This window comes from Bradyrhizobium sp. USDA 376, assembly GCF_054063675.1.
Genome location: NZ_JBSSGN010000001.1, coordinates 1,297,604 through 1,408,563, shown reverse-complemented (window position 1 = coordinate 1,408,563; position 110,960 = coordinate 1,297,604). Strand labels below are relative to the sequence as shown.

The following is a 110,960-nucleotide window of genomic DNA, read 5'->3' as shown; positions in this document are numbered from 1 at the left end:
CTCACCGTCTTCTGTCCGGCATGCCCCGATGGTAAGTTCCAACCGCAAACGCTGGGGTTGAGTCGAGCGAGGGGACGATGGACATCGGGAAGTTCTTGTGGGGCCTTGTCCTCGCAATTCTGTTCCTGTGGTTCCTCGTTCGCTTCATGCGAAACGCGTTCCACTCGCGGGGCGTCAAATACAATTGGCTTGGCGTTCTGCTGTTGTTCTCGACGGTCGGCTTGGCGATCTACCTCGTCTTCTTCCGCCAGCTCTGACGCCATTCATTTGTCCGCGGCCGCAGAGGGGCCCGGCAGGGCGTGACCCATCTCACATCACCCCTCCGGCATCGCGGCTATCGTCATCTCCATGTCATCAGGGAGACGTGCCATGGCCGCCATCGCCGCCGCGAGAAAGTCCCGCCTGCACAACGCGCTCGAAGGCCTCGCGCTGACCGCGACGCTGCAGAGCTTCCCGACCTTCGCCACCGCGGCCTTCCTGCTCAAGCTCGTCGGGAACCACGATCTCGTCGGCGACCCCGGCGTCGCGATCTTCGTCGCGGTTGCCTCGCTGCTGCACGCAGTGCTCGCTGTGACCCTCGGCCCGAGTTTCCCCGCCGTCTTCAAGACCGTCTACGAGCCAAAATTCTTCGAGGCCCATCTGTCGCTGTCCGACAAGATCACGGCCTGGCGCACCCAGCCGGTCGCCTCGCTCCAGCTCATGACCATCGTGCTGCTGCTGTCGGTGATGGCCGTGGTGACGGTGAGTGTGGGGTGAGGACGGAAAATCTCTCCGCCGTCATTCCGGGGCGCCGCAGAGCGGCGAGCTATGATGCGCAATTGCGCATCTGAGAATCCATAACCACGAACGGCGCTGATGAATCTGCGCCGCCTACCTCTTCTTCCATCCCCCGCGTCGCCCCGGCGCGCCACCCGTCGACTTCGGCGCCGGGCCAAACTCCGGCCCCGATTGCCTTGAATCCGTCGGCTGGATGATGCGGCTGGTGCTGCCGAACGGCTTCGCCGGCAGCGTCTGCTTCTCACGATACGGCAACGACTCCGGGCCGTGCATCTCGTCGAGATGCGGCTTGTGCACCTTCGAGCCGCTGCCGCCGCCGCTCGCCTTCAGCGCTGAGCTCACGGTCTTCTTCTTCATCGCGCTGACGGGCAGGTTGGCGGCGTCGCCATACTTCTTCGCGCCGGCATAGGCGCCGGCCTTGCCGGCGACGGCGCGCTGCTTGGCGGTGGGGTCGTCGACGACGGCGAGCTCTGTCGCGCGCAGGCGCTTGACTTCGTCGCGCAGGCGGGCGGCTTCCTCGAAGTTCAGATCGGCGGCGGCCTCGCGCATGCGCGTTTCGAGATCGGCGAGCACGGCTTCGAAATTGTGGCCGATCGAGATGACGTCGTCGGTCATGTCGTGGCCGCCGACCTCGACCAGCACGTGGTCACGCTCGTAGACGGAGTTGAGGATGTCGCCGATCTGCTTCTTCACGCTCTCCGGCGTGATGCCGTTGGCGGTGTTGTACTCGACCTGCTTCTCGCGGCGGCGGTTGGTTTCCGCGATGGCGCGCTCCATCGAGCCGGTCATCTGGTCGGCATAGAGGATCACCTTGCCGTCGACATTGCGCGCGGCGCGGCCGATGGTCTGGATCAGCGAGGTCTCGCTGCGCAAAAAACCTTCCTTGTCGGCGTCGAGGATCGCGACCAGCGCGCATTCGGGAATGTCGAGGCCCTCGCGCAGGAGGTTGATGCCGACCAGCGCGTCGAAGGCACCGAGACGGAGGTCGCGGATGATCTCGATGCGCTCGATGGTGTCGATATCGCTGTGCATGTAGCGGACGCGAATGCCCTGCTCGTGCAGATACTCGGTGAGATCCTCCGCCATGCGTTTTGTGAGAACCGTGATCAGCGAGCGATAGCCGGCTTGGGCTGTGGCGCGGACCTCGCCGACGAGATCGTCGACCTGGGTGCGGGCGGGGCGGATGTCGACGGGCGGATCGATCAGGCCCGTCGGGCGAATGACCTGCTCGACGAACACGCCGCCGCTCTCGTTCAGCTCCCAGCCGCTCGGCGTCGCCGACACCGCGACCGTCTGCGGCCGCATCATGTCCCATTCCTCGAAGCGGAGCGGGCGGTTGTCCATGCAGGAGGGCAGGCGGAAGCCGTATTCGGCCAGCGTCGCCTTGCGGCGGAAGTCGCCGCGGAACATGGCGCCGATCTGCGGGATGGTGACGTGGCTCTCGTCGGCGAAGATCAGCGCGTTGTCGGGGACGTATTCGAACAGCGTCGGCGGCGGCTCGCCCGGCCGGCGCCCGGTGAGATAGCGCGAATAGTTCTCGATGCCGGCGCAGCTTCCGGTCGCCTCCATCATCTCGAGGTCGAAGGTGGTGCGCTGCTCCAGCCGTTGCGCTTCCAGCAGGCGGCCCTGGTCGTGCAGCTGGTCGAGCCGCTGCTTCAGCTCGAACTTGATCGACTTGATCGCCTGCACCAGCGTCGGGCGCGGCGTCACATAGTGCGAGTTGGCGTACATCTTGATGAATTCGAGCTCGTCCTGCTTGTGGCCGGTAAGCGGATCGAACTCCTCGATGGCCTCGATGGTGTCGCCGAACAGATTTACGCGCCAGGCGCGGTCCTCATAGTGCGCCGGGAAGATGTCGATGACGTCGCCGCGCACGCGAAAGGTGCCGCGGGTGAAATCGGCCTGGGTGCGCTTGTACTGGAGCGCGACGAGATCGGCGATGAGCTGACGCTGGTCGATGCGCTCGCCCTTCTTCAGCGCGAAGGTCATCGCGGTGTAGGTCTCGACCGAGCCGATACCGTAGATGCAGGACACTGACGCGACGATGATGACGTCGTCGCGCTCGAGCAGCGCGCGCGTCGCCGAGTGGCGCATGCGGTCGATCTGCTCGTTGATCGACGAATCCTTCTCGATATAGGTGTCGGTGCGCGGGACGTAGGCTTCGGGCTGGTAGTAATCGTAATACGAGACGAAATACTCGACCGCGTTATCCGGAAAAAAGTTCTTGAACTCGCCATAGAGCTGGGCGGCCAGCGTCTTGTTCGGCGCCAGGATCAGCGCCGGACGCTGCGTCGCCTCGATCACCTTGGCCATGGTGTAGGTCTTGCCGGAGCCGGTGACGCCCAGCAGCACCTGCGAGCGGTCGTTGCGCTCGATGCCTTCGACCAGTTCGGCGATCGCGGTCGGCTGGTCGCCGCGCGGCTCGTAGGACGATTTGATCTCGAAGCGCACGCCGCCTTCGGACTTTTCGGGGCGCGGCGGCCGGTGCGGCGTCCACACTTTCATGGAGCCGTCGTCCTTGCGGAACTCCGGCCGGCCCTCGCGGATCAGCGACTCCAGCGCTTCCGCGGTCGCCTTGACGCCGAGCGCCTCCATCTTGTTGCGCGGCGGTCGCGCTAGCGCTTCCGCATCGTCCTCTTCCGTGGGCAGACCGAGCTGACGCGCCAGTTCCGGATCGAGCGTCGGGATCGTGGCCGCGGTGCCGTAGTTGGCCTGCGGGGCCTCCTCCAGTCCCGCTGGGCGATCGCCAGGGAAGTCCTTCGGCGTCGAGGCCCGCGCGCGATGTGCGGCGGCCTCGCCGCCGGCGCGGCGGTCGCGCGAATTGTCCGGCGGCGGCTGTAGGCCGGTGCCCGAGCCAAGCCCGGCATCGCCGCGATTGATCGCGGGGTTGAGCAACTCGGCCAGCGCCGGCCCGATCGGCTGCACGTCAGGCCGGTGCGCCTTTGAGCTCGGAGTCTTGGTTTTGGGGGATTTTGGGGGAGCAGGTTTCTTCGCCATGGGGCGAATATGGGACGAGTCCGCCCCTCAATAAAGGGCGAATGACCCGTTCCCGTTCAGCCTGCTGACAGCAGGTTGGCAGCAGGGACGGCGTCACGTCGCCACATTGCGCGAGCTCTTGATTGCAATCCAGGGTCGCCGTGCTAGCGTGCCCGATATTGTGAAATCTGAATTTTTCAGCGAGCCCATATGCAAAAATCGAGATTGGAGCGGGCCGGCAAGCATCGCGAGCTGATCGTCCTGCTGCACGCATTCTGTCAAAGCCCGAAGACCATCAAGCCGGTGAAGGACGCGGTCCGGGACGCTTACCCGGACGCCGACATCTACGCCCCGAAGCTGCCGTTTGGAGGGCCCTTGGGATGGCTCTGCACCCGCGATGCGACCGAGGTGGTCGCCGGGGTCATCGGGCACATCGAGGAAATCGTCGAGCTGCGGAGCCGGGACAGGCAGCAGGACGGCGGGCAGGACGATCCCGGCGAATATGAATCGATCGTGCTGATCGGACACAGCATGGGCGCCGTCATGGCGCGGAAGATCGCCATCGTCGCGCATGGCGAGCAGGACCGCAGCGATTGTCCGACGCTCACTGCCCCCTTCGAGCCCGCATTCAGCGCGTTCGTGAAACCGCGCAGCTGGGCAAACAAGATTCGCCGGATCGTGCTGATCGCCGGAATGAATCGCGGCTGGACGCCGTCCTCGGCCATGGACTGGTGGACCTCGACCAAGTGGAACATCTTCATCTCGATCGGCGAAACCCTGTTTGCGGGATCTCCGATCGTCTTCGATATCCGGCAAGGCGCGGTTTTCTCAATTCAGACGCGATTGCAGTGGCTCGCGCTGATGCATTGCGAGCCCGGCAGCAGCCATGTCCGTCCCGATATCGTCGTCGCGCAGTTGCTCGGCACTGTCGATGATATCGTCTCGCCCGACGACAGCGTCGATTACGCCGTGGACACCCCGGGACACGAAAGGTCCTACTTTTACCTCGAGGTTCCAAACTCCGGTCACGCGGACATCGTCCGGCTGAAGCGGCCGGAGAAGGTTGCGGCCACGATGAAGAACGACAACTTCGTCACGGCAAGGCGGCCCAACCAATCGGCCAAGGCGTTCGAGCGGATCTGCGACGAGCAGCGCTACGTCGTGTTCCGTCGCGCGCTGGAAAACTCGCGGGCCGACCTCGCCGCGGATCGTTGCACGGTGGATCGCGAGCAGATGGTCGATAGTCTGCCCAACCCGCCCAACTGGAAGGTGACCGACGTCGTGTTCGTCATCCACGGCATCCGTGACAAGGGCTTCTGGACCCAGAAGATCGCACGCGCGATCAAGCTGGAAGCCGCGGGCCGCAAGCAGGACTTCCGCTCGGTGACCACGAGCTACGGCTATTTCGCCATGGCGCCTTTCGTTCTGTGGTGGGTCAGAAAGCAGAAGGCGGAATGGTTGATGGACCAGTATGCCGAGGCGAGAGCGCATTATCCCCGGGCCCACTTCTCCTATGTCGGCCATTCCAACGGCACCTATCTCGTCGCACGTGCGTTGCGCGACTATCCCGCCGCGCAATTCAAGCGGATCGCGCTGGCAGGCAGCGTGGTGCGCACGGATTATCACTGGCACAAGCTCGGTGCCCGCGTGCAGCAGGTTGTCAACTACGTCGCGACCGGAGACTGGGTCGTTGCGATCTTTCCCAAGGGCATGCAGCCCGTTCGCTTGCTCGACCTGGGGAGTGCCGGGCACGACGGTTTTGACGAGGACGGCCTTGGATTGGTCCACCAGGTCAATTTCATCGCGGGCTCCCATGGAGCGGGCCACGAGGAGCGGCATTGGAGTGACATCGCGCGCTTCATCGTGTCGGGCACCGTGCCGACCGGGGATGCAAAGGCTCAAAGCTGGCTCATCAAGCTGGCGGGTTTCGGCTCGACGCTGCTGCTGGCCGGAGGTGCGGTGCTGATCCTCTGGCTCGGGTTCCTGATCGCGTTCCCGGCGCTATGCCAGATACCCCATGATCATTTGCTCAGCCTGCTCGATTGGATGGGCCTGCATGCCGGGCGGAGCTGCGCACCTGACATCTCGCCCGGGACGGCTGCGTTCCGGACGTTCGCCGCGATCCTCTACCTCTGGATCGTCTATATCGTCATCAGCCGTGTGTGATGCGGCAGGCAAGGCGGCACAGAGGTGTCGCTCACGCCGCCGGCAGCGGTCCGTCGTCGTCCTCGCCCGGCTGGCGCGGCTTCAGGACGTCGAGATGGATGCCGCCGCAATCGGTGCAGCGCATGGTCCAGTACTCGCACCCGGCCCGGCCGCCGATCACACGGAGCACCGTGAGGTCGCCGTCGCAGTCGGGGCATTTCGACAGCACCGATCGGGCGTAGGATCGGGCCAGCGGCTGGGTCTCTTCGATCTCGATATACGACATCACCGGTTCCTCGTTGCGCGCCGCGCTGTGCTGAAAGGCCTATTCGTCGTCGTGGTCGGCGCGCCGGCGGAAGCGATCGATGTGGTGCTTGGCGTCGGCGATCGCGGCGTCGGGATCGGGCCAGGCGAAGCCGACTTCCATGGCCGGAAAGAGCACGCCGTCGATGGCAACCGGGCTGAAATCGGCGCGCCGGATGCGGGCGTGCCACAGCCCCTTGCCAGCTTCGAAGGATTCGATGTCAAAGCCGTCGTAGAGAGTCGTCATTGGTAGTCCCCAAAGTGGTCCGTAAGTGTCTTGTTGGAGGGGCAAGGGACCACGTTTGCGGATTTTGGGATGTGAAGCCGTTCACAAGGGGCCGGCTTTTTTGCCTGACGCATGACAGACACCCGGTTCTGCACAGTTGGTGCGCTCCCTCCCCCGCTTGCGGGGGAGGGGTGGGGAGAGGGTGTTTCCGCAGAGAGATTCCCGGTGTGGAGAGAGCCCTCACCCGCCGCGTGCGGGACGATGCTTCGCATCGCCCGGGGCGCGTCGGCCTCTCCCGCAAGCGGGAGAGGCGGGAGCCCGTGGCTCCAATCGACCAAAGTGCATACGGGCGGCTGACGCTCAGTTCCGCGCGGCGGCACGGCCGGTGCGCCGCACGGGGCGGGCCGCGGGCTCCGATGCCGCACGCATGATCCAGCGGCGGAACGCGGCGAAGTCGCGCTGCTCGGTCTGGAAGCTGCGATAGAGCAGGTACCAGCGCATGCCCTTGGGCACCGAGAGGTCGAACGGGGCGACCAGCCGCCCGGCGGCGAGATCGTCGTCGATATAGGGCCGGATGCCCATGGCGATGCCGAGCCCGTCGGCGGCAGCCTGCAGCGCCTGACCGTAGAACTGGAACTCCGGTCCGCGCGCGTTGATGCGCGCAAGGCCGGCGGCCTTCAGCCAGATCGGCCAGTCCTCGGGTGAGTGCGCGACGCGGATCAGGCTGGGTCCCCTGAGATCGGCCGGCCGCTTCAAAGAGGTGGCGAGGCGGGGCACGCAGACCGGCGTGAGGTCGCCGGCGAACAGGGGCTCGGCGACGAGGCCCGGCCAGTCGCCGGTGCCGAGCTTGATGCCGCAATTCCAGTCCTCGCCGAACGGCACCAGCGCGCCGCCGGTGGTGAAGCGCACCTCGATGTCGGGCTCCTCGCTGCGAAACTCCGACAGCCGCGGGATCAGCCAGCGCATCGCAAAGGTGTGGCCGACGCCGATGGTGAGCACGCGCACGCTGGAGGGCGCCGTCACCTGCGCGGTGAGGCTTGCGAGCGCATCGAAGATCGGGGTCAGCCCGCTCTGATAGGCGCGGCCGGCCTGGGTCAGCACCAGGCGGTTGGCCTTGCGCTCGAACAGCGCGACGCCGAGCCGCTCCTCCAGAAGATGCACCATGCGGCTGATGGCGGCCGCCGACACGCTGAGCTCGAGCCCGGCCGCAGCAAAACTGCCGGTCCGCGCCGCCGCCTCGAATGCCTTGATGCCGTTGAGAAACAGCAGCCGCCGCAAATGCCCGACCCTCAGGAAAGCTGATGCCAGGGCAAGATAACTCAGTTTGCGCGAGCGGGGCAAGCGAGGCACAAGAATGAGAGTAATTCCAAGTTGAATTCGGGCGGTCGCCGCGCTCTTCGCCTCTCCCCGCCTGCGGGGAGAGGCCGGAATTTGCGCAAGCAAATTCCGGGTGAGGGGGACTCTCCGCGAGTCCGACTCTCACCGTCCCCGCGGAGACTCCCCCTCACCCCAACCCTCTCCCCGCAAGCGGGGCGAGGGGGAATTGCAAGCCTTGCGTCCCTTACTTGCCAACACCGGAGATATTCGTGACGCCCATCATGATCGCTGCCCTTGGATTGCTGATGGTAGCCACCGCGTTCCTGTCGGGGCTGTTCGGCATGGCGGGCGGGCTGATCCTGATCGGCGTGTTGCTGGCCCTGATGCCGCTGCCGGCTGCGATGGTGCTGCATGCGATCACGCAGATGGCCTCGAACGGCTGGCGCGCGTTCCTGTGGCGGGCGCATATCCGCTGGCGGCCGGTCGCGAACTATATGGTCGGCGCTGCCATCGCGCTCGCGGCCTGGTCGCTCACCCGTTACGTGCCGGACAAACCGACGGCGCTGCTGCTGCTCGGCGTCACCCCGTTCATGGCGCGGCTGCTGCCGTCAAACATCAAGCCGGACCCCGACCGTCTCTGGCAGGGCACCGTCTATGGCACGATCTGCATGGGGCTGATGCTGATGACCGGCGTCTCCGGGCCGCTGCTCGACACCTTCTTCCTCGGCGGCGATTTCGGCCGGCGCGAGAAGGTCGCGACGAAAGCGATGTGCCAGCTCGTCAGCCATTTCACCAAGCTGATCTATTTCGGCGGCGTCATCGACCAGGCCGCGAGCCTCGATCCCGTGCTCGCCGGCGTCGCGATTGCAGCGTCGATGCTCGGTACCACGCTGGCCCGGCGCATCCTCGAAGCCATGACGGACCAGCAATTCATCGCCTGGTCCAACAAGCTGATCACCGCCATCGCCTGCTACTATATCGCCTATGGCGGCTGGCTCCTGGTTCGGACCCCGGTGCTGGCCGCTTTCGACAAGGGAGGTTTGCCATGAGCGAGACTGCCGATCCGCTGGTGCTGGACTTCGTCGAATGGGTCGCGCGCGAGCCGCGCGCCTATGCCGAGGTGATTGCGACCTGGAAGACGTCGTGCCCGCGCCTCACCATCTGGGAGGACGCCACTGAGCGCGGCTACGTCGCGCGCGAGACGCTGCCGGGTGTCGGGCTCGTCATCGCGGTGACCGAAGGCGGCGAGAGGTTGCTGCGCACCAACGGGCGGTGAGCACGTCTGTCTCCACATCGTCATTGCGAGCGCCAGCGAAGCAATCCAGAATGTCTCCACGGCGGCAGTCTGGATTGCTTCGCTGTGCTCGCAATGACGGAAGGCCACCATGTCATTCAAACTCTTCGAGCTCGTCGGCACCGACGCTGCACGCCCCTTCAGCCCGTATTGCTGGCGCACGCGCATGGCGCTGGCGCATAAGGGCCTGTCGGCGGAGTCGCTGCCCTGGCGCTTCACCGAGAAAAGCGCGATCGCGCCGCACGGCTCGGAGCGGGTCCCGGTGTTGCTGCATCACGACAAGCCGGTGGTCGATTCCTGGACCATCGCGAATTATCTGGAAGACAATTTTCCGGATCGCCCGTCGCTGTTCGGCGGTGAGGGCGGGCGGACCATGGCGCGCATGATCAATGCGTGGGGCGACATCGCCATCGTCGGCGGTCTCTCTCCGCTTGTTATCGCCGACATCCCGAACAATCTCGCCGAGGTCGATGCCGTCTATTTCCGAAAGTCGCGCGAGGCGCGGTTCGGCAAGAGCCTGGAAGAGGTCCAGGCGAGCCGCGACACCGGCGTGGTCGCGTTCCGCAAATCGCTGGAGGTGATGCGGCAGACGTTCAAGACGCAGCCGTTTTTGGGCGGCAACGCGCCGAACTATGCCGACTTCATCGTGTTCGGCGGCTTTCAGTGGGCGCGCGTCGTCAGCCCGTTCAGGCTGCTGGAGGCGGATGATCCGGTCTATGCCTGGCGCGAAAAACTGCTCGATGCGTTCGACGGCATGGCGCGGAAGTCGCCGGGGCATGAGGTGTAGGGCGGGCCGCATCAGCGTAGTCGAGAGAGCGCAAACTCCCTCCCCAACGTCGTCCTGGCGAAAGCCAGGACCCATACCGCGAGGTCTATCGATCGCGGGTGGTATGTGTACCGAAGGACCAGTCTTCGTCTAACTACTCCCTGTGGTAATGGGTCCTGGCTTTCGCCAGGACGACACATGGCTGCGTGCTTGCGCCTAACCAGCAGCGCTTGCCGCCGCCTTGCGCAAACACGCTCGGCACAGGCAATCCTCGCCCTTTACGGGCATCGGCAGCCGGGCCGTCTCTTCCGCGCACCAGCAATTGCCCGAGAGGTCGCAGCCGAATTCGCTGCCGCAGCGGGAGCAGATGAGGCGGCGCGCAAGTGCCGGCGCTGACGGCATTTCTTTCGGAATTGTCATGATTTACGCCGAAGCTTCGCCGTCATTTTCATGTCGGGTTCATCTGTCGCTGCGCTATATTACGCGCCGCGCACGTCTCGGGAAAGCGGTTGGCAAGGCGCGAAGGACAAATCGATGGCCCGCGATTCGCAAGCCGCCCTCGTTGCGCTCAACCGGTTTGGCTTCGGCGCCCGTGGCGGCGCGTCCGGCGATCTCATCAACGCAGCCTCCGATCCGCGCGGCTTTGTAAAGGCGGAACTGGCCCGTCCCAACGGGGTGCTGCTGGAGGCGCCGGGCCTGCAATCGACGCCGCAGCTCGGCCAGGCGGTGTTCGCCTATCAGGATCAGGTCAAGCAGGCGCGCGAGGCTGCGAAGGCCGCTGCGCCCGCTGAGACGCCGCCGCAGGCGCCTGCCGATCAGAAGCCCGCTTTGCGCCGCAATCTGTCACTCAACACAGCCGCAACCGAGATCGCCGGCCAGATGGCTGACGCGAAGCCGGCTGACGCGCCGGCCAGGCCCGAGAGCATGCAGCCCAACGCGGCCGCGCCGCCGCCCGCAAAGCCCGCGCCGCAGCCGCTCAACGTGATTCAAAAGACCTTTCGCGCCGAGGCGCTGGCGCGCTTGCAGCGCGCGACGCTGGTCGAATGCGGCTTCACCGAGCGTCTCGTCGTGTTCTGGTCCAACCATTTCTGCATCTCCGCGAGCAAGGGCGAGCTGGCGCGGATCTGGGCCGGCGCGTTCGAGCGCGAGGCGATCAGGCCGCACGTGCTCGGGCGTTTCGCCGACATGCTCAAGGCGGTCGAGCAGCATCCGGCCATGCTGTTCTTCCTCGACAACCAGCAATCGTTGGGTCCGGATTCGCGCGCAGGCCAGAACCGCAAGCGCGGGCTCAACGAAAATCTCGCACGCGAGATCATGGAGCTGCATACGCTCGGCGTCGGCGGCGGCTACACCCAGGACGACGTCACCTCGCTCGCGCGCATCATCACCGGCTGGACCTTTGCCGGAAGGCAAGGGCAGCTCGGCACTCCCGGCTCCTTCGTGTTCAACACCAATGCGCACCAGCCCGGGCCGCAAGTGCTGCTCGGCAAGACCTATGAGCCGACCGGCCTTGCACAGGGCGAAGCGGCGCTCGCCGACATCGCGCGCCATCCCTCGACCGCGAATTTCATCGCCACCAAGCTCGTCCGTCACTTCGTCGCCGACGACCCGCCGCCGGCGCTCGTGGCGCGGCTGCGCGAGGTCTTCGTCAGGACCGACGGCGACCTCAGAGCGATGGCAACCGCATTGGTCGATGCCGATGAGGCCTGGAAAGCGCCGCTGACCAAGATGCGCAGCCCTTACGATTTCCTGGTCGCGAGCGGCCGGCTGCTTGCGCGCGTGCCCGAGGATCCCGGCGCGTATCTGAACAATCTCAACCTGCTGGGACAGCCGCTGTGGTCGCCGGCAGGGCCCAACGGTTTCCCCGACACCAGCGCCGCCTGGGCTGCGCCCGAAGGCATGAAGCTCAGGCTCGACATCGCCGCGCAAATGGGCGCACGGCTCGGCAACAACATTGACCCGCTCGACCTGCTGGAATTCGCCGCGGCGGACGCGGCCTCGATCGAAACGCGCCGCACCGTCGAGCGCGCGGAGTCGCGCCAGCAGGCGCTGGCGCTGCTGCTGATGTCGCCGGAAATGCAGAGGAGATGATGATGGACTGCGTCGAGAACCGCCTCCTCACCTCGCGCCGCGGCCTCTTGCTCGGCGGCGCCTCCTTCGCCGCCTGGGCCTACTTGCCGAAATTCGCGCGCGCGGCTGATGGGCGCGATCCCAGATTGGTCGTCGTGATCCTGCGCGGTGCGCTCGACGGGCTCGCGACCGTCGCGCCGCTCGGCGACCCCGATTATGCCGGCCTGCACGGATCGATCGCGCTCACCGCCGATGGTGCGCATCCCGCGATCATGCTCGACTCGTTCTTCGCGCTGCATCCGGCGATGCCGGAGTTCGCGCGCATGTACCGCGACCGGCATGCCGCGGTGATCCATGCGGTGGCGACGCCCTATCGCGACCGTTCGCATTTCGACGGCCAGGACGTGCTCGAAAGCGGCTATGCGGGGCCGGGCCGCGTGCAGTCGGGCTGGCTCAACCGTGCGCTCGAAGCGCTGCCGCGCGGCGAGCGCGTGTCGAGCGGCCTTGCGGTCGGGCCGACCACGCCGCTGGTGCTGCGCGGCAATGCGCCGACCGTCGGCTGGGCGCCGGTCGCGCTGCCGCAGGCCGACGACGACACCGCGATGCGGCTCGTCGATCTCTACCGCCACCGCGATCCCGCGCTGGCCGCGGCGCTGTCGCAAGGCCTGCAGCTCGACAAGATCGCTGGTGGCGACGACATGAAGCCGAAGGGCGGCAATCAGGTCGCGCAGATGCGCCAGGTCGCACGCGGCGCGGCAAAGTTGATGGCGGCCGACGACGGCCCGCGCATCGCCGCGCTCGCCTTCGACGGCTGGGACACGCATGCAAACGAAGGCGGCCCTGTGGGGCGTCTCGCCTTCCTGCTCGGCGGTCTCGACGGCGCGCTCGCCGAATTCGAGAGCGGTCTGGGTGAGCGCTGGCGCGACGCCGTCGTCGTCGTCGCCACCGAGTTCGGCCGCACCGCGCGCATCAACGGTACCGACGGCACCGATCACGGCACCGGCACCGTCGCGCTGCTCGCCGGCGGCGCCGTGAAAGGCGGCCGCGTCATCTCGGATTGGCCGGGCCTCAAGCTCGCCAATCTCTATGAGGCGCGCGACCTCAAGCCGACAACGGACTTGCGCTCGGTGATCAAGGGCGTGCTGCAGGACCAGTTCGGCCTCTCCGATCGCGTGCTGGCGGAAACGGTGTTTCCGAACAGCGCAAGCGCAAGGCCGATGAAGGGGCTGGTGGCTTAACCTCTCCCCGCTCTTCTGCGGGGAGAGGTCGGATCGCCCCCGGCGATGCGCAGCATCGTCCGGCGCGATCCGGGTGAGGGGCAGGGCACGCTGTTGCCAAAGTGACGGCCTATCCGACTCGTATAACAGCAGTGCGTGCATCGCGCACTTCGACTACAATCGAGACCGAGCTCGCGGAGACAGCCCCTCACCCCACCCTCTCCCCGTAAGAACGGGGCGAGGGAGTGAGAGAGCGGTGCGTCCCTCACGGGTGAGGGGCAGGGCAATGCGTGGCCACAACGAAAAACCCATCCGACTCGCGCGACGCTTGCGTGCCGATCAAACGGATGCAGAGACGGTTCTCTGGAATCGCATTCGCAATCGGCGGATCGATGGCAACAAGTTCGTCAGGCAAGAGCCGATCATCGGCTACATCTGCGACTTCGTATGCCGCGAGAAACGGCTCGTCATCGAAGTCGATGGCGGACAGCACAACGAATCCGCGGCGGATGCAATTCGAGACGAGCGTCTTGGAGAGAAGGGGTACAAGGTACTTCGCTTCTGGAACAACGATGTTCTTGGGAACATCGAAGGTGTTCTCACCGTAATACAGAACGAACTCGCGGCGGCGGAAGACGTACCTTAACCTCTCCCCGCTCTTTGCGGGGAGAGGTCGGATCGCCCCCCGGCGATGCGCAGCATCGTCCGGCGCGATCCGGGTGAGGGGCAGGGCACACTGTTGCCACGAACCAAATCTCTCCGACTCGCAAGACGATTGCGATCGAGCGCATTCCATCTACAATTCAGACCGAGCTCGCGGAGACAGCCCCTCACCCCACCCTCTCCCCGTAAGAACGGGGCGAGGGAGCGGGAGAGCGGTGCGTCCCTTACAATTCCGGCATCAGGAGAAATCATCCATGTACATCGCCATGAACCGCTTCCGCGTCGCCAAGGGCTCCGAGTCCGCCTTCGAGCAGGTCTGGCTCACCCGTGACACGCATCTGGACAAGGTGCCGGGCTTCGTCGAATTCCATTTGCTGCGCGGGCCGGAAGCCGAGGACCACACGCTCTATGCCTCGCACACCGTGTGGGCGAACCATGCCGCCTTCGAGGCATGGACCAAGTCGGAGGCGTTTCGCGCGGCGCATCACCGGGCCGGCGACAACAAGCCGCTCTATCTCGGCCATCCCCAGTTCGAGGGCTTTGAGGTGATGCAGACGGTGGGGCGCGGCGCGAAATAGCGCGTCGCAAGCTTATTGTTTGAGCATGATCTTTCCGGAAAACCGCTTCACACTTTGCGCTAACGCGGCCCTTCGGGTCCGGATCATGCTCTAGCCCAGCGTGATCCTGTCGATCTCCGCCATCTCCTCCGCGCTGAGCTTCCAGGCGATCGCCTTGACGTTCTCCTCGATCTGCTCGACGCGGGTGGCACCCGCGATCACGCTCGAGACTTGCGGGCGTGCGGCGAGCCAGGAGAAGGCGAGCTCCAGCATCGAATGGCCGCGCGCTTTCGCAAAGGCCTGGAGCTTCTCGACGACGTCCTCGTTGCGCGGCGTGACGTAGCGGTCGCGCAGCCGCGGCACCTTGCCGAAGCGGGTGTCGTCGGGCGCGGCTTCGCCCTTCCTGTATTTGCCGGTCAGAAGTCCGCTTGCGAGCGGGAAGAACGGCAACAGGCCGAGCTTGTACTCCGTTGCGGCCGGCAGCAGGTCCTTCTCGATGTCGCGCACCAGCAGGGAATATTCGTCCTGGCAGGAGACGAAGCGGCTGACATTCATCGCGCGCGCGACGTACTCCGCTTCCGCGATCCGCCAGGCAGGGAAGTTCGAATTGCCGATGTAGCGGACCTTGCCCTGGCGCACGAGATCGTCGAGCGCGCGCAGGCTCTCCTCGATCGGCGTCAGCGGGTCGTGATCGTGCTGCTGGTAGAGATCGATGTAGTCGGTCTTCAGCCGCTTCAGGCTCGCTTCCACGGCCTCCATGATGTAGCGGCGCGAGGCGCCCTGCTTGGTTCCGTCCTCCGCCATCGGCTTGGCGTATTTCGTCGCCAGCACGATGTCCTTGCGGCGATCGCCCAGCACGGTGCCGAGCACGGTCTCCGAGCCGCCCATGTTCGAATAGATGTCGGCGGTGTCGAACAGCGTGATGCCGAGGTCGAGCGCGCGATGGATGACCTTGCGCGAGGTCTCGAGGTCGGTGCGCTGGCCGAAATTGTTGCAGCCGAGCCCGACCGCGGACACGCGAAGGCCGGAGGCGCCGAGATTGCGAATTTCCATGAAAGATCCTGTCGGAGATGAGCGGCGGGTATTTTGACCACCACGCGCCGCGGCAGCAAGCTGCTCGCCGCGCTGCTGCCATGCCGGCGGCGCGCACAAAAAAATGCGGCCCCTGTCAGACGCGGCGACTGACGGGGACCGCTTTGGGGCGCTTGATCGGTGACGGGGGGCCTGATCAGACGCAGGTGCAACCTAATCCCGGTGTGTTACGCGCCGGTGACAGGCCGAGTTATCCACAGGCCTGAGGTCGCGGGATCAAAAGATCTTGCGATAGACGATGAAGCCGGACCGCTCCGCGACCTTGTCGTACAGGCTCTGCGCGGTGACGTTGGTCTCGTGGGTCTGCCAATAGACCCGCGGCGATCCCGCCAGCTTCGCCCGTTCATACACGCCATAAATCAACGCCGAGGCGACGCCCTTGCCGCGGGCGGCTTCCAGCGTGAACAGGTCCTGCAGATAGCAGGAGGGTTCGATCGCAGTAGTGCTGCGATGAAACAGATAGTGCGTCAGCCCGAGCAGCTTGCCGTCGCTCTCGGCGACTAAGCCATGCACTGGCTCATAGGCATCGAAGAAGCGCTGCCACGTCATCCGCGTGATCTCCGGCGCAAGCGCGGTCGGGCCCGAGCGGCCGTAGAAGGCGTTGTAGCCGTCCCACAGCGGCAGCCACTGATCGTAGTCCTGCTTCGTGACGGAGCGAATGGTGAGCGACATGTGAGAATTCCGCGATCGGTGAAGCGTCCTTCATACGTGATGAAGGGCGAGGCGATCAATTGTCTCACGAGTCGGACGGATATTCAGTCGTGGCAACAGTGTGCCATGCCCCTCACCCGGATTGCTTCGCAATCCGACCTCTCCCCGCGGAAGGGCGGGGAGAGGTTAAGACGAGCAACGCTCGCCTGAGTGAGGGAGGCACCGCTCTCTCGCTCCCTCGCCCCGTTCTTACGGGGAGAGGGTGGGGTGAGGGGCTGTCTCCGCGAGCGCCGGCATATGATAAGCGCACGGCGCATCTCACTCCGCAACGCGCAGATACCGGATCAGCTTGCGGTTCTGGGGATCGCGCAGCGAGCGGTAGTAGTCGGCACGCGCCGGCGCATCGGTGTGGCGCACGAGGTCCGTGACCGGCGTGTAGCTCAGCATGCGCCCGCCGTCGGGCAGCGCGGCGCAGACGAAGCGCAGCACCTCGCCATTGCGCAATTTGATGTTGATCGGCGTCGCGTCGCCGATCCGCACCATCTCCATGCGCTGCGCGATGAAGGTGCCGAGCTCGTCCTCGGGCAGTTCGAACGCGCCGGTGTCGCGGCTGTGATACATCAGCGCGATGAAGGGCGGCTTGCCGTCGGCGACCTCGTCCGGCACCGCAAAATAATCGCGGAAGGCGCGGTTGATGAATTCGGCGCGCGTCTCGGCATCGAGCAGCACGATGCCGATGTCGACCTGGTCGAGCGCGGCCGACAGCCGCGCGGCGGTGGCGTGGCTCTGGCGCTCGGTGGCGAAGGCGGCGAGCAGCCGCTCGCGCATCAGGCCGGTGATGCCCGCGGTGCCGAAGGCCGTCACCGCGAGGAGGCCGACCAGATCCGCGCTGGTATGGAGGGGCACAGCGCGATGACCAGCAAAGAACAGTGCCGCGCCGGCGACCGCAAGGGCCGCGCTGGCCATGGCGGAGGCGAAACCCGCCAGCGCGCCGGCAAGCGCGACGATGCAGACGAACAGCGGGGCAGGCGAGGGAATGTGAACGGAGCGATCGAGCAGGATCGCCAGCAGCGTGATCGCTACCGTCAGCACCGGACCGGAGATCGCGCGCCATCCGAACCGCATGGCCTGTCTCGTTCCTCCCTGAACGAGGGAACGCCACAACACTGACCGATTATTGCGCCGGCGCGGTGAGGAATCGTGCGGAGTGCTTAAGGGCGGCTTGCGACGGCGCGCCAAGCTTTCGGATGATTTTAGACCAAATGCGAATGCCTGACGCGCTGCTGCCACGCCGGCGCATTCAGCGTCGATGTGCCCGAGCTCTTGCGCATGCCGGTGAAGATCAGCAGCGATGCCGCGACCAGGATGGCCGCGGTCAGGGTGATTGCAACGACGACCACAGGTGATTTCATCGACGTCCTGTCGCAATGCCGGTCAGCGCGGGGCCGCGCGGCACCTTGAAGGCGGTCCAGGATGAAACGGGAATCAGACCGGCAGGCCCATCGCCATGGTCGCCTTGGTCGACAGCACTGTCAGGGTGACGATCAGGCACAGCGAAAGCGCGGCGACGGCAAGCGAGGCCGCGACCGCATTGGTCAGCCGGGAAGACGAAACGGTAGCGGGTTGGCCCTGAAAGCCTGCCGTGCCGGACGCCCGAATCATGGTCTAAATCCTTCAACGTGCGAGCGAATCACCCGCGACTTTCCAGAATTTCCCAGTTGCAACCGGCAATATTGCGGCGGCTGTCGCGCTGAAAATGGCCAGATTGCGGCAAATATTACCTTTATGCCCGCTATTCCGCGAGGGGGGGGGACGGGCGCCGTCAGGCCCCCGCTGCGATACTGGCGGCGTCGATGTCGGCCGGACGCCAGTCCATCGACACGAAGCCGGGTGCGGCCTCCACGCGCTTGAGCCAGTCCCGGATCGCCGGGAACGCCTGGAGGTCGAAGTCGCAGCGATCGGCAAGGTGGGTGTAGCCGTAGAGCGCGATGTCGGCGACCGTGAGCTGGCGGGCGGCGAAATAGGGGCTGGTCTTGAGGTGGTTCTCCATCACCTGGAGCGCGCCATAGCCGCGCTCCATCCAGTCCTCCAGCGAATGGGTCTGGAGGTCGCGGCCGCCCTTGACCAGCGACAGCCAGAAATAGGCGGCGCCGATATTCGGCTCGAGCGCGTGCTGCTCGAAGAACATCCATTGCAGCGCCTCGGCGCGGTCGATGCGGTTCTCCGGGGCGAGCGGCGTGCCGACGGCGACGTACCAGAGGATGGCGTTGGACTCGGCGAGAAAGCGGTCCTCGCCGACCTCGAGCAGCGGCACCTGGCCCGACGGGTTCTTGGACAGAAAGTCCGGCGTGCGGCTTTCGCCGCGCAGAATGTCCACCTCCACCGCTTCGTAAGGTACGTTCAACAGCGCCAGCGCAAGGCGGACCTTGTAGCTGTTGCCGGAGCGTTGCATCGAATAGAGCTTGTACATTCTGAAAGTTCTGAACCTGGGACGGGGAAGCGCGGCGCATCTGCCCACGCGCCGCGGCTAAACAATGATGCCGATGCGAATCCGCCGCAAGAGCCGGTCCATAGAAAAACTCGAAAACTCTACCGCACTGCAATGCCGCGGAAGATCATTTCCACGCGACGCTGCAAATCAGATCACGCTTGCGTCAACGCGTGGACGCGTTGCGCACTCGCATCGAGTGAGACGTTGAGCGGCCGTGATCGAGCCGGGTGTCGACGCTCGGCTGAAGGCTCCCGGACCTCCTCGGAAACGTCAGCCTCGCGGTCGGTTCTTGGCGCCCGAACGGCCTGAAATTGCTCCGAGGACAAGCCTTGCCGGATATGAGGGGTTTGCGCGGCAAAGTTACGGAAAATTGCGGGGAATCGCGGCTCGAAACGCTGGAATTCGTAAACTTTTGCGGGATCGGGCCGAAGTTTCTTGCGGTGCAGCGGCACACGTTTTAGGGTGGCTCCATTCCCACAATCAGAGTCGTGAGGCCAAAGGGTTCACGACGCTTGTCAGGAGATGACGATGTCCTTCCTTGCCGCTGCGCTCGACCGTGTGAAGCCGTCCGCGACCATCGCGGTCACGGATAAAGCACGCGCGCTGAAAGCGGCGGGCCGCAACGTCATCGGCCTCGGTGCCGGCGAGCCCGACTTCGACACGCCCGCCAACATCAAGCTGGCGGCGATCCGCGCCATCGAGGCCGGCAAGACCAAGTACACCGCGGTCGACGGCATTCCCGAGCTGAAGGAAGCCATCATCGCGAAGTTTCAGCGCGAGAACGGCGTCGTCTACAAGCCGAACCAGATCATCGTCGGCACCGGCGGCAAGCAGGTGCTCTACAACGCGCTGATGGCGACCATCAATCCGGGCGACGAGGTGATCATCCCAGCGCCCTATTGGGTCAGCTACCCTGAAATGGTTGCGCTCGCCGGCGGCGAGCCGGTGCCGGTGGTCTGCACCGCCGCGACCGGCTTCAAGCTCGGGGCCGAGGCGCTCGAGCGCGCGATCACGCCGAAGACCAAATGGGTGATCCTGTGCTCGCCGTCGAACCCGACCGGCGCGGCCTACACCAAGGCCGAGCTGAGGGCGCTTACCGACGTGCTGGTCAAGCACCCGCATGTGTGGGTGATGACCGACGACATGTACGAGCACCTCGTCTATGACGACTTCCAGTTCACCACGGTCGCGCAGGTCGAGCCCAGCCTCTACGACCGCACGCTCACGGTGAACGGCGTGTCGAAGGCCTATTGCATGACCGGCTGGCGCATCGGCTATGCCGGCGGCCCGGCGCAGCTCATCAAGGCGATGTCGACCATCCAGTCGCAGTCGACCTCGAATCCGTGCTCGATCGCGCAGTGGGCCTCGGTGGAGGCGCTGAACGGTCCGCAGGACTTCATCCCCGCCAACAACAAGGTGTTCAAGGAGCGCCGCGACCTTGTCGTCTCCATGCTCAACCAGGCGAACGGCATCGAGTGCCCGCGTCCCGAGGGTGCGTTCTACGTCTATCCGTCCTGCGCCGGCACGATCGGCAAGAAGGCGCCGTCGGGCAACGTGATCGCGAACGATGAGCAGTTCGTCACCGAGCTGCTGGAGACCGAAGGCGTCGCCGTGGTGCAGGGTTCGGCCTTCGGCCTCGGCCCGGCCTTCCGCATCTCCTACGCGACCAAGACCTCCGACCTCGAAGACGCCTGCAAGCGCATCCAGCGCTTCTGCGGCAATCTTCGCTGAGCCGAAGACAGTGCGAATTGGAAAGGCCCGCTTCGGCGGGCCTTTTTTGTTTCGATAGGCGGAGTCGGATGGACTATTGCTCTGGTCGGCTTTGTGCCCAGCCCCTCACCCGGATCACATCTGCGATGTGATCCGACCTCTCCCCGCGGAAGTGCGGGGAGAGGTTTAAGTAGCGCCCAACCGTCGCTCGTTTGCATCGTGAGGGACGCGACGCTCTCTCGCTCCCTCTCCCCGTTCTTACGGGGAGAGGGTGGGGTGAGGGGCCTCTCACCGAGCGTTCATTTCAGATACGTCCGATCTGGCACCCACAACGCTCTTGTGGCATAGACCATCGCGCAACACGGGTAGGGCGCTCTCTCTGCTCGCCTCACATTCATCGCCGGAGAAATTCATGCGCCGTTCGTTCATCTTCGCCGGGCTCGCCGCCGCCAGCCTCGTTGCCTCCGTCGCAAACAGCAGCGCGCAGCAGCAGCGGATGGTCCGGGTCGGCGTGCTCGAATGCCGTGGGGGCGCCAGCGTCGGCTTCATCGTGGGATCGGTGACCAATCTCGGCTGCGTGCTGCGCGCCGACGGCCTGCCTGAGGACCGCTACGTCGCGACGATCCGGAAAGTGGGCCTCGACATCGGCATTACCCAGGAGACCACGCTGGCCTGGGGCGTGTTCGCGCCGGTCGACCGGCTCGGCCCCGGCGATCTCTCCGGCACTTACGCTGGCGCGCAGGGCAGCGCCTCGATCGGCGTCGGCCTCGGCGGCAACGTGCTGGTCGGTGGCTCCAACAACTCGATCGCGCTCCAGCCACTCAGCGTGCAGGGCCAAGTCGGCCTCAACGTCGCCGCCGGCCTCGAAAGCCTGGAACTCCGTCCGGGCCGTTAACACTTTTGCGTGTGATCGCGCCGCGCGAAGCGGCGCGATTTTACTGACGACGCACCGCAGCGACGTTTGATGCTTGCCAAATCTAAGGGACGGGCAGAGCATCTGCGTTTGCCGACCCAATCATGGGCCGAGCTCCACACAAAGGAGGCGGCGAAATGGGACAAGACGTCAGAAGTCCCCGAGGTCCACGGTGCATCGCGCTGGTGGGCCCTTTCCAAAGCGGTAAAACCACACTTCTTGAAGCAATATTGGCGCGAACGGGCGCAATCCCTCGCGCCGGCAGCGTCGACGCCGGAACTTCCGTCGGCGACGCCACCCCGGAGGCCCGTCATCACAAGATGACCGTCGGCCTCACTGCCGCCACCACGAGTTTCATGGGCGACAGCTACACCTTCCTCGATTGTCCCGGTTCCGTCGAGTTCGCCCACGACATGCGCGCCGCGTTGCCCGCGGTCGATGCCGCAATCGTGGTTTGCGAGGCGGACGAGAAGAAGCTGCCGCAGCTTCAGATCATCCTGCGCGAGCTGGAGGAGCTGAAGATCCCGCGTTTCCTGTTCCTCAACAAGATCGATCGCGCCAATCAGCGCATCCGCGAGACCCTCGCGATGCTGCAGCCCGCCTCGCGCGTGCCGCTGGTGCTGCGCCAGATCCCGATCTGGAAGGGCGAGCTGATCGAAGGCTTCGTCGATCTCGCGCTTGAGCGCGCCTTCATCTATCGCGAGCACAAGGCCTCCGAGGTGATCGCGCTCGAAGGCGGCGATCTCGATCGCGAGAAGGAAGCCCGCTTCTCGATGCTGGAGAAGCTCGCCGACCACGACGACGCGCTGATGGAGCAACTGCTGGAGGACATCCAGCCGCCGCGCGATGCCGTGTTCGACGATCTCGCCCGCGAATTGCGCGAAGGGCTGATCTGCCCGGTGCTGATCGGTGCGGCCGCCCGCGAAAACGGCGTGCTGCGCCTGATGAAGGCGCTGCGCCACGAGGCGCCCGGCATCGCCGAGACCGCAAAGCGCCTCGGCACGCCCGAGAGCAAGGACGCGCTCGGCTACGTCTTCAAGACGCTGCATTCGCAGCACGGCGGAAAGCTGTCGCTGACGCGGCTCGTCGCCGGCCATCTCGACGACGGCGCCACGCTGCAATCCTCCTCCGGCGGCGCCGGGCGCATCTCCGGCATCCTCGCCGTCAACGGCGCCTACGACACCAAGCGCGCCTCGGCGGAAGCCGGCGACACCGTGGCGCTCGCCAAGCTCGATCCGGTCAAGACCGGCGACTTGGTCTCGAGCGGCAAGACGCAGCCGGCGGCGCTGGGCGCCGCGGAGCCGACATCGGCCGTGCTCGCGATCTCGGTCGCGGCCACCGACCGCAAGGACGACGTCAAGCTCGGCCAGGCGCTGATGCGGCTGCACGAGGAGGATCCTTCGCTCCTGATCGTGCAGAATCCCAAGACCCACGACACCGTGCTGTGGGGCCAGGGCGAGATGCACCTGCGCGTCGCCAGCGAGCGCTTGCGCGACCGCTTCGGCGTCAAGGTCACCTCGCATCCGCCCGCGATCGGCTATCAGGAGACCATCCGCAAGCCGATTGTCCAGCGCGGCCGGCACAAGAAGCAGTCCGGCGGCCACGGCCAGTTCGGCGATGTCGTGCTCGACATCAAGCCGCTGCCGCGCGGCGATGGCTTCAAGTTCGCCGAGAAGGTGGTCGGCGGCGCGGTGCCGCGCAACTACATCCCGGCGGTGGAGGAAGGCGTCGTCGACGGGCTCACGCGCGGTCCGCTCGGCTTCCCCGTCACCGATGTGCAGGTGACGCTGACCGACGGCTCCTATCACAGCGTCGATAGCTCCGATCTCGCCTTCCGCACGGCGGCGCGGGTCGGGCTCAACGAAGGCCTGCCGCAATGCCAGCCGGTGCTGCTGGAGCCGATCCACGTGGTCGAGATCGTCTGTCCGACCGATGCCACCGCCAAGATCAACGCGATCCTGTCGGCGCGGCGCGGCCAGATCCTCGGCTTCGACACCCGCGACGGCTGGAGCGGCTGGGACTGCGTCCGCGCCATGATGCCGGAAGCCGAGATCGGCGAGCTCATCGTCGAGCTGCGCTCCGCGACAGCAGGCGCCGGCAGCTTCACCCGCCAGTTCGACCACATGGCCGAAGTCACGGGCCGCGCCGCCGACCAGATCATCGCCGCGCATCAGCACGCGGCGTGAGTCTGTCTCTCGCGCAGTGAGGGACGCACCACTCGCTCACTCCCTCTCCCCGTTCTTACGGGGAGAGGGTGGGGTGAGGGGCGTATCCACGCGCGCGGTTTGAATTGCAGGCAAACAATCGAGTCGGATGGCCATTCGCTTGTGGCCGCAGAGTGCCTCGCCCCTCACCCGGATCGCTGACGCGATCCGACCTCTCCCCGCAGAAGAGCGGGGAGAGGTTAGTGCTTGCCTCCGCCTCGAAATGATGTATTTTACATCATTGTATATGCTCCAGATATCACTTATAACTCCTGATACGTGAGGCCAGGGTGATCACCTCGTTCCAGATGCGGGCGGCCCGCGCGCTGCTCGGCATCGACCAGAAAACCCTGGCCGAGCTCGCCGGCGTGTCGCTGCCGACCATCCAGCGGATGGAGGCATCGACCGGCAACGTGCGTGGCGTGGTCGAGACCTTGATGAGGGTGGTCGAGGCGTTCGACCGGGCCGGCGTCGAACTGATCGGCGAGCAGGCGCGCAGCGACAGCGGCGGACGCGGGGTTCGGCTGAAGGAGCCGGGGCCGCCGCGTCGGGTCGGGGCGTGATCTCGCGATGATCATGCCGGGAGCAGTTTGAACTAACGCACCGTCGCGCCGACGCACGCGGCCGCACGATGCATCGGAGCGTTGTGGGCAGCGGAGCACTTCGGGGCATGAGCATCACAAGCGATCACGCAAGCCGGCTGCAGCAGCTTCGCAGGCCGACCTTCACCGAACTCTATCTGCCAAAACTCGTCACCGTCTGGCGCGAGGGCTATGACCTGTCGGACTTTCGCGCCGACGTGTTCGCGGGCCTCACGGTGGCGATCGTCGCGCTGCCGCTGTCGATGGCGATCGCGATCGCCTCGGGCGTGACGCCGGACCGCGGTCTCTACACCGCCGTCGTCGGCGGCTTCATCGTGTCGCTGCTCGGCGGCAGCCGCTTCCAGATCGGCGGCCCTGCGGGTGCCTTCATCGTGCTGGTCGCGGTGACCGCGGAGCGGCACGGCGTCGACGGCGTGATCCTCGCCACCATGATGGCGGGCCTGTTCCTGATCGCCGCGGGCCTGTTGCGCGTCGGCACCTACATCAAGTTCATTCCCTATCCGGTGACGGTCGGCTTCACCGCCGGCATCGCGGTGATCATCTTTGCGAGCCAGCTCCGCGATCTCGCAGGCATCACGCTCGCGGGCAAGGAGCCCAGCGAATTCGTTCCAAAGCTCGCCGCGCTTGCGAGCGGCCTGCACACCGTCAATCCGTCGGCGGTTGTCGTCGCGCTCGCCAGCATTGCCATCATCGCGGCCTTGCGGGTCTGGCGGCCGTCCTGGCCGGGCATCCTGATCGCGGTCGTTTTCGCGGCCGTCATATGTTCGGTGTTCTCGCTGCCGGTCGAGACCATCGGCTCGCGCTTCGGCGGCATTCCGCGCGAATTGCCGTCGCCGGCGCTCCCCGTGTTTTCGCTGGAGAAGGCGAGGGCGGTGCTGCCCGACGCGATCGCGTTCGCGCTGCTGGCCGCAATCGAATCGCTGCTGTCGGCGGTGGTGGCCGACGGCATGACCGGGCGCCGTCACCGCTCCAATTGCGAGCTGGTCGCGCAAGGTGCGGCCAATATCGGCTCGGCGCTGTTCGGCGGCATCTGCGTCACCGGCCTGATCGCGCGCACCGCCACCAACATCCGCGCCGGCGCGCGCGGGCCGCTGGCGGGCATGCTGCATTCGGTCTTCCTGCTGCTGTTCATGCTGATCGCAGCCCCGCTCGCCAGCTACATCCCGCTTGCCGCGCTCGCCGCCGTGCTCGTGGTGGTCGCCTGGACCATGGCGGAGAAGCAGGAGTTCGCCACACTCCTGCGTTCCTCCTGGGGCGATGCCGTGGTGCTGCTCGCGACTTTCCTGCTGACGATCTTCCGCGACCTCACTGAAGGCATCCTGGTCGGCTTCGCGCTCGGCGCGGTGCTGTTCATCCATCGCATGGCCGAGATGACCGGCATCGAGGAACGTTCCCCGCTGGTAGCGGCCGACCGTCCCGACGACGGCAATGGCGAGCGCGTGCCTTACGACCCCGGGCTCGCGATCGACCGCGACGTGCTGGTCTATCGCATCACCGGCGCGTTCTTCTTCGGCGCGGCCTCGGCGATCGGCGGCGTGCTCGACGGCATCGCCGACAAGCGCAAGGCCTTCGTGGTCGATTTCGCCGCGGTGCCGTTCCTGGACTCGACGGCGGCGAACGTGCTCGGGCGGGTCGCTGCCAAGGCCCACCGCCAGGGCATCCGCTTGTTCATCACCGGCGCCTCGCCCGCGGTCCGCCGCGCGCTGCTCACCCATGGCGTGACGCCGCCGCGCGCGCGCTATCGCACGAGCCTCGAGCGCGCCGTCGCCGACATCAAGAGCCGAGCAGCCGACGAGCCTGCGGCGGGCTGACGGCACGCGTCTCGCGCCGGGCGATTTGATCGACGGCTGCTGCTGCGTCACGATGCGGCTGCCGCGCGCTTGACAGCGCCCGCGGGACGCGAAATGGATCGTCACGGAAACGACTTAAGGGGAAGGATGACCGTGACCAAGGCTCCCGCAGCCTGTCTGATCGGATGGCCGGCCGCGCATTCGCGCTCGCCGCTGATCCATCATTACTGGCTGCGCACGCTCGGCATCGAGGGCGGTTACGTCATCGAGGCGGTCCCGCCCGATGATCTCAGAGACTTCGTGCTGCGGCTGTCGCTGCGCGGTTTTGTGGGGGCCAACGTCACCATCCCGCACAAGGAAGCCGTGCTCGGGCTCTCGACGCCTGACGCGCGCGCGCGGGCCGTCGGCGCCGCCAACACACTGTGGTTTGCCGAGGGCGAGCTGCGCTCGACCAACACCGACGTCGAGGGTTTCATCGGCAATCTCGACGCCAGCGCGCCCGGTTGGGACAAGGCGGAAGAGGCGCTGGTGCTGGGGGCGGGCGGCTCCTCCCGCGCGGTCGTGTTCGGGCTGCGCGAGCGCGGGATCAAGCGCATCCATCTCGCCAATCGCACCATCGCGCGGGCAGAGACTCTTGCAGGTCAGTTCGGTCCGAGCGTGCATCCTGTTACGTGGGACGCGATCGGCGACGTGCTGCCGCGTGCGAAACTTCTCGTGAACACGACCTCGCTCGGCATGCACGGCCAGCCGTCACTCGACGTCGAAGCGGCGCGCCTGCCGCAAGAAGCGGTCGTCGCCGACCTCGTCTACGTCCCGCTGGTGACGCCACTGCTGGCGGCCGCAAAGGCGCGCGGCCTGAAGACCGCCGACGGGCTCGGCATGCTGCTGCACCAGGCGGTGCGCGGCTTCGAGCTGTGGTTCGGCCGCCGGCCGCAAGTCACGGCCGAGCTGCGGGCGCTGGTCGAGGCCGATCTCACAAAGACTTGAGAGGGTAACGGCGAATAGCACACCACCTCCGGAGTTCTATCCCGTGGGACAATCGGAGACCGTCATGACTATTCAACGTACAACCTTGATACGCCCGCTCGTCGCCGTCGCGATGGTAGCCGTCTCGACGCTCGCGGCCGTCGCGCAGAAGGCGCCGGTGCCGACGCGGGTGCGCGGCACCATCGAAAGCGTCAGCGGCGATACCATGCAGGTCAAGTCGCGCAGCGGCGAGGACGTCAAGCTGCGCATCGCCCCTGACGTCAGCGTGTCGGGAATTACAAAAATTTCACTCGCCGACATCAAGGTCGGCTCCTTCGTCGGCGCCACCACCGTGCCGGGACCGGACGGCGGCCAGAACGCGGTCGAGGTGCACGTGTTTCCCGAGAGCATGCGCGGCACCGGCGAGGGCTCGCGACCCTATGACCTCAAGCCGAACTCCAGCATGACCAACGCCACGGTGTCGGAGAGCGTGGTCGGCAATGACGGCCATACGCTGCTGGTGAAATACAAGGACGGCGAGAAGAAGGTGTTCGTCCCCGACAACACGCCGGTGGTGACCTTCGTGCCCGGTGACAAGGGTGAGCTGAAGCCCGGCGCCAAGGTCATCGCCTTCATGAAGCAGCTCCCGGACGGCTCGTTCGAGACCAACCGCGTCAGCGTCGGCCGCGATGGCCTGACCCCGCCGATGTGATTGGGAGCATGATCCGGACCCGAAGGGCCGCGTTAGCGCAAAGTGTGAAGCGGTTTTCCGAAGAGATCATGCTCAAAAGTTGAGGGAATAGCGGCGGTCGCACGGGGTTGCCGTGATGTACCGCCGCAACGCCCTGGAGGGACAAGGCCATGCCGAAGCTGAACTGGATGCCACGCGCCGTCGTGGCCACTTTCGTCACCTGCATCTTCGTGTCTTCCGCCTCGGCGCAGCAGGCACCGACGGTGCGCATCCGCGGCACCATCGAGAGCGTCGACGGCAACATGCTCGGCATCAAGACCCGCGAGGGCAGCGACGTGAAGGTGAAGATGACCGACAACGTCGCCGTCTTTGCCGTCATCAAGACCTCGCTCTCCGAGATCAAGGAAGGCTCCTATATCGGCGTCACCGGCATGCCCGAGCCCGACGGCACCCAGAAGGCGATCGCGGTGCACATCTTCCCGGAGAACCAGCGCGGCGCCGCCGAAGGCTTCCGTCCCTGGGATGCGCGCGCCAATTCGACCATGACCAACGCCACCGTGGCGCAGACGGTGAAGGGCACCGACGGCCAGAACATCACGGTGAAATACAAGGACGGCGAGAAGAAAGTCGTGGTGCCGCAGGATACTCCGATCGTCACCTTCGTCGCCAGCGACAAGTCGGAAGTGAAGCCCGGCGCCAAGCTGATCATTTTCGGCGCGGCGAAGAAGGAGGATGGGTCGCTGGAGGCGAACCGGGTGAATGTCGGGCGGGATGGGATTACGCCGCCGATGTGAGGCAGGCAAGCGGTGTCTTGTAGGGTGGGTTAGGCGAAGCCGTAACCCACCATGCTTTCCGCAAATGCGGATCGAAGTTGGTGGGTTACGCGCCGCGGACTGCGCTTCGCGCAGCCGCAGAGCTAACCCACCCTACGGCACTGCCGCTGCCGTCACATCGCAATCACGTGATCGTCGATCTCGTCGATCCGGTTGACGCCGCACAGGCCCATGGTGGTGAGCAGCTCTTTCTGGATGATCTCGATCGCCTTGGCGACGCCGGCCTGGCCGCCGGCACCGAGGCCGTAAGCATAGGCGCGGCCGATCATGCAGGACTTTGCGCCGAGCGCGAGCGCGCGCATCACGTCCTGCCCGGAGCGGATGCCGCCGTCGAACATGATCTCCATCTTGTCGCCGACCGCGTCTGCGATCTCCGGCAGCACCTCGATCGAGGACGGCGCGCCGTCGAGCTGACGGCCACCATGGTTGGAGACGACGAGGGCCTGCGCGCCGGTCTTGGCGGCCTCCTCGGCATCCTCGACGTCGAGGATGCCCTTGATGATGAGCTTGCCAGGCCAGATGCTCCGGACCCATTCGACGTCCTTCCAGTTCAAGGACGTATCGAACTGCGAAGCGGTCCACTCGGCGAGGCGGTTGAGATCCTCGGTGTTCTTCACGTGGCCGGCGATGTTGCCGAAGGTGCGGCGCTTGCCCTGCAGCACGCCGGAGACCCAGGCCGGCTTGCTGGCGAAATCCAGAAGCTTCGACAGCGACCATTCGGGGGGCACCGTCATGCCGTTCTTGATGTCGGCATGGCGCTGGCCGATCACCTGCAGGTCGACGGTGAGCACGAGTGCGCTGCACTTGGCCGCGGCCGCGCGCTGGATCAGTTCCTTGATGAAGCCGCGGTCCTTCATCACGTAGAGCTGGAACCAGAACGGCTTCTCGACATTGGCGGCGATGTCCTCGATCGAGCAGATCGACATCGTCGATTGCGTGAACGGGATACCGGCGGCCTGCGCGGCGCGGCAGGCGTAGATTTCGCCGTCGCCATGCTGCATGCCGAGCAGGCCGACGGGCGCGAGGATCAGCGGCATGGTCGAGGGCTCGCCGAGGATCGTGGTCGAGGTGTCGCGCTTGGAGACGTCGACCAGGATGCGCTGGCGGAACTTGATCGCCTGCAGGTCCTCGCGGTTGGCGCGCAGCGTTTCCTCGGCATAGGAGCCGCGGTCGCAATAGTCGAAGAACGCCTTCGGCACGCGGCGCTTATGCAGCGCGCGAAGATCGTCGATACAGGTGATGTGCTTCATGAACGTTTCCCGGCCCGTCGTGTACGCAAGAGTCTTGCGTCGGAAGATCGAGGGGTCATCTAGCATGGTTGGATGCACAGCCAAATCGTTTGAGAGGAGGGCGCCATGACGAAGCCGCACGCGAAACCTTCGCCGAAAGAGATCAAGGAGAAGCAGGACCTCGAGGACGCGCTGGAAGAGGGGCTGGAAGAGACCTTTCCGGGCTCCGATCCCGTCAACGTCACCCAGCCGGCGCCGAGCCGCGGCGACGGCCATGTGAAGCGCTCGGATTAGGACAGGTTCCGTCTGCTTTCCGCTGGTCACGCCGGAACTATAATGTTAACAATGCGTTACAGAGGCGGCTGCGGCGCCGGTTCCGTAATGATTCATCATATTTTTTGAAGCCAAGTTAGCCGCGATGGCTTTATAAGACCCTCAGCAGATCAGGGGATGCGGGTCCCGTTCGGGCAGCCCGTGGTTGTAGAGGGGATCCCTGGTTGTTGCTCGGGGGACCATATGAGTCGCAAATATTTCGGGACGGACGGGATTCGGGGCCGCGCCAACGGACTGATCACGCCGGAGCTCGCGCTCAAGGTCGGCCAGGCCGCGGGCCTTGCATTTCAGCGCGGTGACCACCGCCACCGGGTCGTGATCGGCAAGGACACCCGTCTGTCCGGCTACATGATCGAATACGCGATGGTTGCGGGCTTCACCTCGGTCGGCATGGACGTGCTGCTGGTCGGCCCGATGCCGACGCCGGCGGTCGCGATGCTGACCAAGTCGATGCGCGCCGATCTCGGCGTCATGATCTCGGCCTCGCACAATCTGTTCGAGGACAACGGCATCAAGCTGTTCGGGCCGCAGGGCTTCAAGCTCTCCGACGACGTCGAGCGGCAGATCGAGCAGCTGCTCGACGAATCCCTCGACAAGCGTCTCGCACAAAGCGCGAGCCTCGGCCGCGCCCGCCGTATCGACGGCGTGCATGACCGCTACATCGAATTCGCCAAGCGCACGCTGCCGCGCGATCTCTCGCTCGAGGGCCTGCGCGTCGTGATCGATTGCGCCAATGGCGCCGCCTACAAGGTGGTGCCCGAAGCGCTGTGGGAATTGGGCGCCGACGTGGTGCCGATCGGCGTCGAGCCCGACGGTTTCAACATCAACAAGGATTGCGGCTCGACCTCGCCGGAGGCGCTGTCGAAGAAGGTGCGCGAGATGCGCGCCGACATCGGCATTGCGCTCGACGGCGACGCCGATCGCGTCATCCTGGTCGACGAGCGCGGCCATGTCGTCGACGGCGACCAGTTGCTCGCGGTGATCGCGCAGAGCTGGAAGGAGGACGGCCGGCTGTCGCGTCCCGGCATCGTCGCCACCGTGATGTCCAATCTCGGCCTCGAGCGCTTCCTCAAAGGGCAGGGGCTCGATCTCGTGCGCACGCCGGTCGGCGACCGCTACGTGCTCGAGCAGATGCTGAACGGCGGCTACAATCTCGGCGGCGAGCAGTCTGGCCACATCATCCTGTCCGACTACGCCACCACCGGCGACGGTTTTGTCGCTGCACTGCAAGTGCTGGCCGTGGTGCAGAAGCTGCGGCGTCCCGTGTCCGAGGTCTGCCACCGCTTCGATCCGCTGCCGCAGATCCTCAAGAATGTCCGCCACAAGGGCGGCAAGCCGCTCGATGATTCCGACGTCAAGTCGGCGATCTCCGACGGCGAGAAGCGCCTCAACGGCCACGGCCGCCTTCTGATCCGCTCCTCCGGCACCGAGCCGGTGATCCGCGTCATGGGCGAGGGCGAGGACCGCCATCTGGTCGAGGACGTCGTCGACACCATCGTCTCCGCGCTGGGACAGGCGGCGGCCTAAGCGCATCGAAGCGCCGGGTGGGGTGATCTCTCCCCACGGGCTGTATCGTAGGGTGGGCAAAGCGAAGCGTGCCCACGCATCTGTTTCCGTATCGGATAGATGGTGGGCACGGCGCAAGTGCGCCTTTGCCCACCCTACGATTCCTGTTTCTCGGCGACACCCTAGACCCTCATTGTGAGGAGCCCGCGAAGCGGGCGTCTCGAACCATGCAGCATCGTAGGGTGGGCAAAGCGACAGCTTGCCCACGCCTCTGTCGCCGTATCGGAAAGATGGTGGGCACGGCGCAAGGGCGCCTTTGCCCACCCTACGATATCGGACTCGTGGAGAGGGTAAGAGACGCATCCCAGCCATTTGCGATTGGCGCTGGTTCGACCGCTGCTTGCATCGTAATCAGCACGTCGCGGCAATCTGCCGCGCCGGGATGCTGCATTGAACAAGCCTGTCGTCGTCTCAGAGGAAACGCTGACCGAGCCGGTCGTCGTCGCCGACGTGGCGCCCGCTGCCGCCAAATCTGCTGCCAAGGCGGCCGCGGGGCCGGCCTATGTCGTGCTGGCCGGCATCAGCTTCTCGCACTTCCTCAACGACACCATGCAGTCGCTGATCGCCTCGGTGTATCCGATCCTGAAGGACACCTATGCGCTCGACTTCGCGCAGATCGGCATGATCACGCTGGCCTTCCAGTTCACGGCCTCGCTGCTGCAGCCGGTGGTCGGCCACTACACCGACAAGAAGGCGCAGCCTTATTCGCTGTCGATCGGCATGGCCTCGACCTTCTTCGGCCTGCTGCTGCTCAGCGTCGCGCAGCAATATCTCGTCATCCTCGTCGCCGCCGCGCTGGTCGGTCTCGGCTCGGCGGTGTTTCATCCCGAATCCGCGCGCATCGCGCGGCTCGCCTCCGGCGGCCGCTACGGTTTTGCGCAATCGGTGTTCCAGCTCGGCGGCAGCTTCGGCACGTCGATGGGGCCGGTGCTGGCCGCGCTGATCGTGGTGCCGTTCGGGCAGGGCAGCATCGCCTGGTTCTCTTCGATCGCGTTCCTCGCGATTCTCATTCTCTGGCGCATCGGGCGCTGGTACGCGCCGCAGATCACGGCGAGGAAGGCGGCGCCGGTCCACACCCAGCCCGGCGGGCCGAGCTCGCGCCGTGTCGCGGTTGCGCTGCTCGTGCTGGTGGCGCTGCTGTTCTCCAAACAGCTCTACGTCTCGAGCCTGTCGAGCTATTACATCTTCTACCTGATCGACCGGTTCGGCGTGTCGACGCAAGCGGCGCAGATCTATCTCTTCATCTTCCTCGCGGCGAATGCGGTTGGCGCGTTCTTCGGCGGACCGCTGGGAGATCGCTTCGGCCGCAAGATCGTGATCTGGATCTCGATCCTGGGCGCGCTGCCGTTCACGCTGGCGCTGCCCTATGCCGGGCTCTACGCCAGCGCGGTGCTGTCAGTCATCATCGGCCTGATCATCTCCTCGACGACGTCGTCGATCATCGTGTTCGCGCAGGAGCTGGTGCCGCACCGCTTCGGCATGATCTCCGGCGTGTTCTTCGGCGTCGCCTTCGGCATCGGGGGCCTCGGTGCCGCCGTGCTCGGCAAGCTCGCCGATCACACCTCGATCGAGTTCGTCTACCAGGTCTGCGCGTACCTGCCGGCGATCGGCCTGCTTGCGGTGTTCCTGCCGAAACTGCCGCAGCACGCGCGTTAACAAACCTTTCCTCGCTGCATTGCGGCTTCATACATCGTTAGCAACTGGGTGCCGAGGCTTGCATTTTTGCAACGCTCGGCGCCGCATCCGCGTGTGCAGTGAGAAAATATCAACCTTAAAAATTAGGGTTAAGTGGCGCTTAAACATTTGCTGCCATCGTCCGGGTCGTGAGTTTCCAGAACGTGGGGCGTCTGCATTTTGCCTCACCGGCCATAAGGACGAAGCCAATGCGTAGCGTTAAGTCTCTCCTTGCCGCGGGTGCGGCAACCCTGATCTCGTCGATGGCGTTTGCCGCCGACATGCCGATCGCCGCGCCCCCTCCCATGTACGCGCCGCCGGCTCCGCCCGCCGACTTCGGCGGTTGGTATCTCCGTGGCGACATCGGCATGACCAACCAGCGCGCCAAGAGCATCGAAGGCGCTTTGCCGGCGGGTTATTCGAAGACGACGGAAGGCCTCGGCTTCGACTCGGCCGGGCTGTTTGATCTCGGCGTCGGCTATCGCTTCAACAACTGGTTCCGCGCGGACGTGATCGGCCAGTACCGTGGCAAATCCAATCTGCACGGCAGCGACAACGTCGTCGGCCCCGGCTTCGTCGGCGTCAACAATTACGCCGGCAGCAAGTCCGAGTGGGTTGTCATGGCCAACGCCTACGTCGACCTCGGCACCTGGTGGTGCATCACCCCGTTCATCGGCGCCGGTGTCGGCGGCTCCTACAACAAGATCAGCGGCTTCCGCGACGACGGCGTGTCGTACAGCGGTGGCGTGCTCAACAACAGCGTCGCTTACTTCGCCGATAACGGTAAGTGGAACTTTGCCTGGGCCGCCCACGCCGGTCTCGCCTACAAGGTCAACCCCGGCTTCACGGTCGAACTGGCCTACAGCTACATGAACCTCGGCGATGCAGCGCCCGGCAACTTCCGCCTGTTCGACAACAGCGCCTCCGGTCCGACCTCGATCAAGATCAAGGAGCTCACCTCGCACGACCTGAAGCTCGGCGTGCGCTGGGATCTCAACAGCCCGCCGGCCTACGTGCCGCAGCCGCTCGTCACCAAGGGCTGATCCTCAAGCCCATCGCTTAACGTCTCTTAACGGCGCGGGATCATCCCGCGCCGTTTTGCTTTGCGGATATTTCATGGCCCGACGGCGGCGAAATTGCCGGACGCAACCATTGGTTAAGGTTAACGAGCCATGATCATCGGCGAAGGTTCGAGTCCGATTTGGAGCGTTGCGATGCGTAGGCTTTTGTTGGCGGCGGCGATGTTGGGGACGGTGTCTGCCGCGCACGCGGCCGATATGCCGGACCTGCCGATCCTGCGCGGCGGCTTCACCGACGGCCTGTCGAAGACATCCCGCAACTGGGACGGCTTCTATGTCGGCGCCAACGGCGGCTACACCAGCGACGCCACCGATTTCAGCCAGAGCGTGGTCGGCCTGACCAACTTCATCTTCCGCGACAGCGTTCTGCAGCAGCCGACCTCGACGTGGTCGCTGATGAACAAGACCAACACGCAAGGCGTCAATTTCGGCGGCTTCATCGGCCGCAACTGGCAATGGTACGATGCCATCCTCAGTCTCGAGGGCACCTACAGCTACTTCAACAACCTCGCGACGTCGACGTCGGGCTCGAACTCGCTCATGATCGTCAACCCGGCCGGCGAAACGCGGCCCCCCGGCGTCACCAACAACTATGGCGTGACACTGACCGGTACCGCCGCGGCGCAGGTCAAGGACATGATCACGTTGCGCGGGCGCGTGGGTTGGGACGGCGGCGACTTCATGCCCTACATGTTCGCCGGAGCTGCCGTCGGTCGCATGGACGTGTCCCGCACGGTGACGAGCAACGTGACCTTGCGGCAGGACTCGACGGTCACGGACGCGTTCGGCAACGTCATTACGGTCATCGGCACGACCAACCCCGTCCCTGCACAATCGCAGACCCAGTCCCAGCACAGAACCAATACTTTCGCCGTGGGCTGGACTGCCGGTCTCGGTCTCGAATACTGCATCTGGGACGGTCTATTCGCGCGCATCGAATACGAATATGTGAGATTCTCTCCCGTCATGAACACGCAGGTGACGCTGAACAACGCGCGCGTCGGCCTCGGCTACAAGTTCTGAGCGGGCCGCTTCCTGTTGACAGCTTCGCTTCGTCCTGATGCTCTGTCGCTCCGGCAGCGGGGCGGCAGCGATGAAGATCTACGGCGACAGCAACTCGGGCAATTGTCTCAAGGTGAAGTGGGTCTGCGACAAGCTCGCACTGCCCTATCACTGGATCGAGATCGACACCCGCAAGGGCGAGACGCGCACGCCGCAATTCCTCAAGATGAACGGCGCCGGCCAGGTGCCGACCGTCGAATTCGACGACGGCCGCACGCTGGCGCAGTCCAACGCCATCATCCGCTATCTCGCCCGCGACAGCGTCCTCATTCCGCGCGATGCCTTCGCTGCGGCGAAGATGGACGAATGGTTGTTCTGGGAGCAGTACAGCCACGAGCCCTATATCGCGGTGTGCCGCTTCCTCATCGTCTATCTCGGCAAGGATGCCTCCGAGCTCGACCCTGAAAAGGTCAAGCGCGGCTATGCTGCGCTCGACCGCATGGAGCAGCATCTCGCCGCCAGCCGCTTCTTCGCCGGCGATGCGGTCTCGCTCGCCGACGTCTCGCTGCTCGCCTATACCCGCCTCGCGCGTGAAGGCGGCTTCGATCTCGGTCGCTATGCGGCCATCCGCCGCTGGATCGGCGAGGCCGAGGCCTTTCTCGGCCTGCCGCCGGCGCGCTGAATCTTGCGCTGAGTTTTTGGAGTTTCCCGATGAACGATAAGTCCGTCTCGATCCGTCCCGCGCGCCGCGAGGACGTGCCGGCGATCGTGGCGATGCTCGCCGATGATCATCTCGGGCGCGCTCGCGAGCGCGTGGAGAATCCGCTGCCTGCGTCCTACTACGCGGCATTCGAGCGGATCGAGCGCGATCGAAATCTGACGCTCGTGGTTGCCGAGAGCGAGGGCAGGGTGGTCGGCTGCCTGCAACTCGCTGTTCTCTCAGGCATCAGCTCGCAAGGCGGCATCCGCGGTCTGCTCGAGGATGTGCGCGTTGCTTCCGATTGTCGCAGCCGCGGCATCGGCGAGCAATTGGTGCAATGGGCCGTGACGGAAGCAAAGGCGCGCGGCTGCAATCTGGTCGAACTGCTGACGCACCAGACGAGAACGGATGCGCAGCGCTTCTACAAGCGGCTGGGATTCACAGCGAGTCATGTCGGCATGACTGTCCGCTTTTGAGGCAACAGGAGCGTTTTCGAGCGAAGTGGATACCGGTTCGCGTCAAGAAAACGCGTCAATACAAAAATCCAGAGTCCCGTTCTGATTGTGTCGGAATGGGGCTCTGGCCGCGGCCGTTGCGCCATCTGCAAATTCGGATCGCACGTTCGTTCATCTTAAGAGCTGATAAACTACCCGTTCGTCGTTCACGTGGAAGTCGGAACGAACGGTGCTACGCAGCGTCAGACACCGGGCTCGGTCGGTTCGGGGATTTCGATGACAAGCTATTCCATCATCAAGGTCGGCAACGACTACGTTGTGCAGGCCAACGACAAGTGCATTCTGAAAGTCGGCAGCCGCCGCCGTGCCGCGCAATTGATCAGCGAGGCCACGGACTTGCTGAATGCGCTCACTGCCGTCGAATCCCCGGGAATCGCCCCCGAGGAGCCTTCACTCCAGCGTGAGACGCCCGAACTTCCTTGACGACTCTTCCCGTTTCCCGTATCAGCCGCGGCGGGACACCTCCCCCCAACGGGAGGCTTACTATCTGGAAGGGTAGATCATGACTGTAGCGAAGCCCGCTTCGCGGCCGACCGTGCCGCATTTCTCCTCCGGCCCCTGCGCCAAGCGCCCCGGCTGGAACGCCCAAAATCTCAAGGACGCAGCGCTCGGCCGTTCGCATCGCGCGAAGGTCGGCAAGACCAAGCTCAAGCTCGCGATCGATCTGACGCGCGAAGTGCTTGAAGTGCCGGCCGATTATCGCATCGGCATCGTTCCGGCCTCCGATACCGGCGCGGTCGAGATGGCGCTGTGGTCGCTGCTCGGTGCGCGACCCGTCACCACGCTCGCCTGGGAATCTTTCGGCGAGGGCTGGGTCAGCGACATCGTCAAGGAATTGAAGCTCAAGGACGTCACCAAGCTCAACGCCGCTTACGGTGAGATTCCTGATCTCTCCAAGGTCGATCCCAAGAGCGACGTCGTCTTCACCTGGAACGGCACCACCTCGGGCGTGCGCGTGCCTGATGCCAACTGGATCAGCGCGAGCCGCGAAGGTCTGACCATTTGCGACGCCACGTCAGCCGCGTTTGCGCAAGCTCTCGACTGGGCCAAGCTCGACGTCGTCACCTTCTCCTGGCAGAAGGCGCTCGGCGGTGAAGCCGCGCATGGCATGCTGATCCTGTCGCCGCGCGCGGTGGAGCGGCTCGAGACCTACAAGCCGGCCTGGCCGCTGCCGAAGATCTTCCGCATGACCAAGGGCGGCAAGCTCAACGAAGGCATCTTCGTCGGCGAGACCATCAACACGCCGTCGATGCTTTGCGTCGAGGACTATCTCGATGCGCTGAACTGGGCCAAGTCGATCGGCGGCCTCAAGGCGCTGATCGCGCGCGCGGACGCCAACACCAAGGTGCTCGCCGACTGGAAGGCGAAGACGCCGTGGATCGACTTCCTGGCCAAGGACGCTTCGATCCGCTCCAACACCTCGGTGTGCCTGAAGTTCACCGATCCCGCGATCACCTCGCTCTCGGACGACGCGCAGGCCGAGTTCAGCAAGAAGCTGGTGGCCCTGGTCGAGAAGGAAGGCGCCGGCTACGACTTCGCCTACTACCGCGACGCGCCGGCCGGCCTGCGCATCTGGTGCGGCGCCACGGTGGAAGCCAAGGACGTCGAGCTGCTGACGCAGTGGATCGACTGGGCCTTTGCCGAGACCAAGGCGCAGCTCGCGAAAGCGGCGTAGTTGTTTTCTTCGCCTCGCCCCGTTCTTACGGGGAGAGGCCGGGTCGCTCCCGGCGATGCGAAGCATCGTCCGGTGCGATCCGGGTGAGGGGCTCTCTCCATTTGCGCCGGTGTTTGTGGCTGCCCCTCACCTCAACCCTCTCCCCGTAAGAACGGGGAGCGGGAGAGCACAAAGCTTCCGAGCCACTCACGCGTTTCCGGCCCTCGGGCCGATCCTCCCTTAGGGAAGGCAAGGACAAATCCCATGACCAAACCCAAAGTTCTCATTTCCGACGCCCTGTCTCCCGCCGCAGTGCAGATCTTCAAAGACCGCGGCGTCGAGGTCGACTTCCAGCCCAACCTCGGCAAGGACAAGGACAAGCTCGCCGAGATCATCGGCAATTACGACGGCCTTGCGATTCGCTCCGCGACCAAGGCGACTGCCAAGATCCTCGAGAAGGCGACGAAGCTGAAGGTGATCGGCCGCGCCGGCATCGGCGTCGACAATGTCGAGATTCCGGCCGCGACGGCCAAGGGCATCATCGTGATGAACACGCCGTTCGGCAATTCGATCACGACCGCCGAGCACGCCGTCACCCTGATGCTGGCGCTCGCCCGCGAGATTCCGCAGGCCGACGCCTCGACCCAGGCCGGCAAGTGGGAGAAGAACCGCTTCATGGGCGTCGAGATCACCGGCAAGGTGCTGGGCGTGGTCGGTTGCGGCAATATCGGCTCGATCGTCGCCGACCGCGCGCTCGGCCTGCGCATGAAGGTGGTCGCGTTCGATCCGTTCCTGTCGCCGGAGCGCGCCAAGGACATCGGCGTCGAGAAGGTCGATCTCGACGACCTGCTCAAGCGCGCCGACTTCATCACGCTGCATACGCCGCTGACCGAGAAGACCAGGAACATCATCGACGCATCCGCGATCGCCAAGATGAAGAAGGGCGTGCGCCTGATCAACTGCGCCCGCGGCGGTCTCGTCGACGAGCAGGCGGTGGTCGATGCGCTCAACTCCAAGCACATCGCCGGCGCCGCCTTCGACGTCTTCATCGAGGAGCCCGCGACCGCGAACGTTCTGTTCGGCCATCCCAACGTGATCTGCACGCCGCATCTCGGCGCCTCCACCACGGAAGCGCAGGAGAACGTCGCGCTCCAGGTCGCCGAGCAGATGTCGGACTACCTCTTGACCGGCGCGATCTCGAACGCGGTCAACTTCCCCTCGATCACTGCGGAAGAAGCGCCGAAGCTGAAGCCGTTCATTGCGCTCGCCGAGAAGCTCGGCTCGTTCGCCGGTCAGCTCACCGAGAGCGGCATCCTCAAGGTCGAGATCACCTATGAGGGCCACGTCGCCGAGATGAAGATCAAGGCGATCACGTCAGCCGTGCTGTCGGGCCTGCTGCGGCCGATGCTGGGCGAGGTCAACGTGGTGTCCGCACCCGTCGTCGCCAAGGAGCGCGGCATGGTGGTGGACGAGATCGTGCGCGCCGCCCAGAGCGACTATGAGAGCCTGATCACCGTCACCGTCGCGACCGAACGCCAGGAGCGCTCGGTCTCCGGCACCGTCTATCACGACGGCAAGCCGCGCCTCGTCGACGTCAAGGGCATCCGGGTCGATGCCGAGTTCGGCAAGTCGATGATCTACATCACCAACGAGGACAAGCCGGGCTTCATCGGCAAGTTCGCAAGCCTGCTCGGCGATGCCAAGATCAACATCGCCACCTTCCATCTCGGCCGCGTCGCCCCCGGCAGTGATGCCATTGCGCTGGTCGAGGTCGACGGCGTGGTGCCGGCGGACGTGCTCGCCAAGGTGCAGGCCCTGCCGCAGGTCAAGCAGGCCAAGGCGCTGACGTTCTGAAGATTGTCATTCCGGGCTCGCGAAGCGAGAACCCGGAATCTCGAGATTCCGGGTTCGATGCTCACGCATCGCCCCGGAATGACGGTCATCATACCATATATTCCGACACGCGGAACAACGCCGCCTCCATCGCCGGAGGCGGCGTTTTTATTTTCCCCGCCCCTTCAATCTTTGTGTACCAATGGCGTCCAGGACGCCTCGTAACTACGCTCCGTTCAAAATCGTTCGACAAGGGAGAAAACAATGCGTGAAGCCGTCATCGTTTCCTATGCGCGCACGGGCCTCGCAAAATCCGGCCGTGGCGGGTTCAACATCACGCCGCCGATGTCGCTTGCCGCGCACGCCATCCAGCACGCTGTGAGCCGCGCCGGCGTCGACAAGGACTATGTCGAGGATTGCTATCTCGGCAATTGCGCCCATGGCGCGCCGAACATCGGCCGCCAGGCCGCGCTGCTCGCGGGCCTGCCGAAGACGACGGCCGGCGTCTCGGTGAACCGGTTCTGCTCCTCGGGGCTGCAGACCATCGCGATGGCCGCCAACTCGATCCGCTCGGACGGCGCCGACTGCATCGTCGCCGGCGGCGTCGAGAGCATCTCGATCCCCGGCGGCGGCTCGCCGAAGGAATGGGTCGACCCTGAACTGCTCAAGGTCGCCCCCGATATCTTCATGGCGATGATCGACACCGCCGACATCGTCGCCGAGCGCTACAAGCTCAGCCGCGAATACCAGGACGAGTTCTCGCTGGAATCGCAGCGCCGCATGGCCGCGGCCCAGCAGGCGAACAAGTTCAAGGACGAGATCGTCCCGATGAAGACGAAGATGAAGGTCGTGGACAAGCAGACCAAGGCCGAGTCGATCGTCGATTACGTCGTCGATCGCGACGAGTGCAACCGGCCCGAGACCACGATGGAGGGCCTGGCAAAACTCGAGCCGGTGAAGGGCCCCGGCAAGTTCGTCACCGCCGGCAATGCCAGCCAGCTCTCCGACGGCGCCGCTGCCGTGGTGCTGATGGAAGCCAAGGATGCCGAGAAGCGCGGCCTCAAGCCGCTCGGCCGCTTCGTCGCCTGGGCGACCGCGGGCTGCGAGCCCGACGAGATGGGCATCGGCCCCGTGTTCGCGATCCCGAAGCTGTTGAAGCGCACCGGTCTGAAGATCGACGACATCGATCTGTGGGAGCTCAACGAGGCCTTCGCCAGCCAGTGCCTGTATTGCCGCGACCAGCTCGGCATCGATCCCGCCAAGTACAACGTCAACGGCGGCTCGATCGCGATCGGCCATCCCTTCGGCATGACCGGCGCCCGTCTCACCGGTCATCTGCTGCAGGAAGGCGCGCGGCGCAAGGCCAAGTGGGGCGTGGTGACGATGTGCATCGGCGGCGGCCAGGGCGGCGCCGGCCTGTTCGAGATCTATCACTGAGATCAGGCACGATGAATGCGAAAGGGCACGGCGCGCGCCGTGCCCTTTTTGTTGTGTGCCGAGTATGAGCGACAGCTTGGAGGTGGAAGTCCTCTATCCAGCCTGATGGCGGCGAAGGATTAGCGAAGCGCAAGGGCGTCATCGTGAGGTGGGGTCTGAAGAAAGCGTGGAGCAAAGCCGCGGCCCGATGGACAAACACCGGATAACGAGGCCTACCCGGCCGGACGAGCGAGCAATTGATCGCGAAGTCCAAGGTCATCAAAGGTCGGGGTGGTAAATTCGGCGGGCGTGCGGTGAAGGCGGTCGGTCTTACCTCGGGAGGTCTGCGCTGTGTCTCGGCAACGAGACTGAGACCGTCGCAAGACGGCCTGACCGCAGCGCAGAAGTCAGCCGAGGGCGTAGTAGGCGGCAGCGCGCCGCTGAAGGCCTGAACGGTGGAAGTGGTCAGTAGAGCGGCGATCTCGTGCGAGCCATGCGGCAGAAGAATCAGGTCGAGCTGAACTTGAGCCCCGGAGCGGAGGGTGAAGCCCGAAGCGCCGGCGCCCGAGAGCCTGAAGCGCGTGCGGCGGAAGTCTGTCTCGAACGCCCGGCGGTCGCAGGACCGTCGATGGAAGACGTTGTCGAGAGTGAGAATCTGAAGGCAGCGTTGGCGCAAGTAAAGCGCAACAAGGGCGCGGCGGGCGTCGACGGGATGACCGTCGGCGAGCTGTCAGCCCACCTGAAGGAGCACTGGCCTGCGATCCGAGCCCAGTTGCTTGACGGCACCTACAAGCCACAGCCGGTGCGGCGGGTGGAGATACCGAAGGCGTCGGGCGGCCTGCGGCCGCTCGGCATTCCGACGGTGCTCGACCGCTTGATCCAGCAGGCGGTGATGCAGGTGCTGCAGGCGGATTGGGATAGGACGTTCGCCGAGACGAGCTTCGGCTTTCGGCCGGGGCGCTCGGCACATCGGGCGGTGGAACGGGCGCAGGCGTACATTGCGGCCGGCCACAGCATCGTGGTGGACATCGACCTGGAGAAGTTCTTTGACCGGGTCAACCACGACATCCTGATGGGACTGGTTGCCAAGCGGGTTGCTGACAAGCGCATCCTGAAGCTCATCCGCGCCTTCCTGAATGCGGGTGTGTTGGAAGGAGGGCTGGTCAGTCCGACGGAAGAGGGCACGCCGCAGGGCGGTCCGCTCTCGCCGCTGTTGTCGAACCTGATGCTGGATGTGCTGGACAAGGAACTGGAGAAGCGCGGCCACCGCTTCGTGCGTTACGCCGACGACTGCAACATCTACGTGCGCAGTCAGCGGGCGGGCGAACGGGTGCTGGCTGGCGTCGAGAGGTTCCTCGAAAAGCGCCTCAAGCTCAAGATCAACAAAGCGAAGAGCGCGGTTGCCAAACCGAGTGTTCGCAAGTTCCTGGGCTTCAGCTTCACCGGCGGGCAAGAACCGCGGCGGCGCATCGCGCCGCAGGCACTCGCCCGCTTCAAGGCGAAGGTTCGGGAGCTCACGCGACGCACGCGTGGTCGATGCCTCGTGCAGATCGCCAAAGAACTGTCGACCTACCTGATTGGGTGGCACGGCTACTTCGGCTTCTGTCAAACCCCGTCGGTGTTGCGCGTGCTTGACCAGTGGATCAGGCGACGGTTGCGCGCCGTTGCCTGGAAGCAATGGAAGTATGGACCCGCTCGCTTTGCCGAGTTGCGACGCCGCGGCGTCGGCCGGGATCTGGCGGCGCAAACCGCCGGCAGCCCACGTGGCCCTTGGCGGCTCGCGAACAGCCCCGCGCTCACCATTGCTCTGCCAAACGGCTTCTTTGCCTCACTCGGCTTGGCTTCCGTCGCGGCACGGCGACCCGCATAATCCGCTGAACCGCCGGATACGGACCCGTATGTCCGGTGGTGTGGGAGGGGCGGAGCCGCGAGGCTTCCCCCTATCCCGATTGGGCAGCTCTCTCAAGTCGGGTCGTCCCGGCGAAGGCCGGGACCCATACCGCGGAATCCATCGATCGCGAATGGTGTTAGTCCCGCAACGACGCGCCTTCGCCAAACTCAATTCGGTGGTTATGGGTCCCGGCCTTCGCCCATGGGCGCTAAAATAGTTGCATTGCTTGATAGCGACGTTTTCGTCTTGGTGGTTCGTGTAGATGCCGTCCGAGCGTGGAGCGAAGTCTGCGCAGGCAAGCAATCGCGGGTTGGGGCATGATTGCTTGTCGGAGCGAGGCGACGAGTTGGCGGAGCAGACGCCAGGTCCCTGGACGGGTCAGGCGGCCTCGGCCAAGCGGGGAGAGTCCTCGAGTTCGTCGACGAGTGGCTCGAGCAGGAGAATGATCAGCAGATGAGCGAGGATGTGGGGCCTGGCGGACCGCTCGTCAGTTCCGGGAGGGCCCTTCAGGCCAATCAAACTCTTGAGCCGCTTGAAGCCGAGTTCAATGCGCCATCGCAGCCGATAGAGGGCAAGGACATCGCTCGTTGAGAAGTCCTCCGGTGCGAGCGAGGTCACCAGGATCACCCAATCTGCAGCGTCAAGTGTTTGCCTGGAGAGCTGGTGGCCTCCCTTTTGGGCCGTTCGGCGCGCCTTGCGTCGTGCGACCGCGGCCGCTTGCGCCGGCTTCTTGACGGCAACCAGACGCAGAGCGAGCAGCGGTGCGCCAGACTTGCGTTTTATCCAGATCGGTCGATCGATCAGGCCACATGCCGAAGCCTTGCGCAGTTCGGCCGTCAGATCGACCAGACCACCTTTGGCATCAACCCAACGCGCGCTCTTCCAGCCGGACCGGATCACGAAGTCCGCGCCGGCATCGACGAGACGTGCCATGCGCTCCGGTTGCAGATAAGCGCGGTCGCCAAGACGGATTTCGCCGGCAATCACCGGTATCCGGTCCAGCGTCTCGCCCGCTCGCTGATCGGTCAGCTCGAAGTGACCAAAGCGCTCCTGCGGAAGATCGAACGCGCTGTGTATGCGCCACACCGCGTTCTTGTTCCTGCCGCTCGTCCCAGCCTTCGGGACCGTCGTGGCGTCAACAATGCGGATCAGGCGGCCGTGGCTCGCCTTCGGCGCACCGCTCGCCAGTGCTTGGCCTATCAACTTCGCCAGCCAATCTCCGCACTGACGCAACCGATACAACAGAGCCACGTTGGAGATATCGACAAGGCCCACCGACGTGGCCCATGCCGCCGTCAACCGCAGACCTCGCTCGCCAAGGCAATACGCCAGGATCAAGCGCAGCAAATCCACCGCATTGCTGATTTCCCGCGGGCGGACAAACGCCTTCGTCTCGCGCGCGCTAACGTTGAGCGCTTCGGCGCCGCCAAGCCGGGCGACAACACGCGCCCAGTCCTCGTTCACAAGCGATTCGTGTGCCATCCCAATTTGGAATCACAAGCCAATCCAATGCGCAAATCCTATTTTAGCGCCCATGGGCCTTCGCCGGGACGACGATGTGGTGAATGCTACGCCTTCGCCAGCGCCGGTGCGAACACCACTTCGATCAGCGTGCCGTGGCCGGCGCTCTTGATGTTGAACCGGGCGCGGTTGGCTTCGACCAGCGCCTTCGTCAGCGACAGATTGAGCGCGGAATTGTCGGCGGCATCCCCGGGCGGCGGGGTGCGGAACGGCTCCATGGCGGCGGCGACCTCGCGCTCTGAGAGGCCATGGCCGGTATCGCGGATGCGAAGCGCAATCTCGCCGCGGTCGGTCATCGCGGTGGAGACGATGACCTGGCCGCCGGCGCTCGCAAGCCGGATCGAGTTCGAGATCAGATTCATGGTGATCTGCCGCATCGCGCGCGCGTCCACGCTCACCTGCGGCAGCGCATGCGCCAGCGAGGTGCGGATGATGATGCGCTCGCGGTTGGCCTGCGGCTGCATCACCGTGACGCAAGCCTCGACCAGATCGTTGAGGTTGAGGTTGGCGAAGGTGAGGTCGAGCTTGCCGGTCTCGATCCGCGACAGCTCCAGCAAATCGTCGATGATGGCGATGACGCGCTCGCCGGAGGCGCGGATGTCCTTCATGTATTCGCCGTAGCGCTCGTTGCCGAGCGTGCCGAAGCGCTCCGAGATCATCACCTCGGCAAAGCCGATGATGGCATTGAGCGGCGTGCGGATCTCGTGGCTGATCCGCGCCAGCATGTCGGCCTTGGCGTTGGCGGCGCCGTCGACGAGGCGGCGGGCCTGCGTCAGCTCGCTCTCGCCCTTCTTGCTCTGCGACAGGTCCCGGAACACGGCGAAGAAGTTGGGGCCGTCGGGCCGGGTGCGGCCCATGATCATGGCGAGCGGAATGACGCCGCCCTTCTTCTCGCGTCCCAGCACCTCGCGGCCATGGTCGAGCAGGCTCGCGATGTCCTGGCTCTTCATGCTGCCGAGATAGTCGGCGACGACCTGCTGGCTCTCGGGCGCGAACAGCGTCACCAAATTCTGCTCGAGCAGCGCCTCGCCGTCATAGCCGAACAGCGCCTCGGCGCTACGGTTGCAGGCGTGGATGTTGCCTTCGGCATCGAACATGACGATGCCCTCGGCCGTGGTGTCGAGGATCGCGGCGAGATCTTCGGCATCCGCATCGCCGGCCGCAGGCTCGAGATCGGGCGCGTAGGGGAAGGATTCGGGGACGACGGGCTCGGCGACGACGGGCGGCGCAGCGATAGCGACAGCCGCGGGTGCGGCTTGCGGCAGCGCGCAGATCAGCGCATGCGCGCTGTCGCCGTCCCAGTCGATGCTGTGCAGATGCGCCTCGGTGGTCGGCAGCGGCTCTTCGCCGTTGGGAAGCGTCGCGCTGATCGTCACCGGCGTGCCGCCTTGCGACGTGCTGCTGGCCGACGACACGCCCGGTTCGACATAGAGCGCGTCTAACCCGCCGGCATGCTCCAGCGCGCTCAGGCTGGCATAGCCCATGCGCGCGAGGAACGCCGGGTTGGCGTAGAGCAGGCGGTCGAAGCGATAGATCAAAATGCCCGTCGGCAACAACTCAAGCAGCGTGCGGTCGCGCATGCTGGTGCCGCGCGCCGGCGGCGCGGGTTCGGTCAGCCATTCGGCCGGCGCGCGCGGTGACAAAGGCTCGGGCTCGGACAGCAACGGCTCGGACGCGACCTCCACGGCCGGCGGCTCGGCCGCGGCTGCTGCGATCGTCTCGCGCTCGCGTTCGAGCCGCTCGGACAATTGCCGCGCGAGCTCGTTGAACGCGCTGTTCTCGACCGGCGTCAGCGTCGGCGATCTCGTATCGCCGGGGCTGCGGAACGGCACGACGTTGGGAGGCGTTTCCACTGGCGTTTCCAAATCGGTTGGGTGTGAATTCGCTTCGAGGATGGGTTCGGGCAGTTCAGGTTCAGGTGTCGGCTCAGGCTCAGGTAGCGGCGGCTCGACCGGCGGCGGAGCCACTGCCTCGGGTTCAGGCTCCGGCTCGACGACATCGGCAGACGCGCCTTGCGGCACGTGCGGCTCGACGAACAGCTCGAAGCGGCGGAGCGCATCGAGCCGGTTGAGGCCGTCGAGATCGCGGCAGACGCCAAAGCCCCGAAAGCCCGCAAAGTTGCGCTCGCGGTCGTAGACCGGCAGGCCCGCAAGCTCGACCGGCAGATGCTCGCCGCCGTCGGCGGGCCAGTTCACGGTGATTCCGGCCCAGGTGTCGTGGCTGGCGAGCGCCTGCGCGACGCGTCCCTCCGGATCGAGCGCGAACGCGTCGGCGATCTCGTGCCAGGGGCGGCCGAAGCCGCCCGCCGTGTGCGCGCCCATCAGGCGGATGAACTCGCTGGACGCCAGCACGAAGCGGCCGTCCGCATCCATCTGCCAGAGGAAGCGCAGCGGATGCTGGTGCGGTGCGGGCGGCTCTGCGGGACCGGGCGGAGGCTCGACCATGCCTGATGTGATCAGCGCGGCCTGCGGCGACACAATGGCCTCTAGGTGGTTTTCAACCGGAGTCTTTGGCGCGCTGTCGATGGCTTCGAAGGTCGTTTCCGCAGCAGGCTCTTCGGTCGCGACGGTGTCCCGGATCGGCACGATCTCCGCCGCCGGCTCGCTCGCCGCAGCCGTCTCGGCCGGTTCGGCAAAGGCATCGAACAGCGGGATTCCGGAGGCAGCCTCGTTCGTCCGTGCAGGCTGCACATCGTCCGGCACCGCGGCCGGAGAGACGGGCGCGTCGGGCGCCGGCTGAGCGGCCGCTTCGTGCGCAACCGCCTGCACCGATTCGGGAGCAGCATCCGCCGCGGCCGGCTGCGCGGCGGCCGGCTCGATCAGCGCGACCAGGCCGACATCGGCACCTAGGCCGACCCGTTGCAGCACCATCTGGCCGATGCCGATCGGCGTCTCGACGCGGCCGCTTCTCAGCGCATCGCTGCGCGCCTGTTCGAGACCGCCGTCCGTCAGGTCGCGGAAGCCGAGCAGGGGACGGGCTGCCTCGCTGGCGCCGACGAACAGTCCGTCGGGCGCGAACGCCGCCATCGGCACCTTCGCGGCCTCGACCAGGCGATGCAGCCGTTCGACCAGCGGCATGGCTTGCCCGGTCGGGTCCAGCGCGGTGACGAGCACGCCGTTCTTGCCGTCGGCGAAGTCGAGCCGCGCGCAGGCGCAGGTCATGAGGGTGCCGAGCCGGGCGCCGAAGCCGCGCAGCCGCTCCAGCCGCACCGCGCCGCCTCCCGGCAGCTGGCGGGCGAGCCGGGCCACCTGGCGGCGATGGCTGTCGGCGGGGCCGAAGATCTTGTCGGCAAGCGCTGTGGCATGGGCCGCGCCGAACAGCCTTGCGCCGACCGGATTGGCCCACAGCACGCGGGTGCCGTCGACCGCGAAGAGCCAGGTGGGGAGCTGCGAGGTCGCATGCACGGCCAGCCGCGGATCGCCCACCCCTCGCAACTGGAAATCCGAACTACTCATCCAACCGGCTTCACGTCTCGCTGTCGGCGTCTCGCGGGGCGGCCCGGAATGGCAGCCTTAAGAAAGGGTTAGTATCGCCCGCGGGCGCGGGCAGGTCCACGGCCCCGGTCGACGGAGAGCGGCCGAAAGCCGCGATAACCTTAATGATGCCACCCAAGCAAGCCGCAGCCCGGCTGCATCCGCAGGATTCGCGCGGGGCGGGTGGTCACCTCTCCCGCTTGCGGGAGAGGTCGCGCCCCAGGCGATGCGGAGCATCGTCCCGCGCGCGCGGGTGAGGGCTCTCTCCTCATCGGGGTTGTCCCATTGCGGAAGCACCCTCTCCCCAACCCTCTCCCGCAAGCGGGAGAGGGAGCGGCCACCTTCGTGGCCCGGCACCCGACTACCTCAACCTCGGGTTCCCACCCTGAGGAACCTCACCCTCCCCGAGATTAAATTTCGCGATGCACCCCCGGATCGCGTTGCGTCGCACAATGTTGACATGGTAGGCAGCAATATTACTGGGCGCTGGGCAAACCATCTCGTTTGTTTCGCGTTTCCAGTCTTCGTACCCGCTGAATTCAGGTCCGGAATCGGGGGCCGGCGGGCGCGCCGGAGACTCACTGCACTTATACAAATTGTGAGGGACAACCATGACAGGTGCGACTGATCCGTTCTCTGCCTCGATCATTCCGTTCGAGGTTCCCGAGCAGATGCGTGCGTTCGCCGAAAAGGGCGTATCGCAGGCCCGCGAGAACTACGCCAAGTTCAAGGATGCGGCCGAGACCCACAACGGCACCGTCGAGGCCGTGTTCACCTGCGCCAGCAAGGGCGCGAGCGAGTACACCGCCAAGCTGGTCGAGTTCATGAAGGCCAACACCAGCGCCCATCTGGACTTCGCCCAGGAGCTGCTCGGCGCCAAGACGCCGTCGGATGCGCTCGCGCTGTGGACCGGCCATGCCCGGACCCAGCTCGAGACCTTGCAGTCCCAGGCCAAGGAGCTGGTCGAGATCGGCCAGCGCGTCGCCAATGAGACCGCCGAGCCGATCAAGGCCTCCGCCTCGAAGTTCTACAAGCCCGCCGCCTGATAGGCCGACAGGCTGTGAGTTAAGAAACCCGGGCCGCGAGGCCCGGGTTTTTCTTCACCTCTCCCGCTCGCGGGAGAGGCCGGGAGAGGGCTCTCCCGCCACGGGGAGTGTCGCCGCAATGCGGGCGAGGGGGGCGCAACCCCGCTACGGTCACCATCAGGCCCGATTTCATCGCACTGAGCGCGATTTACCCCGGTTTTTCGCCCCTCAGCGGCCTTGCCAAAAACCCCCGTTGCACCTAGTTTCCGCCCCGTCCAGCCCCCTCAGGTCGACGGCCTTCCCAAGGCGCCCGAGGTGCGGCTCGCAAGGATGCAGTTGTAGCTCAGTTGGTTAGAGCGCCTGTCTGTGGAACAGGAGGTCGGTGGTTCGAGCCCACCCAACTGTACCAATTTGATCTCACAAGGGATGTTCGGTATTTGGCGCCAGCGTTGCGATTTTGGTAGCGGTAATCCAGTGGAGCAATGCCGAGATCATGATCTCAAGCAAGTCCACTTTCTATCCGCAAGCAGTTCTGCTTGAAGCGCAATTGGGCCCTAAGGTTGGGGCAACGCTGTTGGTGCTTTTGGGACCAAGCCGAAGTTTCGCGGGAGCGCCTGAGAAATCATCGAATCGCTTAGCGCTTAAGGCCCCAGATGTGCGCATAGAGACGAGCGAGAATCTTGAACCTTTCCATCAGCGGCGGTTTGCGTTGTGTTCCAGTAGCCATCATTGTTCGCTTAGCGATTCTTTCGTCTTCGCTTGAGAAATAGTCCTCGATGTCGCTATCATCTTCAAATGCGAATTTGAGATTGATGGTAGGGCTTTCTGGATTCATTGTATTAATGGCAGTCTGCCAACTTCGCGACAGCGTTGTCATTGCGAGAAACATTGTGTGAAATGTCATACCTTGAAGGATCGCTTCAACCATGTCTGGCGCGTTCGGCCAGAGCTGTTTTCCGATTTTTGCATCGGCAAGCTCAAGCCTGACTTGCGCGTCTGCAATCTTAAGGCGCGTTATGGGCGGCGGGTGCTCACCTCGGGCTGATCGCGCGAGATCGATCTCCTCTCCAGGGCCGGGATCGTTGGCTCTAAGCAACGCCGCAAGAGCAAAATTCAGGCTCGCACCTATGTAAGCGCTTATGTTCGCTTCCGTCCGCAATTGATCACTTGGCTCAGGGATTAGGTCAGGATCGTCATAGTGGTTGGGGCGGAAGGTGGCGGTGGCAATCATGAGTCGAAGGGCGAAAATATCGGCTTGATGTTCAAATACCCTTTGAACACGTATATCGCGTCGAAAAGAAAAGTGTTCGTATCCTTTGGCCGGATTCACTTTTCCTTGTTGCACTCGGATTGCCTCATCATGGCCGGCATCGAAATGCCCCAACTCGTGAAGAACAGCAAACTCAATCGCAGCGCACGCCAACTTCAGGGTGTTCACTAACAAAAGTGGATCTTCTCCCACTTTCCGACTGATCTCCTCGAATTCTTGGTTGCTGAACCCAGTTGCGCGCCGCTTCGGTTCACTAAGGGCAAATGGTTTGAGCCCGTCAAAGGGGCGATTTAATCCGCCCAAGTTGCCGGTCCGAGCGAACGTTGGCATCCAGGGGACGAAGCTTCCCGACCTGTCTATGATTATTGCTGCTCGGGCGGAAAGCGCAATTAGCGCCGCCAGTAATCCAGTCGTTAGCCTGACTTCGCCTACTTTGTCTTTTCCCTCTGAATAGGCACTTGCGCCGGGCACAGGATTATCGGTCAAAAAAAACCAAAAGCGGTCGCGCGTATTTGGGCGCAAGCGCCAGAGCATATTGTCAAGATGGCGGCAACAAGCCTGTTCGATAATTGACAATTGTTCGGCGTGCGCGGGCAGGCAGGGGTTCGAAGCGCCGCCAACGCAGAAGTAGCTATGGGTAGCTTGCATTCAGCTTACCCCGCACTATTCACACGGCAAAACGTCTCTGTTCCTAACCGCAACAGACTAAGCAGTAGCAATCCAACAAGCGGTGCTAATAGTGTCGCTGCAACACCGATTGCAGCACCTAGACCCGCGGATAAAAAGGAGACAAAAGCAGCCGTTTGAGTGGGTGATAGTTTCGCAGCTTCAGCTCGAACCGATGCATAGCGAGCGTCGTCCGTGCAAACAAGGATGCGAAACTCGTTTTTTGCTTGCTCCCATAGATTTGAAAGCCCCATCCCTAAAGAATCGGAGGCCTCCAACGCGAGCTGATATCCTAAATCATCCACGCTCTCATTGGTACTTACTGGCTTGCCTATGAGCTCAATTAGTTTCGATTCGCTCATACCCTGAAGTTGCAACATGTGAGCCCTCCCTAAATCGAAGCATTCTAACTCTGCTGTATATATCCACAACCCTTGCGGGCATAGGCGATCCGGAGGTGAATTGGGCTCGCGCGACGACTGTGCGAAGAAGCGGTCTCCAACGAGGCCAGCCTCTCGTATTTTGCCACGATCATCATCACCGCCGCTAGCATCGCCCTCAGCTTCAGCGCGCATATTACGATGACGCCGAGCTTCTCGCGCTCCTTCAATCCGATCTCATCGCCCGTCAGGCAATCATGGCCTTGATCTGCGCAGTATCCGCAAACTCGATCAGCTCGGCGATCTTGCCATCCTGAAATCTGAACAGGTCCAGGATCTCGGTGTTGAAGGTTTTTCCGCTTCGATTGTATCGAATGACAACCCGGGAATGGACGGCGACACGATCCCCATCGACCAGCTCGGCCAGAATTTCGCGGTTTTCGAAGCCGAAGTCGGCAATGAATTGACCGAAAGCCGCACGCAGGGTCGGGTGTCCCTCCATGCTTCCTGTCAGTGCGAGGGCGCTCTTGTCGCCCGTCAAGGTGAACACGCCCTCGGGATGAAAAGCTGTCACCAGGCCCTCGACGTCGCCGTCGCCGCGCGCGGCGTAAGCGCGCCTGATCACGTCGAGCATCTCTTCGCGCTGTCCCATGTCCCCCTCCCTGCAATATGTATCATGGCAGGATAGCGACCTTTGCGTGCAAAGGCAAAATCATCGGGGCTATGGTGACAGTGCACCAAACTTTCGACGCGGGGAGGGCCCTGTCCGCAACGCTCAAAGCCAATTTTGTCCGCGGTCACCGTAGCTCCTCGGTTCGCAATGCGATATCGGTAGCGAGCCCAAGACGTTCATGGATAAGCAAGCCAGGCGGAAAAGATCGTGAGTTTCTTCGAGCGTCTAAAGACAGCAGCATCCGTTGAGTGGCGGGCCTACACCGAACATCCCTTCACGAACGGATTGGCAGACGGCTCGCTCCCCGAAGCGGCGTTTCGTCACTACCTCGTTCAGGACTACCTGTTCCTCATCGAGTTTGCTCGCGCGTACGCGCTCGCGATCTACAAGTCGCCCAGACTTGCCGACATGCGTGAAGCCGCGGCCGGTCTTTCGGCCATCCTCGATGTCGAGATGAACCTGCATGTGAAGCTCTGTGCCGATTGGGGCCTATCCCCGACCGATCTTGAACAGGCCCCTCCGGCGGCCGAGATGCTGGCCTATACGCGCTACGTGCTCGACGCGGGAATGCGCGGCGATCTGCTGGCACTCAAGGTGGCGCTTGCCCCCTGCGTGATCGGGTACGCGGAGATCGCAACGCGGCTCGCCTCGCGACCCGATGCTGACGCTGCGACGAACGCCTATCGCGTCTGGATCGCCGAGTACGCCGGCGTGCCGTACCAGGAGGTCGCTGCCAAGGCGCGGGCGCACCTGGAGCATCTCGCCGATCTCTACGCCACGCCGGCCCGCGAGGCCGAGCTGACTGCGATCTTCAAGGAAGCCACCCGCCTCGAGGCAGACTTCTGGGAGATGGCCTGGCGCGCGGGCCAGCGTGTTGAATAGTCCTTTCGGCAATCGTCAGGCTCGTAACCTGACGGACATGCGGTAACGATGAGTGCACCTCCTGTGGCCATCCTTCGGGACGCCCGCCGTTGGCGGGCCCTCAGGATGAGGACCGAGTGTGCGGCAGCCTTTTCAACAGGCACCGATGCCGCTTAGCCTCATCCTGAGGAGACCGCGAAGCGGTCGTCTCGAAGGACGAGGCGCGTGCTCAGATCGCGCAAAATGCCATATGCGATCGCCTGAGCAGTAGGAGGAGGCGAGCGGCCTCTACAAATCCGGAAGTGCCTTGTCGCCACTACCTCACCCCCGCCACCACCCACACCACCACCGGCAGCGTCACCGCCGCCAGCAGCGTGCCCAGCGCCACCGCGCCCGACACCGGGTTCACCAGCCGTTGATACTGCACCGCGAAGATGTAGGCGTTGGCGCCGGTCGGCATCGCCGCGAATAGCACGATCACGCCGGCGGCGACCGGAGGCAGGCCGAGCAGTTTTGCCAGCAGATACGCGGCCGCCGGCATCGCCATCAGCTTGAGCGCGCAGAGCACCAAAATGCTCAGCTTCTCGCCCTTCACCTCGAAGCGGAACAGGTTGATGCCGAGGGCGATCAATGCGGCTGGCGAGCCCGCCTGCGCCAGCAGCTCGATCGTCCGGTCGACGACGGGATTGAGGCCAAGGCCGGTGAAGCGCCAGAGCACGCCGAAACCGATTCCCAGCATCAGCGGATTGCGTGAGAGATCGGCAAGCACCGGCCAGATGATCGACAGCGGCGAGCCGGTCCGCTTGCGGCTGACAAGCTCCATCTGGAGGATGCCGCAGAGCCAGAGCAGCGGCGTGTTCACCGATAGGATCAGCGTCATGGGCCCGGCGCCCTCGTTGCCGAGCGCGGAGAGCACAAGGGGAATGCCGAGCATCACGATGTTGCCGTAGACCGAGCCGATTGCGAACACGACGCCGTCCTCGCGGTCCTCGCGCCGCGCGCGCAGCAGCGCCGAGAGCATCAGCGCCGCGGTCCAGGTGAGCGCGAGCGCGCCGTAATAGGCGCCCCACATGCGCCAGGGGCTGACGTCGGGGAATTCCGACACGACGATGGTGCGGAACAGCAGCGCAGGGATCGCGATGCTGAAGGCGAATTCGGAGATGCCCCTGTGCGCGGTCTCGGAGACGAAGCGAAACAGCACCGCGGCATAGCCCGCCGCGATCAGGGCGAACACCGGTGCGACGATCAGGATGGTGGCCATGCGCCCCTCAACCTCACGGGGATCGGCCGACCACCCACGCAATTTTCGATGATGACATTATGCCCCTGTTTTGCCCGACGTGTCAAAACGGCTTCGTAAAATCCGTAACAGCATCGGGGCCCGGCTACTGTGCATGGGGTTGTTTTCGCAGTTTTTGTTTCGAGGACGCTGGGGCCAGCGCCGGAAACCGATCGCGCCAGTTCCGCCAAGGGGTTAGCTGCGCAGCAGACGCCGCGAGGCAGGTGTGCTCCCTCTCCCGCTTGCGGGGGAGGGTTGGGGTGGGGGTGTTTCCGCATCGGGATTGTCAGGGATTGCGGAGGACGTCCGTGGGTGGCGAGAGCCCTCACCCGCCGCGCTCTGCGAGCGCGTCGGCCTCTCCCGCAAGCGGGAGAGGCGGAACAAGCCCGCAGCGCCGTCGGTTTGCTCCAGCCACGCCGCCCTGTTGCCGAGACCGCACAACTCCCGCCTTTCGCATTCCCCCTCGTTGCCAACGAACCGCGGTTCACCCACACTCCGCCCCGGTCAGACATTGGGGGGATCGATGCCGGCGTTTCACTCTGGGAAGTCCGTTCTTGCCGCCATCGCCGGGGTCGCCCTGGCCGTGCTGGTCCAGCCGGGTGCCGGCTTTGCCTACACGCCGGAGCAGCAGCAGGCCTGCACGCCGGATGCGATGCGGCTGTGCGGCGAGTTCGTTCCGAACGTCGATGCCATCACCGCCTGCATGATCCAGAAGAAGGCGCAGCTGTCGCCGCAGTGCAAGGTGTTCTTCCGCCAGGGCCCCGAGCCCGGCGCGGCCCGGGCCGGCAGGCCGACCAACATCGCGCCCAAGGCTGCGTCCAAGAGCGCATCGACCGCGAAGAAGAGCACCAAGCCGGCGGCGAAGGCGAGCAAGAAGAAGAAAACCGACGAGGGTTGAGCGTTCCTTGTTTGAAACCTTCTAATGCCCGGGTCAAAACGCGAAGCGCGTTTTCAAGTCCCGGGCATTTGCATGTCCGGCGGCGATGTCCTCCGATCGCGGGGGCGCGAAGCGGTTTCTTCGGTCCTCAAACCAGATGATTGTGGCGTCAGCCTTGCGACAGCGCCGGACTCGTTTTGTTCGCGGTTGTCGCGCGCAGACCTGCGGCGATTACCGGCACACGCGATCGAAAAGAGTCGCGAAACGGTTTGCGCGGCAAGGTTGCATTCCGTTTTGCCGCCGCGCTGCTCAAAAAACGCACATGCGCTCGCCTCAAAGGCGATTCATTGCGGTTTGTGTCCTGTCGCGCGCAGCAGTGTGACTCAAAAGCCAACACGACTTGTTATTTCGTGGCGGCGACGCAACTCCCGGTAAATTTTTCTTTCACGAATCAGCGCGGTGATTCATTTTCGCGACCTGGGGTCAATCTGGAGGCCAAGGGTATGAACGTTATTGTTTTTGCATCGCGTAAAGGCGGCTCGGGCAAGAGTACCCTGGCCGCACATCTCGCCGCGCAGATCAAGGCGAGCAAGCAGGTGATGCTCGTGGACGCGGATCCACAGGGCTCGCTGACGCTGTGGCACAAGCTGCGCGGCACCAACGAGCCGCCGATCAAGGCCGCCGTGAACTCCGTCAGCGGCATCGTCTCCGCTGCCAAGCGCGACGGTTATGAATGGGTGTTGATCGACACGCCGCCGAACCTCTCGGCCGTCGTCGACGACGCCATCAAGAACGCCACCATGGTGGTCATTCCCGCCCGTCCCGGCGTGTTCGACGTCAACGCGGTGCAGGAAACCATCCAGATGTGCCGCGCGGCGCGCAAGCCCTACGCGGTCGTGCTCAACGGTGCTCCGGCCAAGCGCGACGAAGCCGAAAGCCCGATCGTCACCATCGCCCGCGAGGCGCTGGCGAAATTCCGTGCTCCGGTGTGGGGCGGTCAGATCACCAATCGTTCGGATTTGTTGATGGCGCTCAGCCACGGCGAAGGCGCGCGCGAGTATCAGGCCGAGAGCCGTGCGGCTCAGGAAATCGCAAGGCTGTGGGCGGCGATCGAGCGTTCGGTCAAAGCCATTCGCGGCACGGCGTCGGCATCCGGCGCAATGCACAAGCAGGCGGCGTAATTTTCACAAATCATTCCCCGGACGGAAAACGCGCGGGAAGGTCCGCGCGTTTTGCGTTTCTGGGCCCGCTTGTCATTCCGGGATGGCGCGCAAGCGCCGGACCCGGACTCTCGAGATGAAGTTACGCCACCATCAGCATGTAGAACACGATGACCGGCGACAGCGTCAGGATCACCGACCAGATGCCGACGGCCCAGAGAATGTCCTCGGTGGTGAAGTTCTCTTCGGTGGACAGGCTCCGCTGTCCGGCGCCGAAATGCGACGCCATTTCATTATGACTATTCACAAAACGCCCCTCGCGATTTCTTCGCTTATGGGCGTCACACTACGCGGGATGTTTTAAGATTCCGGATCGCGGCAGCGCGCGCATTTGAACACGGCTGCTACCACGGATTAACCATCCGCGCCGGCCTCGCCTCAGGCGAGCCAGACCCGAAACACCAGCACCGGCATCAGGCCGAGCACCACCGCCCAGAACCCGAACGACGATACGACGAGAATTCCCCGCAAAAGATCGGCAGGCGCGAATTGCTGCGCGGCCGTGGGCCGGGTGCGATACCCCATGGTCATTCCCCCTTCGGTAGACTTTGGGACAAACGATAGGCGCGGTCACGTAAACGAGACGTGGATGCACCATGCGGCAGCTGCGAAGGGTGTTCGCGCGCGGTTAATCACGGGGGCGCTCTGTCACTCCCTCTCCCCGTTCTTACGGGGAGAGGGTGGGGTGAGGGGTGTCTCCGCAAACACGGTGAGAGTTGGACTCGTGGAAGATCCCCCTCACCCGGAATTTGCGTGCGCAAATTCCGGCCTCTCCCCGCAAGCGGCAGGGCTATCGCAGATGGCTTCTTGGTGACGGCCAGAGCAAGCGCCTCGTCCTTCGAGACGACCGCTCCGCGGTCTCCTCAGGATGAGGCTAAGCAGCATTGCCCCCGTTGAAATTGCTGCCGCGCACTCCGCCCTCATCCTGAGGGCCCGCCATCGGCGGGCGTCTCGAAGGATGCGCTGCGGGCGAGCTATCCGCCACGCATCTTCATATGCGATAGCCCTGCCGCAAGCGGGGAGAGGCGAAGGAAGCACTACGCCGCGACTTTCACCCGCCGCTCGATCTCGCGATCGATCGTAGCGGCGAGCTCGCTGCTCACTTCCACCATCGGCAGGCGCACTTCGGGGCTGTCGATCAGGCGGGATCGCCACAGCCAATACTTTGCGGGCGCAGGACTCGGCTCAGCGAACAACAGCCGCGTCAGCTCGGCGACCTCATTCCAGCGCGCCTGCGCAGCGTCATGGTTGCCGCGCTTCGCCTCCGTGTACACGGCAGCGAACGTCGCGGTCTCGACATGCGCGGACAGCACGATGCCGCCATCGGCGCCGTCGGTGAGCGCCTCGAGATAGTTCGCATCCTCGCCGGTGAGCACGCGGAAATTCTTCGGCCTGTCGCGCAGCAGCGCGATCGATTGCTCGCGGCTGGCGCCGCAATCCTTCAGGCCAATGATGTTGGGATGCTCGGCGAGCCGCAGCATGGTCTGGTTGGTGATGTTGACCGCGCAGCGATAGGGAATGTTGTAGAGCGCGATCGGCCAGGCGGCGTGATCGGCGAGCGCCTCGAAATGCGCAAGCAAGCCGCGCTGCGACGGTCGCACATAGTACGGGCTCGCGATCAGATAGCCTTCGATCGGCCAGTCCGCGGTTTCATCCAGGCGATCCTTCAGCCGCGCGGTGTCGGCGCCCGACAGCCCGAGGCAGATCGGCAAATTGCGGCGGCCGGATGCCATCTCGTCGCGCACGATGGCGACGAGGCGCTCGAGCTCACCCTCCCGCAGCGTCATGCCTTCCCCGGAGGTCGCCCCCAGGATGAATCCGTCGACGGCATGTCCGCTGTAATGCCGCGTCAGCCGCCGCAGCGAGGTCTCGTCGAGCTTGCCGTCACGGAATGGCGTCACCAGCGGCAGCCAGAGTCCGCGCAAATGTTCGTGTAGTCCGGTCATGTTCCATCTCCTTCTCGGGAAAAAAACCTGAGACGGAGGGCACATGAAAAAACCCCGTCCAGGCGGCGGGGTTTTCGGGATTGGCTCGCGATGACGAAGTCAGCCTAGCGCGCGCAACATTCCGAGGTCCCCGGATGGGGGCCTTTTTTCGAAACGAGTGCGCACGACTTCGTGATCATTGGCAAATGATGCGGGGGACGCCCAAGACTGTCAATACACGCGGAGGGCGAAAGCCTTTTTCGGCAGAAAAAAAGCCGGACCCGAGGGCCCGGCTTAGGTATTGGCCACGTGAGGCCGACACAATCACCTTCCAAGAGGGATTACTGAACTCCCGCGCCACTGGAGGAGGGGGACAAATGCGCAACGCGAAGGCTCAGCGTGCAAACAGTATGGGCTTGACGAGCGCCATGCAGCAACAGCCGAGGCCGCATGTCAGACATGCGGAAATCAGGACGGCCAGCGCTGCGCCTTGCTCACCACGAAGTCGCGGAACACCTGCACGCGCGCGACTGTCTTCAGCTCCTCGGGATAGACGAAATAGGTGTCGAGCTGGATCGAATCCGATTCACCGAACAGTTGCACGAGCTTGCTCTGCTCCTCGACCAGATAGTCGGGCAGCGCCGCGATGCCGAGGCCCTGCTGACAGGCGCGCACCAGGCCGAGGATGTTGTTGACCTTGAAATAAGCCTCGCGCGGACCGGAGCCGTTGCGCCCGGCTTCGATCAGCCAGTTACGGTTCTGCAGGTGCGGCGCGAAGTTGCCGTCGGAAAGCGTGATGATGCGGTGGGAGTCGAGTTCTTCCAGCGTGCGCGGCGTGCCGAAGCGCTTGATGTATTCCGGCGAGCAATAGGCATGGAATCCCATCGCGAACAGCTTGCGCTGGATCAGATCCGGCTGCGTCGGCTTGCGGGTGCGGATCGCAACGTCCGCCTCGCGCATTGAGAGGTCGAGCTCCTCGTCGGTGACGATCAGCGAGATCCGGATCTCCGGATAGAGCGCGGTGAATTCGCCGAGCCGCGGGATCAGCCAGTTGATGCCGACGCCGGGCGTGGTGGTGATCTTGAGATCGCCGCTCGGCCGCTCGCGGCTGTCGGTGAGCTTGGCGCGCGCAGCCTGCAGCTGCATGAACACGTCATGCGCGGTGCGGAACAACAGGTCGCCCTGCTCGGTGAGGATCAGGCCGCGGGCGTGGCGGTGGAACAGCGAGACCGAGAGCTCCTGCTCCAGCGCCGAGACCTGGCGGGAGACCGCCGATTGCGACAGGCCGAGCTGCTCGCCCGCGTGCGTGAAGCTGCCCGCTTCCGCCGCCGCGTGAAACACCTTCAGCTTGTCCCAGTCCATATCCGTAAATCCGTCGCGTGTTCGGGGCATGATCTTCATTCCGCTGCCGCGCGCTCGCTGGCGCGAAGGGCCAAGAAACGTTCGGCTTCGAGAGCGGCCATGCAGCCGAGGCCGGCGGCCGTCACGGCCTGGCGATAGGTCTCGTCGGCGACGTCGCCGGCGGCGAACAGGCCGGGCACCGAGGTCGCGGTCGAATTCGGGGCGACTTCGACATAGCCCGAGGGTTTCAGCTTGACCTGGCCCTTCACGAGCTCGGTCGCCGGGGCATGGCCGATGGCGATGAAGATGCCGTCAGTCTTCACGTTCGTGAGCGCGCCGGTCTTGACGTTCTTCAGGCGGACATGGGTGACCTTGTTCGGGTTCTCGGTGCCGCAGATCTCGTCGACGGCGGAGTCCCAGATCACCTTGATCTTCGGGTGCTTGAACAGGCGTTCCTGCAGGATGCGCTCGGCGCGGAAGTGATCGCGACGATGCACGATGGTGACCTGCGACGCATGGTTGGTGAGGTACAGGGCCTCCTCGACCGCGGTATTGCCGCCGCCGACCACCACGACCTCCTTGCTGCGGTAGAAGAAGCCGTCGCAGGTGGCGCAGGCCGACACGCCGCCGCCCTGGAACTTTACTTCCGACGGCAGCCCGAGCCAGCGCGCCTGCGCGCCGGTGGCGAGGACGACGGCGTCGGCGAGGTAGACGTCGCCGGAGTCGCAGGTGAGGCGGAACGGCCGCTGCGTCGTCTCCAGCTTGACGACCAGGTCGGTGACGATCCTGGTGCCGACATGGACCGCCTGCTTCTCCATCTGCTCCATCAGCCAGGGGCCCTGGATCACGTCGGCAAAGCCCGGATAGTTCTCGACATCGGTGGTGATGGTAAGCTGGCCGCCCGGCTGGATGCCCTGGATCAGGATCGGCTCGAGCATCGCGCGCGCGGCGTAGATCGCGGCGGTGTAGCCGGCGGGGCCGGAGCCAATAATGACGACCTTTGCATGAACAGGAGCGGACATTTCGATGGACGCCTTTCACGGGGGATTTGCAGCGCGGGCGCGGAAGAAGCCAGGAGGCCTCGCGGAGGCGCTGAAATATCAGAGCTAATCTAAGCCTTCTGGTGAGCTATGCAAGAATTGCATTCCCTATCGGCGGATTTTTCCAACAGGGAACAAAAGTCGATTGCGCTGCACGCGCAATAAAATTGCGCTAACCGTGCGGACTAGGCTATGAGGATTGCGACAGACCCACCCAATACCGCCGCAAAGGCCAGGAGTTCCAATCACGTGTCGCGGAGCCTAGACGAGATCGACCTGAAGATTCTCACCGAAATTCAGGCCGACGGTCGAATCACCAATGTCGAGCTCGCCAAGCGCGTCGGCATCTCGCCGCCACCCTGCCTGCGCCGGGTCCGGGCGCTGGAGGAGGAGGGCTATATCCACGGCTATCGCGGGCTGCTGGACGCGCGAAAGCTCGGTTTCGACGTCACGGTGTTCGCCGCCGTGCACCTGTCCAGCCAGGCCGAGGCGGATCTGCGCGCCTTCGAGGAGTTCGTCCGCGCCGAGCCCCTGGTGCGGGAATGCTGGATGCTGTCGGGCGAGGTCGATTTCATCCTGAAATGCGTCGCGCCAGACATGGCGACCTTCCAGGATTTCGTCACGCACCTGACGGCGGCGCCGCACGTCCGCAACGTGCGGACGTCGCTGGTGCTGCATAATTCGAAGTACGAAGCGGCGGTGCCGCTCGAGGTGAAGGGGCGGCGATAAGTTTCCGCTCTCGTGCCCCGGACGCAGCGCAGCGCCCCGGCGATGCGAAGCATCGTCCGGTGCGGTGCGCTGCAGAGCCGGGGCCCATCTCACCGCGCTTTCCCGTGTCGCTTTCTGGGTCCCGGCTCTGCGCAGCAACGCTAAGGGCGTTGCAGCGCGTCCGGGACACGAGAGCTGCGCTTGCAATGACGAGCGGTGACAGTGTGCTCCGCGTCACGCGCCAGGCAACCCGCAGAAACAAAAAGGCCGCGCGTCGCGCGGCCTTTTCGAAACATCTCAGCGCAGCGGCAAATGCTTACCGCCACTCCACCTTGGTGATCTCATAGGCCTTGGCGCCGCCGGGCGTGTTGACCTCGACGGAAGAGCCCTTCTTCTTGCCGATCAGCGCGCGCGCGAGCGGCGAGGTGATGGAGATGCGGCCCTTCTTGGCGTCGGCCTCGACCTCGCCGACGATCTGCCACACCGTCTTCTTCTCGGTGTCCTCGTCGACCAGCGTCACGGTGGCGCCGAACTTGATGGTGTCGCCGGACAGTTTCGAGATGTCGATGATGTCGGCGCGCGCGAGCTTGTCCTCGAGCTCGGCGATGCGGCCCTCATTGTGGGACTGCTCTTCCTTCGCGGCATGGTATTCCGCGTTTTCCGACAGGTCGCCGTGCGAGCGCGCCTCGGCGATATGCTCGATGATCCGCGGACGGTCCTCCGACTGGCGCTTCTTCAATTCTTCCCCGAGCGCGACAAAGCCGGCCTGGGTCATCGGAACCTTTTCCATCTCTTCTCTCGTCCTTCGGCCGGCGCGCCCCACCAAACAGAGGGGCGCGGCAACCTTGATTCGTCGATATGTCCGGGGCTGAACACGCCACCACCGGAACGTTATGTGGGTCTGGCGCCGGAACAGAACATCCACATGGCCGGGACAGTTCCTCCGGCCATTGTAGCTTCATTGCCAATCACTTAGCGGCGGGTTCACCGCCGCTCGCGATCAGGTTTCCGAAAAGTAGCTCTGCAGGGTACGAACCTCAAGGTCCCCGCCCAGATAGGCGCGGATGCCCTGCGCGGCCGCCACGGCCCCGGAAAGAGTGGTGTAATACGGCACTTTATGCAAGAGGGCCGCGCGCCGCAGCGAACGGCTGTCGGCGAGCGCCTGCGGGCCTTCGGTGGTGTTGAGGACGAGCTGGACGTCGCCATTGGTGATGGCATCGACGATGTGCGGCCGTCCCTCCAGCACCTTGTTCACCTTCTCCGCCGGGATACCCTGGTCGGTCAGGAAGCGCGCCGTGCCCGAGGTCGCCAGCACCTTGAAACCAAGCGAATGCAGCTGACGCACGGCGTCCGCAATGCGCGTCTTGTCGCTCTCGCGCACCGAGACGAACACCGTGCCCTTGCGCGGCACCCGCGTGCCGCCACCGAGCTGGCTCTTGGCAAACGCCACCGCGAAGGAGCGGTCGATGCCCATGACCTCGCCGGTCGAGCGCATCTCGGGGCCGAGCACCGTGTCGACGCCGGGGAAGCGCGCGAACGGAAACACCGATTCCTTGACGCCGACATGCTTGAGATCGGCCTTCTTCAATTTGAAGTCGGCGAGTTTCTCGCCGGCCATGATGCGCGCGGCGATCTTCGCAACCGGCGTGCCGATCACCTTGGCGACAAACGGCACCGTGCGCGAGGCGCGCGGATTGACTTCGAGCACGTAGATCTCGCCGTCCTTGATGGCGTATTGCACGTTCATCAGGCCGACGACGTCGAGGCCGAGCGCGAGCTCGCGCGTCTGCCGTTCCAGTTCGTCGATCATCTTGGTGTCGAGCGAGTGCGGCGGCAGCGAGCAAGCGCTATCGCCGGAATGGATGCCGGCTTCCTCGATGTGCTCCATGATGCCGACGATGAAGGTGTCCTTGCCGTCGCAGAGGCAGTCGACGTCGATCTCGGTCGCATCCGACAGGTAGCGGTCGAACAGCAGCGGGTTCTTGCCGAGCACGGTGTTGATCTGCCCGGTCTTGTCGTTGGGGTAGCGCGCCTTGACGTCGGCGGGCACCAGCTCCGGCAGCGTACCGAGCAGATAGTCGTTGAGCTGGTTCTCCTCGCGGATGATCTGCATCGCGCGGCCGCCGAGCACGTAGGACGGACGCACCACCAGCGGCAGGCCGAGATCGGCGGAGACGAGCCGCGCCTGCTCGACCGAATAGGCAATGCCGTTCTTCGGCTGCTTGAGGCGAAGCTTGTCGAGCACGCGCTTGAAGCGGTCGCGGTCTTCCGCGAGGTCGATCGCATCCGGCGAGGTGCCGAGGATCGGCACTTCGGCGGCTTCCAACGCACGCGCGAGCTTCAGCGGGGTCTGGCCGCCGAACTGCACGATCACGCCATGCAGCGCGCCGTTCGAGCGCTCCTTCGCGATGATCTCCAGCACGTCCTCGGCGGTGAGCGGCTCGAAATAGAGCCGGTCCGCGGTGTCGTAGTCGGTCGACACCGTCTCCGGGTTGCAGTTGACCATGATCGATTCGTAGCCGGCATCATGCAGCGCGAAGCAGGCGTGACAGCAGCAATAGTCGAACTCGATGCCCTGGCCGATGCGGTTCGGGCCGCCGCCGAGGATGATGACCTTCTTCTTGTCCGACGGCGTGCTTTCGTCTGCCGGTACGCCCGCGAACGGCGCTTCATAGGTCGAATACATGTAGGCGGTGGGCGAGGCGAACTCGGCCGCGCAGGTGTCGATGCGCTTGTAGACCGGACGGACGCCGAGCGCGTGGCGCTTGGCGGTCACCTCGGCATCCGTGGTCTGCGCGAGCACCGCGAGCCGCGCGTCCGAAAAACCCATGGCTTTCAGGGTGCGCATGCCGAACGCGTTGGCGGGAAGGCCGTGCTTCCTGACCTTCTCTTCCATGTCGACGATGCCGCGCATCTCGCCGAGGAACCACGGATCGATCTTGCAGGAATTGAAGATGTCTTCGTTCGACCAGCCGAGCCGCATCGCCTGCGCGACCTGAAGGATGCGGTTCGGCGTCGGCGTGCCGAGCGCGGCGCGGATCGCGTTCTTGTCGTCGTCGCGGCCGAGACCTTCGATCTCGATCTCGTCGAGGCCGGTGAGGCCGGTCTCGAGTCCGCGCAGCGCCTTCTGAAGGCTCTCCTGGAAGGTGCGGCCGATCGCCATGACTTCGCCGACCGACTTCATCGAGGTCGTCAGCGTCGAGGAGGCGCCGGGGAATTTCTCGAAGGCAAAACGCGGGATCTTGGTCACCACGTAATCGATCGTCGGCTCGAACGAGGCCGGCGTCGCGCCGCCGGTGATGTCGTTGGCGATCTCGTCGAGCGTGTAGCCGATCGCGAGCTTGGCTGCGACCTTGGCGATCGGGAAGCCCGTCGCCTTCGAGGCCAGCGCGGACGAACGCGACACGCGCGGGTTCATCTCGATCACGACCATTCGGCCGTCTTCCGGATTGACGCCAAACTGCACGTTGGAGCCGCCGGTCTCGACGCCGATCTCGCGCAGCACCGCCAGCGAGGCGTCGCGCATGATCTGGTATTCCTTGTCCGTCAGCGTCAGCGCCGGAGCGACCGTGATGGAGTCGCCGGTGTGCACGCCCATCGGATCGAAATTCTCGATCGAGCAGACGATGATGCAATTGTCCTTCTTGTCGCGCACCACCTCCATCTCGAACTCTTTCCAGCCGAGGACGGATTCCTCGATCAGGACTTCGTTGGTGGGGGACGCGTCAAGGCCGCGCTCGATGATGTCGAGGAACTCTTCCTTGTTGTAGGCGATGCCGCCGCCGGTGCCGCCCATGGTGAAGGAGGGACGGATGATCGCAGGCAGGCCGATTTCGGACAGCGCCATCATGGCCTGGCCAAAGGCGTATTCCTGATAGCGCTTGCGACGGTCGCTCTCGCCGAGGGTCCATTGCCGATCGAGCTCTTCGAGCGCTGCGCCCGACAGCTTCTCGCGTTCGGCGTGGTATTTGTCGCGGAAGGACTTCTTCAGCTCGGACGCATTGGCGAGCCGCGACTTCGGCGTCTCGAGCCCGATCTTGGTCATGGCCTCGCGGAAGAGCTGGCGATCCTCGGCCTTGTCGATCGCATCGGCTGTCGCGCCGATCATCTCGACGTTGAATTTCTCCAGCGTGCCCTGCCGGCGCAGCGACAGCGCGCAGTTCAGCGCGGTCTGTCCGCCCATGGTCGGCAGCAGCGCGAAGCCGCCGGGAATGACGTGACGTTCCTTCTCGATGATCTTGGCGACGATCTCCGGCGTGATCGGCTCGATATAGGTCGCATCGGCCAATTCCGGGTCGGTCATGATCGTGGCCGGGTTGGAATTGACGAGGACGATGCGATAGCCCTCCTCCTTCAGCGTCTTCACCGCTTGCGTGCCCGAATAGTCGAACTCGCAGGCCTGGCCGATCACGATGGGGCCGGCGCCGATGATCAGGATGGTCGAGATGTCGGTTCGTTTAGGCATCACCGCTCGCGGGCTGGAATTTGGGCACAAAAAAAGGGCGCGCTTGCCGCGCGTCCCCTAGAGCGAGAGCGCGGGGTCGTCCCTCGCGCGCGGGTGGGTCTTAGACCAGTTTTCGGGGCGGCGAAACCCCGAAAGATGCCCATCAACCGGCAATTTTGACGGGTTTTGGCCGGGCCTGCCAGCCTCGGGCGAGATGCACCAGCAGCGAGGCCGCAACGCTCGATCCGCCGATCCAGCCGAGGTCGGCCGGCGACAGGGTGGCCAGCACCGCTCCCCCTAAGGCCCCGCCGATGGCGAAGCCGAGATACATCGAGGAGGCGTTGAGCGAGAGCGCGATCATCGAGGCCTGCGGCTCGATCCGGATGATGCTGGCGATCTGGGCCGGATAGAACGCCCAGCCCGAGATGCCCCACAGGAAGATCGTGCCCAGCACGGCATAGTGCGCCTGTCCGGGCATCAATTTGAGGACCAGCGAATGCAGGATCAGGGCGCTCGCCATGCCGGCGAGCCCGAGCGCCGCGGTGGCCATCGTTCCAAGCCGGTCGGCCAGGACGCCGCCGAGCATGTTCCCGATCGCGGCTGCGCCGCCAAACACCAGCAGCGCCAGGCTGATCTGCGAGGCATCGAAGCCAAGACCGCGCAGCGGCACTGCGAAATAGGTGAACACGGTGAAGCCGCCGAGCGCCCAGAGAATGGTGATCAGCAGCGCGATCAGGACGTTGCTGTGGCGGGCGACCACCAGCCGGTCGCTGAGCGAAGCGGTGTTGCGCGGTAGGCCGCGGGGCAGGCCGAGCAGCAGGCCGGCGAGCGCGACGGCGCCGATCAGCGCGACCATGGCAAAGGTCGCGCGCCAGCCAAGCAGGCTGCCGACGAGATTGCCGAGGGGAACGCCGATGACGGTCGCAACCGTGAGTCCCGAGGTGACCAGCGCCACCGCGCGGCCGCGCCGTTCAGGGGAGGCGACGGCGACCGACACCGCGAGCGCGGTCGGCATGCACAGGCCGGAGCCGAGCGCCATCAGCATCCGCGAGGCCAGCAGCAGGGCGTAGTTGGAGGCCACCATGGCCGCGATATTTCCGGCAATGAAGGTCGTCAGCGCCAGGGCCAGCACGGTGCGGCGGTCGATGTTGTTCAGCGCGACCGCCAGGACCGGCGAGCCCACGGCATAGGTGAGGGCGTAGGCGGTGACCAATTGCCCGGCGGCCGAGACCGAAATCGACAGGTCGTTGGCGATCGCAGGCAAAAGCCCTGCAATCACAAAGCCTTCGGTACCGATCGCAAAGGCCCCCAGGGCCAGCCAGAACACGCTCATCGGAAGCAATCCTTATGTTCAATGTTTATTGAACTATCAAACGAAGCGGTTTGAGTGTCAATTGGTTCAAGAACTATTGAACATTGCAGTCGCATCGCTATGATTCCCGGATCATGAGCCGCACGCCGCACCATCCCACCCGCGAGCAGATCGAGCTGCCGATGGTCCTGGATTGCCTGAGCGATCCGATCCGTCTGGCGATCGTCTACCAGCTCGCCCAGCAGGAACGTGTCAGCAGCGAACTCCGCTGCAGCGACTTCAATGCGCTCAGCGGCAAGTCGAATCTCGCCTATCACTTCGCCAAGCTGCGCGATTGCGGCCTGATGCGGACGCGCGTCGCGGGCACCAACCGCTTCATGCGGCTGCGACGTGAGGATCTGGAAGCACGCTTCCCCGGCCTGCTCGATGCCGTGCTCAGCTCCGCAGCCAAGGATGCCGACAGGCTACCGCTGCTGCCGGAGTGTGAATTGGTCGGGATTGACCGAGAATGAGACGGTTGTGCGCCGAAGCGTGCCCGTCTTCGCCCTTCGGGCTTCGCCGAGGCAGCCTTCGCCACGAGAGGGCCTGCCCAGTCGAACCCGCCGCCGCTCTGCGAGCTATGGCGCGGCAAGGCTGGCTTGCCTAGCCGAAACTGCGTAAGCAGCGAAGGCTGGAGACCCGGCCTGGATTTGAACCAGGATGAAGAGCGTTGCACCGCCCTCGCGTAGACGCTTCCGCCACCGGGCCGGCGCGGACATTACCGATTGCACTGCGACAAGCTACAACGGCTAATTGTTATGCTTAACGAACCAGTGGCGGCCGTCCGATGAAGGTCATGCGCCAGCGATTGTGGCCGATATTGGTGTGGGCGCGCTGGACGGCGAAGCCGGCGGCCTTCAGCTTCGCGGTGATCTCGTCCTCGCTGTAGCGCTGCAGCCCGATCTTCGAGCGCAGCTGACGGTAATCCGACAGCGCGGTGCTGATCAGGCCGATCAGCGCATCCTTCAGGAAGCCGTGACGCAGGCCGAAGCCGAGCAGCGCCATCACGTCCCTGAACATACCGACATGGGGCTGAAGGATGTCGCCGAGCACCAGCTTGCCGGACGGAGTCAGTAGTCGCCGGATATTGAGCAGCGCGGCATCGAGCTCCTCGCCCGTCATGTATTGCGCGACCGAGTTCATCACCACGAGGTCGATGGACTGGTCCTGCATCTTGCGGACGTCGTCGAGCGAGCGGACGCGGATCTTGGTGTTGGGGGCAAACCGCGCGATCAAGCGGCCGCGCACGCCAGGCGCCGGTTCGGCCAGGAGCAGCTTGCCGCAGGCGGCCGCCACCTGGTTCGCCGACAGCGCCTCGCCGCAGGCGTAGTCGAGCACAGTCGCCTCAGGCGAGGTGATGTAGCCGATGATGTCCCGCGCAATGATCTGGAAGTGCAAGTCGCGATGCAGCTTGCTGACATAGATCGTATGCGTCGAGTCGTAATAATCGATCCAATCGTCCATGGTATCCGAGGGTCCCGGCCAAAGGGTTCCTGCCAAGGAACCGGCGCTGCCCGCCTTGCGTTAGGGGTGCGACGGCGCGCCGTCAATGTCCGCGTCCTAACAGGAAGGTCTCCCGTGAGCAAAACCAACAACAAGGTCTCGCCCGATCTCGACACCCCCACCGATCTGTCGCCCGACGGGGTCAAGAAGGTCTCGCAGTCACTGAACGTGCTGCTGGCCGACGCGTTCGCACTGCATCTGAAGACCAAGAACTTCCACTGGCACATCAGCGGCCGGCACTTCCGGGACTACCATCTACTGCTCGACGAGCAGTCGGACCAGATCTTCGCCACCACCGACCAGCTCGCCGAGCGCGTCCGCAAGATCGGCGGCACCACGCTGAAGTCGATCGGCCAGGTGGCAAAGCTCCAGACCATCAAGGACAACAACGAGGACTACGTCCCGCCGCGCGAGATGCTGCGCGAGCTGATGCAGGACAACAAGCACGTCGCAGCCGCGATGCGCAAGGCGCACGACGTCTGCGACGAGGCCGGCGACGTCGCCAGCGCCAGCATCCTCGAGGTCTTCATCGACGAGACCGAGCGCCGCACCTGGTTCCTGTTCGAGGCGACCCGGCAGGAAGGTGCGAACGAGGCGTAGGGCACGGCGTCGTAGGGTGGGCAAAGGCGCGCTCTTCGCGCGCCGTGCCCGCCATTTGTCCTCACCGCATAAATCGAATGGTGGGCACGCTTCGCTTTGCCCACCCTACGACGCCTGCGTGTTTCAACAGTGTCGTCCCGGCGCAGGCCGGGACCCATAACCCCGAAAGCCAGTTTGGCGAAGAAAGGTCATGACCATCTCGCGCCATAACCCCGTCTGAGGCGTATGGGTCCCGGCCTGCGCCGGGACGACATCGGAGTACTTGGCGCGCTCTTGATTACCCCCACAGCCGCAACAGCGCGCCATCCTTCCCCGTCACGGGATCAGCGGGCGGCAGCGCGACTCTTGGAATCGTCTTCAGCGCTTTCGCGTGGTTCTCCGGCGTTGCCCGCGTGATCTCCATCTTCGCGCCGGGCGGGTAGGCGCCGATGATGCAGAAATCATCGCTCGCCTTGATGCACTGATGCCCGGTGCCGGCGGGCAGGATCGCGACATCGCCCGCCTTGATCTCCAGCTCCTGGCCATGATCCCCGCCGAAACGGACGCGCGCGCTGCCGCGCGCAACGCCAAGCACCTCATGCACCGTCGCGTGATAGTGCAGATAGTCGTAGACACCGTTGCGCCACGTCCCGCCCCAGCCGTTCGCTTCGAACAGGTTTTCGATGGTCTCTTCCGGCTGCTTCGGATCGAGCTTCACCGCGCCCTGGTAGACCAGGAACGGAAGGATGTTGTTCGGCACGAGCCCGTCATCCTCGAACACGATGGCGAGCGGCTCGGCCTTGTCGCGGACGACGGACATGATCGGACTCCTGCACGAGGATAGCAGGGATCAACTGGCGTTGCCGCAGCGCGTTCCTCTCGTGTCCCGGACGCGATGCAGCGTGCAACGCTGCGTCGCGAGCCGCGACCCAGAGGGCCGGCTTGGGCCCCGGTTCAGCAGCGCATCGCGCCGCGAAGCGCGGCGTCTAAAGCGCGTTCACGCGCGTCTTCGACGCGCTATGGCACTGCCCCCCGGGGCACGAGAGCCGTAGTGAACCTTACGCGCTCTTCCTCTGCCGCATCAGGTCAGCGAAGCGCTGGAACAGATAGTGCGAGTCGCGCGGACCGGGTGAGGCCTCGGGGTGGTACTGCACCGAGAACACCGGCTTGCCGTCGAGCTGGATGCCGCAATTGGAGCCGTCGAACAGCGAGATGTGGGTCTGGGTTGCGCCCTTCGGCAACGTCTTCTCGTCCACGGCAAAGCCGTGGTTCATCGAGGTAATCTCGACCTTGCCGGTGGTCTCGTCCTTCACGGGATGATTGGCGCCGTGATGGCCCTGATGCATCTTCCTGGTTCTGGCGCCGACGGCGAGGCCGAGCATCTGGTGGCCGAGGCAAATCCCGAAGGTCGGCGTGCCCGACTTGATGACGTCCTGGATGACAGGCACCGCATATTTGCCGGTCGCGGCCGGATCGCCGGGCCCGTTGGACAGGAACACGCCGTCCGGCTTCATCGCCAGAATGTCTTCGGACGAGGTCGTCGCCGGCACCACGGTCACCTTGCAGCCGACGCCGGCGAGCAGGCGCAAGATGTTGCGCTTGATGCCGTAGTCAATGGCGACGACGTTGAACTCGGGCTTGTCCTGACGGCCAAAGCCCTTGTCCCACAGCCACGGCGTCTCGTCCCAGGTGAAGCGCTGGCCGCTCGTGACCATCGGCACGAGGTCCATGCCCTCGAGGCCGGGCCATTCGCGCGCTTCTTCCTTGAGACCGTGCAGGTCGAACTCGCCGGTCCTGGAATGCGCGATCACGGCATTGGGCATGCCCTTGCTGCGGATCAGCGCGGTCAGGGCGCGGGTGTCGATGCCGGAGAGGCCGATGATGCCACGCGCCTTCAACCATTGGTCGAGATGCTTGGTGGCGCGGTAGTTCGAGGGATCGGTGATCGCGGTGCGCAGGATCACGCCGCGCGCGCCCGGCGTCGCGGCCATGTTCACCGTCTCGATGTCTTCCTCGTTGGTACCGACATTGCCGATATGGGGGAAGGTGAAGGTGATGAGCTGGCCGGCATAGGAGGGATCGGTGAGGATCTCCTCATAGCCGGTCATCGCGGTGTTGAAGCAGACCTCGCCGACGGCGTGGCCCTCGGCGCCGAGACCAAAGCCCTCCAGAACTGTGCCATCGGCAAGCACGAGGAGCGCGGTCGGTTTGTGGTCCGGCCAAGCGGGATCGTTGTCATGTTGTGTCATGAGCCCGCTTCATAAGCCCCCAACACGCGCCCGTCAAAGCAGGAGGAGGCCGATTCACATGCGTTTTTGCATATTTGACGGGCGGCTACAGGCACTTAGGCCGGAACTGGCAATTTTGGGCCATTTCGGCGGCCGATGGGGAAACAATGCACCGGCAAACCGGTCCAGTCTGGCCTCTGGCCCGCGAACGGCTTAGATCAGGCGCGACAGATTGAGAGGACCCCGGCCATGCTGCGCGACGACATCAACAATGCGGTCAAGGAGGCCATGAAGGCCAAGGACGAGCGCAAGCTGTCCACGCTGCGCATGGTCAATTCGACCATCAAGAACGCCGACATCGACGCCCGTGGCAACGGCAAGCCGCCGCTGTCGGACGCCGACCTGCTCGCGGTGCTGCAGAAGATGATCAAGCAGCGCCAGGAAGCGGTCGAGCTCTACGACAAGGGCGGCCGCGCCGAGCTCGCCAAGCAGGAGCGCGAGGAGATCGAGGTGATCTCGGCGTATTTGCCGAAGCAGATGTCCGAGGACGAGGTGAAGAAGGCGATCGCGGACGCAATCACTGAGACCGGCGCCGCCGGCATGAAGGACATGGGCAAGGTGATCGCCGTGCTGCGCGCGAAGTATGCCGGCCAGATGGATTTCGGCAAGGCCAGCGGTTTGGTGAAGGCGGCGCTGTCGAGCTAGGTCGTCCTTACCCTCCCCTGGAGGGGTCCGGGACGAGCGTAGCTCGCCCGTGGTCGATCGCGCGAAGCGCGAGCGGGGTGGGGTGATCTCTCCACCCGGGCACCGCTTCCGCAGAAAGACTGTCACCCCACCTCGGTTCGCATGCCGCTTCGCTCCATGCGAACCGATCCTCCCCCGCTTGCGGGTAGGGCTATCGCATATGAGGAGAGCGTGGCGGGAAGCTCGCCTGCGGCCATCCTTCGAGACGCCCGCCTCCGGCGGGCCCTCAGGATGAGGACAGAGTACGTGGCGGCAATTCGGCAGCCAAAGCTGCCGGTCAGCCTCATCCTGAGGAGACCGCGGAGCGGTCGTCTCGAAGGACGAGGCGCTTGCTCAGGCCCCACCAGCTCATATGCGATGGCCCTGCCCTGGAGGGGAGGATGGGCACCTTTGATGCTGCATCAGTTCGGTCTACTCTCTCCATAAGAAAATAGGGGAGGCACGATGACCGCCGCCATCAAACCGTTCCGCATCGCCATCAGCGACGACATCCTCGCCGACCTCAAATCGCGCCTCGCCCGCACGCGCTGGCCGGAGGCGGAACTGGTCGACGACTGGAGCCAGGGCGCGCCGCTGAAATGGGTCCAGGAGATCTGCACCTACTGGGCAAGCGGTTACGACTGGCGCGCCCGCGAGGCAAAGCTCAATCGCTTCGAGCAGTTCACCACCGAGATCGACGGGCTCGACATTCACTTCATCCATGTGCGTTCGAAGGAAGCGAACGCGCTGCCGCTGATCATCACCCATGGCTGGCCCGGCTCGATCGTCGAATTCCACAAGGTGATCGCGCCGCTCACCGATCCCGTCGCGCACGGCGGCAATTCTGCCGATGCCTTCCACGTGGTCTGTCCGTCGCTGCCTGGCTTCGGTTTCTCCGCCAAGCCGAAGACCACCGGCTGGGGCGTCGACCGCATCGCGGCAACCTGGGCGAAGCTGATGGACGTACTCGGCTACGCGCGCTACGGCGCGCAGGGCGGCGACTGGGGCTCGGCGGTGACGACCTCGCTCGGCGCGCAGGATGCCGAGCACTGCGCCGGGATCCACATCACGCTCGCCTTCAATGCGGCGCCGAAGGTCGAGGGCGAGCCGACGGCGGAGGAGCAGCGCGCGCTCGCCGGCCTCAAGCACTATGTCGATCTCGACTCCGGCTACTCCAAGCAGCAGTCGACGCGGCCGCAGACGCTCGGCTATGGCCTGACGGATTCGCCGAGCGGGCAGGCGGCATGGATCCTGGAAAAATTCTGGGCCTGGACCGATTGCAACGGCCATCCCGAAAACATCTTCAGCAAGGACGAGCTGCTCGACAACGTCATGTTGTACTGGGCGACGGAGACGGCGACCGCGTCAGCGCGGCTCTATTGGGAGAGCTTTGGCAAGCGTCGCACGACGCCGGTCGTCAAGGTGCCGACGGGCGTCGCGGTGTTCCCCAAGGAGATCATCACGCCGGTGCGGCGCTGGATGGAGCCCAACTTCCACAACATCACCCATTGGAGCGAGATGGAGAAGGGCGGCCATTTCGCCGCATTCGAGCAGCCGGAGCTGTTCGTGCGCGATGTCAGGAAGTTTTTCGCGACGGTGCGGTAAGCCCCGCTGTCATTTCGGGTTCGACGCTGGCGCGTCGCCCCGGAATGACGTCGCGGGGCTTGTTCCGAGCACCCACCGCTCTAGACTGGGCCAAAACAACGAGACACCGGGAAGACGACCAAGCCCATGCTCACCGAAGCCGCAACCTACGACGAGCTCTATCGCAACTTCCGCTGGGACATCCCGGCGCGCTTCAACATGGCGGAGGCGTGCTGCGATCGCCATGCCGACGGCACCGGCCGCCTCGCGCTGATCTATGTCGACGAGAACGGGGCCACCACGCGCACCTCGTTCGACGAGGTCGCGGAGATGTCGCGCCGCTTCGCCAATGTGCTGAGGGCGGATGGGCTCGTCCGCGGCGACCGCGTCGCGGTGTTCCTGTCGCAATCGCTGGAATTGCCGATCGCGCACATGGCGGCGTTCCGCTCGGGGCTGATCTCGATCCCGCTGTTTGCCCTGTTTGGCGACGACGCGCTGGAATTCCGTCTGTCGAATTCGCAGGCAAGAGCCATCATCACCGATGAGGCGGGCTGGGAGAAGCTCACGAAGATCCGCGATCGGCTGCCCTATTTGCAGGACATCTATGTCACGAGCGGCGCCGTCCACGCCGGCGCAAAGCCGTTCTGGTCAGCGATCGAAACCGCGTCCGAGGATTTTGCAAACGTCGACACCTCGGCCGATGATCCCGCGCTGATCATCTACACCTCGGGCACCACGGGCAATCCGAAGGGCGCGCTGCATGCGCATCGCGTCGTGCTCGGCCATCTGCCGAACGTGGAGATGTGTCACAACTTCCTGCCGCGCCCCGGCGATCTCATGTGGACGCCGGCCGACTGGGCCTGGATCGGCGGCCTCGTCAACGGATTGCTGGCATTCTGGTATCACGGCATCCCCCTGGTCGGCCATCGCGCGCGAAAATTCGAGCCGCAGGCGGCGATGCAGATGATGGCGGATCTTTCCGTGCGCAACGTCTTCCTGCCGCCGACCGCGCTGAAGCTGATGCGGCAGGCCGGCGTGAAGCATCCCGGCGTCAGGCTCCGCAGCATTTTTACGGGCGGTGAATCGCTCGGCGGCGAATTGCTGGGCTGGGTGCGCGAGACTTTTGGCATCGACGCGCATGAAGTGTTCGGTCAGACCGAGTGCAATCTCGTGATCGGCAGCAACTCAAATCTCTTTCCGATCCGCCCCGGTGCCATGGGCAAGGCGACGCCGGGCTTCGACGTCCGCATCGTCAACGACAAGGGCGAGGAATTGCCGCGCGGTGAGCGCGGCATCATCGGCGTGCGCCAGCCGTGCCCGGTCACGATGCTCGAATACTGGCGCAATCCGGAGGCGACGGCGAAGAAATATGCCGGCGAATTCCTGCTCACCGGCGATCTCGGCGTGCAGGACGAGGACGGCTATTTCTGGTACGTCAGCCGCGAGGACGACGTCATTACCACCGCCGGCTACCGCGTCGGCCCCTCCGAGATCGAGCACACGCTGATGAAGCACCCATCGGTGGCGATGGCCGCGGTGGTCGGCATCCCCGATCCGATCCGCACCGAATCGATCAAGGCCTGGATCGTGCTGCGCCCCGGCTTTACGGGCAGCGATGCGCTCGCGCGCGAGATCCAGGAGTTCGTGAAGGTGCAGCTCGCCGCGCACGAATATCCGCGCTATGTGGAGTTCGCCGAGACGCTGCCGATGACGGCCACGGGCAAGGTGCTGCGGCGCGAGCTGCGGGCGAGGGGTTAGGTTTTTCAATGCCGAAGACGTCTCAGGCCGCGGGGCTTCATCGCGCCTCACTTGCGAAGCTGCACGATCTCGATGCGGCGCTGGAGCTGATGTATTACGGCTGGCGCGGAATGACGCTGGAGGCCGACGACTATCTCGCCAGGCAGGGCCTTTCGCGCCCGCACCATCGTATCCTCTACGTCGTGGCGCGCCGGCCCGATATCGCGATCGGCGCGCTGATCGAGATCCTCGGTATTTCCAAGCAGGCCCTGAACCGGCCGCTCAATTTGCTGCTGGAGCGCAAGCTCCTGACGTCGAAGCGCTCGCCCGAGCAGCATCGCTCGAAATTGCTGCGCCTGACGGCCGCGGGGCAACGCATCGAGCAAAAGGCATCGGACCACGAGCGCAAGGTCATGAGTCAGGCGTTCGAGCGCGCCGGGGCGTCGGGTGCGGCGGCCTGGATGGCCGTCATGGAGGCGATCGCCGACAACAACTGACCGCCTCTCAAGTCAATATAGTTGACATGAGAGCGCGGCTTTGCCACTTTCCGGCCAACGGGCCAGGGAGGGCTCTGCCATGGGCGTAGGGAAGATGGATCGCGCGGCAGCCGAACATTTCGTCGCGGCATGGTGCGCGAGCTGGTGCAAGGTCGACATCGACGCGGTCGTCGCGCATTTCGCCGACGATGCGCAGATGCGCAGCCCTCTCGCGCTCGAACTGACGGGTTCCCCCGTTGTCACGGGCGTAGAGAACATTCGCGCCTATTGGCGGCAAGCCTACGGCCACATCGAAAGCGCCGAGCTGAAGATCGTGGGCTGGAGCTGGGACGAGGTGATCGCGCGACTGACGGTGTGGTGGCAATTGGGCGGCACGCGCGCCAGCGAATTCATGGACTTCGACGATGCGGGCCGTGTGGTCCGCAGCGAAGCCTTTTACGGAAAATAGCCATGCGTCTCTTGGATATCGTTCTGCTTCTCAACGCGCTCTGGTTCGTCGGCGCCTTCATCCAGTTCAGCATCGCGCAAGCCAACACGCTGAAGATATTGCTGCCGCGGGAAGAGCGCAGCAATCCGATCGCGCCGACCCTGGCGGCGAGCGTCGCGTTTCTCGGCGGAATGAACCTGCCGATCGGGCTGTTGTCGTTCTATCTTCTGGCGGCGCGTCCAGTTTTCTTCCAGCCGGTGCAGGCGCAGCTCGTGCTGTTCCTGTTCTTCTCGGCCTGCCACTTCAGCCAGTTCGCCTACAACGTTCCCGTGCTGATGCGCGGCGGACGTGTCGGCGTCGCCTACTGGCCGGTGCTGAAAGGTCCGATGCTCCGGATCTTCGTGATCGACGCGGGCCTGTTTGCGGCCAATCTCGGCGTGGCGCTCCAGCTCGCGTTCTCGTCCTGATTCATCGCGGTGGCGTCGAGAGGGTGGCGCGCAGCATCGCGGCGAGATCCTTGCGCCGGAACGGTTTCGTCAGAATGCGGGCGTCGCCGACACCGTCGGGCGTCTTGACCGGATCCTGGGTGTAACCGGAGGTGAAGAGCACCTTGAGCCCTGGCCGCAGTGCCGTTGCCTGCCGCGCGAGCTCCGGCCCGAACATGCCGCCGGGCATCACGACGTCGGTGAACAGCAAATGGATGTCCCCGCGCTGGCGCAACAGGTCCAGCGCCGCGGGACCGTTCGACTTCGCGATGACGCGGTAGCCGAGCGCCTTCAGCTCGTTCTCGATATAGGCCCGCACCATGTCGTCGTCCTCGACGACGAGAATGGTCTCGCTGCCATCGGGTGCCGCGACACGCTCCGCCGGTAACGGATCCTCGGCCAGCGGCGTTGCAAGACGGGGAAAGAACAGCCTGACGACGCTGCCGTGTCCCGGTTCGGACTGCATCTGCACCAGGCCGCCGGACTGTCGCACGAAGCCGTAGACCATGCTGAGACCGAGCCCGGTCCCCTTGCCGACCTCCTTGGTGGTGAAGAACGGCTCGAAGGCGCGGCTCGCCACCTCGGCGGTCATGCCGGTGCCGGTGTCGGTCACGGCCACCATGACGTACTCGCCCGGCCGCGGCTCGCCGTTGACGTCGAGGTCGGAGTCGCCAAGCGAAATGTTGCGCGCCTCGACCGTCAGCTTGCCACCGTCGGGCAAAGCGTCGCGCGCGTTGAGCACGAGGTTGAGCAGCGCGGTTGCCAGCTGGCCGGGATCGACGCTGGTCATCCACAGATCCGCATCGAGCGCGAAGGTGCACTCGATGTGCTCGCCCAGCGATCTGCGCAGCAACGGCTCCATGTCGAGCAACTTGCCGGCGATGTCGATGTCGCGCGGCCTTAAGGGTTGCTTGCGCGCAAAGGCGAGCAGGCTCCGCGTCAGGTCGGAGCCGCGCTCGGCGGCGGTCGCGATGTCGCCGGCGATCCGATGCAATTCCTTGTCGCCGGCGAGCCTGTCGGCCAGATGCTCCGAATTGCCGAGAATGACGGTCAGGAGATTGTTGAAATCGTGCGCCACGCCGCCGGTGAGCTGGCCCATGGCTTCCATCTTCTGCGACTGGCTGAGCTTCTGGTTGAGGTCGGCGATGGCGGCGCGTTGCTGCTGCAGCGACTCGGCGGTGTCGTTGAGCAGGGTCATCAGCCCCCCGAGCTCGCCGCCCGGGTGCGGCGGCGGAATGCGCGCGCTGAGGTCGCCGCGCCCGAGCTTCTTCGCCATCGCGGCGAGCCGTCCGACCTGGCGCCCGACGCTCACGGTCGCAAGGATCAAGACCGCCACCAGCAGCAGCAGCGAGGCCACGGTGAGGATCGCCAGGTCCTCGTAGAGCCGGCGGTTCGCCGCCGCGACCAGCCCGTCCTTGGACCGTCCGACCAGGATGTAGAGACCGGCATCCCGGGTCGGCGAGCGGGCGGCGACACTCCAGACATGGGTGCGGCCCTCGCGATCGGTCACCTCGTGAAAGGACTTCCGGTCGGGCGTTGAAGCGAAGCGGAACAGTTCGGATCCCGCGATCGACCCACCGACGGGTTCCGTCCAGCCAGCGCCCGAGGGAGCGACCAGAACCGTGCCCTTGCCGTCGACCAGCAGGACATCCTTCTCGGCGAGCAGGCGCTTGTGGTGAAACTCCGCGAATTTGCGCAAGTTGAACGAAGCCAGCAGGATCAGCTTCAGCGCGCCCGCTTCCGTCCGCACCGGAAAAGCGATCTGGAGCACGGACATTCCGGTCAGCCGGCCAAAGACCGGCTCGAGCACCACGCCGCGCGAGACCAGCGCCTGCTTGAAATAGGCACGATCCCTGAGATCGAGGCTGCGGTTGGTCCGCAGCGAGTCGCAGAACAGGCTGCCGTCGGGATCGATGGTCAATATTCCGGTGAACTGCGGGTATTCCTCACGCACTTCCGACAGAAACGCCGAGCACGCCGCCTTGTCGCGCGTGTCGAGGTCGCGGGCACGGGCGAGACCATAGTGAAGCTGCGTGGTGCCCCGGATCTTCTCGTCCAGGTCGCCGGCAATCTCGTCGGCCGCCGCCGTCAAATTGGTCAGGGCGGCGTCGATGTCGCTGCTGCGATTCTGCATGAAGCGCAAGCCGACGAGGCCCGCGGGCACCAGCATGGCCGCGATGACGAGGATCAGTAGCCGGGTACGCAAGCTCATCGGTCGAATGGTCCGCTCAATCGCGCGTGGGGGCGGAGGTACAATTTGCGGCACCGCCCTCCGCTCCGTCCATAGGCATCCTGCCGAAAAGCGAGGAAAGATTTTGACGCACACGCTTGGCGGGTGGGCGATGAGGCGCCGGCGGGCATCCTGCGATACCGTCGTCAACTCGTGCGTGCTTGCGGCGCGGGAGGGCGCTAATATCGAGATCGCGTGCGACGGAGATCGCGCCGGTAAAGGAGGAGGAGCTCATGTCCATCTCGGGCAAGGTCGATCCGGTGGTGCGCCCCGTCGTGGCGACTGACATCGCCGAGGCGCTGGTCGAGGGCCTGCGCGACTTCCAGGCGCTGCCGTTCTACGGGCTTTGCTTCGGCGCGCTCTACGCCGCCGGCGGCATCGCCATCATGCTCTGCCTCACCGCCTTCGGCATGGTTTATCTGGTCTATCCCCTGGCCGCCGGTTTCGCGCTGATCGGTCCGTTCGTGGCGATCGGCCTCTACGAGGTCAGCCGCCGCCGCGAGCGCGGCGAGCCTGTGTCGCTCAGTGCGATCTGGTCGGCGGTCCGCTCGCGCAGCGAGATCGGCTGGATGGCCTTCGTCACGCTGTTCGTGTTCGTGATCTGGATGTACCAGGTGCGGCTGCTGATCGCGCTGCTGCTCGGCCTGCATGCATCGTTCTCGAGCCTGCAGGAGTTCATGACGGTGGTGCTGACCACCAACGAGGGCCTGCTGTTCCTCGCCATCGGCAATGCGGTCGGCGCCGTGCTGTCGCTGATCCTGTTCTCGCTCACCGTGGTGTCGTTTCCGCTGCTGCTCGACCGCGAGGTCGATTTCGTCACGGCCATGGTGACGAGCGTGCGTGCGGTGGTGACCAGCCCGCTGCCGATGATCGGCTGGGCGGCCGTCATCGTGATGCTGCTGATCGTCTCGGCGCTGCCGTATTTTCTCGGCCTGATCGTGACGCTGCCCGTGCTTGGGCACGCGACATGGCATCTGTATCGGCGGCTGGTGGTGCCGGTGTAGCTTATCGCTCCCTTCACCCCTTGGGCAGTGCCGTAGGGTGGGCAAAGCGAAGCGTGCCCACGGCCTTTGTTGCAGGTTGGGTCAGTGGTGGGCACGGCGCAAGTGCGCCTTTGCCCACCCTGTACCCTTTTGGGGTTCGCATCCAGTCGAAGGTGTAGACTGGAACACGGGCCGATCCGCCGGGAGCAGCCTTGCCCACCTGTGTCTTGAACACCGACGTAGGAGCCGCGCCCCGGCAGAGCGGCCGCGGTCGAGATCCAGTAGGAGGTTCGCGCCGAGAGCGCCAGTACAGGGATCGATCAGGATCGCGGTGGCCCGCTTTTTGAGAGCAAGGAGGTCCCAACAATGCTCGAAGATGTACGCTGGTTCGTCGGGATCGATTGGGCAACGCAGAGCCATAGCGTTTGCCTGCTGGATACCGAAGGAAGACAGGTTGCTCACTGCGAGTTCGCCCATGAGGGTGCGGGCCTGACGGAGTTGCGCGACTGGCTGCTGCAGAAGACCAACGCCGCACCGGGGCAGATCGCCGTGGCGATCGAGATGCCGCACGGCCCGGTGGTGGAGGTGTTGCTCGAACACGGGTTTGCGGTGTTCGCGATCAATCCCAAGCAGCTTGACCGCTTCCGTGATCGCTTCACGGTGGCTGGTGCCAAGGATGACCGCCGCGATGCCCATGTGCTCGGAGCTTCGCTCCGCACGGATCGCGCGGCGTTCCGTCGGCTTGTGGTCGACGATCCCACGATGATCGAGCTGCGCGAGTGGTCGCGCTTGGCCGACGAACTGCAGCAGGAGCGCACACGTCTTGCCAACCGGCTGCGCAAGCAGTTGTGGCGATATTATCCGCAGGCCACCAAGCTGACCGACGATGTCGCTGACGAATGGTTCCTGGCGCTTTGGCAGATGGTGCCGACGCCGGCCCGTGCGGCCAAGGCCAGCGAGAAGGCAATTGCACGCGTTCTGAAAGCCCATCGCATCCGCCGCCTTGATGCGGCGGGGGTGCTTGAAACTTTACGCGAGGCCCCGCTGCTGTTCGTGGCACCCGGCACCACCGAGGCCGCCTGCGCACACATCCGCAGCTTGGCGGCACGACTGCACCTGGTCAATCAGCAGATCAAGGAGGCGCATCAGAACCTGGACCGTCTGTGCGTCGCAATCGAAGGCGAGGAGAAGGCCTCGGGGCAGAGCTCGGAGCAGTGCGACGTGACGATCCTTCGCTCCTGGCCAGGAATCGGCAGGATCCATCTCGCCACACTGCTCGCCGAGGCCGCAGAGCCTCTGCGCAGGCGAGATTATCATGCTCTGCGCGCCTTGGCAGGGGCCGCGCCGGTGACGCGGCAAAGCGGCAAGCAACGCTTCGTGATCCGTCGCCTCGCCTGCAACAGGCGGCTACAGAGCGCCGTCCATCACTGGTCGCGGGTCGCCATCCAACACGATGAGGCCAGCAGGCGACGCTATGATGCCTTGCGACAGCGAGGACATGGCCACGCGCGTGCTCTGCGCACTGTAGGGGATCGCTTGCTCTTTGCCTTGTGCACGACGCTCAAGCGACACACCCCATACGAGGCGGACTATAGCGCAAGGACCTCCACTAAAGCCTGAGCCTCATTCCTTTGTTCGGCCGGTGTGACCATTCCTTCGTCCCGACCTGCCGATCGCCACAGCGCCGCGCGCAGACGCTGTCCAGGAGGCCGTCGGCACCGGCAACGCCGGCGCGAAGCGTCCTGGACGGCGGCGAGCACGGCGCTATGCTCGCCCATCAAGGACGTCTACCTCTTGACCACGGGTAGGAGGTCCTACGATAGCTACGCTTGTCCAGGACGACGGAGGAGGAGTTACGGCGTCTTGATCCCCATCGCCTTCAGCGCGTCGAGCATCCGTTGCGGCGGGCCCATTTTCACCACCAGCGGCTTGCCGGTCTCGAGCACGCTCTTGAGGCTGGAGAGGATCGCCGGCCAACCCTGCCGCCCACCTTCGAGGATGTCGTCGCTGAGCGGCCGGTCATGGCCTTCGCTCATGGTGAGACGAACCGCATCGCCGACCTGTTCGATCTCGTAAGTCACCAGCGTCGGGCCGAGCTTTTCGATCAGGTCAGGCCAATTGACGTTGAAGGTGACGGAGAGCTTTCGCGGCGGATCGTAGGCGAGGACCTCGCCGCTGATGTGCAGCGCGCCATCAGGCGTGCGCACGATGAACGCGCCGCCAAGCCGCGGCTCGACCTCCACGGCGTTGCCGAAGAAATACTGCTTGCTGAACCCGGCCGTGGTCAGCGCCTCCCACACCTTCTGCGGCGTCGAGGCGATGTAGATGGTGTAGACCGTGAGCGGCTTGAATTGATCGAGGTTCATTTTGCATCGAATCCCTTGTTCAGCGGCTGCGCGTGGAATGCCGAGCAGCTTGCCGGTCTCGAGCAGGCTCTTGAGCTGGGACAGGATCGCCGGCCAGCCGTTGGACACGGCGCCGAGATATTTACCGCCCTCGACGAAGCCGTCATGCAGCACGGTCAAACGCACGAGCGCGCCGAACGGTTCGATGGTGAAGACGACGCGTGAGGTCGGCTCGCCCCGAAGTTCCTCGAACTTGTGGTGCTTGAAGCTGTAGGAGAGGCGCCGCGGCGGATCGGCTTCCAGAATCTCGCCGGAATCGGTGACCTCGCCATCGAGCAGAAGCGCGAAGGGCGAGCCGACCTTCCAGTCAGACTTCACCTCGGCGCCGAACCAGTATTGCCGGGTGAACTCGCTCGACGTCAGCGCCTCCCACAATTTTTCCGGCGTGGTCTCGATATAGCTCACATAGACGAATTGCGGCTTACTCATCGCGCTTCTCCAACTGGCGTTTCAACTCGCCGAGCGCTGCGAGCTTGCCGCGCTCGAACTTCCTGATCCAGCGCTCGCCGATCTGATGGATCGGCACCGGGTTGAGGTAGTGCAGCTTCTCGCGGCCATGCCTGATGGTCGTGACCAGATTGGCCTCTTCGAGAATGACAAGGTGCTTTGTGACGGCCTGCCGCGTCATCGCGAGGCCCTCGCAAAGTTCGTTCAGCGTCTGGCCGTTCCTGGCGTGAAGCCTGTCCAAAAGCGAGCGTCGTGACGCGTCGGCGAGCGCTTTGAAGACCTCATCCATGGCAGCGATAATAGGCAACCGAATGGTTGCATGTCAAGCGCGACGTCATTCCGGAAGCCGCACAGCGGTTATCCGGAATCTCGAGATTCTCAGGTGCGCTGGCCGCGCACCATAGTTCGCACTTCACATTCTCCGCTGTCATCCCCCGCGACTCTCCGCTGTCATCCCCCGCGAAGGCGGGGGATCCAGTATTCCAGAGGTGCTGGTGGAATACGGAGAAGCCGCAGCGTACTGGACCCCGCCTTCGCGGGGTATGACGGCTGTGATTGAGGAGCCTGCTTCCGCCCAGTGACATCTTCCGTTCCCGCCCATCCCATGCATTAATACCGCCAATCCGCCCCCAGCCGAGTCCTCCCCATGATGTCCATGCAAGCCTATCTCGCCTTCGTCGCCGCCTGCATTGCGCTGGCGTTGCTGCCGGGTCCGATCGTCACCCTGGTCATCGCCAACGGGCTGCGCCATGGCACGCGCGCAGCGCTGACCAACGTTGCCGGCGCGCAAGCCGGTCTTGCCATCGTCATCGGCATCGTCGCGATCGGCCTGACTTCGCTGATGGCGACCATGGGCTACTGGTTCGACTGGGTGCGCTTTGCCGGCGCGGCCTATCTGGTCTGGCTCGGCATCAGGCTGATCTGGACGCCGGTCGACGGCGTCGATGTCGACGCGCCGCCTCCGCCGCCGCGCGGCGGCTTCTTCCTGCAAGGCTTCCTGGTGCTGCTGTCGAACCCGAAGGTGCTGGTGTTCTTCGGCGCCTTCATCCCGCAGTTCATGGACATGAGCCAGCCGCACTTTCCGCAGGTCGCGCTGCTGGGCGCCACCTTCATGGTCACCGCCGTGATGACGGACGCGCTCTACGCCATCGCCGCAGGCCGCGCCCGGAAATTCTTCTCGGCCCGCCGCACGCGGATGATGTCGCGCGTCTCCGGCGGCTTCATGATCGGCGGCGGTATCTGGCTGGCGCTTACAAGGGCGAAATAAGCCCTTTCCCCGCCGGTTCGGCTTGAACCATTCGCGGCGGCAATGCGTCCAATCGAGCATTGCCGTTGCCGAAGGACTTTTTGCCGTGCCGAATTTGCCTCCGCTCGTTTACGCGATGCTGCTTGCGCCGCTCGCGCTCATTCTGATTGCCGCCATCGTCAAGACCTGGCAGGCGCGCGAGGCGCGAAGCTGGCCGCAGGCCGCGGGCAAGGTCGTCACGTCGGTTGCGGAGGTGCGCGAGGTCAAGGTATCCGACGACGAGCGCGAGGACGGCTATCGCACCGAGAGCCGCAACTTCGCCAACGTCAGTTACGAATATTCCGTCGGCGGCCGCAAGCTGCGCGGTAGCCGCATCTCGATCGGCGATGACCTCGGCAATTTCCAGGTCGCCGAGAAGCTGGCGAAATATCCCGCCGGCAGCATCGTCACCGTCTATTACAATCCGCGCCATCCCGATCAGGCGGTGCTGGAGCGTGATCTGCCCAAGGGGCTGTGGGGCTGCCTCGGCATCGGCTCGGCGATTGTGCTCGCCATCATCTTCGGCTCGGCCTTCGGTCTCAACCAGAGCTACCAATATCTCGCCCATCACATCGGGCGTCCCGATCTGGCCGGCCTCGTCGTCGCCTTCGGTGCGTTCGGCCTCGTCATTGCGCTGATGGCGTGGGCCGTGCAGCGGCAGGCGTCGATGGCGACGCGCTGGCCGGTCGTGCCGGGCACGATCAAGCTGTCGGGCATCGAGGAGTATCACGAGGCCAGCGAGCCCGGCGAGGCGCGCGGCCTCGAGATGTTCGGCAAGCGAGTGACCTACACCTATCGCTATCAGAACATCAGCTACACCAATGAATGCGCGCGCGTCGCGGCGGAAACGCCATCGGCCTCCGACGAGATGCTGAAGAAGCTGATGTCGCGCTACCGGGACGGCGCGACCGTCGATGTCCGCGTCAATCCCGACAATCCGGCCGAGGCCACGTTAGATGCCCGCGGCGACGGCCGCATGGCCTACGTGCTGTGGGGCATCGCCGCGATCTTCACCGCGCTGGCGCTGTTCGTCGCAACGCGCGGCGGTTGATCTTCACCTCGCCCCGCTTGCGGGGAGAGGTCGAATTCGAGCGTAGCTCGAATTCGGGTGAGGGGGAGTCTCCGCGAGTCTAACTCTCACCGTCCCCGCGGAGACTCCCCCTCACCCCAACCCTCTCAGCGCGAGCGAAGCTCGTCGCGGCCCCGCAAGCGGGGCGAGGGAGCGCACCGTCGGCTTGGCTGCCTACACCAACAGCTCCGCCCGCAGCTCCACTTCGATCTCCGCAAAAATCCGCGCCAGCCGCTCGGCCCATTGCTGCTGGCCGGACTGGTCCGCGATCAGGTCCTGGCGGATCTCGATGCCGGTGCTGACGAGGCCGCGGGCTTCGCCATGCACGGGGATGGTGTAGTCGGTGAGGTCGCTCACCGCATAGGGCTCGTTGTCGCCGACGACGAGATCGCTCTCGCGGCGCAGATGTTTCAGCAGCAGCTGCGGCAGCACGGTGTCGCGATTGTACAGCGCGCCGATGTGCCAGGGCCGCGCGACGCCGGCATAGAGAGGCGTGAAGCTGTGCAGCGACACCAGCACCGTCGGCCGCTTGTCGTGCAGGCGACGGCCGATCGTGGCGTCGATGCGATGATGATAGGGCTCGAAGATCTCGCGCCGCCGCGCCGTGCGCTCGGCATCGGAGATCGCCTCGTTGCAGGGGATCGTGGTTGCCTCTGATATCACGGGGATCGAGCTCGCAGCGCCGGGAGGACGGTTGCAGTCGATCACGAGCCGCGAATAGCGCTGCGCGATCAGATGGGCATCGAGCATCCTGGCGAGGCGGTCGGCGACGCCGGCAATGCCGATGTCCCAGCCGATGTGTCTGACAAGCTCGCTCTCGGGGATGCCGAGATCGCCGAGCGCGCGCGGCAGCGCCCGTCCATAGTGATCCGAGGTGAGCAGGAAGGGCGATGTGCCTTCTGCATTCGCCTCATGCACTGGCGGAATGTCACCCTCGCCGAGCAGTTGATCGGCCGCGTCCGCTGTGTCTAAAGCCATCCTGATTGCCTATGGAAAAAGCAGTCACCCCGAAAATTGGGCAGGAATCGGTATAGATTGGTCCGCTCAAAATCACCATGATTGCCGGACGATGCCGCTGCTCACGATTCATCACAAGACCGAATATCGCTATAACCGCCCGGTGGCGTTCGGCGAACACCGCATCATGCTGCGTCCGCGCGACGGGCATGATCTGCGCGTGCTCGATAGCAGGCTCGAGATCTCGCCCGAGCCGATGTCGCTGCGCTGGATCCACGACGTGTTCGGCAACTCGGTCGCGATCGCCAGTTTCGACGAGCGCGCGGACCATCTGACCTTCGACTGGCACGTCACCGTCGAGCACAATCCGGTCGACGAGTTCGCGCTGACCGCGGACGATGCCGCCTATTTCTATCCGTTCGTCTATGACGACGAGGAGTTCGCCGATCTCGTCCAGTATATCACGCCGCAATATGCCGATCCCGACGGCGAGATCGCGGAATGGGCGCGCGGCTTCCTCGACGAGGAGGCGCCGACGCCGACCTTCAAGATCCTGAGCGGCATGACGCATGCGATCCGCAAGCAGTTCAAATACCGCAAGCGTCACGAGCCCGGCACGCAGCATCCGCTTCATACCTTGCAGTCGGGCACAGGAACCTGTCGGGACTATGCGCTGTTCATGATCGAGGCGCTGCGCCAGCTCGGCATCGCCGCGCGCTTCGTCTCCGGCTACATCTTCGTGCCCGAGGACATCGCGCAGCGCCATGTCGGCGGCGGCTCCACCCATGCCTGGGTGCAGGCCTATCTGCCGAGCGCAGGGTGGATCGAGTTCGATCCGACCAACGGCATCGTCGGGACCCGCGACCTCATCCGTGTCGCGGTCGCCCGCGACCCGCGCCAGGCGATCCCGCTGCACGGCGTCTATATCGGCTCGGAAGAGGCCTTCGATGCCATGGAAGTGAACATCAAGGTGGTCTCGGACGACCAGGACAGCGACGCAGAGATGGAGGCAGAGGTTTCGTAGATGGAGATCAAGGTCGGCTTCGAGATCACCTACGCCGCGGTGCAGCCGACACCGATGGTGATCATGCTGAACATCCACCCCTCGCGACAGGCCGACATCATCGGCAAGGAGACGGTGGTTGCGGAGCCCGACGTCCCCATCCGCTTCTATCACGATGGTTTCGGCAATGTGTGCGGCCGCCTCATGGCGCCGGCCGGGGGCGTGACGCTGAAGGGCAGCGCGCTGGTGCGCGACAGCGGCCTGCCCGACGAGGTGATGCCTGATGCGCAGCAGATCCCGATCGAGCAATTGCCGAACGAGCTGCTGCTTTATCTGATGCCGAGCCGCTATTGCGAGACCGACAAGCTCACTGATATCGCCTGGTCGCTGTTCGCTAAGTCGGAGCCCGGTTGGAATCGAGTCGCGGCGATCACCGCGTTCGTGCATGGGCATGTCACCTTCGGCTACGAGCACGCCCATCACATGAAGTCGGCGCACGACGTCTTTGAGCAGAAGACCGGCGTCTGCCGCGACTTCGCGCATCTGGCCGTCGCGCTCTGCCGCTGCATGGGCATCCCCGCGCGCTACTGCACCGGCTACATGGGCGACATCGGCATCCCGCCCGAACCGTTCCCGATGGATTTCTCCGGCTGGTTTCAGGTCTGGCTCTCGGGCCAATGGTTCACCTTCGACGCCCGCCACAACATGCCCCGCATCGGCCGCATCCTGATGGCGACGGGGCGCGACGCCGCCGACGTAGCGCTGTCGACGAGCTTTGGCCGGATGGAGCTGAAGAAGTTCGAAGTGGTGAGCGTCGAGGTGGTCGACGCGGACGTGGTGAAGGCGGGGTGAGGGGGCGCTCGTCACTGCCTCGCTTCACTCGCAATGTTGATGTCAGGGCACAACGCCTCCCCAACGTCGTCCTGGCGAAAGCCAGGACCCATAACCACCGAACACGGGAATGGGCAACCTGATGGCGACAGCGTCGCGCCACACTAGCAGCCGGGGTAATGGGTCCTGGCTTTCGCCAGGACGACGGCGCGTTTGTAGCGCTGTCGTTCCGCTTCATTCGCAGCTATAGACCCCCATGACCTCCAACCGTCTCTTCGTCTACGGCACCCTGATGCGCGGCTTCGACCATCCGATGGCGCGGCTGCTTGCCGGCCATGCGGATTTTCTGGGTGAAGCGACCTGCCGCGGCTGGCTCGTTCTGGTGAAGCATTATCCGGGATTGTTGTTGTCGGATGCGCCGTCTGACATCGTCCACGGCGAGCTCTTTCACCTGCGCGTGCCCGACGAGCTCTTGCGCGAGCTCGATATGTACGAGGCTTGTGGCGAAGGCTTTCCGGAGCCAACCGAATATCTACGTCAGTTGATCGACGTCACGCTGCCTGATGGCACCAGCGAGAAGGCCTGGACCTACGTCTACAACTGGCCCGTCACCGATCTCCCGCGCATCGAGTCCGGCCGCTTTCTGGAGCTCTAAGCCGACAGCACTTCCTTCACCACGCGCACGTCGACCTCGCGCTCGACATAGCTCCATTCCTCGGTCTGCCTGAGCATTGCCACCAGCTCCTCGAACAACGAGGCATCCGCGGGGGCGAACTCGAACCAGGTCAGGAAGTCGAAGGGCTCGCCGAGGTCGCGGCAGTGATAGAGCTGGCGCGCGATCGCGGGCAGGAAGCGCAGGCTGCCGGCGATGTGGTGCGACCGGTCCTCGAAGATCTCGCGGCGCTCTTCCTGGGTCAGATCCCACCAGGCCTGCGACTTGCGGATCGGGATCAGCGCCGCGCTGGTGGCCTCCACCCGGCCGAGCCCGGCCTGCACCGCCACGAGCTGCTGCCTCTCCGCGCGCTCGGTGTAGCGCAAGCTGCTGGAAACGCCGACCAGCCGCCAGGCATTGCGCGAGGGCACCAGCGGCAACGAGACCGCGTCGCTGTCGGTGACCGACAGCGCCGGCATGAAGGGCAGGGGCTCACCCGTCACAGGCGAAATCGAGGTGACGCGCCAGCCCCCGCTGTGGCCGCCTCGAAAGGTCCTGAACATGGGGGTATGGAAGCGTGGAACCGGGCGCGGTTCAAGCTTTTCCCGTCATTGCGGGGCGCCCGTTCCGTCATCCTGAGGCGCTCACAATGCGAAGCAGTGTGAGCCTCGAAGGATGAATCGGCCCGGATGCAGCCGGGCCGTCGCCCTTCGAGGCTCGCCGAAGAGGCGAGCGCCTCAGGGTGACGGTGAGAGGCCCTGTGAATAGGTCGAATAACCCGGATAACCCGCCTAATCCTGACTTTTAGGCAAGCGGCGCCTATATCCCTGATCCTTCGCCCGACTCAAACGCTCAGCTAAACTCACCCCATGCGCTTCACGCCCCAGTTCCTCGACGAGCTTCGTGCCCGGCTTTCGGTCTCCGAAGTCGTGGGCAAGCGCGTCAAGCTGAAGAAGGCGGGACGGGAGTGGAAGGGGCTGTCGCCGTTCCAGCAGGAGAAGACGCCGTCCTTCTACGTCAACGACCAGAAGGGTTTTTATCACGACTTCTCCTCCGGCAAGCACGGCGACATCATCAATTTCGTGATGGAGACCGACGGCCTGCCGTTCGCCGAGGCCGTCGAGCGATTGGCGAACATGGCGGGCCTGCCGCTGCCGGCGGTGACGCCGGATGCGGCGCGGCAGGAGCAGCGGCGGCGCTCGCTGCATGACGTCATGGATCTCGCCGCGAAATATTTCGCGGAAACGCTGGCCTCGCGCGTTGGCGCCAAAGCGCGTGGCTATCTCGCCGACCGCGCCATCTCGCCGGCGACGCAATTGCAGTTCCGCCTCGGCTATGCCCCGCCCGACCGCTTCGCGCTGAAGGAGCATCTCGGCAAGCTCGGAATCTCCGTCGACGACATGGTCGAGACCGGGCTGCTCGTTGCAGGCAACGACATTCCCGTGCCCTATGATCGCTTCCGCGATCGCGTGATGTTTCCGATCACGGATTTGCGTGGCCGCGTCATCGCCTTCGGCGGGCGCGCGCTGGAGAAGGACGTTCCGGCAAAATACCTGAACTCGCCGGAGACGCCGCTCTTCCACAAGGGCGACAATCTCTACAACCACCAGACCGCGCGCAAAGCCACGCATGACGGCGCATCGTTGATCGTGGTCGAAGGCTATGTCGACGTCATCGCCATGGTCACCGCGGGCTTTGCCGGCAGCGTCGCCCCGCTCGGCACCGCGCTGACCGAGAGCCAGCTCGCACTGCTCTGGAAGATGGCGGACGAGCCGATCCTCTGCTTCGACGGCGACCGCGCCGGACAGAAGGCGGCGTACCGCGCCGCCGATCTCGCGCTGCCGTTCCTCGCGCCCGGCAAGAGCCTGCGCTTTGCGCTGCTGCCGGAGGGGCAGGACCCCGACGATCTCGCGCGCTCCGGTGGCCGCGGCGCGATCGAGGAGGTGATCGCGGCGGCGCGCCCGCTCGCCGACATGATCTGGTCGCGCGAGCTCGAAGGCGGCAACTTCGCCACGCCCGAGCGCCGCGCCGCGCTGGAGGCCCGCATCAAGGAGCTCACGAACGGCATCCGCGACGAGGTGGTGCGGCGCTATTACCGCGACGATTTCGTCGAGCGGCTGCAGCGCACCTTCGCTCCCGAAGGCGGGCGCGGCGGCTTTGGCGGCCGCGGCAATTTCCGCCCCGGCGGCGGCCGTCCGTTCCAGCCGCGGGGCGGGGGCGGTGCGAATCGATTCGGCGGCCAGGGATTCGGTGGAGGATTTGGCGGCGGCCGCCGCGGTCCGCCGGGGCCGACGCTGCTGCCCTCCGGCCCCTACCAGGCGGCGAGCCCGCAGCTGGCGGCCAGCCCGATCATGAAAGGCCAGCGCAGTGCCATCTCCCGCCGCGAGGCGCTGATCCTGCAATGCCTGATCAACCACCCCTGGCTGCTGCATGAGCACCTGGAGGAGGTGGCCGCCCTGGAGCTGGCCCATCCCGAGGCCCACAAGCTGCGGGCCGGCATCATCGCCGCCTTCGCCAACGACCATCATCATTCTCCGGACCCCGAGGAGCAGGCCGAGAAGATGCGCGCCGACCTCGAGAAGGGCGGATTTAACCCGTTACTTCAAAGGGTTGAGCGTGCCATCACCACCGCGGCGGTCTTCGGGGCGCGCGAGGGGGCCGCGCGGGATGACGTTCTTGCGACCTGGCATCAGCTGGTCGCCTTGCATCGGCAATGGCATTCACTACTTAGAGAGCTGAAAGACGCCGAGCTGGCCTTGGGGGAGGACCCCAGCGAGGCCAATTTGGCATGGCTGCGTGACGTCAAGGCCCGGATGGCCGAAGTCGACGGTACCGAAGCCCTGATCGAGGGCTTTGGCGAGCTGTCGGGTCGGTTCCAGAAGAGCGTGTGATGAAAGAATCATGCGGACGGCCGTGGCCGGAACCGCTAAAAGACTCGCCAAATCCAAGGTTTGGCGGCAAAAACAGGGTTAATCGAGGCTTAACGGTCTTGTAGCACTTTGGCCCAGAGGCGGCCGCAGGCAGAACAGACGCGTCAGGAATGAATCCGCGCAATAGCTGTTGGCACTACACCTGCATCCGCTGCGACAAAGAGGCTCACGAAGCGTTAGGCAATTCCGGCGAGAGAGAGTTGGGGGTGGCGAGAGACATGTGCGCCGCCCTTTCCGTGTCGAGAGCTGCCGAAGCGAGAGCGTCGAGCAACAGGTTCAAGTGAATTCACGCGGGCGCGGCGACCGTCTCGCATGAAGCGCGTTTAGGAGCAATGGATGGCCACCAAGGCAAAGACGCTGCAGGCGAAGGACAAGGAAAAAGACGACAAGGCAGCGGATGCTCCCGAGAAGGATTCCCAGGACGCGCCGTCTCCCTTGCTCGATCTGTCCGATGCGGCAGTGAAGAAGATGATCAAGCAGGCCAAGAAGCGCGGCTTCGTGACCTTCGATCAGCTCAATGAAGTCTTGCCGTCCGACCAGACCTCGCCCGAACAGATCGAGGACATCATGTCGATGCTCTCGGACATGGGCATCAATGTCACCGAAGCCGACGATAGCGAAGGCGAGGAGGACAAGGACGAGGGTGGCGAGGACGAGACCGACAACGAGCTCGTCGAGGTCACCCAGAAGGCCGTCACCGAGGTCAAGAAGAGCGAGCCGGGCGAGCGCACCGACGATCCCGTGCGCATGTATCTGCGCGAGATGGGCACGGTCGAGCTGCTCTCCCGCGAAGGCGAAATCGCGATCGCCAAGCGCATCGAGGCCGGCCGCGAGGCGATGATCGCAGGCCTCTGCGAAAGCCCGCTGACCTTCCAGGCCATCATCATCTGGCGCGACGAGCTCAACGAAGGCAAAATTTTCCTCCGCGACATCATCGATCTCGAAGCGACCTATGCCGGTCCCGACGCCAAGGGCGGCATGAACACCGCGATGATCGGCGGTCCCGCCGGCGAGAACGGCGAAGCCTCGGCCGAGGGCGGCGAGGCCGCAGCCGCGACCGGTGCCGCGCCCGCGCATGTCGCGCCGCCCGCAGCTCCCCCGTCGGCGACCCCGTTCCGCGCTGCGCCCGCGGCCGGCAACGGCGAAGCCGAGAAGGATCCGGGCGAGGCCGCCGCCGAAGCCGACATGGACGAGGACGACGAGTTCGAGAACCAGATGTCGCTCGCGGCGATCGAGGCCGAGCTCAAGCCGAAGGTCGTCGAGATCTTCGACAAGATCGCCGAGAGCTACAAGAAGCTGCGCAAGCTCCAGGAGCAGGACATCCAGAACCAGCTCGAGAGCACCTCGCACGGGCCCTCGCTGTCGCCGCACCAGGAGCGCAAGTACCGCAAGCTCAAGGACGAGATCATCGTCGAGGTGAAGTCGCTGCGCCTCAACCAGGCGCGCATCGATTCGCTCGTCGAGCAGCTCTATGACATCAACAAGCGCCTCGTCTCGCACGAGGGACGCCTGATGCGCCTTGCCGACAGCCACGGCGTCGCGCGCGAAGACTTCCTGCGCAACTACACCGGCTCGGAGCTCGATCCGCGCTGGCTCAACCGCGTCTCGAAACTCTCGGCCAAGGGCTGGAAGAACTTCGTCCACCACGAGAAGGACCGCATCAAGGACCTTCGCCACGAGGTGCATCAGCTCGCGGCCCTCACCGGCCTCGAGATCGTCGAGTTCCGCAAGATCGTGCACTCCGTGCAGAAGGGCGAGCGCGAAGCACGCCAGGCCAAGAAGGAGATGGTGGAAGCCAACCTCCGTCTCGTGATCTCGATCGCCAAGAAGTACACCAACCGCGGCCTGCAGTTCCTCGACCTGATCCAGGAAGGCAACATCGGCCTGATGAAGGCCGTTGATAAGTTCGAATACCGCCGCGGCTACAAGTTCTCGACCTACGCGACGTGGTGGATCCGGCAGGCGATCACCCGCTCGATCGCCGACCAGGCGCGCACCATCCGCATCCCCGTGCACATGATCGAGACGATCAACAAGATCGTGCGCACCTCGCGCCAGATGCTCAACGAGATCGGCCGCGAGCCCACTCCTGAGGAGCTGGCCGAAAAGCTCGGCATGCCGCTGGAGAAAGTGCGAAAAGTCCTCAAGATCGCCAAGGAGCCGCTCTCGCTTGAGACGCCCGTCGGTGACGAAGAGGATTCACACCTCGGCGATTTCATCGAGGACAAGAACGCGATCCTCCCCATCGACGCCGCGATCCAGTCGAACCTGCGCGAGACCACCACGCGCGTGCTCGCCTCGCTCACCCCGCGCGAAGAGCGCGTCCTGCGCATGCGCTTCGGCATCGGCATGAACACCGACCACACGCTGGAAGAAGTCGGCCAGCAGTTCTCGGTGACGCGCGAGCGTATCCGCCAGATCGAAGCCAAGGCGCTGCGCAAGCTGAAGCATCCGTCGAGGTCGAGGAAGCTGCGGAGCTTCCTGGATAACTAATTCGGATCGTCATGCCCGGGCCTGACCCGGGCATCCATTCAAACGAAAACGGCGGGCGAAAGCCCGCCGTTTTTGTTTGCACGAAGCCGTGAGATCAGGAAGGGTGAGCACCGCCGGAGTTGGATTGCATTAGGCTTGCTGTGATTCTGGATGATGGGTCCCCACCTCACCGTCTGGTACAACACCCGCTGCCCGGTCTGCGACGCCGGCATCGATTGGCAGCGCAACAAGCTGCTGGCGCTGGTGCGCGCGGGCACGGTCGAGTTCAAGGATATCAACGAGCAGCCGGACGCGCTGGCGCATTTTGGCGCTTCGCTCGACGACGTCAGGCGCCGCCTGCATGCGACCGATGAGGCCGGCCGGCTTATCGTCGGTGCGGATGTCGCGATTGCGCTGTGGCTGATAACGCCGGGGGAGGGGTGGCTTGCGGTGCTGTTCGGCAATCGCGTGGCGCTGCCGTTCACGCGGTTCTTCTATGACCGGTTTGCCGATCTGCTGTTTGCCTGGAATAAGCGGAACGGGCGCTGGTGAGCGCCTGCCGATGTCGGTCTACTTCTTCTTCGCTCCCACCCGGTCGAGACTCTTGATTGCGAGCGGCGGCCGCCCTGACTTCTCCGCGATCTCGCGGTCCTGCTCCATGATGAAGCCGCGGGCGGGTTCGTCGCCGTCGAGGCCGCCGAGCAGCTCGGCGGGCACGCGGCGGTTGGAGCGCTGGGAGCCGTCCTCGTAGACGACGTTGAAGAAGGCGAATTCGCCTTTGGGATTGGTTCCGGGTTTCTTGGCCATGGCGGCTTGTCGTCGATCAGGACGCCGCAGTCAAATGGCTTTCGCGATTGTCGGCATGCAGCCGTGGTCTTGCGGAGCGCTCCGCGCCATCAATCGGCGAGACTTTTTGCAGGAGGGAAGCTGTTTGCAGGATGGACGCGCCCAGCGCTTTTCGAAGGTGCGGTGCGAACCCTCAATAAACGGCGGGCCACAAAGCCCGCCGTCTATTTTTGGTCTTCAGCGTCGCCCGGGGCTGGCAGGGCAACAACCTAAAATAGAAGATTATAGGTTGCGTCATGCCCTGGCAAGCCAAATCGTGAGAGCGTTGGTGTCGCAGCGAGCGCAGCAGATATGCGGTGATCGTGAACGTCGAGTTCCCAAGCACACCGAAGCAATTGTTTGGATGATCAAAGTACTTTGTTCATATTGCCGTTGTCGCAACGCAGCGGGGCGTTGCGCGTCTTGTAGAGAATTGCGTTCCGCTGCACGTCTTCCCGTCTGCGTGCAGACACTCGGTTCCCCTGCGTGGCAACGAGTTCCATCGCCGCGGTGGATATCTCAACGCAGATGCGGGCGCTGCGCCACCTCCTGGACGGCGAGCCGCGATCCGCCTCCGCGCCCGCCATCTTCCGCTTTGCGTCCTTGCGCCATGATCGCGCTGCCCATTGCGGCGGAACCGAAGGTGATGAGGAAGGAGGCGAGCAGCAGAACGAGCGCGATGCCGGGTGCGCGGTCGGCGAAGATCAGCTCGCGCAGATGCCCGGGGTTGAGCCAGAGCAGCCCGCCGACGAGCAGCACCGCTGCGCAGGCGCCGATCGCGAGGTTGATGGCGAGCAGGCGAAACAGCGGGATGCGGAGAAGGCGGGCTGCTCGAGGTTGATGATTGTCAGGCATTGGCTCATCACCTCCTACACCAGCGCCCGCATCATAAAGGTAGTTCTCTCATCCGTCATTCCGGAGCGCGACGACGTTGTGAGTCATGATGCGCATCATGTCGCTTGCGCCACGATGTCGAGCGGAAAGCCGCCGGCCGCTTCAAGCTGCCGGCGCGACCCGGCTGCCGGCCTCGCGAGCCTGCGCCGCCTGCTGGCGCTCCATCATGGTCTGCCACAGCGTGGCGATGCTCACTTGCGTCTGCGGCGCGATCAGGCAGTGGCCCTCATTGTCGAACCCGCAGAACCGCACCGACGCGTCTTTCCTCACCTCGGTCAGCGCCTGGTCGAGCATCTCCAGGCACGTCATGACCTGGCCGATGTCCTGCAGGCGCGCGTGATGCAGGATGTCCATCAATCGGAACGTCATCACCGCGGGCTGGCCGAAGCTGATGCCGGGACGGCCGAGCTCGAACAGCACGTTCACGGCGGGAAACACGCCGCGGATGTGCTCGAGCACGCCGGCCATGTCCTCCACGCTGCAGGCGACGAGATGGGCGGCCTGCGGCGCCGCCACCGCTTGCGTCCGCTGCGCAAGGCCGAGCGAATTGATCACCTCCTGCTCGATCCATTGCCGCACCAAGGCGGGTGCATTGCGGATCTGCTCGGCGGTCAAGGTAATTCCGGTCATTGGCACTTCTCTCCTGGGCACTTCTCCTGGACGGCTCTCCTCGCCAGTCTAGAAAGCAGGGCGTGAGATACGTTGATGCGGATCAAGCGTGCCGCTTTGACGCTGGCGGCTTTCCCGGGCATGATCGCGCGCTGCTTCGCACTGGGATTTCTTGGGGGATCGCTCGACATGTTGAGATACGCTCTGGCCGCTGCCTGCTTCATTGGTCTGGCCGGCGGCTCGGCAGAGGCCGCGCGCTGCGGCGGCGACTTCAACAGCTTCATCGCCACCATGGCCTCGGAGGCGCAGGGAGCCGGCGTCTCGGCGGGCGTGACCAGCGCGGCGTTCAGCGGCGTCACCCAGGACGGCGCCGTGCTCGCCTTCGACCGGCGCCAGCGCTACACCTTCAACAAGAGTTTCGAGCAGTATGTCTCGACCCGCGTCGGCCCGGGCCGCATCAATGGCGGCAGGGCGCTGCTGCAGCGTCACGCCGCGCTGCTCTCGCGCATCGAGCAGCAGTTCGGCGTGCCGCGCTATATCCTGGTCGCGATCTGGGGACTGGAGAGCGATTTCGGCAAGGGCGATATCGGCAAGCTGCCGGTGATCCGCACGCTGGCGACGCTTGCGCATGATTGCCGCCGCACCGACCTGTTCCAGGGCGAACTGCTCGCCGCCCTCAAGATCGCGCAGCGCGGCGACCTGCCGCTGCGCGACCTCATCGGCGCCTATGCCGGCGAGATCGGCCAGACCCAGTTCCTGCCGTCGTCCTACATCAAGTACGGCGTCGATTTCGACGGCGACGGCCATGTCGACCTGCGCCACAGCGTCCCCGACGTGCTCGCCTCGACCGCGAACCTCTTGCACACGAGCGGCTTCAAGATGGGCCAGCCCTACGGCGAAGGCACCGCCAATTTCGAGGCGATGCGCGAGTGGAACAGGGCGGTGGTCTACCGCAAGACCATCGGGTATTTTGCGGACCGGCTGGCGGGGCAGTGAGGGCGTGGGGAGATTGAGCGCGATCTCACCCCATAGTCGTCCTGGCGAAAGCCAGGACCCATTACCCCAGGGAGAAGTTGCTACGACGGCTCTCGGCCACTTGCATTGGCTGAGTAACCGCCAGCTTTCGCCAGACTGAGTTCGGTGGTTATGGGTCCTGGCTTTCGCCAGGACGACGGTGGTGGGTGTGGCGGGCGGCGTCGCATCTCACTCACTTTCGCCCCCTTCGCCATCTTCTCCAACTCCGACGACGCGAATCGCAGTGATGAAACCCCCGTCAAGCCCCCGGGTCATGGAACCACGGTTTACATTTTTTTGAAATGAAACCGAACCGTAGCCGCTCGTGGCTTTTAACATACGTTAGGCAATCGATCATTGGGAGCTGCCGATGGGACAGGCACGGCCATATCGCGCAACTGCGCTGATCGTTGAAGACGACGTCATGCAGCGGGAGATGTTGTGCCTCCTGCTGGAAGAGAGCGGCTATCAGGTCATCCAGTGCGAAAGCGCCGAGGCGGCCGAACGTGTGCTGGAGAAGAACGCCGGCGCGCTATGCCTGATGCTGACCGACGTGCAGCTTGCGGGCCGCATGAACGGCGTCGAGCTCGCGTACGTCGCCAAGGACCGCAATCCGAAGCTCGACGTCGTCGTCACCTCCGGTCGCCCCTTGAAGCAGCCCTTGCCGGACGGCGCGAAATTCTGGGCCAAGCCCTGGGCGCCGCTCGACGTGCTGCGCGAGGCCGAGCTCGCGCAGATGTCCTGACTATTTTCAATCCGTCATCCTGAGGTGCGCGCGCTGCGGCGCGATAGCGTCGTTGCGCAAGCCTCGAAGGATGAACGGCCGAGATGCAGCCGGGCCGTCGCTCTTCGAGGCTCGCCGAAGGGGCGAGCACCTCAGGGTGACGGTATCAGAGACTGAAGGCCCGAGGGCTGACTTTCCTGCCACGAGGCGGGGTGATAGCGTTGGCCCCATGTCCTGGTCCTTCCTGCTCACCTCGCTCATCGTCGTCGCCTCGCCCGGCACCGGCGTGCTTTACACGCTGGCGGCGGCGCTGACGCGCGGCTCGCGCGCCAGCCTGGCTGCCGCCTTCGGCTGCACGCTCGGGATCGTGCCGCACATGTGTGCTGCGATGCTCGGGCTTGCCGCCGTGCTGCACACCAGCGCGCTCGCCTTCGCCGCGCTGAAATGGGGCGGCGTGCTCTATCTGCTCTACATGTCCTGGCAGGCGCTGCGCGAAACCGGGGCGCTGGCGGTGGAGGGCGAGATCCGCGAGCGGTCGAGCGGCCGCGTCGTCGTCACCGGCTTCCTGATCAACATCCTCAATCCAAAACTGTCGATCTTCTTCCTCGCTTTCCTGCCGCAGTTCATCGCGGCGGACGAGGCCCATGTGCTGGCGCGGATGCTCGAGTTGAGCGGTGCCTTCATGGCGATGACTTTTGTGGTGTTCGCCGTTTACGGCCTGTGTGCGGCCTCGGTGCGCGAGCGCGTTATCTCCCGCCCCGCCGTGATGGCCTGGCTGCGCCGCAGCTTTGCCGCGGGCTTTGCCGCACTCGGCGCCAAGCTGGCGTTCGCGGAGCGGTAGCTTGCTTCACCTCTCCCCGCTTGCGGGGAGAGGTCGCATCCCATCGCAGATGGGATGCGGGTGAGGGGGTACAGGTCCGTCGACAATCGCACGTGGGGAGAGAGGCCCCTCACCCCAACCCTCTCCCCGTAAGAACGGGGAGAGGGAGAAACAGCAGCGGCCCAATAAAAAAGCGGGCCTTGCGCCCGCTACCTTCAAACTCTTCCACCCGAAGCCCGGGCGGAGCGAGGCTCCACCCGGGCAAAGAAAAAGAAGCCTCGTTACTTCTTCTTCGCCTTCTTGGCCTTTTTCGCCTTCTTCTTCGCCGCCTTCTTCGCTTTCTTAGCCATAGTATCCTCTTAGGGGTTAATGGTGGAACGCGACACGAGGGATGCTCGGCGGAGGGCCAGCCTTGCAATGTCCTCGACCATAAACTCAGCAGATTCGCAGGGCTCTGCCCCGTGCTGTCACATCCGTGTCATCGCGTTATCCACAGCTCAGATGCATTTTCGGGTGATTTTTGCCCCCGAATCCGCATCGAGCGCGTCGCGCGGGACGGCGGCGACATGCCTAACGATCCAACAACGCGGCGGCGCCGTTCATGAATCCAAAACCAAAGGCGCGCTTTGGAGAATCGCAGTGAGACTCCGTTAAGCGCAACCGCCGCATTGTTCTCCGCAAGAAAACGGGGTTGGGTCATGGACGGACGGCTGCCAGGAATGGGGGACGCGACGCTGTGCGCGCTGCGCTCGCCATGCTGAACGTACCGACGCTCTGGACGGTCTTCGTCGTCAACTTCCTCGCGCTCGGCCTGATCTGGGCCTACGTGACGCGCTCCTATCCGAAATTCGCGGCCGCGCGGTTCTGGATGGCATCGTCCTTCGTCGGCGCGGCCGGCGCCATGACGGCCCTGGTCCGCCTGTTCGTCACCTCTCCCCTGCCGCTCCTGCTTGGCGCTGCCGGCGTCATGGCGGCGAGCTGCTTTGCCGCCATGGGCATTCAGCGCTTCTATGACCGGCCGGTCTCCTGGCGCATCATGATCGCAACGGAATGCGTGAGCCTCGCCGGCGTCGTGTTCTTCATGATCGGCTTCGAGCACATGCAGCTGCGCATGCTCAGTTACACGGTCGGGCAGGGGGTGCCGCTGGTGCTGGCGCTGCATCTGCTGTTTTCGCCGCCGGAGGGTCGCGTCAGCCCGGGCGCGCGATTGTCCGGCATCGTCATTCTCAGCATCATCGGGTTACTGCTGGTGCGTACGGTGGGCAACCTGCTCGGCTATGATTTCTCGGCCGTTGCGGCCGGCCAGAACCATGCCGTCATGGTGCTGGGGCTCCTGTTCCTGTCGATGACGCTGAATTTCGGCTTCCTGCTGATGGCGATGGACCGGCTGCGGGGCGAGGTCGCCGACCTCGCGCTGCTCGACGATCTCACCGGCGTCGCCAACCGGCGCCATCTGCTGCAGCGCCTGTCCGAGGAATGCGCCCGCTCGGAGCGCAGCGGCGAGCCGTTCGCGCTGCTGGTGATCGACCTCGACGGCTTCAAGACCATCAACGATACCCACGGCCACGCCGCTGGCGACGATTGCCTGCGGCACTTCACCCTGATGGCGCAGACGCGGTTGCGGCCCGGCGACATGCTTGCCCGCACCGGCGGCGACGAGTTCTGCATCGTGCTGCCGTCGTCGTCCCTGCGCGAGGGTGCGGCGATCGCCCGCCGCGTGCTCGAGGTCTGCCGCCAGGATGCCGCCGCCTGCACGGGCAAGGAGATCCCGATTACGATCTCGATCGGCGTTGCCGAGTGGGACCGCGGCATCGGCCATTTCCCGGACCGCCTGATCGCGCATGCCGACCACGCCCTCTACGCCGCCAAGAAGAACGGCAAGAACGATTTTGCGGTCTACGATCCGGCCCCGCCGCTCTCGCCGGAGCCGATTGGGCCGGCCGAGCGCAAGCGCACATTCGCGTAAAGCCTGCTACGATTTGGGTCCGCAATTGGACCCGCATGATGATGTCTCGCCTGCTCGCGGCCATTCTCGCCGCTCTTCTGATCACTCCAGCCGCCGCAACCGACGCCGAGTTCATAAGACTCGTGCGCGCCTCCGGCACGCCCGACATTCCCGGCCTCAAGATGGTCTGGCTCGCGCCATGGGGCGATGTCCGCAGCGCCCATCCGTGGCGCAACATCATCGTGCACCAGACCGAGGGGCCGGCGGGCTCGGCGCGTGGCGGCGCGGCGGAGCAGGCGAAGAACCCGACGCGCCGCGGCGTCACGGTGTGGGTCGAGACCGACGGCACGGTCTATTGGGCCGTCGCCGAGAACCTGGTGCCGACCCACGGCGACGGTGCCAACCGCAACGACAACAAGTACATCGACAACAGGCCGACCTATCGCCAGGTCGTGCGCGACAATTCGCTCGGCGTCGAGTTCGCCGGCAATTATCCGGATGTCACGACGGGACCGACGGAGGCGCAGGTCGCGGCCTGGAGGATCCTCGTCAAGGTGCTGCGCGCGCGCTACGACATCCCGCTCGATCACGTCTATGCGCACAACTGGATCGACTACAAGGACGCGCGCTATTGCGAAGGCTGCTGGCTCGCGACGCTGGCGAGGGTTTGGGGGGAGTAGGCGGTGCGCTCCCTCTCCCCGCAAGCGGCCCGCAAGCGGGGAGAGGCGAAGAAGCTCCCTTAGCGACTAAACGGGCTGCGCCATCCAGCCGAACAGCCGCCGGATCAGTCCCGGCCGCTGCGGCACTTCCGGTGGCCCGTCGGCAGCGAGCACGCGCTTGAAGAAGTAATCCAGGAACACCATGTCGTTCGGCTCGGTGACGGTGAATTTCTCGTCGCCGAAGAACACGCTGTAATCGTAGAAGAACGGTCCGACGACGGCACTGTCGCGGTCGACGCATAATCCTTGGAGATCACGAACTCGGACGGCTCGAGCCCGTGCTCGCGCATCGCCTGCTCGACCTGCGGCAGCTTGCGCATGAACTCGGCTTCGAAGCCGCCGACAGTGGATTGCAGGATGATCGACACGGCGCGGATCCGTTCTCTGGATGTGGCCCGACAAGAGTGTGTCGGGCGACCCGTCACAGGCGTTCAAGCGATAGCGGTACGACGACCCCACCTCGTTTAGGTGGACGGGATGAGCGAGACTCGCGCGTGGATTTGACAACGCGAGGGACGCTCGTTCCATGCATCAAGACAGACATCAAGACGGGCATGATGCCGCCTCCTATCAGCGGATCGAGGTGATCACAGGGGAGAGGCGACGGCGCAGTTGGAGCGATGCGGAGAAGGCGCGGATCGTGGCCGAGAGTGCCGATCCGGAGACGAGCATTTCCGAGGTGGCTCGACGCAACGGGGTGAACCGGGGACTGCTCAGTGTGTGGCGGCGCCAGGCGCGGCTCGCGTCGAGCGAAGCGCCGCAGTTCGTGCAAGTCAGGCTCCAGGCCGCCGTCGAGGCGCAGCCGAACGCGATCGATAAGGCGCATGTTCTGACGGATCCGGCCGAGCGGATCGAGGTGATGATCGCGGGCGCGACGGTGCGCGTGCCCGTCGGCGTCGACGCCGCGACGCTGGAGCGCGTGCTGGCGGCGGTGAGATCGACGCGATGATCTCTTTCGGTCCAATGGTCCGTGTGTTCGTCGCGACGCAGCCGATTGACTTTCGTAAAGGCGTTCATGGCCTTGTCGCGCTGGTAGCGGAGGGATTAGGCGGCAAGCCCTACAGCGGTGACGTTTATGTCTTCCGATCGAAGCGATCGGATCGTTTGAAGCTACTGGTTTTTGACGGCTCGGGAATGGTTCTAGCGACGAAGTGGCTGGAGAATGGGGGCTTTGCCTGGCCACCTGTTCGCGAGGGTACGATGCCGGTGACGGGGGCGCAACTGGCGATGCTGATTGAAGGTCTTGCGGAGTGGTCGCGTGTGGTCCCGAAGGTGACGAAGCGGCCGACGAAGGTTGCCTGAAGCGTCTTGTTTTGCTGGCGATTGCGAGTGCGTTCGTGTAGCTCTGCGATATGGCGCTTCGCCCCGAAGATCTCCCCTCTGACCCTGCGGCTCTTGCCGAGATGGTGCTGGCTTTCGAAGGCGAGAACGATGATCTGCGCGCAGAGATCGCCACGTTGAAGAGCCTGATCTTCGGCGCACGATCGGAGCGCGCGGCGATCGTCTGCGCCGAACAGATCGCGTTTGATCTGGAACGGACCGCCGGCTCACAGCTCCCGGCCAATGACGACAAACCGGACGCGCCGCGGCCGGAGCGGCGCAAAGCGAAGCGCAACATCGGCGCGCTGCCGGCGCATCTGCCTCGGGTCGAGCGGGTGATCGAGCCGGCGTCCACGCTGTGCCCGTGCTGCACGGGTCAGATGCATCGGATCGGCGAGGAGAGCAGCGAAGCGCTCGATCGGGTTCCCGCGTGGCTGCGCGTGCTCCGCACGATCCGTCCAAAATACGCCTGCCGCTCCTGTGAGGGCCCGATTGTCCAGGCCCCGGCACCGGCGCGGCTCGTCGAGGGCGGCATGGCAACGACGGCGCTGATCGCGCATATCGCCGCGGCCAAATATGCCTGGCAATCGACGCTCTATCGCCAGACGCAGATCCTGGCGGGTCAGGGTGTCGTCGTCGACCGTCAGACGCTGGCGCGCTGGATGGGGAGCGCGGCGTGGCTGGTCAGGGGCCTCTACGATCTGCAACTGAAGACTATGCACGGCTTCGAGCGGCTGTTCTGCGACGAGACGCCGATGCCAGTGCTCGATCCGGGACGCGGCCGCACGAGGATCTGCCAGTTCTGGGCGCACGCGACGGACGATCGGGCGTGGAAGGGGCCGGCGCCGCCGGCGGTCGCCTACGTGTTCGCAGGTGGTCGCGGCAAAAAGGAGATCGTGGCGCAGTTAGCCGGCTTCGAAGGCGTGCTGCAAGTCGACGGCTATGCCGCCTACGCCTCGCTGGCGGGCGATGCGATGATGTCGGGCCAGATCCAGCTGGCGTATTGTCTCGTTCACGCGCGCCGCAACTTCGTGAGGGTGCACAAGACGACGAACTCACCCTTCGCCGCGGAGGTCATCGAGCGCATTGCGGCCGTCTACGCGATCGAGGAGAGGATCCGCGGTCTCGATGCTGGGGAACGCCGCGCGACGCGACAGGCCGAGACGAAGCCGCTGATGGAGGCGTTGAGGGCCCGTCTGATCGCGGTGAAGGACGGGATCTCCCGCCGCTCGACGCTCATCAAGGCGATCGACTACATGCTCGAACGCTGGCAGGGCCTGACGACGTTCCTGGATGACGGGCGGCTCGAGCCGGACACCAACACGGTCGAACGATCGATCAGGCCAATTGCGATCGGAAAAAAGAACTCGTTGTTCAGTGGTGACGAAGGCGGGGGCGAGACCTGGGCGATACTCGCTTCGCTTCTTAACACAGCGAAATTGAATGGCCTCGACCCCGAGGCGTATCTCGTCGACGTTCTCGATCGCATGGTGAGCGGCGCCACGAAGACCAACCAGCTTCACGAACTTCTGGCCTGGAACTGGAAGGCCGCACGCGAAGCCGAAAAGCGGGCCGTGGCATGACGAAGCCGAAGCAAGGGCGGGGAACGCGAAAAGCACGCAAGACGACGATGGCGGACTATGCCATGTCGTTCGAACGGCTCGGGCAATGGATCAGCAAGCGCGCCAGGTCGCCGACGCTTCGGCATCCGCGGGCGACGTCGCTCTCCATGCTCGATGGCGCGGTGGCCGCGGTCGTCGCCGGGCCGGTCTCGATGGCGTCCGAGGAATGGGTGTGCCCGCTCCTCGGCGTAGATCCCGACGCCTTCAATCACGACACCGAGGAGTTCTCGGCAATCGCCGCCACGCTGATGCGCCACAACGCTATCAGCGAGACGCTGTCGACGAGACCGGAGAGCTTCGAGCCGCTGTTCGTGCGATCACCGGACGGCGAAGTCGACCCGCAGCCCTGGTGCATGGGCTTCTACGCCGTCATGAAGCTTCGGCTTCTCGTCTGGTCGCGGCTTCTCCCCCCGAATGGAACCGAACACCTTATGCTGCGGCCGATCTTGGTCCATTGCATCGACGACGCCGGTCGACCCTTGCTACCCCCGGCCCGGCGCACGCTGGGAACGCAGCCCATCATCCAAAACGCCTGGCGCAACATTCCAGCAACCGTCGAGGCCCTCCGGCAGTTCTGGATGCCTATACGCTTCAAGCGCGGTGCGTAGGCCGTCCGCACCAAGTCCGTGGCTCCGTGGGCCTCTCGTACCGTTTACGTTCAAGCTGCCCCCCGGCAGCTTTGCGGACATGCAGCAGCTCACCCAACAAAAAAGCCGGCGTTGCCGCCGGCTTTCTGTCTCTTTCGATCCGCCAATCTCTTATCGCGCAAGCCTTGCGCTTAATGCGCGGCTTCCAGCGCGGCCTGTTCCTGCCTTGCGATCGTGCCCTTGACCGCGGACTGCACCTTCTCGAAGGCGCGGACCTCGATCTGGCGGACGCGCTCGCGCGACACGCCGAACTCGGCGGCAAGGTCTTCCAGCGTCATCGGCTCATCGGCGAGGCGGCGGGCCTCGAAGATGCGGCGTTCGCGCGGGTTGAGCACGCCCATGGCGCCGTTCAGGGCGTCACGGCGGTGATCGTACTCCTCGTGCTCCGCCATCAGGGCTTCCTGGTTGGGCGTGTTGTCGACCAGCCAGTCCTGCCATTCGCCGGCTTCGCCGTCGTCGCGGATCGGGGCATTGAGCGACGCGTCGCCACCGAGGCGGCGGTTCATGTCGATCACGTCCTGGTCCGTCACGCCGAGGCGCTTGGCAATGGTCGCGACCTGGTCGGGGCGGAGATCGCCCTCGTCCAGCGCGTTGATCTTGCTCTTCGCCTTGCGCAGGTTGAAGAACAGCTTCTTCTGGTTCGCGGTGGTGCCCATCTTCACGAGCGACCAGGAACGCAGGATGTACTCTTGAATCGACGCCTTGATCCACCACATGGCGTAGGTGGCGAGACGGAACCCCTTCTCGGGTTCGAAACGCTTCACCGCCTGCATGAGGCCGACATTGCCTTCCGAGACAACCTCGGAGATCGGCAGGCCGTAGCCGCGATAGCCCATGGCGATCTTGGCCACGAGGCGGAGATGGCTGGTGACGAGTTGGTGCGCCGCGTCGCGATCGTCATGCTCGCGCCAACGCTTGGCGAGCATGTATTCCTGCTGGGGTTCCAGCATCGGGAATTTGCGGATCTCGGCGAGGTAGCGAGAAAGGCCGGATTCTCCATTGAGGACCGGCAAAGCAGCGGTACGGGCCATAGTGCGCCCTCCAAAGGTTCAGGCCCCCGATAGCGGCGGGCCAGGCAGACGACCGCTGTGTCAAAGCCGGCCGGGCTGCGATGTTCCGCGCTGGTCATTTCCAACGCAAGCGCAATATACCCCATGGGGGGTCGAAAAGGGAAGGATTGCTGACGTCACGTCCCCGTGTGGCAGCTATAACTTTTTGTAATGTAACGTCTTTCTTAACCGGCCTGCGTCATAGCGCCGCTTTGAGCGCACTCTCCAGGAGAAGCAAATCCTCCGGCAGAGGCGCCTCCCAGTGGAGTAATTCTCCCGTTCTCGGGTGCTCCAGTACCAGCAGATAGGCATGCAGGGCCTGCCGCCCAAGCGCGGTCAAGGCTCCCTGCGATTCCGCCCCGAGCTGGTTCGCCTTGGTCTTGAAATGCGGGCCATAGACGGCATCGCCCATCAGGGGGTGGCCGATATGGGCGAGGTGAACGCGGATCTGGTGGGTGCGGCCGGTCTCGAGCTCGCAGGACAGCAGGGCGGCCACCGGCTTGCCGTCGCGTCCGGCAAAACTCTCCAGGATCTCCCAATGGGTCACCGCCTCGCGGCCGCCCTGGCGCACTGCCATCTTCTCCCGCGCGTGCGGATGGCGGTCGATCGGCGCATCGACGGTGCCGCGGTGCCGGTTCGGCACGCCCCAGGCAAAGGCCATGTAGCCGCGCCGCATCTCGCCGGTGCGGCCGTGATCGGCGAATTGCGTGGACAGCGAGGCATGGGCGAGGTCGTTCTTGGCGACCACCATCAGCCCTGTGGTGTCCTTGTCCAGCCGGTGCACGATGCCGGGCCGGCGGACCCCGCCGATGCCCGATAGCGAGGCGCCGCAATGGGCGATCAGGGCGTTGACCAGCGTGCCGGTCTCGTGGCCGGCCGCGGGGTGGACGACCAGGCCCTTGGGCTTGTTGATGACGATGATGTCGTCGTCCTCGAACACGATATCGAGGGCGATATCCTCGCCTTTCGGCTCGGCGGGCGCGGCCTCAGGCACGTCGATTATGATCGTATCGCCGGATGCGACGTGATAAGCGGGGTCGCGGATTGCGGTGGCCTTCAGGTGTACTGCGCCCGCCAAAATCAGGGCTTTCAGCCGCGATCGCGACAGCTCGGTGAGGTGCGCCGCCAGCACGCGGTCGAGCCGGGGCGAGCCCTCATCGCCGGCGACCACGACTTCCAACCTTTGCGCAGAGCCAAGACTTTCCATGACGACGTCTGATACCGCTGTTCCCGAACCGACCCCCGAGCAGGCCGCGCTGTTCGCGCGGGTGCGGCGGATGATGCTGATCGCGGGGTTGACCACGGCGCTGGCGATCTGCGCCGTTCTGATCGCGGTGGGCTACCGCCTTTTCAAGTCGGAGGGAAGGGCGGTCGAAGCGGCCGGCGACGTCACCGCCACCCTGCCCAAGGGCGCCAGGATCGTCGCGACCGGGGTTGCCGGCGACCGCCTGGTGATCACCCTCGATGTCGGCGGCGTCACCGAGATCCGCACTTTTGATGTCCACACCTTGAGGCCGGCCGGAAAGCTGAAATTTGCCAATGAGCCGTGAGGCGGCCCGGATAGCTGCCCCTCGTCGTCCTGGCGAAGGCCAGGACCCATAGCCACAGGCGGGTATGATTACGGGGACTCGGAGTTAACTCTGCGCGAAACAATTGCGTGTTGAATTGCGTCTTGGGGCAATGGGTCCTGGCTCCCGTGCGCAATTGCGCACTAGGCCAGGACGACGGCGGAGAGAAACCCCCGATCGAGGCTTGCCGTCGGCAAAATTCGCGGCTATGTCCTGTCCCTCACGCTCCCTTCGTCTAGCGGTTAGGACGCGGCCCTCTCAAGGCTGAAACAGGGGTTCGATTCCCCTAGGGAGCGCCAAATCCGCGATATTCCTCGGCATTCTGCGACGCCATACGACGGCGTCCCCGTCCGGCCCTGCGCCGCCGCCCGGCAATAGGTTGCGCGCCGCCGTCGCGTCTGCGCCGCGCGATGGTTGCATGACGAGCGCATGGCTCGGGCTCCCCTCAACGCCTGTTCGAGCGGCGATCGCGAGAGGAGCCTGGCCGTACTTCCCTGGCCGCAAGTTCAGTGATGCGCCGAAACGCTCCTGACGGTCTCGGTGAGCATGTCACCCGACGCGGAATGGCTGACGTCACCCAGGCTGATGATGCCGACCATCCGCTTGCTCTTGTTGATCACCGGCAGCCTGCGGACCTGCAGCTTCTCCATATGATGCATCGCCTTGGCGAGGTCATCGTCCTCGCGGCAGCAATGGATGCCCTCGGTCATCACGTCGCGCGCCTTCGCGCGGCCGGCATCGAAGCTGTGGCTCGCGAGTCCTTTGCAGACGATATCGCGGTCGGTCACCATTCCGACCAGCTTGTCATCCTCGCCAATCGGAATGCAGCCGATGTCATGCGCCCGCATCAGTTTGGCAAGCTCGGTGATTGGGGTGTCGGGGCTGACCCAGTCGACACCCTTGTGCATCACGTCTTTGACTTTCATGGCGCGCCTCCGTTCGTGGGTTTCAAGTGCGTTGATGCAATGCAGCGGCACCCCCATCTTCCGAACTCCGACCAGACAAGCTCAGACGCTCTCGCCGCCACCCTGCTGACCAGTATGACGGCGACCTCGCGGCCAGAGTTCCCGCCCAGGACCGCAAGGGCAATGGGCGGTGTAAAAATCCTCAGTCATGCGCGCTGAAGCGCCCGTGCGGTGCGTTGGCCGTCAGGCGCGCAAACTGCGTGTGTCCCATATGAAGCAGCGTCTCATGATCGCCGGCTTCCATATAGATGTCCGGCTGCGCCTCGATGCTGTCGTCGACGATGATATCCAATCCGTAGCATTTGCCGACGGCAGGAACTGCACCGTGTGCACAGTCGCTGAACAGCCGATTGATCTCGGTTTCATCGGCCATGTGGACATTGTCGCCGAGGCTTGTCCTCAGGTCCGACAGGCGGAGGTGATGCGATGCGGGCAAGATGGCCAGCATGTATCCGCCGTCGCGCCGCAACACGATGCCCTTGGCGAGGCGGTCGCCCGAGATATGGCATGCCTCGGCCGTTCGAGCGGACGTCATGCTGAGTTCGTGCGGGATCACCTCGTACTGGATGTTCTCGGCGGCTAGGTATTTCTGGAGCGTGGGAGCAATGGCCATGACATCACCTCCGATGCTGAACGGAAACCATCCACCGTGAGGTCTTCCCTGCAGACCATCGGCATAGGATGGACGGCTACCCGATTATAGACCCGGGATCGTCGGGATACGAGTGCTGTCGGCGGTAGAGTTGGCGAGCGCCGCCCGACTGCGAAATCGAGGGGCGGGCGTCCCTCATTTCCGCTATGATCAAGCCATGACGATCGGGATCACCGGACCCGAACGGAAGGTACCAAGGCAGAGTGCCGTGGTCGGGCTCATTGTCGCGGCCGCTGTCGTTGGGATTTGCCTGATCCCGCTCTGGCTCGCGAGCGACTTCCTGGTCGACTGGCTGTGGTTTTCCTCGATCGGCTATCTGCAGGTGTTTTGGACGACAATCGGCGCCAAAGCCGTCGTCTTTCTTGCGGTCTGGACGGGAACCGCCGTCATCCTTTGGTTGAACGGATGGCTCGCACTGCGCTTTGCCCGGCGGCGGTCGACACAGCTAGTCGCCGCTTCGGTGTGGAGCGCCGCGGGCAACGCGCCGCCGGATCTGCTTGTCCTTGTGCGCGACCGGTTGCCGTGGCCCCGGTTGATCGCAGGGGGCGCAGCTTTGCTCGCTGTGCTTGTCGCATCGGCCGAAGTCGGCAACTGGGGCGTCTTCCTGCGGTTTGTCTATCAGCTGCCATACGGCGCAGACGATCCGCTCTACAACAAGGACATCGGGTTCTATCTCTTTTCACTGCCCGCCTATATCCTCATCAAGAACTGGATGATGCTGGCGCTCGTTCTGAGCGCGTTTTTCGTTGCAGCGATCTACTGGGTGCACGGCGATATCGAATACGACATTCATCGCCGATCAATGTCGCCGACGGTGATTGCCCACGTCTCGGCGCTGCTCGGTCTGCTCTTTGCGGTGAAGGCCTGGTCCTATTTTCTCGATCGCTATCTGCTGCTCTACGGCGATAACGGCGTGGTCGTCGGTGCAAGTTACACCGATGTCCACGTGGGGCTGCCGGCCTTGTGGCTGATGATCGGACTTTCGGTCATCGCGGCTCTCGCCGCGTGGGCAAACCTGCGGGTGCGCACCTACCGGCTTCCTGCCGCCGCGTTCCTGCTTGTCGTGATCGGGTCTTTCGTGCTGTCCGGCGTGGTTCCCGTGCTGTTCCGGCAGTTCTTCGTCAAGCCAAGCGAATTGGAGCTGGAAAGGCCCTATATCGAACGCAACATTGCGCTCACCCGGCAGGCATACAATCTCGATCGGATCGCAGCCAAGCCGTTTGCTGCCGAACAGAAGCTTAGCTTCAAGACGCTCGACGCCAACAAGGCGACAATCGACAATGTCAGGCTGTGGGACTGGCAGCCCTTGTCGGACACCTACGCGCAACTCCAGGAGATCCGCACCTACTACAAATTCCAT

Annotated in this window: 106 protein-coding genes, 3 tRNA genes and 1 pseudogene (1 of these 110 cut by a window edge); 66 read left to right on the top strand and 44 right to left on the bottom strand. The window is 64.6% G+C overall.

The features are described 5' to 3' along the window. Nucleotides 1-77: 77 nt before the first annotated feature. Nucleotides 78-257: a hypothetical protein gene (locus ACVJ19_RS06480; protein ID WP_453949742.1), complete on the top strand. Its 180-nt coding sequence runs from the start codon at nt 78-80 to the stop codon at nt 255-257. A gap of 112 nt (nt 258-369) precedes the next feature. Further along, complete coding sequence (locus tag ACVJ19_RS06475) at nt 370-756, top strand: hypothetical protein (protein ID WP_453949743.1); 387 nt, start codon at nt 370-372, stop codon at nt 754-756. Between the two features lie 114 nt (nt 757-870). On the opposite strand, the gene uvrB is transcribed toward ACVJ19_RS06475, so the two are convergent. Continuing rightward, entirely contained in the window at nt 871-3,774 is a 2,904-nt protein-coding gene (uvrB, locus tag ACVJ19_RS06470) for an excinuclease ABC subunit UvrB (protein ID WP_453949744.1), read from the bottom strand. A 189-nt stretch (nt 3,775-3,963) separates the two neighbouring features. Here uvrB and ACVJ19_RS06465 point away from each other — a divergent pair, with 189 nt between their 5' ends. Next, the gene (locus tag ACVJ19_RS06465) at nt 3,964-5,919 is read left to right on the top strand and encodes an alpha/beta fold hydrolase (RefSeq protein WP_453949745.1); all 1,956 of its coding nucleotides are present in this window, start codon (nt 3,964-3,966) and stop codon (nt 5,917-5,919) included. Between the two features lie 31 nt (nt 5,920-5,950). Here the strand turns inward: ACVJ19_RS06465 and ACVJ19_RS06460 are convergent, their stop codons facing one another. From ACVJ19_RS06460 to ACVJ19_RS06450, 3 genes are all read right to left on the bottom strand, one after another. Next, nucleotides 5,951-6,184, bottom strand: a complete 234-nt coding sequence (locus tag ACVJ19_RS06460) for a hypothetical protein (protein WP_453949746.1) — start codon at nt 6,182-6,184, stop codon at nt 5,951-5,953. A gap of 39 nt (nt 6,185-6,223) precedes the next feature. Continuing rightward, entirely contained in the window at nt 6,224-6,448 is a 225-nt protein-coding gene (locus ACVJ19_RS06455) for a hypothetical protein (protein ID WP_211404507.1), read from the bottom strand. Between the two features lie 339 nt (nt 6,449-6,787). Further along, nucleotides 6,788-7,705 (bottom strand): LysR substrate-binding domain-containing protein, encoded by a 918-nt coding sequence (locus tag ACVJ19_RS06450; RefSeq protein ID WP_453949747.1) that lies wholly within the window; start codon nt 7,703-7,705, stop codon nt 6,788-6,790. Between the two features lie 308 nt (nt 7,706-8,013). On the opposite strand from ACVJ19_RS06450, the gene ACVJ19_RS06445 reads away from it, so the two are divergent. From ACVJ19_RS06445 to ACVJ19_RS06435, 3 genes are all read left to right on the top strand, one after another. Further along, on the top strand, nt 8,014-8,793 hold the full coding sequence (locus tag ACVJ19_RS06445) for a TSUP family transporter (protein ID WP_453949748.1): 780 nt from the start codon (nt 8,014-8,016) through the stop codon (nt 8,791-8,793). Continuing rightward, the gene (locus ACVJ19_RS06440; protein ID WP_453949749.1) at nt 8,790-9,020 is read left to right on the top strand and encodes a hypothetical protein; all 231 of its coding nucleotides are present in this window, start codon (nt 8,790-8,792) and stop codon (nt 9,018-9,020) included. The genes ACVJ19_RS06445 and ACVJ19_RS06440 overlap by 4 nt, the downstream gene beginning before the upstream one ends. A 109-nt stretch (nt 9,021-9,129) precedes the next feature. Beyond that, nucleotides 9,130-9,825: a glutathione S-transferase family protein gene (locus tag ACVJ19_RS06435; RefSeq protein WP_453949750.1), complete on the top strand. Its 696-nt coding sequence runs from the start codon at nt 9,130-9,132 to the stop codon at nt 9,823-9,825. Nucleotides 9,826-10,020: 195 nt separating this feature from the next. Here ACVJ19_RS06435 and ACVJ19_RS06430 read toward each other — a convergent pair whose 3' ends face one another. After that, a complete protein-coding gene (locus tag ACVJ19_RS06430; protein ID WP_453949751.1) occupies nt 10,021-10,224 on the bottom strand; it encodes a cysteine-rich CWC family protein in 204 nt (67 codons plus the stop codon). Between the two features lie 114 nt (nt 10,225-10,338). On the opposite strand from ACVJ19_RS06430, the gene ACVJ19_RS06425 reads away from it, so the two are divergent. The 4 genes from ACVJ19_RS06425 to ACVJ19_RS06410 all read left to right on the top strand — a co-directional run bounded on the left by ACVJ19_RS06425 (nt 10,339) and on the right by ACVJ19_RS06410 (nt 14,332). Beyond that, the gene (locus ACVJ19_RS06425; RefSeq protein WP_453949752.1) at nt 10,339-11,895 is read left to right on the top strand and encodes a DUF1800 domain-containing protein; all 1,557 of its coding nucleotides are present in this window, start codon (nt 10,339-10,341) and stop codon (nt 11,893-11,895) included. Next, complete coding sequence (locus ACVJ19_RS06420; RefSeq protein WP_453955134.1) at nt 11,895-13,112, top strand: DUF1501 domain-containing protein; 1,218 nt, start codon at nt 11,895-11,897, stop codon at nt 13,110-13,112. Before ACVJ19_RS06425 ends, ACVJ19_RS06420 begins: the two co-directional genes overlap by 1 nt. 265 nt (nt 13,113-13,377) lie before the next feature. Then, nucleotides 13,378-13,737: an endonuclease domain-containing protein gene (locus ACVJ19_RS06415; protein ID WP_453949753.1), complete on the top strand. Its 360-nt coding sequence runs from the start codon at nt 13,378-13,380 to the stop codon at nt 13,735-13,737. 271 nt (nt 13,738-14,008) lie between these two features. Further along, complete coding sequence (locus ACVJ19_RS06410; RefSeq protein WP_080134740.1) at nt 14,009-14,332, top strand: antibiotic biosynthesis monooxygenase family protein; 324 nt, start codon at nt 14,009-14,011, stop codon at nt 14,330-14,332. Nucleotides 14,333-14,422: 90 nt separating this feature from the next. Here the strand turns inward: ACVJ19_RS06410 and ACVJ19_RS06405 are convergent, their stop codons facing one another. The 6 genes from ACVJ19_RS06405 to ACVJ19_RS06380 all read right to left on the bottom strand — a co-directional run bounded on the left by ACVJ19_RS06405 (nt 14,423) and on the right by ACVJ19_RS06380 (nt 18,524). Further along, entirely contained in the window at nt 14,423-15,364 is a 942-nt protein-coding gene (locus ACVJ19_RS06405) for an aldo/keto reductase (protein ID WP_453949754.1), read from the bottom strand. A 255-nt stretch (nt 15,365-15,619) separates the two neighbouring features. Further along, nucleotides 15,620-16,075 carry an N-acetyltransferase family protein gene (locus tag ACVJ19_RS06400; protein ID WP_453949755.1) on the bottom strand — a complete coding sequence of 152 codons (456 nt, stop codon included), beginning with the start codon at nt 16,073-16,075 and terminating at the stop codon, nt 15,620-15,622. Between the two features lie 297 nt (nt 16,076-16,372). After that, nucleotides 16,373-17,179: a PAS-domain containing protein gene (locus ACVJ19_RS06395; RefSeq protein ID WP_453949756.1), complete on the bottom strand. Its 807-nt coding sequence runs from the start codon at nt 17,177-17,179 to the stop codon at nt 16,373-16,375. Nucleotides 17,180-17,307: 128 nt separating this feature from the next. Beyond that, nucleotides 17,308-17,466: a hypothetical protein gene (locus tag ACVJ19_RS06390; RefSeq protein ID WP_453949757.1), complete on the bottom strand. Its 159-nt coding sequence runs from the start codon at nt 17,464-17,466 to the stop codon at nt 17,308-17,310. A 73-nt stretch (nt 17,467-17,539) separates the two neighbouring features. Next, nucleotides 17,540-17,716 (bottom strand): hypothetical protein, encoded by a 177-nt coding sequence (locus ACVJ19_RS06385; protein ID WP_007596747.1) that lies wholly within the window; start codon nt 17,714-17,716, stop codon nt 17,540-17,542. Nucleotides 17,717-17,876: 160 nt separating this feature from the next. After that, on the bottom strand, nt 17,877-18,524 hold the full coding sequence (locus ACVJ19_RS06380) for a glutathione S-transferase family protein (protein ID WP_453949758.1): 648 nt from the start codon (nt 18,522-18,524) through the stop codon (nt 17,877-17,879). Between the two features lie 549 nt (nt 18,525-19,073). Here ACVJ19_RS06380 and ACVJ19_RS06375 point away from each other — a divergent pair. The 8 genes from ACVJ19_RS06375 (at nt 19,074) to ACVJ19_RS06340 (ending at nt 28,215) form a co-directional block, all read left to right on the top strand. Next, on the top strand, nt 19,074-20,276 hold the full coding sequence (locus ACVJ19_RS06375; protein WP_453949759.1) for a pyridoxal phosphate-dependent aminotransferase: 1,203 nt from the start codon (nt 19,074-19,076) through the stop codon (nt 20,274-20,276). A gap of 391 nt (nt 20,277-20,667) precedes the next feature. Further along, nucleotides 20,668-21,150, top strand: a complete 483-nt coding sequence (locus ACVJ19_RS06370) for a DUF992 domain-containing protein (RefSeq protein WP_453949760.1) — start codon at nt 20,668-20,670, stop codon at nt 21,148-21,150. Between the two features lie 155 nt (nt 21,151-21,305). Continuing rightward, on the top strand, nt 21,306-23,354 hold the full coding sequence (locus ACVJ19_RS06365; protein ID WP_453949761.1) for an elongation factor G: 2,049 nt from the start codon (nt 21,306-21,308) through the stop codon (nt 23,352-23,354). A 308-nt stretch (nt 23,355-23,662) separates the two neighbouring features. After that, a complete protein-coding gene (locus tag ACVJ19_RS06360; protein ID WP_018647504.1) occupies nt 23,663-23,935 on the top strand; it encodes a helix-turn-helix domain-containing protein in 273 nt (90 codons plus the stop codon). 107 nt (nt 23,936-24,042) lie between these two features. After that, nucleotides 24,043-25,785: a SulP family inorganic anion transporter gene (locus ACVJ19_RS06355; RefSeq protein WP_453949762.1), complete on the top strand. Its 1,743-nt coding sequence runs from the start codon at nt 24,043-24,045 to the stop codon at nt 25,783-25,785. Between the two features lie 126 nt (nt 25,786-25,911). Further along, entirely contained in the window at nt 25,912-26,751 is an 840-nt protein-coding gene (locus ACVJ19_RS06350) for a shikimate dehydrogenase (protein ID WP_453949764.1), read from the top strand. Between the two features lie 64 nt (nt 26,752-26,815). Further along, nucleotides 26,816-27,442: a hypothetical protein gene (locus ACVJ19_RS06345; protein WP_453949765.1), complete on the top strand. Its 627-nt coding sequence runs from the start codon at nt 26,816-26,818 to the stop codon at nt 27,440-27,442. A 149-nt stretch (nt 27,443-27,591) separates the two neighbouring features. Next, on the top strand, nt 27,592-28,215 hold the full coding sequence (locus tag ACVJ19_RS06340; protein ID WP_453949766.1) for a hypothetical protein: 624 nt from the start codon (nt 27,592-27,594) through the stop codon (nt 28,213-28,215). Between the two features lie 152 nt (nt 28,216-28,367). On the opposite strand, the gene ACVJ19_RS06335 is transcribed toward ACVJ19_RS06340, so the two are convergent. Further along, nucleotides 28,368-29,504: an alpha-hydroxy acid oxidase gene (locus tag ACVJ19_RS06335; RefSeq protein ID WP_453949767.1), complete on the bottom strand. Its 1,137-nt coding sequence runs from the start codon at nt 29,502-29,504 to the stop codon at nt 28,368-28,370. Nucleotides 29,505-29,609: 105 nt separating this feature from the next. Between ACVJ19_RS06335 and ACVJ19_RS06330 the strand changes: the two genes are divergently transcribed. The 12 genes from ACVJ19_RS06330 (at nt 29,610) to ltrA (ending at nt 43,125) form a co-directional block, all read left to right on the top strand. Beyond that, nucleotides 29,610-29,777: a hypothetical protein gene (locus ACVJ19_RS06330; RefSeq protein WP_453949768.1), complete on the top strand. Its 168-nt coding sequence runs from the start codon at nt 29,610-29,612 to the stop codon at nt 29,775-29,777. A 222-nt stretch (nt 29,778-29,999) separates the two neighbouring features. Beyond that, a complete protein-coding gene (glmM, locus tag ACVJ19_RS06325; RefSeq protein ID WP_172788714.1) occupies nt 30,000-31,343 on the top strand; it encodes a phosphoglucosamine mutase in 1,344 nt (447 codons plus the stop codon). 429 nt (nt 31,344-31,772) lie between these two features. Further along, nucleotides 31,773-33,038, top strand: coding sequence for an MFS transporter (locus tag ACVJ19_RS06320; RefSeq protein WP_453949769.1), 1,266 nt, complete (start codon nt 31,773-31,775; stop codon nt 33,036-33,038). A 227-nt stretch (nt 33,039-33,265) separates the two neighbouring features. Continuing rightward, nucleotides 33,266-34,099 (top strand): outer membrane protein, encoded by an 834-nt coding sequence (locus ACVJ19_RS06315; RefSeq protein WP_453949770.1) that lies wholly within the window; start codon nt 33,266-33,268, stop codon nt 34,097-34,099. A 171-nt stretch (nt 34,100-34,270) separates the two neighbouring features. Further along, nucleotides 34,271-35,158: an outer membrane protein gene (locus tag ACVJ19_RS06310; RefSeq protein ID WP_453949771.1), complete on the top strand. Its 888-nt coding sequence runs from the start codon at nt 34,271-34,273 to the stop codon at nt 35,156-35,158. 70 nt (nt 35,159-35,228) lie between these two features. After that, entirely contained in the window at nt 35,229-35,819 is a 591-nt protein-coding gene (locus tag ACVJ19_RS06305; protein WP_453949772.1) for a glutathione S-transferase family protein, read from the top strand. Nucleotides 35,820-35,848: 29 nt separating this feature from the next. Further along, nucleotides 35,849-36,313, top strand: coding sequence for an N-acetyltransferase family protein (locus ACVJ19_RS06300; RefSeq protein WP_453949773.1), 465 nt, complete (start codon nt 35,849-35,851; stop codon nt 36,311-36,313). Nucleotides 36,314-36,568: 255 nt separating this feature from the next. After that, nucleotides 36,569-36,775: a hypothetical protein gene (locus tag ACVJ19_RS06295; RefSeq protein WP_453949774.1), complete on the top strand. Its 207-nt coding sequence runs from the start codon at nt 36,569-36,571 to the stop codon at nt 36,773-36,775. Between the two features lie 79 nt (nt 36,776-36,854). After that, nucleotides 36,855-38,027, top strand: a complete 1,173-nt coding sequence (locus ACVJ19_RS06290; protein WP_453949775.1) for a phosphoserine transaminase — start codon at nt 36,855-36,857, stop codon at nt 38,025-38,027. Between the two features lie 243 nt (nt 38,028-38,270). Then, a complete protein-coding gene (gene serA / locus ACVJ19_RS06285) occupies nt 38,271-39,860 on the top strand; it encodes a phosphoglycerate dehydrogenase (protein ID WP_453949777.1) in 1,590 nt (529 codons plus the stop codon). Nucleotides 39,861-40,103: 243 nt separating this feature from the next. After that, a complete protein-coding gene (locus ACVJ19_RS06280; protein ID WP_453949778.1) occupies nt 40,104-41,276 on the top strand; it encodes a thiolase family protein in 1,173 nt (390 codons plus the stop codon). 472 nt (nt 41,277-41,748) lie between these two features. Further along, the gene (gene ltrA / locus ACVJ19_RS06275; RefSeq protein WP_028144467.1) at nt 41,749-43,125 is read left to right on the top strand and encodes a group II intron reverse transcriptase/maturase; all 1,377 of its coding nucleotides are present in this window, start codon (nt 41,749-41,751) and stop codon (nt 43,123-43,125) included. A 399-nt stretch (nt 43,126-43,524) separates the two neighbouring features. Here ltrA and ACVJ19_RS06270 read toward each other — a convergent pair whose 3' ends face one another. Further along, nucleotides 43,525-44,628 (bottom strand): IS4 family transposase, encoded by a 1,104-nt coding sequence (locus tag ACVJ19_RS06270; RefSeq protein ID WP_453947895.1) that lies wholly within the window; start codon nt 44,626-44,628, stop codon nt 43,525-43,527. Between the two features lie 86 nt (nt 44,629-44,714). Beyond that, nucleotides 44,715-48,122: a PAS domain-containing protein gene (locus tag ACVJ19_RS06265; RefSeq protein ID WP_453949781.1), complete on the bottom strand. Its 3,408-nt coding sequence runs from the start codon at nt 48,120-48,122 to the stop codon at nt 44,715-44,717. 629 nt (nt 48,123-48,751) lie between these two features. Between ACVJ19_RS06265 and ACVJ19_RS06260 the strand changes: the two genes are divergently transcribed. Both ACVJ19_RS06260 and ACVJ19_RS06255 read left to right on the top strand, forming a co-directional pair. Continuing rightward, nucleotides 48,752-49,186, top strand: coding sequence for a phasin (locus ACVJ19_RS06260; RefSeq protein ID WP_453949782.1), 435 nt, complete (start codon nt 48,752-48,754; stop codon nt 49,184-49,186). Between the two features lie 311 nt (nt 49,187-49,497). Then, nucleotides 49,498-49,574 (top strand) — tRNA-His (locus tag ACVJ19_RS06255). Nucleotides 49,575-49,799: 225 nt separating this feature from the next. Here ACVJ19_RS06255 and ACVJ19_RS06250 read toward each other — a convergent pair. The 3 genes from ACVJ19_RS06250 to ACVJ19_RS06240 all read right to left on the bottom strand — a co-directional run bounded on the left by ACVJ19_RS06250 (nt 49,800) and on the right by ACVJ19_RS06240 (nt 52,133). After that, the gene (locus tag ACVJ19_RS06250; protein WP_453949783.1) at nt 49,800-51,083 is read right to left on the bottom strand and encodes a hypothetical protein; all 1,284 of its coding nucleotides are present in this window, start codon (nt 51,081-51,083) and stop codon (nt 49,800-49,802) included. Between the two features lie 5 nt (nt 51,084-51,088). Continuing rightward, complete coding sequence (locus ACVJ19_RS06245; RefSeq protein WP_453949784.1) at nt 51,089-51,481, bottom strand: hypothetical protein; 393 nt, start codon at nt 51,479-51,481, stop codon at nt 51,089-51,091. Between the two features lie 247 nt (nt 51,482-51,728). Beyond that, nucleotides 51,729-52,133, bottom strand: coding sequence for a nuclear transport factor 2 family protein (locus tag ACVJ19_RS06240; RefSeq protein WP_453949785.1), 405 nt, complete (start codon nt 52,131-52,133; stop codon nt 51,729-51,731). A gap of 228 nt (nt 52,134-52,361) precedes the next feature. On the opposite strand from ACVJ19_RS06240, the gene tenA reads away from it, so the two are divergent. Then, complete coding sequence (tenA, locus tag ACVJ19_RS06235) at nt 52,362-53,036, top strand: thiaminase II (protein ID WP_453949786.1); 675 nt, start codon at nt 52,362-52,364, stop codon at nt 53,034-53,036. Nucleotides 53,037-53,331: 295 nt separating this feature from the next. Here the strand turns inward: tenA and ACVJ19_RS06230 are convergent, their stop codons facing one another. Then, nucleotides 53,332-54,276 (bottom strand): AEC family transporter, encoded by a 945-nt coding sequence (locus tag ACVJ19_RS06230; protein ID WP_453949787.1) that lies wholly within the window; start codon nt 54,274-54,276, stop codon nt 53,332-53,334. A gap of 541 nt (nt 54,277-54,817) precedes the next feature. On the opposite strand from ACVJ19_RS06230, the gene ACVJ19_RS06225 reads away from it, so the two are divergent. Continuing rightward, entirely contained in the window at nt 54,818-55,192 is a 375-nt protein-coding gene (locus ACVJ19_RS06225) for a hypothetical protein (RefSeq protein ID WP_453949788.1), read from the top strand. 482 nt (nt 55,193-55,674) lie between these two features. Then, nucleotides 55,675-56,352 (top strand): ParA family protein, encoded by a 678-nt coding sequence (locus tag ACVJ19_RS06220; protein ID WP_025032179.1) that lies wholly within the window; start codon nt 55,675-55,677, stop codon nt 56,350-56,352. 121 nt (nt 56,353-56,473) lie between these two features. On the opposite strand, the gene ACVJ19_RS06215 is transcribed toward ACVJ19_RS06220, so the two are convergent. The 5 genes from ACVJ19_RS06215 to trxB form a co-directional block, all read right to left on the bottom strand. After that, nucleotides 56,474-56,638 (bottom strand): hypothetical protein, encoded by a 165-nt coding sequence (locus tag ACVJ19_RS06215; RefSeq protein ID WP_453949789.1) that lies wholly within the window; start codon nt 56,636-56,638, stop codon nt 56,474-56,476. Nucleotides 56,639-56,769: 131 nt separating this feature from the next. Continuing rightward, nucleotides 56,770-56,916 (bottom strand): hypothetical protein, encoded by a 147-nt coding sequence (locus tag ACVJ19_RS06210; RefSeq protein WP_453949790.1) that lies wholly within the window; start codon nt 56,914-56,916, stop codon nt 56,770-56,772. Between the two features lie 512 nt (nt 56,917-57,428). Beyond that, entirely contained in the window at nt 57,429-58,337 is a 909-nt protein-coding gene (locus ACVJ19_RS06205; RefSeq protein WP_453949792.1) for a 4-hydroxy-tetrahydrodipicolinate synthase family protein, read from the bottom strand. A gap of 447 nt (nt 58,338-58,784) precedes the next feature. After that, nucleotides 58,785-59,708 carry a LysR family transcriptional regulator gene (locus tag ACVJ19_RS06200; RefSeq protein WP_084809887.1) on the bottom strand — a complete coding sequence of 308 codons (924 nt, stop codon included), beginning with the start codon at nt 59,706-59,708 and terminating at the stop codon, nt 58,785-58,787. Between the two features lie 5 nt (nt 59,709-59,713). After that, a complete protein-coding gene (trxB, locus tag ACVJ19_RS06195; RefSeq protein ID WP_453949793.1) occupies nt 59,714-60,679 on the bottom strand; it encodes a thioredoxin-disulfide reductase in 966 nt (321 codons plus the stop codon). Between the two features lie 267 nt (nt 60,680-60,946). On the opposite strand from trxB, the gene ACVJ19_RS06190 reads away from it, so the two are divergent. Further along, nucleotides 60,947-61,426 carry an Lrp/AsnC family transcriptional regulator gene (locus tag ACVJ19_RS06190; protein WP_026312113.1) on the top strand — a complete coding sequence of 160 codons (480 nt, stop codon included), beginning with the start codon at nt 60,947-60,949 and terminating at the stop codon, nt 61,424-61,426. 295 nt (nt 61,427-61,721) lie between these two features. Here ACVJ19_RS06190 and greA read toward each other — a convergent pair whose 3' ends face one another. From greA to ACVJ19_RS06175, 3 genes are all read right to left on the bottom strand, one after another. Further along, nucleotides 61,722-62,195, bottom strand: coding sequence for a transcription elongation factor GreA (greA, locus tag ACVJ19_RS06185; protein WP_453949794.1), 474 nt, complete (start codon nt 62,193-62,195; stop codon nt 61,722-61,724). 210 nt (nt 62,196-62,405) lie between these two features. Continuing rightward, the gene (gene carB / locus ACVJ19_RS06180; RefSeq protein ID WP_453949795.1) at nt 62,406-65,870 is read right to left on the bottom strand and encodes a carbamoyl-phosphate synthase large subunit; all 3,465 of its coding nucleotides are present in this window, start codon (nt 65,868-65,870) and stop codon (nt 62,406-62,408) included. A gap of 142 nt (nt 65,871-66,012) precedes the next feature. Further along, nucleotides 66,013-67,182 carry an MFS transporter gene (locus ACVJ19_RS06175; RefSeq protein ID WP_453949796.1) on the bottom strand — a complete coding sequence of 390 codons (1,170 nt, stop codon included), beginning with the start codon at nt 67,180-67,182 and terminating at the stop codon, nt 66,013-66,015. A 113-nt stretch (nt 67,183-67,295) separates the two neighbouring features. Between ACVJ19_RS06175 and ACVJ19_RS06170 the strand changes: the two genes are divergently transcribed. Next, the gene (locus ACVJ19_RS06170) at nt 67,296-67,673 is read left to right on the top strand and encodes an ArsR/SmtB family transcription factor (protein ID WP_453949798.1); all 378 of its coding nucleotides are present in this window, start codon (nt 67,296-67,298) and stop codon (nt 67,671-67,673) included. Nucleotides 67,674-67,832: 159 nt separating this feature from the next. On the opposite strand, the gene ACVJ19_RS06165 is transcribed toward ACVJ19_RS06170, so the two are convergent. Next, nucleotides 67,833-67,908: transfer RNA gene (locus tag ACVJ19_RS06165), tRNA-OTHER, on the bottom strand. Between the two features lie 54 nt (nt 67,909-67,962). Next, nucleotides 67,963-68,664 carry a class I SAM-dependent methyltransferase gene (locus tag ACVJ19_RS06160; RefSeq protein WP_453949799.1) on the bottom strand — a complete coding sequence of 234 codons (702 nt, stop codon included), beginning with the start codon at nt 68,662-68,664 and terminating at the stop codon, nt 67,963-67,965. 114 nt (nt 68,665-68,778) lie between these two features. On the opposite strand from ACVJ19_RS06160, the gene ACVJ19_RS06155 reads away from it, so the two are divergent. Beyond that, on the top strand, nt 68,779-69,303 hold the full coding sequence (locus tag ACVJ19_RS06155; RefSeq protein ID WP_453949800.1) for a Dps family protein: 525 nt from the start codon (nt 68,779-68,781) through the stop codon (nt 69,301-69,303). A 277-nt stretch (nt 69,304-69,580) separates the two neighbouring features. On the opposite strand, the gene ACVJ19_RS06150 is transcribed toward ACVJ19_RS06155, so the two are convergent. Together ACVJ19_RS06150 and carA are read right to left on the bottom strand one after the other, a co-directional pair. After that, nucleotides 69,581-70,102, bottom strand: coding sequence for a cupin domain-containing protein (locus ACVJ19_RS06150; RefSeq protein ID WP_453949801.1), 522 nt, complete (start codon nt 70,100-70,102; stop codon nt 69,581-69,583). Nucleotides 70,103-70,340: 238 nt separating this feature from the next. Then, nucleotides 70,341-71,531, bottom strand: coding sequence for a glutamine-hydrolyzing carbamoyl-phosphate synthase small subunit (gene carA, locus ACVJ19_RS06145; RefSeq protein WP_453949802.1), 1,191 nt, complete (start codon nt 71,529-71,531; stop codon nt 70,341-70,343). 228 nt (nt 71,532-71,759) lie between these two features. On the opposite strand from carA, the gene ACVJ19_RS06140 reads away from it, so the two are divergent. The 6 genes from ACVJ19_RS06140 (at nt 71,760) to ACVJ19_RS06115 (ending at nt 76,945) form a co-directional block, all read left to right on the top strand. Beyond that, complete coding sequence (locus ACVJ19_RS06140) at nt 71,760-72,215, top strand: GatB/YqeY domain-containing protein (RefSeq protein ID WP_453949803.1); 456 nt, start codon at nt 71,760-71,762, stop codon at nt 72,213-72,215. 483 nt (nt 72,216-72,698) lie between these two features. Beyond that, on the top strand, nt 72,699-73,838 hold the full coding sequence (locus ACVJ19_RS06135) for an epoxide hydrolase family protein (RefSeq protein WP_453949804.1): 1,140 nt from the start codon (nt 72,699-72,701) through the stop codon (nt 73,836-73,838). Between the two features lie 126 nt (nt 73,839-73,964). Beyond that, complete coding sequence (locus ACVJ19_RS06130; protein WP_453949805.1) at nt 73,965-75,575, top strand: acyl-CoA synthetase; 1,611 nt, start codon at nt 73,965-73,967, stop codon at nt 75,573-75,575. Between the two features lie 8 nt (nt 75,576-75,583). Further along, a complete protein-coding gene (locus ACVJ19_RS06125; RefSeq protein ID WP_453949806.1) occupies nt 75,584-76,051 on the top strand; it encodes a MarR family winged helix-turn-helix transcriptional regulator in 468 nt (155 codons plus the stop codon). Between the two features lie 94 nt (nt 76,052-76,145). Then, entirely contained in the window at nt 76,146-76,499 is a 354-nt protein-coding gene (locus ACVJ19_RS06120; RefSeq protein ID WP_453949807.1) for a nuclear transport factor 2 family protein, read from the top strand. Nucleotides 76,500-76,501: 2 nt separating this feature from the next. After that, nucleotides 76,502-76,945 (top strand): hypothetical protein, encoded by a 444-nt coding sequence (locus ACVJ19_RS06115; protein WP_453949808.1) that lies wholly within the window; start codon nt 76,502-76,504, stop codon nt 76,943-76,945. Between the two features lies 1 nt (nt 76,946). Here the strand turns inward: ACVJ19_RS06115 and ACVJ19_RS06110 are convergent, their stop codons facing one another. Next, nucleotides 76,947-79,175 carry an ATP-binding protein gene (locus tag ACVJ19_RS06110; RefSeq protein WP_453949810.1) on the bottom strand — a complete coding sequence of 743 codons (2,229 nt, stop codon included), beginning with the start codon at nt 79,173-79,175 and terminating at the stop codon, nt 76,947-76,949. Nucleotides 79,176-79,426: 251 nt separating this feature from the next. Here ACVJ19_RS06110 and ACVJ19_RS06105 point away from each other — a divergent pair, with 251 nt between their 5' ends. Beyond that, nucleotides 79,427-80,197 carry a DUF2189 domain-containing protein gene (locus ACVJ19_RS06105; RefSeq protein ID WP_453949811.1) on the top strand — a complete coding sequence of 257 codons (771 nt, stop codon included), beginning with the start codon at nt 79,427-79,429 and terminating at the stop codon, nt 80,195-80,197. A gap of 345 nt (nt 80,198-80,542) precedes the next feature. Then, on the top strand, nt 80,543-81,796 hold the full coding sequence (locus ACVJ19_RS06100; RefSeq protein WP_453949141.1) for an IS110 family RNA-guided transposase: 1,254 nt from the start codon (nt 80,543-80,545) through the stop codon (nt 81,794-81,796). A 233-nt stretch (nt 81,797-82,029) separates the two neighbouring features. Here ACVJ19_RS06100 and ACVJ19_RS06095 read toward each other — a convergent pair whose 3' ends face one another. The 3 genes and pseudogenes from ACVJ19_RS06095 to ACVJ19_RS06085 form a co-directional block, all read right to left on the bottom strand. Next, complete coding sequence (locus tag ACVJ19_RS06095; protein ID WP_453949812.1) at nt 82,030-82,542, bottom strand: SRPBCC family protein; 513 nt, start codon at nt 82,540-82,542, stop codon at nt 82,030-82,032. After that, nucleotides 82,539-83,010, bottom strand: a pseudogene (locus tag ACVJ19_RS06090) (SRPBCC family protein). Before ACVJ19_RS06090 ends, ACVJ19_RS06095 begins: the two are co-directional and overlap by 4 nt. Continuing rightward, nucleotides 83,003-83,317, bottom strand: coding sequence for an ArsR/SmtB family transcription factor (locus tag ACVJ19_RS06085; RefSeq protein WP_063687468.1), 315 nt, complete (start codon nt 83,315-83,317; stop codon nt 83,003-83,005). Before ACVJ19_RS06085 ends, ACVJ19_RS06090 begins: the two are co-directional and overlap by 8 nt. Before the next feature lie 357 nt (nt 83,318-83,674). On the opposite strand from ACVJ19_RS06085, the gene ACVJ19_RS06080 reads away from it, so the two are divergent. Beyond that, nucleotides 83,675-84,295 (top strand): LysE family translocator, encoded by a 621-nt coding sequence (locus ACVJ19_RS06080; RefSeq protein WP_453949814.1) that lies wholly within the window; start codon nt 83,675-83,677, stop codon nt 84,293-84,295. An 85-nt stretch (nt 84,296-84,380) separates the two neighbouring features. Continuing rightward, nucleotides 84,381-85,364, top strand: a complete 984-nt coding sequence (locus tag ACVJ19_RS06075; protein WP_453949815.1) for a DUF3592 domain-containing protein — start codon at nt 84,381-84,383, stop codon at nt 85,362-85,364. Nucleotides 85,365-85,556: 192 nt separating this feature from the next. Here ACVJ19_RS06075 and ACVJ19_RS06070 read toward each other — a convergent pair whose 3' ends face one another. Continuing rightward, nucleotides 85,557-86,360 carry an N-formylglutamate amidohydrolase gene (locus tag ACVJ19_RS06070; protein WP_453949816.1) on the bottom strand — a complete coding sequence of 268 codons (804 nt, stop codon included), beginning with the start codon at nt 86,358-86,360 and terminating at the stop codon, nt 85,557-85,559. A gap of 91 nt (nt 86,361-86,451) precedes the next feature. On the opposite strand from ACVJ19_RS06070, the gene ACVJ19_RS06065 reads away from it, so the two are divergent. The 3 genes from ACVJ19_RS06065 to ACVJ19_RS06055 all read left to right on the top strand — a co-directional run bounded on the left by ACVJ19_RS06065 (nt 86,452) and on the right by ACVJ19_RS06055 (nt 88,828). Continuing rightward, complete coding sequence (locus tag ACVJ19_RS06065; RefSeq protein ID WP_453949817.1) at nt 86,452-87,363, top strand: transglutaminase family protein; 912 nt, start codon at nt 86,452-86,454, stop codon at nt 87,361-87,363. Next, nucleotides 87,364-88,194 carry a transglutaminase-like domain-containing protein gene (locus tag ACVJ19_RS06060; protein WP_453949818.1) on the top strand — a complete coding sequence of 277 codons (831 nt, stop codon included), beginning with the start codon at nt 87,364-87,366 and terminating at the stop codon, nt 88,192-88,194. It abuts the gene before it with no gap. A gap of 235 nt (nt 88,195-88,429) precedes the next feature. After that, entirely contained in the window at nt 88,430-88,828 is a 399-nt protein-coding gene (locus ACVJ19_RS06055; protein ID WP_453949819.1) for a gamma-glutamylcyclotransferase family protein, read from the top strand. Here ACVJ19_RS06055 and ACVJ19_RS06050 read toward each other — a convergent pair. Next, entirely contained in the window at nt 88,825-89,388 is a 564-nt protein-coding gene (locus ACVJ19_RS06050; RefSeq protein WP_453949820.1) for a chlorite dismutase family protein, read from the bottom strand. The two genes, ACVJ19_RS06055 and ACVJ19_RS06050, sit on opposite strands and share 4 nt — an antisense overlap. 306 nt (nt 89,389-89,694) lie before the next feature. Between ACVJ19_RS06050 and dnaG the strand changes: the two genes are divergently transcribed. From dnaG to ACVJ19_RS06035, 3 genes are all read left to right on the top strand, one after another. Then, nucleotides 89,695-91,716, top strand: a complete 2,022-nt coding sequence (dnaG, locus tag ACVJ19_RS06045; RefSeq protein WP_453949821.1) for a DNA primase — start codon at nt 89,695-89,697, stop codon at nt 91,714-91,716. 375 nt (nt 91,717-92,091) lie between these two features. Beyond that, nucleotides 92,092-94,248 (top strand): RNA polymerase sigma factor RpoD, encoded by a 2,157-nt coding sequence (rpoD, locus tag ACVJ19_RS06040; protein ID WP_453949823.1) that lies wholly within the window; start codon nt 92,092-92,094, stop codon nt 94,246-94,248. 150 nt (nt 94,249-94,398) lie between these two features. Continuing rightward, nucleotides 94,399-94,779 carry a thiol-disulfide oxidoreductase DCC family protein gene (locus tag ACVJ19_RS06035; protein WP_453949824.1) on the top strand — a complete coding sequence of 127 codons (381 nt, stop codon included), beginning with the start codon at nt 94,399-94,401 and terminating at the stop codon, nt 94,777-94,779. Nucleotides 94,780-94,797: 18 nt separating this feature from the next. On the opposite strand, the gene ACVJ19_RS06030 is transcribed toward ACVJ19_RS06035, so the two are convergent. The 3 genes from ACVJ19_RS06030 to ACVJ19_RS06020 all read right to left on the bottom strand — a co-directional run bounded on the left by ACVJ19_RS06030 (nt 94,798) and on the right by ACVJ19_RS06020 (nt 96,576). Then, nucleotides 94,798-95,034: a hypothetical protein gene (locus ACVJ19_RS06030; RefSeq protein WP_453949825.1), complete on the bottom strand. Its 237-nt coding sequence runs from the start codon at nt 95,032-95,034 to the stop codon at nt 94,798-94,800. 537 nt (nt 95,035-95,571) lie between these two features. Beyond that, a complete protein-coding gene (locus ACVJ19_RS06025) occupies nt 95,572-95,907 on the bottom strand; it encodes a hypothetical protein (RefSeq protein ID WP_453949826.1) in 336 nt (111 codons plus the stop codon). A 141-nt stretch (nt 95,908-96,048) separates the two neighbouring features. After that, the gene (locus tag ACVJ19_RS06020; RefSeq protein WP_453949827.1) at nt 96,049-96,576 is read right to left on the bottom strand and encodes a hypothetical protein; all 528 of its coding nucleotides are present in this window, start codon (nt 96,574-96,576) and stop codon (nt 96,049-96,051) included. Between the two features lie 168 nt (nt 96,577-96,744). Here ACVJ19_RS06020 and ACVJ19_RS06015 point away from each other — a divergent pair, with 168 nt between their 5' ends. From ACVJ19_RS06015 to ACVJ19_RS05995, 5 genes are all read left to right on the top strand, one after another. Further along, the gene (locus ACVJ19_RS06015; protein ID WP_453955135.1) at nt 96,745-97,551 is read left to right on the top strand and encodes a lytic murein transglycosylase; all 807 of its coding nucleotides are present in this window, start codon (nt 96,745-96,747) and stop codon (nt 97,549-97,551) included. A 388-nt stretch (nt 97,552-97,939) separates the two neighbouring features. Continuing rightward, nucleotides 97,940-98,314: a response regulator gene (locus ACVJ19_RS06010; RefSeq protein ID WP_453949828.1), complete on the top strand. Its 375-nt coding sequence runs from the start codon at nt 97,940-97,942 to the stop codon at nt 98,312-98,314. Nucleotides 98,315-98,522: 208 nt separating this feature from the next. Further along, nucleotides 98,523-99,134, top strand: coding sequence for a LysE family translocator (locus ACVJ19_RS06005; protein ID WP_453949829.1), 612 nt, complete (start codon nt 98,523-98,525; stop codon nt 99,132-99,134). A 733-nt stretch (nt 99,135-99,867) separates the two neighbouring features. Beyond that, a complete protein-coding gene (locus ACVJ19_RS06000) occupies nt 99,868-101,079 on the top strand; it encodes a GGDEF domain-containing protein (RefSeq protein ID WP_453955136.1) in 1,212 nt (403 codons plus the stop codon). Nucleotides 101,080-101,114: 35 nt separating this feature from the next. Then, a complete protein-coding gene (locus ACVJ19_RS05995) occupies nt 101,115-101,738 on the top strand; it encodes a peptidoglycan recognition protein family protein (protein ID WP_453949830.1) in 624 nt (207 codons plus the stop codon). 66 nt (nt 101,739-101,804) lie between these two features. Here ACVJ19_RS05995 and ACVJ19_RS05990 read toward each other — a convergent pair whose 3' ends face one another. Continuing rightward, the gene (locus ACVJ19_RS05990; RefSeq protein ID WP_453949831.1) at nt 101,805-101,966 is read right to left on the bottom strand and encodes a hypothetical protein; all 162 of its coding nucleotides are present in this window, start codon (nt 101,964-101,966) and stop codon (nt 101,805-101,807) included. 337 nt (nt 101,967-102,303) lie between these two features. Here ACVJ19_RS05990 and tnpA point away from each other — a divergent pair, with 337 nt between their 5' ends. Genes tnpA through ACVJ19_RS05970 form a run of 4 tightly spaced genes read left to right on the top strand, consistent with a single transcriptional unit; the run spans nt 102,304 to nt 105,327 of the window. After that, a complete protein-coding gene (gene tnpA / locus ACVJ19_RS05985) occupies nt 102,304-102,726 on the top strand; it encodes an IS66-like element accessory protein TnpA (RefSeq protein WP_424578819.1) in 423 nt (140 codons plus the stop codon). After that, complete coding sequence (gene tnpB / locus ACVJ19_RS05980) at nt 102,723-103,079, top strand: IS66 family insertion sequence element accessory protein TnpB (RefSeq protein ID WP_018273742.1); 357 nt, start codon at nt 102,723-102,725, stop codon at nt 103,077-103,079. The genes tnpA and tnpB overlap by 4 nt, the downstream gene beginning before the upstream one ends. A gap of 50 nt (nt 103,080-103,129) precedes the next feature. After that, a complete protein-coding gene (gene tnpC / locus ACVJ19_RS05975) occupies nt 103,130-104,680 on the top strand; it encodes an IS66 family transposase (RefSeq protein WP_035681142.1) in 1,551 nt (516 codons plus the stop codon). Next, nucleotides 104,677-105,327 (top strand): UPF0149 family protein, encoded by a 651-nt coding sequence (locus tag ACVJ19_RS05970; protein ID WP_063712394.1) that lies wholly within the window; start codon nt 104,677-104,679, stop codon nt 105,325-105,327. The genes tnpC and ACVJ19_RS05970 overlap by 4 nt, the downstream gene beginning before the upstream one ends. Nucleotides 105,328-105,497: 170 nt before the next feature. On the opposite strand, the gene rpoH is transcribed toward ACVJ19_RS05970, so the two are convergent. Both rpoH and ACVJ19_RS05960 read right to left on the bottom strand, forming a co-directional pair. Then, complete coding sequence (rpoH, locus tag ACVJ19_RS05965; RefSeq protein WP_018643767.1) at nt 105,498-106,397, bottom strand: RNA polymerase sigma factor RpoH; 900 nt, start codon at nt 106,395-106,397, stop codon at nt 105,498-105,500. Between the two features lie 217 nt (nt 106,398-106,614). Continuing rightward, complete coding sequence (locus ACVJ19_RS05960) at nt 106,615-107,622, bottom strand: RluA family pseudouridine synthase (RefSeq protein WP_453949832.1); 1,008 nt, start codon at nt 107,620-107,622, stop codon at nt 106,615-106,617. Here ACVJ19_RS05960 and ACVJ19_RS05955 point away from each other — a divergent pair. Next, the gene (locus ACVJ19_RS05955) at nt 107,621-107,965 is read left to right on the top strand and encodes a hypothetical protein (RefSeq protein WP_453949833.1); all 345 of its coding nucleotides are present in this window, start codon (nt 107,621-107,623) and stop codon (nt 107,963-107,965) included. The genes ACVJ19_RS05960 and ACVJ19_RS05955 overlap by 2 nt on opposite strands. 242 nt (nt 107,966-108,207) lie before the next feature. Beyond that, nucleotides 108,208-108,282: transfer RNA gene (locus tag ACVJ19_RS05950), tRNA-Glu, on the top strand. Between the two features lie 207 nt (nt 108,283-108,489). Here ACVJ19_RS05950 and ACVJ19_RS05945 read toward each other — a convergent pair. Then, nucleotides 108,490-108,909 carry a CBS domain-containing protein gene (locus ACVJ19_RS05945; RefSeq protein WP_453949834.1) on the bottom strand — a complete coding sequence of 140 codons (420 nt, stop codon included), beginning with the start codon at nt 108,907-108,909 and terminating at the stop codon, nt 108,490-108,492. Between the two features lie 181 nt (nt 108,910-109,090). After that, nucleotides 109,091-109,561 carry an aminoacyl-tRNA deacylase gene (locus ACVJ19_RS05940; protein ID WP_453949835.1) on the bottom strand — a complete coding sequence of 157 codons (471 nt, stop codon included), beginning with the start codon at nt 109,559-109,561 and terminating at the stop codon, nt 109,091-109,093. Between the two features lie 196 nt (nt 109,562-109,757). Here ACVJ19_RS05940 and ACVJ19_RS05935 point away from each other — a divergent pair, with 196 nt between their 5' ends. Then, nucleotides 109,758-110,960: the beginning of a UPF0182 family membrane protein gene (locus ACVJ19_RS05935; RefSeq protein ID WP_453949836.1), read on the top strand. Its footprint extends 1,581 nt past the window's final position; 1,203 of the gene's 2,784 nt are visible here — the first part of the coding sequence; its start codon is at nt 109,758-109,760; its stop codon lies off the right edge, out of view.

Excerpts from the sequence above, each read along its gene's own strand:
- ACVJ19_RS06480 (WP_453949742.1), top strand. The coding sequence starts at position 78 with ATGGACATCGGGAAGTTCTTGTGGGGCCTTGTCCTCGCAATTCTGTTC.
- ACVJ19_RS06475 (WP_453949743.1), top strand. The coding sequence starts at position 370 with ATGGCCGCCATCGCCGCCGCGAGAAAGTCCCGCCTGCACAACGCGCTC.
- uvrB (WP_453949744.1), bottom strand. The coding sequence starts at position 3,774 with ATGGCGAAGAAACCTGCTCCCCCAAAATCCCCCAAAACCAAGACTCCG.
- ACVJ19_RS06465 (WP_453949745.1), top strand. The coding sequence starts at position 3,964 with ATGCAAAAATCGAGATTGGAGCGGGCCGGCAAGCATCGCGAGCTGATC.
- ACVJ19_RS06460 (WP_453949746.1), bottom strand. The coding sequence starts at position 6,184 with ATGTCGTATATCGAGATCGAAGAGACCCAGCCGCTGGCCCGATCCTAC.
- ACVJ19_RS06455 (WP_211404507.1), bottom strand. The coding sequence starts at position 6,448 with ATGACGACTCTCTACGACGGCTTTGACATCGAATCCTTCGAAGCTGGC.
- ACVJ19_RS06440 (WP_453949749.1), top strand. The coding sequence starts at position 8,790 with ATGAGCGAGACTGCCGATCCGCTGGTGCTGGACTTCGTCGAATGGGTC.
- ACVJ19_RS06435 (WP_453949750.1), top strand. The coding sequence starts at position 9,130 with ATGTCATTCAAACTCTTCGAGCTCGTCGGCACCGACGCTGCACGCCCC.
- ACVJ19_RS06430 (WP_453949751.1), bottom strand. The coding sequence starts at position 10,224 with ATGACAATTCCGAAAGAAATGCCGTCAGCGCCGGCACTTGCGCGCCGC.
- ACVJ19_RS06425 (WP_453949752.1), top strand. The coding sequence starts at position 10,339 with ATGGCCCGCGATTCGCAAGCCGCCCTCGTTGCGCTCAACCGGTTTGGC.
- ACVJ19_RS06420 (WP_453955134.1), top strand. The coding sequence starts at position 11,895 with ATGATGGACTGCGTCGAGAACCGCCTCCTCACCTCGCGCCGCGGCCTC.
- ACVJ19_RS06415 (WP_453949753.1), top strand. The coding sequence starts at position 13,378 with ATGCGTGGCCACAACGAAAAACCCATCCGACTCGCGCGACGCTTGCGT.
- ACVJ19_RS06410 (WP_080134740.1), top strand. The coding sequence starts at position 14,009 with ATGTACATCGCCATGAACCGCTTCCGCGTCGCCAAGGGCTCCGAGTCC.
- ACVJ19_RS06405 (WP_453949754.1), bottom strand. The coding sequence starts at position 15,364 with ATGGAAATTCGCAATCTCGGCGCCTCCGGCCTTCGCGTGTCCGCGGTC.
- ACVJ19_RS06400 (WP_453949755.1), bottom strand. The coding sequence starts at position 16,075 with ATGTCGCTCACCATTCGCTCCGTCACGAAGCAGGACTACGATCAGTGG.
- ACVJ19_RS06395 (WP_453949756.1), bottom strand. The coding sequence starts at position 17,179 with ATGCGGTTCGGATGGCGCGCGATCTCCGGTCCGGTGCTGACGGTAGCG.
- ACVJ19_RS06390 (WP_453949757.1), bottom strand. The coding sequence starts at position 17,466 with ATGAAATCACCTGTGGTCGTCGTTGCAATCACCCTGACCGCGGCCATC.
- ACVJ19_RS06385 (WP_007596747.1), bottom strand. The coding sequence starts at position 17,716 with ATGATTCGGGCGTCCGGCACGGCAGGCTTTCAGGGCCAACCCGCTACC.
- ACVJ19_RS06380 (WP_453949758.1), bottom strand. The coding sequence starts at position 18,524 with ATGTACAAGCTCTATTCGATGCAACGCTCCGGCAACAGCTACAAGGTC.
- ACVJ19_RS06375 (WP_453949759.1), top strand. The coding sequence starts at position 19,074 with ATGTCCTTCCTTGCCGCTGCGCTCGACCGTGTGAAGCCGTCCGCGACC.
- ACVJ19_RS06370 (WP_453949760.1), top strand. The coding sequence starts at position 20,668 with ATGCGCCGTTCGTTCATCTTCGCCGGGCTCGCCGCCGCCAGCCTCGTT.
- ACVJ19_RS06365 (WP_453949761.1), top strand. The coding sequence starts at position 21,306 with ATGGGACAAGACGTCAGAAGTCCCCGAGGTCCACGGTGCATCGCGCTG.
- ACVJ19_RS06355 (WP_453949762.1), top strand. The coding sequence starts at position 24,043 with ATGAGCATCACAAGCGATCACGCAAGCCGGCTGCAGCAGCTTCGCAGG.
- ACVJ19_RS06350 (WP_453949764.1), top strand. The coding sequence starts at position 25,912 with ATGACCGTGACCAAGGCTCCCGCAGCCTGTCTGATCGGATGGCCGGCC.
- ACVJ19_RS06345 (WP_453949765.1), top strand. The coding sequence starts at position 26,816 with ATGACTATTCAACGTACAACCTTGATACGCCCGCTCGTCGCCGTCGCG.
- ACVJ19_RS06340 (WP_453949766.1), top strand. The coding sequence starts at position 27,592 with ATGCCGAAGCTGAACTGGATGCCACGCGCCGTCGTGGCCACTTTCGTC.
- ACVJ19_RS06335 (WP_453949767.1), bottom strand. The coding sequence starts at position 29,504 with ATGAAGCACATCACCTGTATCGACGATCTTCGCGCGCTGCATAAGCGC.
- ACVJ19_RS06330 (WP_453949768.1), top strand. The coding sequence starts at position 29,610 with ATGACGAAGCCGCACGCGAAACCTTCGCCGAAAGAGATCAAGGAGAAG.
- glmM (WP_172788714.1), top strand. The coding sequence starts at position 30,000 with ATGAGTCGCAAATATTTCGGGACGGACGGGATTCGGGGCCGCGCCAAC.
- ACVJ19_RS06315 (WP_453949770.1), top strand. The coding sequence starts at position 33,266 with ATGCGTAGCGTTAAGTCTCTCCTTGCCGCGGGTGCGGCAACCCTGATC.
- ACVJ19_RS06310 (WP_453949771.1), top strand. The coding sequence starts at position 34,271 with ATGCGTAGGCTTTTGTTGGCGGCGGCGATGTTGGGGACGGTGTCTGCC.
- ACVJ19_RS06305 (WP_453949772.1), top strand. The coding sequence starts at position 35,229 with ATGAAGATCTACGGCGACAGCAACTCGGGCAATTGTCTCAAGGTGAAG.
- ACVJ19_RS06300 (WP_453949773.1), top strand. The coding sequence starts at position 35,849 with ATGAACGATAAGTCCGTCTCGATCCGTCCCGCGCGCCGCGAGGACGTG.
- ACVJ19_RS06295 (WP_453949774.1), top strand. The coding sequence starts at position 36,569 with ATGACAAGCTATTCCATCATCAAGGTCGGCAACGACTACGTTGTGCAG.
- ACVJ19_RS06290 (WP_453949775.1), top strand. The coding sequence starts at position 36,855 with ATGACTGTAGCGAAGCCCGCTTCGCGGCCGACCGTGCCGCATTTCTCC.
- serA (WP_453949777.1), top strand. The coding sequence starts at position 38,271 with ATGACCAAACCCAAAGTTCTCATTTCCGACGCCCTGTCTCCCGCCGCA.
- ACVJ19_RS06280 (WP_453949778.1), top strand. The coding sequence starts at position 40,104 with ATGCGTGAAGCCGTCATCGTTTCCTATGCGCGCACGGGCCTCGCAAAA.
- ltrA (WP_028144467.1), top strand. The coding sequence starts at position 41,749 with ATGCGGCAGAAGAATCAGGTCGAGCTGAACTTGAGCCCCGGAGCGGAG.
- ACVJ19_RS06270 (WP_453947895.1), bottom strand. The coding sequence starts at position 44,628 with ATGGCACACGAATCGCTTGTGAACGAGGACTGGGCGCGTGTTGTCGCC.
- ACVJ19_RS06265 (WP_453949781.1), bottom strand. The coding sequence starts at position 48,122 with ATGAGTAGTTCGGATTTCCAGTTGCGAGGGGTGGGCGATCCGCGGCTG.
- ACVJ19_RS06260 (WP_453949782.1), top strand. The coding sequence starts at position 48,752 with ATGACAGGTGCGACTGATCCGTTCTCTGCCTCGATCATTCCGTTCGAG.
- ACVJ19_RS06250 (WP_453949783.1), bottom strand. The coding sequence starts at position 51,083 with ATGCAAGCTACCCATAGCTACTTCTGCGTTGGCGGCGCTTCGAACCCC.
- ACVJ19_RS06245 (WP_453949784.1), bottom strand. The coding sequence starts at position 51,481 with ATGTTGCAACTTCAGGGTATGAGCGAATCGAAACTAATTGAGCTCATA.
- ACVJ19_RS06240 (WP_453949785.1), bottom strand. The coding sequence starts at position 52,133 with ATGGGACAGCGCGAAGAGATGCTCGACGTGATCAGGCGCGCTTACGCC.
- ACVJ19_RS06230 (WP_453949787.1), bottom strand. The coding sequence starts at position 54,276 with ATGGCCACCATCCTGATCGTCGCACCGGTGTTCGCCCTGATCGCGGCG.
- ACVJ19_RS06225 (WP_453949788.1), top strand. The coding sequence starts at position 54,818 with ATGCCGGCGTTTCACTCTGGGAAGTCCGTTCTTGCCGCCATCGCCGGG.
- ACVJ19_RS06220 (WP_025032179.1), top strand. The coding sequence starts at position 55,675 with ATGAACGTTATTGTTTTTGCATCGCGTAAAGGCGGCTCGGGCAAGAGT.
- ACVJ19_RS06210 (WP_453949790.1), bottom strand. The coding sequence starts at position 56,916 with ATGGGGTATCGCACCCGGCCCACGGCCGCGCAGCAATTCGCGCCTGCC.
- ACVJ19_RS06205 (WP_453949792.1), bottom strand. The coding sequence starts at position 58,337 with ATGACCGGACTACACGAACATTTGCGCGGACTCTGGCTGCCGCTGGTG.
- ACVJ19_RS06200 (WP_084809887.1), bottom strand. The coding sequence starts at position 59,708 with ATGCCCCGAACACGCGACGGATTTACGGATATGGACTGGGACAAGCTG.
- trxB (WP_453949793.1), bottom strand. The coding sequence starts at position 60,679 with ATGTCCGCTCCTGTTCATGCAAAGGTCGTCATTATTGGCTCCGGCCCC.
- greA (WP_453949794.1), bottom strand. The coding sequence starts at position 62,195 with ATGGAAAAGGTTCCGATGACCCAGGCCGGCTTTGTCGCGCTCGGGGAA.
- carB (WP_453949795.1), bottom strand. The coding sequence starts at position 65,870 with ATGCCTAAACGAACCGACATCTCGACCATCCTGATCATCGGCGCCGGC.
- ACVJ19_RS06175 (WP_453949796.1), bottom strand. The coding sequence starts at position 67,182 with ATGAGCGTGTTCTGGCTGGCCCTGGGGGCCTTTGCGATCGGTACCGAA.
- ACVJ19_RS06170 (WP_453949798.1), top strand. The coding sequence starts at position 67,296 with ATGAGCCGCACGCCGCACCATCCCACCCGCGAGCAGATCGAGCTGCCG.
- ACVJ19_RS06160 (WP_453949799.1), bottom strand. The coding sequence starts at position 68,664 with ATGGACGATTGGATCGATTATTACGACTCGACGCATACGATCTATGTC.
- ACVJ19_RS06150 (WP_453949801.1), bottom strand. The coding sequence starts at position 70,102 with ATGTCCGTCGTCCGCGACAAGGCCGAGCCGCTCGCCATCGTGTTCGAG.
- carA (WP_453949802.1), bottom strand. The coding sequence starts at position 71,531 with ATGACACAACATGACAACGATCCCGCTTGGCCGGACCACAAACCGACC.
- ACVJ19_RS06140 (WP_453949803.1), top strand. The coding sequence starts at position 71,760 with ATGCTGCGCGACGACATCAACAATGCGGTCAAGGAGGCCATGAAGGCC.
- ACVJ19_RS06135 (WP_453949804.1), top strand. The coding sequence starts at position 72,699 with ATGACCGCCGCCATCAAACCGTTCCGCATCGCCATCAGCGACGACATC.
- ACVJ19_RS06130 (WP_453949805.1), top strand. The coding sequence starts at position 73,965 with ATGCTCACCGAAGCCGCAACCTACGACGAGCTCTATCGCAACTTCCGC.
- ACVJ19_RS06125 (WP_453949806.1), top strand. The coding sequence starts at position 75,584 with ATGCCGAAGACGTCTCAGGCCGCGGGGCTTCATCGCGCCTCACTTGCG.
- ACVJ19_RS06120 (WP_453949807.1), top strand. The coding sequence starts at position 76,146 with ATGGATCGCGCGGCAGCCGAACATTTCGTCGCGGCATGGTGCGCGAGC.
- ACVJ19_RS06115 (WP_453949808.1), top strand. The coding sequence starts at position 76,502 with ATGCGTCTCTTGGATATCGTTCTGCTTCTCAACGCGCTCTGGTTCGTC.
- ACVJ19_RS06110 (WP_453949810.1), bottom strand. The coding sequence starts at position 79,175 with ATGAGCTTGCGTACCCGGCTACTGATCCTCGTCATCGCGGCCATGCTG.
- ACVJ19_RS06105 (WP_453949811.1), top strand. The coding sequence starts at position 79,427 with ATGTCCATCTCGGGCAAGGTCGATCCGGTGGTGCGCCCCGTCGTGGCG.
- ACVJ19_RS06100 (WP_453949141.1), top strand. The coding sequence starts at position 80,543 with ATGCTCGAAGATGTACGCTGGTTCGTCGGGATCGATTGGGCAACGCAG.
- ACVJ19_RS06095 (WP_453949812.1), bottom strand. The coding sequence starts at position 82,542 with ATGAACCTCGATCAATTCAAGCCGCTCACGGTCTACACCATCTACATC.
- ACVJ19_RS06085 (WP_063687468.1), bottom strand. The coding sequence starts at position 83,317 with ATGGATGAGGTCTTCAAAGCGCTCGCCGACGCGTCACGACGCTCGCTT.
- ACVJ19_RS06080 (WP_453949814.1), top strand. The coding sequence starts at position 83,675 with ATGATGTCCATGCAAGCCTATCTCGCCTTCGTCGCCGCCTGCATTGCG.
- ACVJ19_RS06070 (WP_453949816.1), bottom strand. The coding sequence starts at position 86,360 with ATGGCTTTAGACACAGCGGACGCGGCCGATCAACTGCTCGGCGAGGGT.
- ACVJ19_RS06065 (WP_453949817.1), top strand. The coding sequence starts at position 86,452 with ATGCCGCTGCTCACGATTCATCACAAGACCGAATATCGCTATAACCGC.
- ACVJ19_RS06060 (WP_453949818.1), top strand. The coding sequence starts at position 87,364 with ATGGAGATCAAGGTCGGCTTCGAGATCACCTACGCCGCGGTGCAGCCG.
- ACVJ19_RS06055 (WP_453949819.1), top strand. The coding sequence starts at position 88,430 with ATGACCTCCAACCGTCTCTTCGTCTACGGCACCCTGATGCGCGGCTTC.
- ACVJ19_RS06050 (WP_453949820.1), bottom strand. The coding sequence starts at position 89,388 with ATGTTCAGGACCTTTCGAGGCGGCCACAGCGGGGGCTGGCGCGTCACC.
- dnaG (WP_453949821.1), top strand. The coding sequence starts at position 89,695 with ATGCGCTTCACGCCCCAGTTCCTCGACGAGCTTCGTGCCCGGCTTTCG.
- rpoD (WP_453949823.1), top strand. The coding sequence starts at position 92,092 with ATGGCCACCAAGGCAAAGACGCTGCAGGCGAAGGACAAGGAAAAAGAC.
- ACVJ19_RS06035 (WP_453949824.1), top strand. The coding sequence starts at position 94,399 with ATGATGGGTCCCCACCTCACCGTCTGGTACAACACCCGCTGCCCGGTC.
- ACVJ19_RS06030 (WP_453949825.1), bottom strand. The coding sequence starts at position 95,034 with ATGGCCAAGAAACCCGGAACCAATCCCAAAGGCGAATTCGCCTTCTTC.
- ACVJ19_RS06025 (WP_453949826.1), bottom strand. The coding sequence starts at position 95,907 with ATGCCTGACAATCATCAACCTCGAGCAGCCCGCCTTCTCCGCATCCCG.
- ACVJ19_RS06020 (WP_453949827.1), bottom strand. The coding sequence starts at position 96,576 with ATGACCGGAATTACCTTGACCGCCGAGCAGATCCGCAATGCACCCGCC.
- ACVJ19_RS06015 (WP_453955135.1), top strand. The coding sequence starts at position 96,745 with ATGTTGAGATACGCTCTGGCCGCTGCCTGCTTCATTGGTCTGGCCGGC.
- ACVJ19_RS06010 (WP_453949828.1), top strand. The coding sequence starts at position 97,940 with ATGGGACAGGCACGGCCATATCGCGCAACTGCGCTGATCGTTGAAGAC.
- ACVJ19_RS06005 (WP_453949829.1), top strand. The coding sequence starts at position 98,523 with ATGTCCTGGTCCTTCCTGCTCACCTCGCTCATCGTCGTCGCCTCGCCC.
- ACVJ19_RS06000 (WP_453955136.1), top strand. The coding sequence starts at position 99,868 with ATGCTGAACGTACCGACGCTCTGGACGGTCTTCGTCGTCAACTTCCTC.
- ACVJ19_RS05995 (WP_453949830.1), top strand. The coding sequence starts at position 101,115 with ATGATGATGTCTCGCCTGCTCGCGGCCATTCTCGCCGCTCTTCTGATC.
- tnpA (WP_424578819.1), top strand. The coding sequence starts at position 102,304 with ATGCATCAAGACAGACATCAAGACGGGCATGATGCCGCCTCCTATCAG.
- tnpB (WP_018273742.1), top strand. The coding sequence starts at position 102,723 with ATGATCTCTTTCGGTCCAATGGTCCGTGTGTTCGTCGCGACGCAGCCG.
- tnpC (WP_035681142.1), top strand. The coding sequence starts at position 103,130 with ATGGCGCTTCGCCCCGAAGATCTCCCCTCTGACCCTGCGGCTCTTGCC.
- ACVJ19_RS05970 (WP_063712394.1), top strand. The coding sequence starts at position 104,677 with ATGACGAAGCCGAAGCAAGGGCGGGGAACGCGAAAAGCACGCAAGACG.
- rpoH (WP_018643767.1), bottom strand. The coding sequence starts at position 106,397 with ATGGCCCGTACCGCTGCTTTGCCGGTCCTCAATGGAGAATCCGGCCTT.
- ACVJ19_RS05955 (WP_453949833.1), top strand. The coding sequence starts at position 107,621 with ATGACGACGTCTGATACCGCTGTTCCCGAACCGACCCCCGAGCAGGCC.
- ACVJ19_RS05960 (WP_453949832.1), bottom strand. The coding sequence starts at position 107,622 with ATGGAAAGTCTTGGCTCTGCGCAAAGGTTGGAAGTCGTGGTCGCCGGC.
- ACVJ19_RS05945 (WP_453949834.1), bottom strand. The coding sequence starts at position 108,909 with ATGAAAGTCAAAGACGTGATGCACAAGGGTGTCGACTGGGTCAGCCCC.
- ACVJ19_RS05940 (WP_453949835.1), bottom strand. The coding sequence starts at position 109,561 with ATGGCCATTGCTCCCACGCTCCAGAAATACCTAGCCGCCGAGAACATC.